Consider the following 114,157-nt stretch of genomic DNA (forward strand, 5'->3'; position numbering starts at 1 on the left):
CTCGGGCGGCGTCGAGGGCGGCATGTCCACCGGCGAGACACTGCGGGTCCGCGCCGCCATGAAGCCCATCTCCACCGTCCCGCGCTCGCTTCGCACCATCGACACCGCCACCGGCGACGTCGCCAAGGCCCACCACCAGCGCTCCGACGTGTGTGCGGTGCCGGCCGCCGGGGTGGTCACCGAGGCCATGGTCGCGCTGGTGGTCGCAGAGCTGGCGCTGGAGAAGTTCGGCGGCGACTCCGTGCCCGAGACCGCCCGCAACCTCAAGGCGTACCTCGAGGCCATCCCGCCCGCGCTGGCGGTGCGCTGATGGCGCCACGGGTGGTCGTCGTCGGCCCGCCCGGAGCCGGCAAGACAACGGTCGGGAGGCTCGTGGCGCGGCGCCTCGGGGTCGGATTCCGCGACACCGACGTCGACATCGAGCGGGCGGCGGGCAAGCCGATCAGCGACATCTTCATCGAGGACGGCGAGCCGGCCTTCCGGGAACTCGAGCGCGACGCCGTCGCCACCGGGCTGGCCGAGCACGACGGCGTCCTGGCCCTCGGCGGCGGCGCGGTCGGCTCCGAGCACAACCGCAAGCTGCTGGCGGGTCACCTGGTGGTCTTCCTCGACGTGGGCCTCGCCGACGCGGTGTCCCGGGTCGGCCTCAACCGCGACCGGCCGCTGCTGCTGGAGAGCCCCCGCGCACAGCTCAAGCGCCTCCTCGACGAGCGGCGCCCGCTCTACCTGGACGTCGCCGCGGTGACGGTCGACACCGGTGGCCGCACGCCCGACGACGTCGCCGACGAGGTGGCCCGCCATGCCGGCTGAATCCGATTCCGCCGTGCCTGTGACCCGTATCCCGGTCGGCGGCGAGTACCCCTATGACGTCGTCGTCGGCACCGGCCTGCTCGGTGAGCTGCCCGGGCTGCTCGGCGCGGGCGTCCAGCGGGTCGCCGTCATCCATCCGGGCGCGTTGCGCACCACGGCCGACGCGGTCCGCGACGACCTCCTCGCCCAGGGCCTGGAGGCGCACGCCGTCGAGGTCCCCGACGCCGAGGAAGCCAAGTCCGCCGACGTCGCCGCGTACTGCTGGTCGGTGCTCGGGCGCATCGGCATGACCCGCTCCGACGCCGTCGTCGGCATCGGCGGGGGAGCCACCACCGACCTCGCCGGGTTCGTCGCCGCCTCGTGGCTGCGCGGGGTGCGCTGGGTGCCGATCCCGACGACGGTGCTCGGCATGGTCGACGCGGCCGTCGGCGGCAAGACCGGCATCAACACCGCCGAGGGCAAGAACCTCGTGGGCGCGTTCCATCCGCCGGCCGGTGTGCTGTGCGATCTGGCCGCCCTGGAGTCGCTGCCGGTGAACGAGTACGTCGCCGGCCTGGCCGAGGTGGTGAAGGCCGGCTTCATCGCCGACCCCACCATCCTGGACATCGTCGAGGCCGACCCCGCCGGCGCGGCCAAGCCCGACGGGCCGTACGTACGTGAGCTGGTCGAGCGGTCCATCCGGGTCAAGGCCGACGTCGTCGGCGCCGACCTGCGCGAGTCCGGGCTGCGGGAGATCCTCAACTACGGCCACACCCTCGGTCACGCCATCGAGAAGCTCGAGCGCTACTCCTGGCGCCACGGCGCGGCGGTCTCTGTCGGCATGGTCTTCGCGGCCGAGCTGGGCCGGCTGGCCGGGCGTCTCGATGACGACACCGCCGACCGGCACCGCCGCGTGCTCGAGCTGCTCGGCCTGCCGACCACGTACGACGGGGGCGCCTGGTCGCGACTGCTCGACACCATGCGCATCGACAAGAAGAGCCGCGGCGACCGGCTGCGCTTCGTCGTTCTCGACGCCCTTGCCAAGCCCGGCATCCTCGAGGCGCCCGACCCCCAGCTGCTCGCGGCCGCCTACGCCGAGGTCGCGCGCTCGGAGTAGACCGACACTGGCGACGAAGGCTAGAACCGCCACCGGGTGGGGTTGTAGTCGCCCGTCTGCGACCCGTACCCGAACGCGACCGCCGGCGCGACGGCGTGCACGTCGTACGGACCCGGCCCGGCTGTCGGCGCCCCTTCGGCGTGGAAGGCGCCGTCGCGCACCTCGACCGGCCAGTCGTACACGTCCAGGTATCGCTCGGCGACCCGGCGCAGGGTTGCGTCGTCGCGCACGATGCCGGCCCGGCCCTCGACGGACAGGTCGATGCCGCCTGCGTTCACGGCCACCACGCAACGCGGATCGGCGGCCAGGTTTCGTCCGGCCCGGCTGCCGGCCCACATGCAGAAGTGGAAGGTGCCGTCCAGCACGATGCCCAGCAGCGGCACCACGTGCGGCCGGCCGTCCGGGCAGACGGTCGAGAGCCAGTAGGTGTCGGCGGTGTCCAGTGCCTCGAGCGCCTGCGGCCACGGCGTGGTCGGGGAGTCGTCGCCGAGCATGGAGCTGGTGTGCGGTTCGGCGGTGTTCATCTCTTCATCTTGGCACGCGAGTCGCCGCCCGGCTGACTGAAATGTCCAGACCCGGCGGTGCTATCGCGTCCCGCTGCAGATCCCGTGTCGACGCGCTCGATAGGGTCGGGGCGTGACGACGCGGGTGCTGGTGCTGAACGGGCCGAACCTCGGCCGGCTGGGGTCCAGAGAACCGGACGTGTACGGCGACACGTCGTACGCCGGGCTGGTCGAGCGGTGCGGGAAGGCCGGCGCCGCGCTCGGCCTGGACGTCGAGGTCCGGCAGACCGACGACGAGGCCGAGCTGGTCGGCTGGCTGCACTCGGCCGCCGACGACGCCACGCCGGTGGTGCTCAACCCGGCAGCGTTCACCCACTACTCCTACGCTCTGCGCGACGCGTGTGCCCAGCTGCGGGCGCCCCTGATCGAGGTGCACATCTCCAACCCCGCCGCCCGCGAGGAGTTCCGGCACACCAGCGTGGTCGCCGGCGTCGCCACCGGGACGATCGCGGGCTTCGGGTTGGCGTCCTACGATCTCGCGCTCCGCGCCGTCGCCGGACTCGTCTCCCCATGATCATCGGCGATCCACCCCGCCATGACGGGGCGGATCGCCGATGATCATGGGATGTCAGGGCAGGGGAGCGCGGTCGACGAAGCCGAGGTCGGCGGCGGCCGCCCGCTGGTCGGGGTCGTAGGACGCGAAGCCGAGGTCTTCGCCCGGGCCGGCGAGGGGCCGCGCGGCAAGGTGGGCGACGGCCAGGTGGAGCGAGTCGAGGGCGCGGATGCCGAAGCGCCGCACGAGCACTCGCGCCGTGTTCTCGGTGTCCAGCGTGTCGGCTCGGACCAGCGCGATCGGCCCGGTGGGTGACACCTCCTCGTAGAGCTTCGCCAGGAGCGTGTCGACGTCGCCGATGCGCCGGCTGCGCGCTGCCCGGACCAGCGTCGACGACACCTCGAGCAGCGCCAGGGTGGACGTCATGAGGACCGAGCGGCTCTCCACCAGCCGGCGGGCGGCGGCGTGCTCCGGTTCGTCGGCGAGATAGGAACGGACCAGCACCGACGAGTCGACGTAGGTGAGGGTGGTCATCGGCCGTCGGACCAGAGCTCGTCGACGACGGGGCCGACGCCTTCGGTGGCCCGCAACGCCGTCGTGAACCGCTGCGGCGACACCGGCGGCGCCGGACTCTCGACCAGGATGCCCAGCTCCCGGGCCTTCTCGCGCAGCTCATGGCGGCGGGCGTCGACATCGTCGGCCGACGGCGGCGGTGGCGGTGCGGCGGCGGAGAGGACCTTGTTGGCCAGGGCGTTGATGGAGACGCCCTCGCGCTTGGCGCGCGCGGACAGCCGCCGGTGGAGATCATCGGGGATTCGCAGCAGCAGCTGGCGCATGCCGGGATGATATCACCACGACATGGCGTGATAGCAAGATCCAGCGGCTACAGGGCGTCGAGGAAACGCCGGGCGTCGCGGGTGTTCATGCCGGTGCGGTCCTTGAGGAGGCGGATGGCGGCAGTGCGGCGCAGCCGGTCCTGGTGCACCAGGCTGCGCAAGGTGGACAGCAGCTCCGCATCGACGGCGGCCCGCCGCTGGGCGTGGGAGGGTGCCGCGGTGCTGGCGGGCTCCGGCTCGGGAAAGACCTGGCCGGCCTGGAGCGCGTACACGATCGCGGTAGCCTGCGGTACGGGCAGAGCTGCCCGCTTCTGCAGGTGCTTCACGGCTTGGTCGGTGTTGCCCCTCGTGGCGAGGTCGCGGACCTCCTCCTGCAGGTCGCGACCCAGGCGCACGCCGGGAGGGGGAGTGAGAGGGGAAGAAGACGTCGGTGCGGTTCTGGTCTGCGGGCCCTGCCGAATGACCAAAAAGCTCATGACGAGGGCCAGGATGACGATGACGATCAGGCCGAGAATGAGCATGATCAACAGACTAGTCGAGCCGTGATCAACTGCGAAGCGCCTATCTCAAGTATTGAAATGACCTCGTATCTGCGCTGGATACAGGCCTGGAAAGGGCTGGTGAGATGTCGGAGAACCACGCACGGCGACGCGCCGAGCTGGCGAAGCAACTGGCTGATGACAAGATTGATACAGCTCTAGTCACAAACCTGGTGAACGTCCGTTACCTGACGGGCCTCGACAGCAGTAACGCGGCTTTGCTCCTGACGGCGGACGGGTCGGCAGTACTGGCGACTGATGGTCGATATGCTACGGCCGCGCGGGCCGCGGCTCCAGACGTGGAGCTGGTGATCGAGCGGAGTGTCGCGGCACATCTGGCCGCCCGGGCAGCGAAGTCCGGCAGTGTGCGGCTGGCGGTCGAGGAACACGCTGTCACCCTCGAGCTGTGGCACTCGATCGAGAACGCCCTGGACGGCGCGGGCGGCAGCACCATCGACGTCGGCCACCTGGGCCGCGCGGTCGAGAAGCTGCGCGCGGTAAAGGACGAGGACGAACTGGCTCTGCTGGCCGAGGCGTGCGCCGTGTCGTGCCGAGCGCTGGAGGACCTCTACGCCGCGGGCGGGTTCGTCGGGCGCAGCGAGAAGCAGATCGCCCGTGACCTGGAGTGGCGGATGTTCGGCCACGGTGCCGACGGCATCGCCTTCGAGACCATCGTGGCCACCGGGCCGCACAGCGCGATCCCGCATCACCGCCCGACCGACCGCGTCGTCGAACGCGGCGACCTGCTGAAGATCGACTTCGGTGCCTCCTACCGCGGCTACCACGCCGACTGCACCCGTACGTCCGTCGTCGGCGCGCAGCCGCAGGACTGGCAGCGCGAGATCTACGACCTCGTTGCCGACGCGCAGCGCGCCGGTCGCGAAGCCGTCAAGGTGGGGGACGACTGCGTCGCGGTCGACCGCGCCAGCCGTGAGATCATCGACGGCGCCGGGTACAAGGAGAACTTCGGGCACGGTACCGGGCACGGCGTCGGCCTGGAGGTCCACGAGGCGCCGACGCTCGGGTACTCCGCGACGGGTACACTGTCCGATCGCATGGCGGTGACCGTCGAGCCGGGGATCTACCTTCCGGAACGCGGCGGAGTCCGCATCGAGGACACACTGGTGGTTCGGGCTGCCGGCGGTCCGCAGCTGCTCACACCGACCACCAAGGACCTGCTGGTCCTGGACGCGTGACCGCCGCCGCGAGCAGGCGGCGGAGCGTGGTCCTGGACGGCATCGACGACGAGAAGGCAACGACGACGTGGCGACGACGAACGACCTGAAGAACGGCCTGGTACTCAACCTCGACGGCCAACTGTGGAGCGTGGTGGAGTTCCAGCACGTCAAGCCCGGCAAGGGCGGCGCCTTCGTGCGCACCAAGTTGAAGAACGTGCTGTCGGGCAAGGTGGTCGACAAGACGTTCAACGCCGGCGTGAAGGTCGAGACCGCCAACGTCGACCGGCGGGAGATGACCTACCTGTACCGCGACGGCGAGGACTTCGTGTTCATGGACACGCAGACCTACGACCAGTCGCACGTGTCGGCGGCCACCGTCGGCAACGCGGAGAACTTCATGCTGGAGAACCAGGACGCCACCGTCGGACTGCACGACGGCACGCCCCTGTTCGTGGAGCTTCCCGCGTCGGTCGTCCTGACCGTCGAGTACACCGAGCCGGGCCTGCAGGGCGACCGCTCCACCGGCGGCAGCAAGCCCGCTCGGCTGGAGACCGGCTACGAGATCCAGGTGCCGCTGTTCATCACGACCGGCGAGAAGGTCAAGGTCGACACTCGCGACGGGTCGTACCTCGGCCGAGCCACCTGACGGGCGGCCCGGATGCCCGCGAGGAGCCGTGCCCGCAAGCGCGCGCTCGACGTCCTGTACGAGTCCGAGATGCGCGGCCTGGGTCTCGGCGCCACGCTGTCGCATCGGATGGCTGCCGCCGAGCAGCCGCTCAACGAATACACCGTCGCCCTGGTCGAGGGCGTCATCGCGCACCGGGAACGCATCGACGAGCTGATCTCGACCTACGCACAGGGCTGGACGCTCGAGCGGATGCCGGCGGTCGACCGCAATGTGCTGCGCATCGGCGTCTTCGAGGTGCTCTACCGCGACGACGTCCCCGACCCGGTGGCGCTGGACGAGGCCGTGTCGCTGGCCCGTGAGCTGTCGACCGAGCAGTCCCCGACGTTCGTCAACGGGCTGCTCGGCCGGCTGGTCGAGATCAAGCCGAGCCTCACCCTCTGACGCCCTCGGAAATGATCACGTGCACCATGGGTGCTCCCGCTTCACCATGCATGCGTACCTGATGAAGCGGGAGTTCGCCGGCGAGAGCCGGCCCGCGGGCGTCCGCAGGCGTGAGCCTCCAGCGGGGCGTCACTCCGGTGGGCGGCGCATCCGGTTGCTGAGGTTGTCGAACAGCTTCCCACCGGCGTCGCCGACCCCGCTGACGACGTCGCGCAACGTCGAGATCAGCGGGTCCGCGGTGCGGTTCCACGACTCCTGGTAGGACTTCGCGGCGTTGCGGACCTCCTGATTGATGGAGGCGTCGCGGTCGTCGGTGCGACGGGGATAGTCACCGGCGAGGATGCGGCTGTACTCGCCGGAGGCGGCCCAGAGATCGAGTTCCGCCAGCCGGACGACGGCGTGCGGGTGGGTGCGGCCCATCAGGCTCAGTAGCTTGATGACGCCGTCGCGAGCGTCCTCGCCGGCGTCGTACTCGCGGGCCTGCTGCAGGAACGCGTCGACGCTCATCTCGCCGAGCCGAGAGCCACCGGCCATCTTCATCAGCGCCCGCTTGGCGGCATCGGGGTCCTGCGAGGTCAGCAGTCCGGCGCGGTCACACGACAGTTCGGACTTGCGGTGCCATTCCTCCAGCGCGAGCACGATGGCGCGCAGCCCCATGTATCCGAGCGGGATCCAGGCCACCCGCAGCGCGAGGTTGGTCAGCGCCAGCAGGAGCGTCCGATAGACGGCGTGCCCGGACAGGATGTGCCCGACCTCGTGCCCGACGGCGAAGCGCCGCTCCTCGGCGTCGAGGAGGTCGAACAGGCCGGTACTCACGACGATGAACGGCCGGTCGGTTCCGATGGCCATGGCCCGCGGGTACGGGTCGGAGATGATGTACAGCTCGGGCCGTTCCGGGAGGTCCAGGATGTGGGTGGCGTCGACGACGTCCTGGTAGACGTCGCGGAACTGCGTCTCGCCGACCCGGACCCCGCCGGCGAGGTAGTGCAGGCGCAGGCTGCGCTCGCTGAACAGGCCGGACATCTTCTTCAGGACGGTGTCGAAGCCGCGCAGCGACCGCATGGCGACCAGGGCGCCGCGATCGGCCGGGTGCTCGTAGGCGCGGGAGCTGATGTCGGGGAATCTGACTCGGCTGCGATCGGGCTCAGTCGTCATTCAGTCATCGTAGGCCGACGGGCGCTCCGGCGGCCCGGAGCCGGCCCGGCGGATTCGGGCCATCACCATGGGTTCTCCCGCTTCACCAGGTAAGCATTCCTGGTGAAGCGGGAGCACGCATGGTGGACGTGATCATTTCCCGGCGGGGCGGGGGAGCTCACTCCACGGCGACCACCGTCTGGTTCTCGGTGCCGGCGTAACCGACCGTGCCCAGGTAGGGCACGCCCTCGTCCAGGCCGCTCCAGCTCACCGTCACCTTCGCGGGGCGGGCGGCCCGGCCGGGCACCGGGTCCGGGCTGACCGTCGCGTTGCCGGTGGCGTCGGCGCCCACGGCGAACGTGCGGAGGCTGAAGTCGACCGGCACGCCACCGGGGCTCGAGAACATGTGCACCAGGACGTGGTAGGTGCCGGCCTCCGGCGCGGTCAGGTCGACGAGCTCGCTGGCCGCTCCGGTGGCGCCGTTGACCGGCAGCTCGGAGCCGTCCGGGCCGAAGACGAACATGTCGTAGTCGGCCGCCTCGTCACCGGCGCGCAGGTCGACCCGGGCCAGGGACGTCCCCGACGGCACCTCGAACGGCACCAGCTGCGAGGACGTGTTGCCGTCCGGGTCCGCCGACTCGCCGGGGGTCAGGGTGCCGTCGGTGACCTCGCCCGGCACGAGGCCACGCAGGGTGAGGTCGACGTCGCCGCTGGCGGCCGGGGTGGCCTCGTAGGTCAGCTCGCCGGTGCTGCCGGTGCCGGACACCTCGGCCGGCGCGGACACGGCGACCGGCCGGGCCACGATGGGGCTGCGCGCGGTGGTGCCGCCGCCGCTCCAGGTCAGCGAGCCGTGGGCGTACTCGTCCAGCGGCGCGGAGGTGCGGGTGAGGGTCACCTCGAACGTCTTGGTCTGCCCCGGGCGGCCGAAGTACAGCACCGACGGGGTCACCCGGGCGGTGAAGCCGGGCACCGACACCGACGCGCGGTACAGGCCGGGCGTGAGGGCCGTTACCGTTCGAGTCACGGTCTGCTTGCCGGGCAGCGACCCGACCGCGATGGACGGCTGATTGAGGTCGGACGGGTCGATCGGCTCGACGCCCGGGATGCCGGTGTCCTCGCCGGTGCCCTCGATGAACGACAGCCAGTCGTCGACGCCGGACTCGTAGACCAGGCCGGGGGAGAGGAACCGGGACGGGTCGACGTGGCCGGCTCCGGCGTGGAAGCGGTCGCGGTCCACGCCGCCGTCGGCGGTCTGCAGGTCGTACGCGGTGGTCATCATCGCCGACTTGACGGCCATGGCCGACCACTCCGGCTGAGCGCCTCGGATGAGGGCGGCCAGTCCGGCGACGTGCGGCGAGGCCATGGACGTGCCGGAGACGAAGTCGAAGTCGTTGCCGCCGTGCGGGGCCGGGGCCACCGCGGCGAGCACGTCGACGCCGGGTGCGGCGATGTCGGGCTTGAGCACGTCGCCGCCGTTGGCCAGGGCCGGCCCGCGGGAGGAGAACCCGGCAAGCACCGGTGCCGGCGTGGGCGGCAGGTCGGTCTGGTCGCCCACCAGCAGCGCCGCGGTGGCGCCGTCGGTGCCGGCGTACTCGCGCACCACGGCGGCGGCGTCGGCGGCCAGGTGCGTGGTGGGGATGACGTGGAAGTCGGCGTTGACCGTCTCGGCCGGGGCGACGTTGCCGAGCACGGAGCCGACGCCGCCGGCGCGCTGCACCTCGGCGGACTTGGCCACCCGGTCGTAGGCGCCGCGGTCGCAGAGGACGAGGGCACCGGCGGCCTGGGCGGCGTCCAGGGTCTCCGGTGCGCACAGGGCGGCCTGGGCCGGGTCGGCGCCGTCCACGGCGATGTCACGCGCGTAGACCAGCGGGGTCTGCTCGGGCACCCCGACGTCGCTGATCATGGCGCCGCGGAAGCGCTGCCCGTCACCGAGTTCGACGGTGCCCTCGTAGGCGACGTGGGTGCTGGCGGCCACGGTGGTCAGCCACGGGCTGTTGTGCGCGACCGTGGACGCGTCCGGCCCGCTGTTGCCGGCGGACACTGCGACGAAGATGTCGGCCGATGCCGCCGACATGAACGCCAGCTCGACCGGGTCGATCACGGTGTCGGTGGCGCCGGAGATGGAGTAGTTGATGACGTCGACGCCGTCGAGGATGGCTTGGTCGATGGCGGCCACGGAGTCGGACGGGTAACAGCCGCCGGTCGAGGCGTCGTCGTCCTCCCAGCACACCTTGTAGGCGGCGACGGCCGCGCCCGGCGCCATGCCGGAGCCGCTGCCGAAATCGCGGCCGTTGACCGACATCGGGACGTCGTGGTTGCCGGCCGCGGTGCTGGCGGTGTGGGTGCCGTGGCCGTCGCCGTCGCGGGTGGAGATGCGTTCGTCGGGGTCGCGGTGCTCCGGCGGGACGTTGGCGACGAAGCCGTCCTCGAAGTACCGCGCCGAGACCAGCTTGGAGTTGCAAAGGTCGGCGGTCCAGTCCTCGCCCGGCTCGCATTCGCCGGTGAACAGCTCGCCGTCGGCCTTCAGCATGGCCGTCTCAGTGTCGGACGTGCGGTATGGCACGCCGACCTCGTCGGACGGCTCATCGCCCAACTCGGCGCCGGCGAACGACGCGCTCTCCGGCCAGATGCCGCTGTCGATCACGCCGACGACGACGCCCCTACCGGCGTCCGCCGGCCCGCCCAGCCCGGCCCATACGCCGTCGTCGCCGGTCAGGCCGAGGAAGTCGGGGGACTTCACGGTGTCGACCGTGCGCGGGGTGTCGGGGACGACGGCGAGGACACCGGGGTCGGCGGCCAGGTCGGCGGCTTGCTCACCGGACAGTTCGGCGGCGAACCCGTTGACCGCGACCGTGTATTGGTACAGCGGGTCGGCGCCGACGGCGTCGGCGACGGCGTCCTGGCGTTCGCGCAGGTGACCGCGGTAGTCGCGGACGGCGCGGGACTCCGCGCGCATCTTCTCGCCCTCGGCCGGCGCTGTTGCGCGCAGCCCGGCGACGCCGCCCTCGTAGGTGGCGGCCGGCGGTTCGGTGAGCACGACGACGTAGGAACCGTCGCCGTAGCTGGACGGCGACGGCGACACTGCGCCACCGCCGTCGGGAACGGCCAGGGCAAGGCTGCCGGCGGCGAGCGTGGTGGCTGCCAGTACGCCGGTGGCCGCGGTGGCGGCCAGCCGGCCGCGGCGGCGATGGTGCGGCGTGGTCGGGTTCGACACGGGCGTCCTCCCGGGGGTGGTGGTCGTCCGGGCCGCCGGTCGCGGGCGGACGCTGCGAGCAGCATGCTCGATGGTCTTGGTCGGCGGGTCAAGGCGAATCGCCCGAAACGCACCGCCAGCCGCCCGTTCGGCCGACGCGCCCCGGCCGCCCCGGGCCGCGCGGCCATGACATCTGTCATGCCAGTCGATGACACCGTTCACGCCGTCGACGCCGTCGCGGGCACCAGGCTTGATGCCATGCCGACACGACACACAGGAGGAGATCGCGATGGGTGACGTCGTCGAAGTCACTGATCTGCGGCGTAGTTACAGCGGCGGCTTCGAGGCCGTGCGCGGGGTGACGTTCACGGTCGCCCGGGGTGAGTTGTTCGCGCTTCTCGGCACCAACGGTGCTGGGAAGACGTCCACTCTGGAACTGGTCGAAGGGCTGGCCCGGCCCAGCGCTGGCCAGGTGCGCGTGCTCGGCGGCGACCCGTACGCGGACCGCGCCACCGTGCGGCCGCGCATCGGGGTCATGCTGCAACAGGGCGGCTTCCCGCCGGACCTGACGGTGCGCGAGACCGCCCGGATGTGGGCCGGCACGCTGAGCACGCCGCGCCCGATCGAGGAGGCGTTGGAGCTGGTCCGGATGATCGACCGCGCCGACGTCGGTATCAAGCAGCTCTCCGGTGGTGAGCGGCGCAGGCTCGACCTGGCGCTGGCCGTGATGGGCCGCCCGGAGGTGCTGTTCCTCGACGAGCCGACCACCGGTCTGGACCCGGAGAGCCGCCGCGACACGTGGGCGCTGGTGCGGTCGATGCTCGACGACGGCGTCACGGTCCTGCTGACCACGCACTACCTGGACGAGGCCGAGGAACTGGCCGACCGGCTGGCGATCATGCACAAGGGCCGCGTCGTGCGCACCGGGACGGTGGCGGAGGTCGTGGCGACCCAGCCGGCGACGGTGTCGTTCGAGCTCGAGTCGCGCGGTGACCGGCCGCAGCTGCCGGACCTGTCCGGCGCGCTCGTCGTCGACAACGGCGTCAAGGTCGAGGTGCGCACGGACCGGCTGCAGTCGACGCTGACGACGCTGCTGCTGTGGGCCGCGGAACGGGGCCTGGAGCTGGACCAGCTGTCCGCCCGGCCGGCGTCGCTGGAGCAGGCGTTCCTGGCGGTCGCCGACGAGGCCGACGTCCCGACGAACGAGGAGGTCTTCGCATGAGTGCCATGGTCGAGAGGGCGACCGGTTCGACGATGACCCGATCACTGCGACGAGTGCGGGCACTGGCCCGGTCCGAGCTGCGCATGCTGCTGCGCAACCGGACGGCCATGTTCACCGCGCTGGTCCTGCCGGTGATGACCGTCGGGGCGTTGAGCTCGATGGACCTCGGTGACGACACCGGACTGTCGATGGCGTCTTTGACGGTCACGATGCTGGCCGGCTTCGCGTTGCTCTACGTCGTCTACTACAACCTCGTCACCGCCTATGTCGGGCGCCGTGAGGACCTGGTGCTCAAGCGGCTACGGGTGGGCGAGCTGACCGATGCGGAGATCCTGACCGGGACGGCTGTGCCGTCGGTGCTGGTGGCGATCGTGCAGATCGTCCTGACCTGGGCGGTGGCGTCGATCGCGTTCGGCCTGGATGCGCCGGTCAACGCCCTTCTGGTGCTGGTCGGCGTGGCCGCCGGGGTCGTGATCTTCGTGCTGCTGGCGGCGGTCTCGACGGCGATCACCCGCAACGTCGAGATGGCGCAGGTCAGCGCGCTGCCGGTGCTGTTCGTCTGCATGATCTTCTCGGGCATGGTGGTGCCGACCTCGAACATGCCCGATCTCCTGCAGCAGATCGTCCAGTTCGTACCGCTGACCCCGGTGATCGACCTGGTCCGGCTGGGACTCACCGGCCAGACGCCCGACGGCGACACGGTCGGCTTCGGCGCCAGCTTCGCCGAGGCGGCGGTCCCCGCGGCGATCGCGGTGGTCTGGGTTTACGTCGGCTGGTGGGCGCTGCGCCGCTGGTTCCGCTGGGAGCCCCGCACCTGATCGCGGGCGCCGTGAAAGGCTGAGGGCGTGTCGATGGTCACCCGCTGGTGGGAGCAGCGCTCCAACACCCAACGCTTCGACCTCTACACCCGTGGCTCGCTGTACATGATGGCGGCGACCGAGCCTTTGACTGCGGCGTTGATCGTGGCGTCGGCGGTGGGCGGCAGTGCTGCCGGTGGCATCGCCATGATCGCCGCCGCTGCCGTGCACGGCGCGCTCGCCCTGATGGTGCTGCACGGCGGCCTGGAGTGGTTCCTGGGCCGCCGGGCGTGGCCGCGCCGGGCGACCATCGCGCTGGCCCTGTTGACGCCGCTGACCCCGATCGCGGCGGGGGTGGCGTTCGGCGTCGAGCCGCCCGGCGCAGCCGAAGAGAACAACGTCGGCAGCGTCGCCGGGATCGCCCTCGTGCTGTCGGTGGGTTACTTCGTCTCTGCTCTGACGCCGCGGCTGGTCAGCCGGCAACTGCTCGGGCTGGTGTTCGTGACGGCGGGGGCGATCGCGGGCCTGGCGCTGCTGTTCGGCTGGCCGGCGCGCAACTCGATCGCCCTGTTCACCGGGGCGTTGCTGGCGTTCCTGGCCGGCTGGTCGGCGTTCCGGGCGTCGGTGTGGACGCTCGGGATCATCTGGGAACTGGAGCGTTCCCGGCAGGTACAGGCGCAGCTGGCGGTCGCCGAGGAACGGCTGCGGTTCTCCAGGGATCTGCACGACATCCTCGGCCGGAACCTGTCGGTCATCGCGGTCAAGAGCGAACTGGCGGCCGCGCTGGCCCAGCGCGGCCGCGCCGAGGCCGGCGCCGAGATGATGGCGGTGCACGACATCGCCCAGGAGTCGTTGCGCGAGGTCCGCGAGGTCGTCCGTGGATACCGGGAGGTCGATCTCACCACCGAGCTGGCCGGTGCCCGGTCGGTCCTGCGGTCGGCCGGCGTCGCCACCCGGGTGGTGGGCGACAGTGACGACCTGCCGCCCCACGTCCAGTCGGTGCTGGGGTGGGTGGCCCGTGAGGGGACGACGAACGTACTGCGACACAGCCAGGCCGGTGAGTGCCTCATCACCGTCGAACGCTCGGGCGGCGAAGCGAGGCTGACCATGGAGAACGACGGGGTCAGCGGTGACGCCGCCGGCGCCGGCGACGGCAGCGGGCTGGCGGGGCTGGGTGAGCGGCTGCGGGGGATGGGCGGCGAGCTGACGGCGGGGCCCACCGGCCGCGCGGGCCGGTTCCGGCTGACCGCGCGGGTGCCGTTGTCGTCGTCCCCGTCCGGTGGCCCGGGGGGAACGACGCCGGCGGTGGCGGAAGGAGAGACGACGTGAGCGCACCGATTCGCGTTCTGTTGGCCGACGACGAGAACCTCATCAGGTCGGCGCTGCGGGCCCTGTTGTCGCTCGACGAGACGATCGACGTGGTCGCCGAGGCCGCCACCGGCGACGAAGCTCTGGCCATGGCCCGCGCGCACCGGCCGGACGTGGCCGTCCTGGACCTGCAGATGCCCGACCGCGACGGCATCAGCGTGGCCGCCGACATCCACGATCAGGTGCCCGGTTGCCGGACCATGATCGTCACCAGCCACGGCCGGCCCGGCTACCTGAAGCGGGCGCTGGCCGGTGGCATCGGCGGGTTCCTGCCGAAGACGGTGTCGGCGTCGGTGCTGGCCGATGTCGTCAGGACGGTGCACGGCGGCGGCCGGTACGTCGACCCGGAGCTGGCCGCGGAGGCCATCAGCTCCGGCGACAGCCCGCTGACCGCCCGCGAGGCCGACGTCCTGGAACTGGCGGCCGAGGGCGCCCCGGTCGACGAGATCGCCCGCCGTGCCTCGCTCACGCCGGGGACGGTGCGCAACTACCTCTCGTCGGCGGCGTCGAAGCTGGGTGCGGCCAACCGGCACGAGGCCGTCCACGTCGCGCGCCGGCACGGCTGGATCTGATCGATCGGTTCCGCGCTGTCACGAACGGCGCACCCACGGCACCCACAGGAGGTGTCCGGATCAGCCAGCCGCCGCGCGAGCGGCAGGGAAGGAGAAATTATGCTACGTTTGCTACAGCCTGAGGAGGTGGCGACCATGGCACGGACGATCCCGCACCGCGAACTGCGCAACAACAGCAGCGCCGTCCTGCGCGAGGTGCAGGCGGGGGAGAGCATCGAGATCAGCAACCATGGGGAGGTGGTGGCCGTGCTGGTGCCACCGGGGGCACGGCGCGAGTCCCTCAGGGTGCGCCGCGCGCGGGTCGTCGGCGGTCTGGCGGGGTTGGACCGGGTCCATGTCGAGACGCCGGTCCAGGACATCCTCGACGACCTTCGCGGCGAGCGGTGACCCTCTACGTCGAGACGTCGGCGGCGGCGAAGCTGCTGGTCCAGGAGGCCGAATCGGGCGCGCTCGCGGAGTACCTCGACGGACGCGTGGCCGGTGGGTCGCATATGACCTCCAGCGTGCTGGTCGAGACGGAGCTGCGCCGGCTCGCCGTGCGCGCCGGATTCGACCAGTCCCGGGTCACCGACCTGCTGGACCGGTTCGACCTGTACGAACCCGACCGTGCCGTGTTCGTCGAGGCGGGACTGCTGCCGGGGCCGCGGCTGCGCAGTCTGGACGCGCTGCATGTCGCCGTCGCCATCCGCATCGAGGCCGACGAGTTCGTCGCCTACGACGTGCGGCAGAGCGATGCCGCGCGTGCCGTGGGCTTGCGGGTGGTCGCGCCGGGTGCCTAGGTGCGTCGAGTGTGATGGGGCCGACAGCGGGCGCCGCCAGAACCGGGCAGCGGGCGCTGATAGTCTCGCAGGGACCGACGTCCTTTAAGTCCCGTCCCGTGAGGCGGGGAAGGGGGTCCAGCGACCCATGTCTCGCGACCTGAACGGCTCGCGGGAGGTGCTCGACGGCGACGACATCGCCCGGGCACTGACCCGCATGGCGCACGAGGTGGTGGAGCGCAACAAGGGCGCCGCCGACCTCGTCGTCCTCGGCATCCCCAAGCGCGGCGTCCCGCTCGCGCAGCGGCTGGCCGGACGCATCTCCTCCGCCGAGAACGTCGACGTTCCCGTCGGCGCCCTCGACGTCACCATGTACCGCGACGACCTGCGGCTACGGCCGGCCAGGGCGCTGGAGCCCACGGACATCCCGGCCGGCGGCGTGGACGACAAGATCGTCGTCCTCGTCGACGACGTCCTGTTCTCCGGTCGCACCATCCGGGCGGCGCTGACCGCGCTCGAGGACGTCGGCCGGCCGCGCGCGGTCAGACTCGTCGTCCTTGTTGATCGAGGTCACCGGCAGTTGCCCATCCGGGCTGACCACGTCGGCAAGAACATCCCGACCTCGCTGGCCGAGAGCGTGCAGGTGCTCGTGTCGGAAGTCGACGGCAGCGACGGCGTCGTCCTCACCCAGGCCGCCGACCAGCCCCGCGCCGATGCGGAGGTGCTGCCGTGATCCGCCACCTGCTCTCCGCCGGTGACCTCTCCCGCGAGGACGCGACGCTGGTGCTCGACACGGCCGAGGAGATGGCCCGCCTCACCGAGGGCCGCGCGGTGAAGAAGCTGCCCGCCCTGCGCGGTCGCACCGTCGTCAACCTGTTCTTCGAGGACTCCACCCGCACCCGCACGTCGTTCGAGCTGGCCGCCAAGCGGCTGTCGGCCGACGTCGTCAACTTCTCCGCCAAGGGCTCCAGCCTGTCCAAGGGCGAGAGCCTCAAGGACACCGCACTGACGCTCGAGGCCATGGGCGCCGACGGCGTCGTCGTCCGGCACTCCGCCAGCGGTGCGCCGTACCGCCTGGCCACGTCGGGCTGGATCAACGCCAGTGTCCTCAACGCCGGCGACGGCACCCACGAGCACCCGACCCAGGCGCTGCTCGACGCGTTCACCATGCGCCGGCACCTGGGGGAGCTGTCCGGCAAACGCATCGTCATCGTCGGCGACGTCCTGCACAGCCGGGTCGCCCGCAGCAACGTCCTGCTGCTGGCGACGCTCGGGGCGACGGTCACGCTGGTGGCGCCGCCGACCCTGCTGCCCATGGGCGTCGAGCAGTGGCCCTGCGAGGTCACCTTCGATCTCGACGCCGCGCTGAGCGGCGCCGACGCCGTCATGATGCTGCGGGTGCAGAGCGAGCGCATGAAGGACGCGTTCTTCCCGTCCGCCCGTGAGTACAGCCGCCGGTACGGTCTGGACGCCCGCCGGCAGGCGCTGATGCCGCCGGAGGCGCTCGTGCTGCACCCGGGCCCGATGAACCGCGGCATGGAGATCACCGCCGAGGTGGCCGACAGCGACCGATCGGTCATCGTCGAGCAGGTCACCAACGGCGTGTACGTGCGCATGGCGGCCCTGTACCTGATGCTGGCCGGCACCGCCGGAACGACGACCCCGGAGGAGGCGGCGTGACCCCGAGCGCGTCCACGAGCGCGACCCCGACCCTGATCCGCAACGTCCGCGTGCTCGGCGGCGAGCCGCAGGACCTGCTGCTGCGCGACGGCGTCATCGCCTCCGTCGGCACCGCGCCCGACGAGGCTGACCGGGCCGGCGACATCACCATCGTCGACGGCACCGGGCTGGTCGCGCTGCCCGGGCTGGTCGACCTCCACACCCACCTGCGCGAACCCGGCCGCGAGGACGCGGAGACGGTCGAGACGGGCACTCTGGCCGCGGCCCGGGGCGGCTTCACCGCCGTTCACGCGATGGCCAACACCGACCCGGTCGCCGATACCGCGGGCGTCGTCGAACAGGTCTGGCGGCTGGGCCGCGAGGCCGGGCACGCCGACGTGCGTCCTGTCGGCGCCGTCACCGTCGGGCTTCAAGGCGAACGACTGGCGGAACTCGGCGCGATGGCCGACTCCGCGGCCGGCGTGCGGGTCTTCTCCGACGACGGCGTCTGCGTCTCCGACGCGGTGCTGATGCGCCGGGCGCTGGAGTACGTGAAGGCCTTCGACGGCGTCATCGCCCAGCACGCGCAGGAGCCGCGGCTGACCGAGGGCGCCACCATGAACGAGGGTGAGCTCTCCGGCCGACTGGGGCTGCGGGGCTGGCCGTCGGTGGCGGAAGAGGCCATCGTGGCCCGCGACGTACTCCTGGCCGCCCACGTCGGGTCGCGGGTGCACATCTGCCACCTGTCCACCCGCGGGTCGGTCGAGATCGTCCGGCTGGCCAAGCAGCGCGGGCTGCCGGTCACCGCCGAGGTCACCCCGCACCACCTGCTGCTGACCGACGAGCTGGTGGCCACTTACGACCCGCGCTACAAGGTCAACCCGCCGCTGCGCTCCGCCGACGACGTCGCCGCGCTGCGGGAGGCGCTGGCCGACGGCACCATCGACATCGTCGCCACCGACCACGCGCCGCACCCGCTCGAGGCCAAGGACTGCGAGTGGGACGTCGCCGCGTTCGGCATGCTGGGGCTGGAGACCGCGCTGTCGGTCGTCCAGCACACCATGGTGGACACCGGGCTGCTGGACTGGGCCGGCGTGGCCGAGCGGATGTCGGCGGCACCGGCGCGCATCGGCCGCTGCGACACCGGCGAGCTCCCGCACGGGCGACCGCTCGCCGAAGGGGAGCCGGCCAACGTCGTACTGATCGACCCGTCCGCCTCGGCGACCGTGGACCCGGCGGCATCGGCGTCGCTGTCCCGGAACATGCCGTACGAGGGCATGAAACTGCCGGGCGCCGTCGTCGCCACGTTCCTGCGCGGCCGCCCGACCCATGTGACAGGGGGACTGCTGTGACCACCCGCCCACCCGCCCTGCTGGTGCTCGAGGACGGCCGGACGTTCCGCGGCCACTCCTACGGGGCCACGGGCGAGACGTTCGGCGAGGCCGTCTTCTCCACCGGCATGACCGGCTACCAGGAGACGCTGACCGACCCGTCCTACCACCGTCAGGTGGTGGTGCAGACGGCGCCGCACATCGGCAACACCGGGGTCAACGACGACGACCCCGAGTCCGGCCGCATCTGGGTGGCCGGCTACGTCGTGCGCGACCCCGCCCGCCGCTCGTCGTCGTGGCGGTCGCGACGCAGCCTGGACGAGGAGCTCGCGGCGCAGGGCGTGGTCGGCATCAGCGGCATCGACACCCGGGCACTGACGCGGCACCTGCGCGAGCGCGGGGCCATGCGGGTCGGCATCTCCACCGTCGAGTCCGACGCCGACGCGCTGCGGCGACGGGTGCTCGACAGCCCGCAGATGCTCGGCGCGGACCTCGCGGCCGAGGTCAGCACCGATTCGCCGTACGTGGTGCCGGCCGACGGCGAGCGCCGGTTCACCGTCGTCGCCCTCGACCTGGGTATCAAGACCATGACCCCGCGGCGGATGGCCGAGCGCGGCATCGAGGTGCACGTCCTGCCGGCCACGGCCACCATCGACGACGTGCTGGCGCTGCGGCCGGACGGGCTGTTCCTGTCCAACGGCCCCGGCGACCCCGCTACCGCCGACGGGCCGGTCGCGGTCGTCCAGGTGGCGCTGGAGCGAGGGCTGCCCTTCTTCGGCATCTGCTTCGGCAACCAGGTGTTCGGCCGGGCACTGGGCTTCGGCACCTACAAGCTGGGCTACGGCCACCGCGGCATCAACCAGCCCGTGCAGGACCGCTCGACCGGAAAGGTCGAGGTGACGGCGCACAACCACGGGTTCGCGGTCGAGGCTCCGGTGGATCACGCCAGCGAGACGCCGTACGGCACCGCCGAGGTCAGCCACGTCTGTCTGAACGACGGCGTCGTCGAAGGCCTGGCGTTGCGCGACGCGGCCGGGCGGCTACGCGGGTTCTCGGTGCAGTACCACCCGGAGGCGGCGGCCGGGCCGCACGACGCCGCATACCTGTTCGACCGGTTCATCGAGGTGATGTCGTCCGCCGCGACGACGAAGGAGCGTGGCTGATGCCCCGGCGGAAGGACATCGACAGCGTCCTGGTGATCGGCTCCGGGCCGATCGTCATCGGGCAGGCGTGTGAGTTCGACTACTCCGGGACGCAGGCCTGCCGGGTGCTGCGGGCCGAGGGCCTGCGGGTGATCCTGGTGAACAGCAACCCGGCCACCATCATGACCGACCCCGACATCGCCGACGCCACGTACGTCGAGCCGATCACGCCGGAGTTCGTCGAGAAGGTCATCGCGCTGGAACGGCCGGACGCGCTGCTGGCCACGCTGGGCGGGCAGACCGCCCTGAACGCCGCGGTGGCGCTGCACGAGCGGGGCGTGCTGGAGCGGTTCGGGGTGGAGCTGATCGGCGCGTCCATCGACGCCATCGAGCGCGGCGAGAACCGCGAGTCGTTCAAGAAGATCGTCGAGGAGATCGGCGGCGAGACCGCTCGCTCGGCCATCTGCCACTCGATGGACGACTGCCTGGCCGCGGTCCAGGACCTCGGCTACCCGGTGGTCGTGCGGCCCTCCTTCACGATGGGCGGCGCCGGGTCGGGCATGGCGTTCGACGAAGAGGACCTGCACCGCATCGCCGGCGCCGGCCTCGACGCGTCGCCCACCACCGAGGTGCTCCTCGAGGAGTCCATCCTCGGCTGGAAGGAGTACGAGCTCGAGGTCATGCGCGACCGCGCCGACAACGTCGTGATCGTCTGCTCGATCGAGAACATCGACCCGATGGGTGTGCACACGGGCGACTCCGTGACGGTGGCGCCGGCCATGACCCTGACCGACCGCGAGTACCAGGTGATGCGCGACCAGGCCATCGCGGTGATCCGCGCGGTCGGCGTCGACACCGGCGGCTGCAACATCCAGTTCGCGGTCAACCCCGACGACGGCCGGCTGATCATCATCGAGATGAACCCGCGGGTGTCGCGGTCCAGCGCGCTGGCGTCCAAGGCCACCGGGTTCCCGATCGCGAAGATCGCCGCGAAGGTGGCGCTGGGCTACACGCTCGACGAGATCCCCAACGACATCACCGGCGAGACCCCGGCGTCGTTCGAGCCGACGCTCGACTACGTCGTCGTTAAGGCGCCGCGGTTCGCGTTCGAGAAGTTCCCGGCCGCCGACTCCACCCTGACCACGCACATGAAGAGCGTGGGCGAGGCGATGGCCATCGGCCGCAACTTCACCGAGGCGCTGCAGAAGGCGCTGCGGTCGCTGGAGAAGTCCGACGCGCCGCTGGACTTCGTGACGCCGCCGGGTGACGTCGACGCCCTGGTCGAGAAGGTGCGCCGGCCCTACGACGGGCGGCTGGGCGATGTCGTGGCCGCGCTGCGCGCCGGCGCCGGTGTCGACCGGGTGTACGAGGCGACCCGGATCGACCCGTGGTTCCTCGACCAGCTGCTGTTCCTGACCGAGGTGGCCGACGAGGTCGCCGCGGTGCCGCAGCTGACCCCGGAGGTGCTGCGTGAGGCGAAGCGGCACGGATTCTCCGACAGCCAGCTGGCGGCGTTGCGCGGCACCTCGGCCGAGGTGATCCGCGGGGTGCGGCATGCGCTGGGCATCCGGCCGGTCTACAAGACCGTCGACACCTGCGCCGCGGAGTTCGCCGCCAGCACCCCCTACCACTACTCGTCCTACGACGAGGAGACCGAGGTCCGGCCGCGAGAGCGCGAGGCTGTGATCATCTTGGGCAGTGGGCCGAACCGGATCGGGCAGGGCATCGAGTTCGACTACTCGTGTGTACACGCCGCGATGGCGCTGCACGAGGCCGGCTATGAAACCGTCATGGTCAACTGCAATCCGGAGACCGTCTCCACCGACTACGACACCTCCGACCGGCTGTACTTCGAGCCGCTGACCCTGGAGGACGTCCTCGAGGTCGTCGACGCCGAGCGGCAGGCCGGCCCCGTCGCGGGCGTCATCGTCCAGCTGGGCGGTCAGACCCCGCTCGGGCTGGCCGAGGCACTGGCCGAGGCCGGCGTGCCCATCGTCGGCACCTCGCCGGCCGCCATCGACCTGGCCGAGGACCGCGGCTCGTTCGGGCAGGTGCTCGCCGACGCCGGACTGCCCGCACCCAAGCACGGCACCGCACGCTCGTTCGAGCAGGCCCGCGAGATCGCCGCCGACATCGGCTACCCGGTGCTGGTGCGGCCGTCCTACGTGCTGGGCGGGCGCGGCATGGAGATCGTGTACGACGACGCCACGCTGGCCGACTACATCGGGCGCGCCACCGAGGCGTCGCCGCAACACCCCGTCCTGGTCGACCGCTTCCTCGACGACGCGGTGGAGATCGACGTCGACGCCCTGTACGACGGGTCCGAGCTCTACCTGGGCGGCGTCATGGAGCACATCGAGGAGGCCGGCATCCACTCCGGCGACTCCGCGTGCGCGCTGCCGCCCACCACGCTGGGCCGCGACGAGCTGGCCCGGATCCGTGAGTCCACCGAGGCGATCGCCCGCGGCGTCGGCGTGCGCGGCCTGCTCAACGTGCAGTACGCGCTGGCCGGCGACGTCCTCTACGTCCTTGAGGCCAACCCGCGGGCGTCGCGGACGGTGCCGTTCGTGTCCAAGGCCACCGGCGTGCCGCTGGCCAAGGCGGCGGCACGGGTGATGCTCGGCGCGTCGATCGCCGGGCTGCGCACCGAGGGCCTGCTGCCCGCCACCGGCGACGCCGTCGACCTGCCCGCGGACGCTCCGGTCGCGGTCAAGGAAGCCGTCATGCCGTTCAACCGGTTCCGGACGCCCGACGGGCGCACCGTCGACACCCTGCTCGGCCCGGAGATGCGTTCCACCGGCGAGGTCATGGGCATCGACGAACTGTTCGGCACCGCGTTCGCCAAGTCGCAGGCCGCCGCGTTCGGCGAGCTGCCGACGTCGGGGACGGTGTTCGTCTCGCTGGCCAACCGGGACAAGCGGCACATGATCTTCCCGGTCAAGCGGCTGGCCGACCTCGGTTTCCGCATCATCGCCACCGCCGGCACCGCCGAAGTGCTGCGGCGCAACGGCGTCGAGGCCGAGGTCGTCCGCAAGCGCTGGGTCGGCCACGAACCCGACGGCACCCCGACCATCATCGGGCGCATCCTGGCCGGCGACGTCGACCTCATCATCAACACGCCGAGCGGCACCACCACCGGCGGCAGCCCACGCGCCGACGGCTACGAGATCCGCCGCGCCGCCATCCAGGGCGGCATCCCGTGCATCACCACCACGCAGGGGCTGGCGGCGGCCGTCCAGGGCATCGAGGCGCTGCGCGCGGAGTCGGTCGGCGTCCGGTCCCTGCAGTCGTGGGCGCACCGGACGTGAGCGCGTACGTCGTCGCCCCTAGGTTGATCTTGGAGTTCGCGCGGAATCAATCGGGCATTCCGGGCGCTGAATCCCCGGTTACTCCAAGATCAACCGGGGAGGGGCGGGCATGAGCGCCTACGACGCCCTGTTCGCTCGGGTCCTCGCGCGGATGGACGCCGAGACCGCGCACCGCCTCGCGTTCGGGGCGATGCGGCTGGCGGCACGCGTCCCCGGGCTGGCCGGCGCGGGGAGCCGGCGGCTCGGCCCGGCGCCGTCGCTGGCGGTCGAGGCATTCGGGCTGCGCTTCCCGGGCCCGCTGGGCCTGGCCGCGGGGTTCGACAAGAACGCCGTCGGCATTGACGGCCTTGCCGCCCTCGGCTTTTCTTTCGTCGAGGTGGGAACGGTGACGGCGCGGCCACAGCCGGGCAACCCCCGGCCACGGCTTCAGCGGCTGCTCGCCGACCGCGCCATCGTCAACCGGATGGGATTCAACAACGACGGCGCCGCGGCGGTTGCCGCCCGGCTGGCCCGGCGTCGCCGCCGACGCGGTGCGCTGCCGGTCGTCGTCGGCGTCAACATCGGCAAGTCCAAGGTCGTTCCGGAGGCCGAGGCCGTCGCCGACTACGAGGCCAGCACCCGGCTGCTCGCGCCGTACGCCGACTACCTCGTCGTCAACGTCAGCTCACCCAACACGCCCGGCCTGCGCGACCTGCAGGCCGTCGACCAGCTGCGGCCGCTGCTCACCGCCGTGCGAGCCCAGGCCGACGCCGTCACGTCCCGCCGGGTTCCGCTGCTGGTCAAGATCGCCCCGGATCTCGGCGACGAGGACGTCGTGGCGGTCGCGAAGCTGGCGCTCGAGCTCGAACTGGACGGCATCATCGCCACCAACACGACGGTGTCCCGCACCGGCCTCCGGACCGCGCCGTCGGCCGTCGAAGCCGCCGGCGCCGGCGGCCTCTCCGGTGCGCCGCTGGCCGGCCGGTCGCTGGAGGTGCTTCGGCTGCTGCGCTCCACTGTGGGGGAGCGGCTGACCCTGATCTCCGTCGGCGGCGTGTCGACCGCCGAGGACGTGTACGAGCGGCTGCTGGCCGGCGCCACCCTGGTGCAGGCATACACCGCGTTCATCTACGGCGGCCCCTTCTGGCCCGCGCGTGTCCAGCGCGACCTCGCCCCGTTGCTGAAGGACGAGTGGTGAACGTCCGCTGGCGTCACCTGATCTCCGATTCGTCACCTGATCATTCCTCCGGGAGCGATCAGGTGACGACAGCGCAGGGGATCCGGCAGGGACGTCACCTGATCGCGTCTTGCCATGTGGACCGGAAGCGATCAGGTGCACCAGGAGTGCGACCTCGGCCCGATACGCCACCTGATCGTTTCCGGATCGCGCCGGGCGGAGACCAATAGAGGAGACACGCGTGACGACACACACCTTCGGGCAGCGGCTGCACGCGGCACTGGAACGGCGCGGCCGGCTGTGCGTCGGCATCGACCCGCACCCGAGCCTGCTCGCCGCGTGGGGTCTCGACGACGACACCGCCGGGCTGGAGCGCTTCGCCCGCACCGTCGTCGAGGCGATCGGTGAGACCGTCGCCCTGCTCAAGCCGCAGTCGGCCTTCTTCGAACGGCACGGCTCGCGCGGAGTCGCGGTCCTGGAAACGGTGATCGCCGAGGCCCGGTCGGCCGGCGCGCTGGTGCTGCTGGACGCCAAGCGGGGCGACATCGGGTCCACGATGCAGGCCTACGCCGACGCCTACGCCGACCCCGCCTCGCCGCTGTGCGCCGACGCCGTCACCGTCTCGCCCTACCTCGGGTACGGCTCGCTGCGGCCACTGATCGACACCGCGCTCGCGCACGGCAACGGCGTGTTCGTGCTGGGCCTCACCTCCAACCCGGAAGGCCCCGAGGTCCAGCATGCCCGTGGTGCGGACGGACGTACGGTCGCCGGCACCATCCTCGACCACGTCCGGGCCGCGAACGCCGGTGCCGAGCCACTGGGCAGCATCGGCGTCGTCGTGGGCGCCACCGTTCGACCGGCGAGTGGCCCGGCCACTCGACCGGCGGCCTCGCCGGAGGCGAGTGGCTCGGCCGGTCCCGCCACCGGCGAAAATCTCGCCGTCGGCGGCCCGCTGCTGGCGCCGGGCATCGGCGCCCAAGGCGCCTCCGTCAGCGACCTGGCGACGGTGTTCGGCACCGCGTTGTCGCAGGTCGTGCCAGCAGTGTCGCGGGAGATCCTGAGCACCGGCCCGCAGCCCGCGCGGCTGCGCCAGGCGGCGGCGTCGACCACGCAGGCTGTCCATGACCTGCTGGTTCAACGGTTGCCAGGCGCCTGAACGGGGTTAATCTGGCGACACACGACGCGACACGCGGGTGCCGTTGCACCAGGGATTCATGCGGACAGGTACCGTGGATCGCGTTGCTGACCTGGCGGTTCAGTCGCTAGGTTCCTAACAAAGGCTCCCGCGAATGCGGGGACTGTCCGACATCCACACAACGACACACAGAGGTGACCCGCTCGTGGCGCTCCCTAACCTGACTCCCGAACAGCGCGCGGCCGCACTCGAGAAGGCCGCTGAGGCTCGCCGGGAGCGTGCGGAGGTCAAGAACCGCCTGAAGAACGCCGGAGCCCGTCTCGGTGACGTGCTCAAGGAAGGCGAGAAGAATGAGGTCATCGGCAAGATGAAGGTCTCGGCCCTCCTCGAGTCGATGCCCGGCGTCGGCAAGGTCCGCGCCAAGCAGATCATGGAGGAGATCGGCATCGCCGAGACCCGTCGTGTCCGTGGCCTGGGTGCCAACCAGTCGGCAGCCCTGATCGAGCGTTTCGGCGGTTGATCCTGCACACGTCCCATCCGCGGTCGGCCCCGCGGGTCATCGTCCTGTCGGGGCCGACGGCGGTCGGAAAGACGACCGTCGTCAAGAGGCTGCGCGCCACCCACCCCGAGTTGTGGATCTCCGTGTCCACGACCACCAGGCCACCGCGCCCTCGCGAGATCGACGGCGAGCACTACCACTTCGTCGATGACGCGACCTTCGACAAGATGGTCGAGCAGGGCGAGTTCCTGGAATGGGCCGTCGTGCACAAGCGGGCCAAGTACGGCACGCCCAGGGCGCCCATGCAGCGCGCCCTGGCTGCCGGCCACTCGGTCCTGCTCGAGATCGACCTGCAGGGGGCGCGCCAGGTGCGTCAGGCCATCCCGGACGCGCTGTTCGTGTTCCTCGCACCGCCCAGCTGGGACGAGATGGTCCGCCGGCTGGTCGGCCGGGGCACCGAGACGGAGGAAGAGCGCGAGCGCCGGTTGGCGACGGCGCGCGACGAACTGGCCGCCGAGGCCGAGTTCGACGTCACGCTCGTGAACACCGAAGTCGATGAGGTGTGCGAACAGTTGGTAACCTTGATGCGTACACCCCACTTAACCAGCCCGGAGGCATGAGCGTGTCCGGAACCCAAGGCGTTGCCGAGGGCATCACGTACCCACCCATCGACGACCTGCTCGCGAAGACCGACTCCAAGTACGGTCTGGTCATCTACGCGGCCAAGCGGGCCCGTCAAATCAACGCCTACTACTCTCAGCTCGGCGAAGGGCTGCTGGAGTACGTCGGCCCGCTGGTCGAGACGCACGTCCAGGAGAAGCCGCTGTCGATCGCGCTGCGCGAGATCGACGCCGGCCTGCTGACGGCCGAGCAGATCGATCCCGCCGAGGCCGAGGCCGAAGCGCAGGCCGCGGCAGCTCCGGCCACGCCGGTGTTCGACACCCCCGGCGACGACACCGCCGAGGCCGGCGAGCAGAGCTGACACCGCTCCGGGTGCCCGTCCTGGGCGCCCGGCTCACGGTGTGGCCGAGCGGCGGCTCGGCCAGCCGGGCCCCTGATGGGCCCGGCTTCGGTGTTCCCATGGTCCCCGCGGGGACGTGAATGTCCCCGCCGGCGGTAGAAGGTGACTGGTGAGCGTCGCATGACCACGCCGTCCGGCCCGGCCGAGATCGTCCTCGGAGTGGGTGGCGGTATCGCCGCGTACAAGGTGGCGGAGCTGCTGCGGCGGCTCACCGAGGCCGGTCACGGCGTCACCGTCGTCCCCACCGAGGCGGCACTGCGCTTCGTCGGCGCGCCGACCTGGGCCGCACTGTCCGGCCGGCCGGTCGCCACCGGCGTGTTCGACGACGTCCACGAGGTGCCGCATGTGCGCCTGGGGCGCCGCGCCGACCTCGTCGTCGTCGCGCCGGCCACCGCGGACCTGATGGCCCGGGCCGCCACCGGCCGGGCGGACGACCTGCTGACGTCCACGCTGCTCACCGCGCGCGGGCCGGTCGTGTTCGTGCCGGCTATGCACACCGAGATGTGGGAGCACCCGGCCACGGTCGCCAACGTCGAGACGCTTCGCAAGCGCGGCGCCCTCGTGGTCGAACCGGCCGTGGGCCGGCTGACAGGGGCCGACTCCGGCAAGGGGCGGATGCCCGAGCCGGCCGAGATCTACGACGTCGTCTCCGACGTCCTCGCGCGCGGTGGCGGCGAGCCCGATCTCACCGGCCGGCACGTCGTCGTCTCCGCCGGCGGCACCCGCGAGCACCTCGACCCAGTGCGCTTCCTCGGCAACCGCTCGTCCGGACGGCAGGGGTACGCGCTGGCCCGGGCCGCGGCGGCGCGGGGCGCACGGGTCACGCTGGTGGCGGCGAACGTGGCACTGCCGGATCCGGCCGGCGTCGACATCGTCCGGGCCGGTTCGGCCGCTCAGCTCTACGACGCGGTCGTCGCGGCAGCCGGCGATGCCGACGCGGTGGTCATGGCGGCCGCGGTCGCCGACTTCCGGCCCGCCAACTACGCCGACACCAAGATCAAGAAGGGCGCGGACGGGTCGGCGCCGGTCATCGAGCTCGAGCGCACCGCCGACATCCTGGCTCACCTGGCCGCCCACCGGCCGCATCCGGCTCAGGTGGTGGTCGGGTTCGCCGCCGAGACCGGTGACGAGCACGGCAGCGTCCTCGACCACGGCCGGGCCAAGCTGGCCGCAAAGGGCTGCGACCTGCTGGTCGTGAACGAGGTCGGCGCCGAGCGGGGCTTCGAGTCCGAGCAGAACGCGGCGGTGATCCTGGGCTCCGACGGCAGTTCGGTGGCCGTCGAGACCGGACCCAAGGCCGCGTTGGCCCACGTCGTCTGGGACCTGGTGCGAGCCCGGCTCTGACCGATCCGCCGCGCGTTCTCACGATGTGGTCGAAATGCGTCCGGCATGCGGACGGTTGGCGGCGGGAATTGACCGCGTACCCTACAGTGGGCTCTCCGGACCGTATGTCCGCGTCTCGAGGGGGGCTGGGGTTTGTCTCTGCGCTTGTTCACATCCGAATCGGTCACCGAGGGTCACCCGGACAAGATCTGCGACCAGATCAGTGACGCGGTGCTCGACGCGCTGCTCAAGGACGACCCCGGAAGCCGCGTCGCCGTCGAGTCGATGGTGACCACCGGCCTGGTGCACGTCGCCGGCGAGGTCACCACCCGCGGGTACGCCGACATCCCGGGCATCGTCCGCGAGACGATCCTCGGTATCGGCTACGACTCCTCGACCAAGGGTTTCGACGGCTACTCCTGCGGCGTCTCGGTGTCCATCGGATCGCAGTCGCGCGACATCGCACAGGGCGTCGACACCGCCTACGAGCACCGCGTCGAGGGCGACCTGGACCCGCTGGACCTGCAGGGCGCCGGCGACCAAGGCCTGATGTTCGGGTATGCGTGCGACGAAACGCCGGAACTCATGCCGCTGCCCATCCTGCTCGCGCACCGGCTCGCGCAGCAGCTGTCGCAGGCCCGCCGCTCCGGCGCCGTCCCGTACCTGCGGCCCGACGGCAAGACGCAGGTCACCATCGAGTACGACGGCGACCGCCCGGTCCGCCTCGACACCGTCGTCGTCTCCACCCAGCACGCGGCCAACATCGACCTCGCCGAGCTGCTTACACCGGACATCGCCACCCAGGTGGTCACGCCGGTGCTGGAGACCCTCGAGCTGGAACACCACGACTACCGGCTGCTGGTGAACCCGACCGGGCGGTTCGAGATCGGCGGCCCGATGGGCGACGCCGGCCTCACCGGCCGCAAGATCATCATCGACACGTACGGCGGCATGGCCCGCCACGGCGGGGGAGCGTTCAGCGGCAAGGACCCCTCCAAGGTGGATCGGTCCGCCGCGTACGCGATGCGCTGGGTGGCCAAGAACATCGTCGCCGCCGGGCTGGCCCGCCGCTGCGAGGTCCAGGTGGCCTACGCCATCGGCAAGGCCGAGCCGGTCGGGCTGTTCCTGGAGTGCTTCGGAACCGAGCGGGTGCCCGTCGAGCGGATCGAGCGGGCCGTCACGGAGGTCTTCGACCTGCGTCCGGCGGCGATCATTCGCGACCTCGACCTCCTGCGCCCCATCTACGCGCAGACGGCGGCGTACGGACACTTCGGCCGCGAACTGCCCGACTTCACCTGGGAGCGCACCGACCGGGTGGAGGCGTTGCAGGCGGCGGCCGGCTGATCGTACCTCCGGGGGAGGGCCAGCTCGTCCTGGAGTCGCATCGAGCGACGGGAAGCGTTCCGTAGCGTGATGGCATGCGTCGCCACCTGCTGATCTCACTCGCCTCCGCCGCCACACTCCTTCCCGCCGGACTGGTCGCCGCACCAGCCGTGAGCGCCGGTGCGGCGCCTGGCGCCGTCGCCGATCGGCGCATCGAGCTCGACACCGCGCTGCTGGAGCGTGCCCTCGACGCCGTCGACGCCGCGGGCATGCCAGGCATCGTCGCCGAGGTACGCGACGGTGACGAGACGTGGACGTCCGCGCGTGGCGAGCGCGACCCGTACGCGTCGTCGCCGGAAGCCGTCGAGACCACCGACCTGTTCCGCGTCGGCAGCGTCACCAAGAGCATGGTGACCGCCGTCGTCCTGCAGCTGGTCGACGAGGGCCGGCTCAGCCTGGACGACGCTGTCGCCGACCGCCTGCCCGGCGTGCTGCCCTACGACGAGCCGATCACGGTACGGCAGCTGCTCGGCCACACCGCCGGCGTCCCCGACTACTTCGTCGACGTGTACCCGTCGCTGGCCGAGACGTCGGCGGCGGACATCGGCCGGAACCGGCTGCGGTACTACCGGCCCCAGCAGCTGGTCGACATCGCCACTCAGCGTCCGCTCGACTTCGCGCCGGACCAGTACTACTCGTACTCCAACACCGGCTATTACGTCATCGGCCTGCTGGTCGAGAAGGTCACCGGCAATGCCATCGAGGACGAGCTCGCGCGGCGGGTGTTCGAGCCGGCCGGCCTCACCGACACCTCGTTCCCGCGGTTCAGCCCGGTCATCGACGGCGAGCACCCGAACGCGTACTTCGGCACCGAGAACCCCGATGCGCCGTACGTGGACACCACCCGGTTGTCGCCCACCCAGCTGTGGGCCGCCGGCGCCGTCGTCTCCACCTCCACCGACCTCAACACGTTCTTCCGGGCCATGTTCGACGGCACACTGGTGCCGGCCGACCTGCTGGCCGAGGCGCGTGAACTGACCGCGCAGTCCATGGGCACGTACGGCCTCGGCCTCCAGGCCATCCCGGCCGAATGCGAGGCAATTCCAGGTGGGATCGTCTACGGACACACCGGCGGAACTCTCGGCCATACGACGTACTCCTTCGGCTCTCCCGACGGCGAACGGCAGACGACGATCACCTACACCCTCGACGACCAGCTCGCCCCGAGTCAGGAGCTCGCCGCCGCGGTGAACGGCGTGCTCGTGGCCGGCCTGTGCGGCATCGACGTCACCGCGGCACGGACGACGGCCGAGCTCGACCTGCTCGGGCGGATCGAGGCCGTCCTGGGCTGATCCGGCCGCCGTCGGGTGGTCGGGCAACCGCCGGTGGGTGGTCGGGCAACGGCCGTCGGGTGGTCGGGCAACGGCCGCGTGGGCGTGTCCGTCGCCGGCGTGCGGTAGAAACGGAGCGTGAACGGAACCGACCCCGCCGAGCCGGACCAGCTGGCCCTCGTGGCCGCGCCGGCGCGGCGGCGGTTCCGCACCCGCGAGCCGGAAGCGGTCGCGGAGTCGCTGCCGGTGGCGCGCGTGCTGGTGGACGTCGGGCTGCCGCACCTGGACCGTCCGTTCGACTACCTCGTGCCGGCGTCCATGGCCGACGACGCGGTGCCCGGTGCCCGGGTGTCCGTGCGGTTCGCCGGCACCGACCACGACGGGTTCATCGTCGAACGCGTCGCCGAGTCCGACCACGAGGGCCGGCTGGCCCGGCTGCGCCGGGTGGTGTCACCCGAACCCGTCCTGGCCCCGGAGATCGCCCAGCTGGCCCGCTCCGTGGCGGACCGCTACGCCGGCACCGTCGCCGATGTGCTCCGCCTGGCGGTTCCGCCCCGGCACGCCACCGCAGAGAAGGCTCCGTCCGCGTCGCCGCCGGGGGAATGCGGCCGCCCGGAGCCCGGCGGCTGGGCCGCCCACGACGATGGCGTCGCCCTGCTGGACGCGCTGGCCTCCGGTGGCACACCCCGGGCGGTTTGGAACCCCGGGCCCGGCGCCGACTGGCCGGAGCTCATCGCCCGGCTGGTGGCCGCCACGCTGGCCGGGGAGCGCGGCGCGCTGGTGATCGTTCCGGACAGCCGCGATCTCGCCCGGGTGTCCGCCGCGCTCGACGCCGTCCTGGGGGAGGGGCATCACGTCGCGCTCGAGGCCGACGCCGGGCCGTCAGCTCGCTACAAGCGGTGGCTCGCGGTGCGCCGCGGCGCCGTCCGCGCCGTCGTCGGCACCCGCTCCGCGGCGTTCGCTCCCGTGCGCGACCTCGGCCTGGTCTGTCTCTGGGACGACGGCGACGACCTGCACGCCGAGCCGCGTGCTCCGTACCCGCACGCTCGCGAAGTGCTGTTGCTGCGCGCCCACCAGGCCCGAGCGGCCGCCGTCGTCGGCGGTTTCGCCCGTACGGCGGAGGCCGAGCTGCTGGTGTCCACCGGCTGGGCGCGGCCGGTCACCCCGTCCAGGGCGGCGGTGCGGGCGGCCGCGCCGCGCATCCACACCAGTGGCGACGATCACGAACAGGTCCGAGACGAAGCCGCTCGCAGCGCCCGGCTGCCGTCCCTGGCCTGGCGCACGGCGCGCGCCGGGCTGCGCACCGGCCCGGTGCTGGTGCAGGTGCCGCGGGCCGGCTACCTCCCGGGGGTGGCATGCGCGCGGTGCCGGGCGGCGGCCCGCTGCACGGCGTGCTCGGGGCCGCTTCTGGTCGGGCAGCCGGGGCAGCCGCCGCGGTGCGGGTGGTGTGCGACGACGTACCCGTCGTGGCGGTGCCCGGACTGTGGGCACGGGTACCTGCGCGCCACTTCCATCGGCGTGGGCCGGACGGCCGAGGAGCTCGGACGTGCGTTCCCCGGCGTGCCGGTGCTGATGTCGCGCGGCGACGCCGTCCGCGACACCGTCGCCGGCGAACCGGCTCTGGTGGTGGCCACGCCGGGTGCGGAGCCGGTCGCCGACGGCGGGTACCCGGCGGCCTTGCTCCTCGACGGCACGGCGCTGCTCAACCGCCCGAGCCTGCGGGCGGCAGAGGAGGCGCTGCGGCGCTGGCTGCGCGCGGCGGCGCTGGTGCGGTCGGGGTCGGCGGGCGGCGAGATCGTCGTTGTCGCCGACACGTCCGCGCCCGCCGTCCAGGCGCTGGTGCGGTGGGATCCGGCCGGCTTCGCCGAGCGTGAACTCGCCGAGCGGGGGGCGCTGCGACTGCCGCCGGCGGCCCGGGTGGCCGAACTCACCGGTGCCCTGGCCGACGTCGAAGACCTGCTGAAGCTCGCGGATCTGCCGCCCGAGGCCGAGGTCATCGGGCCGGCGCCGCTGGACGACGGCAGCCGCGCCATGGTCCGCGCGCCTCGACCGACCGGGACGGCGCTGGCGGCGGCCCTACGCGCCGCGGCCGGGGTCCGCTCCGCCCGCCGCTCCGGTGGCTCGGTCCGCGTCCGCGTCGACCCCGTCGACTTCGGCTGACCCCGTGCCGCGTCCGCCCAACCGGCCCGCGCCGTCGTCCCCCAAATGATCACGTTCGGCATGGGTCCTCCCGCTTCACCACCCATGCTTGCCTGGTGGGGCGGGAGAACGCCTGGCGTGGCCCGGCAGGGGCGGGGCGGGGGCGTCGCCGGCTGGAGCCCGGGGCGGTCAGGCCGAGGCGAGAGACCGGTAGTGGGCGACCGCGGCCGGCGGCGGGCCGTCGAAGACCAGCGCGCCGGCGTCGAAGACGAGCACGCGGTCCATCGACAGGACCGCGTCGAGGTCGTGCGTCACCAGCACCACCCGCTGCGGCAGGTCGGCCAGCAGCGACAGCACGCGCCGGGTGTTGCGCAGGTCGAGCAGCGTGGTCGGCTCGTCGCAGACGAGGACCTTCGGCTCCGTCACCAGCACCGAGCAGATGGCCAGGAGCTGTTTCTGCCCGCCCGACAGCAGGTGCGCGGGGTGGTCGGCGTGCGAGGACAGCCCGAACGACGCCAGCGCGTCGGCCACCCGCCGCGACACCTCGTCCCGTGACGCGCCGCGCAGCCCGAACGCGACGTCTTCGGCGACCGTCGGCATGAGGATCTGGGCGTCGGGGTCGGTGAAGACGAAGCCGACCCGGCGGCGGACGGCGGATGCGTCGCGCCGGGTGTCCAGCCCGTCCACCGTCACGGTCCCCGACGACGGCAGCACCAGTCCGTTGAGCAGCCTCGCGAACGTCGACTTGCCGGAGCCGTTGGCGCCGATGACACCGACTCGCTGCTCGGGCAGGGTGACCGTGACATCGCGCAGGACGGTCCGGTCGCCGTAGTGGTGCGTGACGGCGTTGACCTCGATCACACGGGCACTCCTACAGCGACGACGCGGCGAAGGTGTCGCAGGCGGCCACGTCGCCGCTGCGGTATCCGACAGTGAACCACGCCTGTCGCTGCTCGCTGGAGCCGTGGGTCCACGACTCGGGCGTGACGGTGCCCTGGAAACGTTCCTGGATGTAGTCGTCGCCGACGGTGTTGGCGGCGGCCAGCGCGTCGCGGATGTCCTGGTCGGTCAGGTCGGAGATGAGCGGCTGGCCGGACTCGTCGGCGGTGGTCGTGGCGTGGTGTGCCCACATGCCGGCGTAGCAGTCGGCCTGCAGTTCGAGCCGGACGGCGTCGGAGTCGGGGCCGGAGCGTGACCGCACCCGGTCCATCTGGCCGGTGAGGTTCTGGATGTGGTGGCCGTACTCGTGGGCCAGGACGTAGGCCTCGGCGAACATGCCGCTGGGGCCGCCGTAGGTGGTGCGGAGGTCGTCGAAGAAGCCGAGATCGAGGTAGACGTTCTGGTCGCCGGGACAGTAGAACGGCCCGACCTGCGACGACGCGCGCCCGCAGCCGGTATCGACGGCGGTGGTGAAGAAGGTGGTCTGGGCGGGGGAGTAACGCTGACCGGCCGCGGCGAAGTAGTCGTCCCAGAAGTCCTGCGCGGAGTTCACGTAGAGCACGAACCGGCAGTCGGGGTTCTCCTCGATGTCGGCCACCAGCTGGCATTCCTGCTCCAGTTCACCCTCGGCGCCCGGTTCGGCCTGGACGGCCGGTGACGTGCCGTCGCCCAGCAGGTCGGCCGGGTTCGTGCCGGTGAGCAGGGCGATCAGGGCCAGGACGATGACGCCGACGCCGCCACCGGCGGCGGCGGTGCGCCCGACCGGGCGGCCGCGCTGATCGGACACCTGGGAAGGATCCAGGCGTGCACGTCGGTTGAACTTCATGGCCGCGCGACCTCCCCCAGTAGACTGCCACCATGATGCCCGTGGCGGACTGAATCGTTGGCGGAACTCGCTACCCTGCCCACCCCGCCACGAAAGAGCTCACTCAGACATGATCACCGCACATCAACTGGAAGTGCGCGCCGGCGCCCAGATCCTGCTCAGCGACGCCAGCTTCCGCATCGCTCCCGGCGACAAGATCGGCCTCGTCGGCCGCAACGGCGCCGGCAAGACGACCCTGACCCGCATCCTGGCCGAGGAGGGCCAGCCGGCCTCGGGCACCGTCACCCGGGCCGGCTCGGTCGGCTACCTGCCGCAGGACCCGCGGGCCGGCGACCCCGACGTGCTGGCGCGCGACCGCATCCTGGGCGCGCGCGGCCTGGATGTCGCCGTCGCCGGGATGCGCCGCGCCGAGAAGCAGATGGCCTCCAGCGACCCCGCCGAGCACGAGCGGGGCATGCGCCGCTACGAGCGCCTCGAGGCGGAGTTCCTGGCCATGGGCGGCTACGCGGCCGAGAGCGAGGCGGCCACCATCGCCGCCAGTCTCGGCCTGCCTGACCGGGTGCTCACGCAGCCGCTGCGCACGCTGTCCGGCGGGCAGCGCCGCCGGGTCGAGCTGGCCCGCATCCTGTTCTCCGACGCCGAGACGCTGCTGCTGGACGAGCCGACGAACCACCTGGACGCCGACTCCGTCGTGTGGTTGCGCGACTTCCTGCGCGCCTTCAAGGGCGGTCTGGTGGTCATCAGCCACGACGTCGCCCTGCTCGACCAGACGGTCAACCGCGTCTTCCACCTCGATGCGACGCGTGGCGTCATCGACGTCTACAACATCGGCTGGAAGGCCTACCTGGAGCAGCGCGAGACCGACGAGCGGCGGCGGCATCGTGAGCGCACCAACGCCGAGAAGAAGGCGGCCGCTCTCAAGGCACAGGCCGACCGGATGCGCTACAAGGCCACGAAGGCGACCGCCGCGCAGAACATGGACCGCCGGGCGGACCGCCTGCTCGCCGGGCTGGAGGAGCAGCGGCGCGCGGACAAGGTGGCCAAGCTGCGCTTCCCCGACCCCGCGCCGTGCGGCAAGACCCCCTTGACGGCCACCGGGCTGTCGAAGTCGTACGGGTCGCTGGAGGTCTTCACCGACGTCGACCTCGCCATCGACCGCGGCAGCCGGGTCGTCATCCTGGGCCTCAACGGTGCCGGTAAGACGACGCTGCTGCGGCTGCTGGGCGGCGTGGAGCGGCCTGACACCGGGACGGTGGAGCCGGGCCACGGGTTGCGGCTGGGCTACTACGCGCAGGAGCACGAGACGCTCGACACGTCCCGGACGGTGCTGGAGAACCTCCGCACGGCCGCGCCGGACCTGCCGGCGGTCGAGGCGCGCCGGGTCCTCGGCTCGTTCCTGTTCTCCGGCGACGACGTGGACAAGCCGGCCGGCGTGCTGTCCGGCGGCGAGAAGACCCGGCTCGCGTTGGCGTCCCTGGTGGTGTCCAGCGCCAACGTGCTGCTGCTGGACGAGCCCACCAACAACCTCGACCCGGCGTCACGTGCGGAGGTCCTGACCGCGTTGCGGTCGTTCACCGGCGCTATCGTCCTCGTCACTCACGACGAGGGCGCGGTCGACGCGCTGGGGCCCGAGCGCGTCGTCCTGCTTCCGGACGGAGTGGAAGATCTGTGGAACCCGGACTACGCAGAGCTCGTCTCACTGGCGTAGGAGAGGTCGATTCACCCTGCGTTTTTCCCGCCAGCACGACGTGATCTTGTCTTCGAGTGGCGAAAAACGGTAATGGAGCGGATCATTGTCCTCTGTCATGCAGGACAACGAAACGGGAGGACGCGTGGCCGAGAAGTTGGTAAAAGGCGCGCGGATCAGTGGGGGGCAGCGTGACAAGCTCGCCTCTGACCTGAAGAAGAAGTACGAAGGTGGTCGCAGCATCCGCGAGCTCGCCACCGAAACGGGACGGTCCTACGGGTTCGTCCATCGTGTTCTGTCCGAGTCCGGTGTCAATCTACGAGGACGTGGAGGCGCCACACGAGGCAAGGCGAAGAAGGACTGACCAAGCCTTGACGGTCGAGATGCCGGAGGAGGGTGGCCTCCAGCAGCTCGATCGCCCCGACATTCGCTTCGTCACCCAGATGCGCGATCCCCGGCGCGCAATCGCCTGAATGCCGGCGAAACGGTGGGCGCGCTCACCGAGTCCGGGTGAGCCGCCAACGGCGAATCCTCGAGTCGTCGCACTCGAAGCCGAGGGGCTGAATTCACTGGTCTTGATCACTGTCCGTAGCGTGAATGCGGTTGTTTCCGGCAAAACGGCGGCCGTGATTACGCAGCGTACAGAATGATCTTGATCTGACATTGCCGCGTTATCAGTGCGCTTTCACGCGGTACATGTGAAAGCTACGTTCGCTCCGGCTGCGGGTCCGACCGCGCCGGGGCCGGATCGAGCTTCAGCCTGCCCGCATTCGAACCGGCGCGGCGCTTCGTCGTCAGGTGGCCCTGCTGTGAGCGAACAGCACCCCCAGAAGACGGATTCCGGGAAGAACCCGGGCCGGCCACGGCGTTGACGCGACGGGCCGGTTCGGGCATTACCGGCTCGCCGAAGGACGGACGAGGAGGTCGGCGCCGGTGTCGATGGGCTCGATGGGCGGGGCGTGGCGAGCGTCGAGGTCGTTCTCGACCGACCGATCGGTCGCCGCCAAGCGGCTGGCACGGGGCACCGTCAAGCGGGTCGCCGGCTACGGACGTCCGTACCGGTTCCAGCTGGCGGTCTTCCTCGCCACGACCATCGCGGGCGCCGCCTCCGCCGCGGCCGTACCGCTGCTGCTGAAGGTACTCATCGACGACGGAGTATCGGCCGGTGCCCGCTCGGTGGTCGTCTGGGCCGCACTGGCGGTCGCCGGGCTGGCGGTCGTCGACGCGGTCCTGGGCCTGATCGGGCGGTGGATGTCCGCGCGGGTCGGCGAGGGGCTCATCTTCGACTTGCGCCGGCAGGTGTTCGACCACGTCCAGCGTCAGCCCGTCGCGTTCTTCACCCGCACCCAGACCGGGTCACTGGTCTCGCGGCTCAACAGCGACGTCATCGGGGCCCAGCAGGCGTTCACCGGCACCCTCTCGCAGGTGGTCAGCAACTTCGTGACCCTGGTGCTGGCGCTGGGGGCGATGATCCTGCTGTCCTGGCAGATCACCCTGATCGTGCTGGTCCTGGTGCCGCTGTTCCTGCTGCCGGCGCGGTTCATCGGCCGCAAGCTGGCCGACATCACCCGCGAGTCGATGCAGCTCAACGCCGCGATGAGCCAGACCATGACCGAGCGCTTCAACGTTTCCGGCGCACTGCTGGTGAAGATCTTCGGCCGCTACCGCACCGAGAACGAGTCGTTCGCCGAGGCCGCCGGCCGGGTCCGCGACATCGGCGTCGTCCAGGCCCTCTACGCCCGCTACTTCTTCCTCGGCCTGACCTTCCTGGCGTCACTCGCGACGGCGGTCGTCTACGGCGTCGGCGGCTGGCTGGCCATCGACGGCACGCTCGAGGTCGGCACGCTGGTGGCGCTGGCAGCGCTGCTGACCCGCCTGTACGGGCCCCTCACGGCGCTGTCGAACGTCCAGGTCGACATCATGACCGCGCTGGTCAGCTTCGAGCGGGTTTTCGAGGTCCTGGACCTGCGGCCGATGGTCCGCGACGCGCCCACCGCCCGGCCGCTGCCGCCAGGTGACGATCAGCTGTCGGTGGAGTTCGACGAGGTCGAGTTCAGCTACCCGACGGCCGAGGACGTGTCGTTGGCGTCCCTGGAGTCGGTGGCCCGGCCCATGGTGTCCTCGCCCGAGCCGGTGCTGCGCGGAGTCTCGTTCACCGTCGAGCCTGGGCAGATGGTGGCGCTGGTGGGGCCGTCGGGCGCCGGCAAGTCCACCATCACGCACCTGGTGTCGCGGCTGTACGACCCGACGGCCGGTGTGGTCCGGGTGGGCGGACGCGACGCTCGCGGCATCACGCTGGAGTCCCTTCACGACGCCGTCGGCGTGGTCACGCAGGACGCCCACATGTTCCACGACACCATCCGGTACAACCTCGCGTATGCCCGGCCCGGTGCCACCGACGACGAGCTGATGGCGGCCCTCGAGGCGGCCCAGATCGGCCCCTTGGTCGCGTCCCTGCCCGACGGCCTCGACACCGTCGTCGGCGACCGCGGCTACCGGCTGTCGGGCGGGGAGAAGCAGCGCATGGCCATCGCCCGGCTGCTGCTCAAGGCGCCGCGGGTGGTGGTGCTGGACGAAGCGACCGCGCACCTGGACTCCGAATCGGAGGTGGCGGTGCAGCGGGCGCTGAAGACGGCGCTGACCGGGCGGACGTCCATTGTCATCGCGCACCGGCTGTCCACCATCCGCGACGCCGACGCCATCCTCGTCGTCGCCGGTGGCCGCATCGTCGAGCGGGGCACCCACGACGAGCTGCTCGCCGCGGGTGGCACGTACGCGGAGCTCTACCGCACCCAGTTCGCGACCCAGGACGTGCCGACGCCTCGGTGACGCCGCCTCAGAGGCTGCGGATGGAACCGCCGTCCACCGGGATCATGGACCCCGTGACGTACGACGCGGCGGGGGAGAGCACGAAAGCGGCCACCCGGCCGAACTCCTCCGGCCGGCCGTAACGGCGTAGCGGGATGGTCCGCGAACCCTCGGCCTTGACCTCCTCGGGGTCGCGGCCGGCGTTCTGGGCGAGTTCGCGCAGCCGCTCGGTCTCGACGCTTCCCGGCAGCAGCCCGACCGCCCGGATGCCCTGCGGCCCCAGCTCGTCGGCCAGTTGCTTGACGACCATCGCCAGGCCGGGTCGCAGGCCGTTGGACGTCGCCAATCCGGAAATGGGTGCCCGCACCGAGCTGGACAGCACGAACGCCAGCGCGCCGCCGCGTCCGTCCGCGGCGAGCCGCGCCGCGACGACGCGCGCCAGCCGGACCGCACCGAGGAAGACGCTCTCGAACGCCGAGCGCCACTGGTCGTCGGTGATGTCGCTGACTCCGCCCCCGGGCGGGCCGCCGACGCTGACCAGCGCGCCGTCCAGCCGGCCGAACGTGTCGAACGCCGTGGCGACCAGCCGCTCCGGGGTGTCGGGGTCGGCGTTGTCGGCCGCCACTCCCACGACCGAACCCGTCCCGCCCGCCGCGAGATCGCGGGCCGCGGCGTCGACGGCCTCCTGCGACCGGGACGCGACGACCAGCCGGGCGCCGTCGGCTACCAAGGCCTCGGCCGCCGCCCGCCCGAGCCCGCGGGTGCCGCCGGTGACGATGTAGACGCGGTCCTTCAACCCGAGATCCATGGCTCGCGATCCTACGGGTCAGGCGTTGCCGGTTCCGTGGCCGGGCATCTCCGCGAGCAGATACGCCGCCGTGACCAGCGGGATGTGGCTCAGCGCCTGGGGGAAGTTGCCGACCATGCGCCCGATGCGGGGGTCGTACTCCTCGGCCAGCAGCCCCAGGTCGTTGCGCAGGCTCAGCACGTGCTCGAACAGCTCGCGGGCCCGTTCCGCCCGCCCCGTCAGATGAAGCGCCTCGACCAGCCAGAACGTGCACGCGAGGAAGGCGCCTTCGTCGCCGGGCAGGCCGTCGACGGTGTGCTCGGTGCGGTAGCGCAGCACCAGTCCGGAGTCGAGACAGAGATCCTCGATGATGGCGTCGACGGTGCCGATCACCCGCGGGTCGTCCGGCGGCAGAAACCCGACGATCGGAATCTGCAGCAGCGCGGCGTCCAGCGCCGGGTGGCCGTACGACTGCGTGAACGTGTTGCGTTGCGGATCGTAGCCGTGCTTGAGGACGTCGTTCATGATGGTGGCGCGCATCGCCTTCCATCGGTCCGGCTGCCCGGGCAGCCCGTACCTCTCGATCTCCCGAGCCGTCCGGTCCGCCGCTACCCACGACAGCACCTTGGAGTGGACGAAGTGCCGCCGCGGGCCGCGCACCTCCCACAGGCCCTCGTCCGGCTGGTCCCAGGCGCTCTCCAGGTGCTCCATGAGCTTCTCCTGCAGCGCCCAGACGTGCCGTTCAGGGGGCAGGCCATGCATCCGGGCCCGCGCCAGGGTGTCGATGACCTCGCCGTAGACGTCGATCTGCAGCTGGTCGGCCGCGGCGTTGCCGATCCGCACCGGTTGCGACTTCTCGTAGCCGGTCAGCCAGTCCAGCTCGTACTCCGTCAGCCGCCGTTCGCCGCCGAGGCCGTACATGATCTGCAGTTCGGCCGGGCTGCCGCCGATGGCGCGGATCAGCCAGTCGCGCCAGGCGCGTGCCTCCTCGCTGTAGCCGCTGCGGATCAGCGCGTCGAGGGTGAACGCGGAGTCGCGCAACCAGCAGTACCGGTAGTCCCAGTTGCGCACCCCGCCGATGTCCTCGGGCAGCGACGTGGTGGGCGCGGCGACGATGCCGCCGGTCGGCTGGTACGTCAGCGCCTTCAGCGTCAGCAGCGAGCGCAGCACCGCGTCGCGGTACGGCCCGTCGTAGGTGCACTTGCCCGCCCAGTCGGTCCAGAACGCCTCGGTGGTGTCCAGCGCCTCGCGCGGGTCCGCCGGCTCGGCCGGCGGACGGTGCGACGGCCCCCAGGCCAGCACGAAACTGACCTGCTGGCCGGCCTCGACCGTGAAGTCGGAGTGCGTGGTCAGTGCCCGGCCGTAGGTGGGAACGTCGCAGTGCAGGGCGACGGAGTCCGGCCCCACGACGCCCACGATCATGCCGTTGGTGCGGTGCATCCAGGGCACGGCGCGGCCGTAGTCGAACCGCAGCCGCAGCTCGCTGTGCATGGCGACCCGGCCGGAGAGCCCTTCCACGATGCGAACGACGTCGTGCTGGCCGGAGCTGGGCGGCATCAGGTCGATGACCTTGACGCTGCCGGTGGGGGTATCCCAGACGTGCTCCAGGATGAGGGTGTCGCCGCGGTACCAGCGCCGGTCGGCCGCGCCCGCGCCCGTGGGTGCGATGCGCCAGAACCCGTTGCGGGCGCCGCCCAGCAGCGAGGCGAAACAGGCCGCGGAGTCGAAGCGGGGCAGGCACAGCCAGTCGATGGTGCCGTCGCGATCGACGAGCGCGGCGGTGTGGAGGTCTCCGATGATGCCGTGGTCTTCGATCAGCCCCGTCATGACACCTGTCTACCCGAGTGATCCGGTTCGCGCAGGGTCTCGCCGCCGGACGGCGGGTGGGAATCGTCACGGCCGGGGTCGGCCGGGCTCGGCGCGGACACCTCCCGGCGGCCGCGGGCCTCGGCCCGGACCAGCAGCACGAAGCCGCCGATCCCGACGACGGCGAAGATGAACCACTGGATGGCATACGACAAGTGGGGCCCGGCCTCGGTCTCCGGCGCCGCCAGCGGGCGCAGCTCGTCGTCGGCGGGCGGCTCCTGCTCGATCAGCTCGCCCCACGCCCCGTACAGAGGGTAGGGCAGCCAGCGGTCGATGGCGTCGACGTCGACGTATCGCACGGCGCCGGACGACGGGTCGACGTCCTGCCCGCCCTCGGTGGAGCGCACCCGCGCGGTGACGGTGACCTGTCCGGACGGCGGCGGGGGCACGTCGATCTCGTCGTCGTCACGGCCATCGGCGGGAACGAACCCGCGGTCGACCAGCAGCGCCGCGCCGTCGGCGGCGACCAGCGGGGTCAGGGCGTGGACGCCGCGCTCACCGTTCACCGGCCGCAGCCGCAGCAGCAGTTCGTTCTCGGCGTCGTACTCGCCGGTGACCACGACGGAACGCCAGCGGTCGCCGTCGTCGAGCGGCTCACCCGGCGGGGCGAGCTCTGCCGCCGGCACCGGCTCGCCGCCGACGTTGGCCTCGATGATGTCGTTGCGGTCCTGGCGCTGCTCGTTGCGGTCGAGCTGCCAGATCCCGAGCCGTACGCAGACGAGCACCAGCAACACCCCGGCGAGGGTGCGCACCAGCCAGCCTCGGGTGGCCAGGAACCTGTACACCCCACCGACGGTAGCCGAGGCAGGGCTCGGCTCCGCGCGCAGGGCATAGGCTGGGATGGTGCTGGTAGACCGCTACGGCCGCGTGGCCACCGACCTCCGTGTCTCGTTGACCGACCGGTGCAACCTGCGCTGCACGTACTGCATGCCGGAGGAGGGCCTGGCCTGGCTGCCGCGTCAGGACATCCTCACCGACGACGAGGTGGTCCGGCTGGTCCGCGTCGCCGTCGAGCGGCTGGGCGTGCGGGAGGTGCGTTTCACCGGCGGTGAGCCGCTGCTGCGCCGCGGGCTGGTCGACATCGTCGCCGCCTGCGCGCAGCTGTCGCCCCGCCCGGAGCTGTCGCTCACCACCAACGCCGTCGGGCTGGTCCGGGTGGCCGACGCGCTCGTCGCGGCCGGGCTCGACCGCGTCAACGGCTCCCTCGACACCATCCGCGCCGACCGGTTCGAGGCGCTGACCCACCGCCGCCGCCTCGACGACGTCCTGGCCGGGCTGGCCGCCGCCCGCGACGCCGGGCTCGAGCCGGTCAAGATCAACGCGGTGCTGATGCGTGGCATCAACGACGACGAGGCACCGGAACTCCTGGCCTGGGCGCTGGAGCACGACTACGAGCTGCGGTTCATCGAGCAGATGCCGCTGGACGCACAGCACGGATGGGACCGCTCCACCATGGTCACCGCCGACGACATCCTCGCCTCGCTGCGGTCGGTGTTCTCACTGACGCCGATGCAGGACGAGACCCGCGGCAGCGCCCCGGCCGAGACCTGGCTGGTCAACGGCGGGCCGCAGCGGGTGGGCGTCATCGCATCGGTCACCCGGCCGTTCTGCGGCGCGTGTGACCGCACCCGCCTCACCGCCGAGGGCGAGGTACGCAACTGCCTGTTCGCCCGCGAGGAGTCCGACCTGCGCGGACCGATGCGAGCCGGCGCCGACGACGCCGAGCTGGCGCGACGCTGGAAGATCGCCATGGCCGGAAAGGCGGCTGGTCACGGCATCGACGACCCCGGATTCCTGCAGCCGTCGCGGCCGATGTCGGCGATCGGCGGCTGACCTTCGCGGGGAAGTCTCGTCACGGCGCCATTCGGCCGCTGATGAAGACGACGCCGGGCAGCCACGGGGGAAGCCGCCCGACGTCGCCGGTACGCAACGCACCGACGGGGGAATACGGAACGTGCGCGTGGGGAGTATTGCACGGTTGCCAACCTCTTCGGAAGGCCCTGTCAATCTTCGAGTCGATCTTTGCCCGACGGGGCCGGCGGAAGCTGCGGACGGGGCGGCGGAGCGATCGGGGCGAGCGAGCTACCACGCGGCTGCCGGGTGGCGTTCGCGATGACGACGGCGACGTACGGCAGCACCACCGCACCCAGGATGAACACCCAGCGCAACCAGCCCTGCGTCACCACCGCGAGCGGCAGGCAGGCGATGCGGACAGCCATCATGATCAGGTAGCGGCGCTGCCGGCTGGCTAGGTCGCCGCTGCGGCCGGCCGCGGCCGTGGTGACGGTGGGCACCGGATCGCTCCGGCGGCGCCCCACGTGTCGCCCAGTCCCGCTCATCCCTTCACGGTAGGCCAGAATCACCCAGCAGTGACGTCCGGGCCGCCGTCCGAGGAAGCCCGGGAACGCGAACGAGGAGGAAACGCGATGAACCGCACCTACCGGGTGACCGAGATCGTGGGGACGTCCACCGAAGGCGTCGATGCCGCGGTGCGCAACGGCATCGAGCGGGCCGCCCAGACCCTGCGGCACCTCGACTGGTTCGAGGTCACCGAGATCCGCGGGCAGATCGTGGACGGCGAGGTCGAGCACTTCCAGGTCGGCATGAAGGTCGGTTTCCGCCTCGAAGACGCCTGACAGGCGCGCCGGCCGCCGTCGGCCGCACCAGTTCCGCTTCCGCCGGCCCCGAAAATGATCACATCCACCACACCAGGCGTCCTCCCGCGTCACCAGGCAAGCATTCCTGGTGGAGGAGGAGCGCCCATGGTGGACGTGATCATTTCGGGGTGTGACGCGGCCGGCGGCGCGGCCACCGCTGTGACCACTGCCGACCCGCATCCGGTAGCGTCGGCGCGGGTTCGCGTCGTCGGTGAGAGGAGAACCAAACGTGAGTCGGTCCGTTCTGGTGACCGGTGGGAACCGCGGGATCGGGTTGGCGATCGCCCGGGCGTTCGCCGAGGCCGGTGACGACGTCACCATCACCCACCGCAGCGGCGAGCCGCCGGCGGGACTGGCCGGCGTGCGCTGCGACGTCACGGACATGGAGTCCGTGGACGCCGCCTTCACCGAGGTGGAGGCCGCACAGGGCCCGGTCGAGGTGCTGGTCGCCAACGCCGGCATCACCCGTGACACGCTGCTGCTGAGGATGAGCGAGTCCGACTTCACCGACGTCGTCGACACCAACCTGACCGGCGCGTTCCGGGTCGCCAAGCGGGCGGCAAAGGGCATGTTGCGGGCGCGGCGCGGCCGGGTGGTGTTCGTGTCGAGCGTGGTCGGCCTGCTCGGGTCGCCGGGGCAGATGAACTATGCGGCCAGCAAGGCCGGCCTGGTCGGGCTGGCCCGGTCGATGGCGCGCGAACTGGGTAGCCGCAACATCACGGCGAACGTCGTCGCGCCGGGGTTCGTCGAGTCGGACATGACGGCGGAGCTGACCGACGAGCGGCGCAAGGAGATCCTCGACGGCATCCCGCTGGGCCGCTACGCCAGCGCTGACGAGGTCGCGCGGGTGGTCCGCTGGGTGGCCAGCGACGAAGCCGCGTACGTGACGGGAGCCGTCATTCCGGTGGACGGCGGATTGGGGATGGGACACTGATGGGCATTCTCGAGGGCAAGCGGGTGCTGGTCACCGGCGTGCTGACGGAGGCGTCGTTCGCGTTCCACGTGGCGCGGCTCGCGCAGCAGGAGGGTGCCACCGTCGTACTCACCGGGTTCGGCCGGATGAGCCTGGTCGAGCGGATCGCGAAGCGGCTGCCGTCGCCGGCGCCGGTGATCGAGCTGGACGTGACCAGCACCGAGCAGCTCGACTCGCTGGCCGACCGGATTCGCGAGCACGTCGACGGGCTCGACGGCGTCGTCCACTCGGTCGGGTTCGCTCCCCAGACAGCACTCGGCGGCAACTTTCTCGAGACGCCGTTCGATGACGTCTCGACCGCGCTCCACGCGTCGACGTACTCGCTGAAGTCGCTGACCATGGCCACGCTGCCGCTGATGCCCGAGGGCGGCTCCGTCGTGGGCATGGACTTCGACGCCCAGGTGGCCTGGCCCGGCTACGACTGGATGGGCGTGGCGAAGGCAGGCCTGGAGGCGACGGCCCGGTACCTCGCCAAGTACCTGGGGGAGAAGAACGTGCGGGTCAACCTGATCTCCGCCGGGCCGGTGAAGACGATGGCCGCACGGTCCATTCCGGGATTCGCGGACTTCGAGGGCGTCTGGGACAAGCGCGCCCCGCTGGGCTGGGACCTCGGCGACCCGGAGCCGGGCGCTCGCGGCGTCGTCGCGTTACTGTCCGACTGGTTCCCGAAGACGACCGGCGAGGTCATCCACGTCGACGGCGGCGTGCACGCCGTGGGCGCGTGAACGCCGCGTGATCCCGGCATGATCCCCGCCGACCGCGACGGCAACGTCCGGCTGGGTGGGCTGCGCTTCCGCGACCATTGGTTCGACGTCCCGCTGGACCACGCGGCACCGGACGGCGAGACCATCCGGTTGTACGCCCGCGAGGTAGTGGCGGCCGACCAGGCGGCGAACGCCGACGACCTGCCCTGGCTGCTGTTCCTGCAAGGCGGGCCGGGCGGCAAGGCGACCCGGCCGGAGGGCGCGTCCGGCTGGGTCGGGCGGGCGGTCCGCGACTTCCGGGTCCTGCTGCTCGACCAGCGTGGCACCGGCCGGTCCACGCCGGCGACGGCGACGACGCTCGCCCGCCGCGGTGACGCGCAGGCGCAGGCGGAGTACCTGGCGCACTTCCGGGCGGACTCGATCGTCGCCGATGCGGAGCTGGTGCGCCGGGCGCTGCTGGGTGACGGGCGCTGGCACATCCTCGGGCAGTCGTTCGGCGGGTTCTGCTCGCTGACGTACCTGTCGTTCGCGCCGGACGGGCTGGAGTCGGCCATGCTGACCGGCGGGCTCGCACCGATCACCGCCGGCGCCGACGACGTCTACCGGGCCACCTATGCGACGGTCGAGGCGAAGAACGCGGCGTTCCACGCTGCCTTCCCGTGGGCCCGGGAGCGGCTGGAGGACGTGGCCGCGCACCTACGCGGCCACGACGAGCGGTTGCCGGACGGTTCGCCGTTCACGGTGCAGCGGCTGCAAGGACTCGGGCACGCGCTGGGCGCCACATCGGCCATCCCCGGGCTGGCGTTCCTGCTGGAGGAGGCGTTCGCCGCCGACGGCGTACTGTCCGACACGTTCCTCGCCGGGGCCTGGGAGGCGGTGTCGTTCGTGTCCAGGCCGCTGTACGCGGTGCTGCACGAGGCCTGTTACGGGCACGGCGCGGCCACCGGGTGGTCGGCGCAGCGCATCCTGGAGTCGTTGCCGCAGTTCGCCGCCGATGCCACGCCGCTGCTGCTGACCGGCGAGATGATCTACCCCTGGATGTTCGAGCACGACCCCGCGCTGCGCCCGCTGCGCGACGTCGCCGAGCTGCTGGCACAGCGCGAATGGGGGCCGCTGTACGACCTGGACCGGCTCGCCGGGAACGACGTGCCGGTGGCGGCCGCGCTCTACACCGGCGACATGTACGTCGACGCCGAGCTGTCCAGGCGCACGGCCGACCGCGTCCGCGGCCTGCGGGTGTGGGAGACCAACGCCCACGAGCACGACGGCCTGCGCGAGTCCGACGCCGTCGTCGACCGCCTCATCCGGATGAACCGCGGCGAGGTGTGAGCCCGCGCTCCTCGTGATCGACAGGGAGCCGGTGCCCCTCTGGAGGTAGCAGCTCCCGGTCGATCACAGGTCAGTGGCTGCGCTCGGTGGCCAGGTCGATGAGGTTCGACAACGCCTTGCGGCCGTCCTCGGTGACGTCAGCGGCGTCCAGCGCGGACCGGGCGTCGGCGACCCGTTCGGTCAGTAGTGTCTCCACTCGCGCGAGTGCTCCCGTCGACACCAGGACGGCTCGGAGCGCCTCGACGCCCGCGAGGTCGAGCGCCGGATCGCCCAGGTGCGTCGACACCACCTCGGCCTGCGCGGCCGAGGCCCGTTCCAACGCGTACGCGACGAGCAGGGTGCGTTTGCCCTCGCGCAGGTCGTCGCCGGTGGGCTTGCCGGTGCGTTCCGGGTCTCCGAACACGCCGAGGATGTCGTCGCGCAGCTGGAACGCCTCGCCCAACGCCGAACCGAAGCGCCGGTAGGCATCCAGCAGGGATTCCGGCGCACCCGCCAGTGCGCCGCCGATGACCAGCGGGTGTTCGACGGAGTACCGGGCGGACTTGTACCGCAGCACGGTGCGGGCGCGCTCGGCCTGTCCAGCCGGCTCGGCGGCGCCGCTGGCCTGTTCCAGGACGTCCAGGTACTGCCCGCCGCCGACCTCGGTGCGCATCAGGTCGAACACCGCCCGCGCCCCCCGCAACCCGGCGCCGTCGTGAGCCGCGGTGGCGGACTCGAACGCCTCGCCGCTCCACGCCAGCAGGAGGTCGCCGAGGAGGATCGCCGCCGCCGCGCCGAAGGCGTCGGGGTCACCCTGCCAGCCGGCGTCGCGGTGCATCGCGGCGAACCGCCGGTGCACCGACGGCCGGCCGCGCCGGGTATCGGAGCCGTCGATGAGGTCGTCGTGGACCAGGGCCGAGGCCTGGAACAGCTCGATTGCGGCGCCGACGGTCACCATCGCCGGCTCGGCCGGGTCGCCGCCGGCGGCCCGCCAGCCCCAGTAGCAGAACGTGGGCCGCAGGTGCTTGCCGCCGGTGAGGAACTCCGCGGCCGCCTCGACCAGCGGCGCGGTGCGCGGGCTGGCGTCCCCCAGGAGCCCGCGCTGCCTGTCGACGAACTCGTCGAGGGCCTGCTGGATGCGGGGCCGGAGCCGGCCGACCGGGTCGTCGGGTGTCGCCAGCGGTGCGGTGGTGTCCACGGCGCCAAGGCTAGGCGGCGGCGCGATGCGTCACGGTGCCAGGGCGGTTTCGATGTCGTCGAGGATGCTGTGGGCACCACGGTAGGTGGAACTGCCCCAGACGGTGTAGTCGGCGTCGACGACGTCGCCCCGCTGCGCCGCGGGGAGGTTCTGCCACAGCGGCGACGCGGTGATGGTCTCGCGGGCGGCCGCGTTCTCGCCGTTTGCGAGGACGAAGACGACGTCGCCGTCGGCCTCCGGGATGAGTTCGAGGCTGATCTCGATGTAGTCGCGGTCGGCGTCCGGCTCGAGCTGGCTGTCCGGCCGGGCGAAGCCGACGTCGTCGAGCACCTGGCCGGGGAAGGACGCGGGCGTCTCCAGCCGCAGCACGTCCGCGGCCTGCACGCGGACCAGGGAGACCTCGACGGCGCCCGGGTCGCCGACGGCGTCGCGCACCTCCTGCACCCGCTCGTCGTACGCGGCGACGATCTCCTCCGCGCGGTCGGGCACCTGCAGCGCCTCGGCCAGTTCGGTGACGTGCGAGCGCCAGCTCCCGGTGCCCTCCCAGGTCAGCGACACGGTTGGGGCGATCTGCGAGAGGCTTTCGTACGTCTCGGCGGCACCGTCGACGTCGGCGGTGAGGATCAGGTCGGGATCGGCGGCGGCGAATGCTTCGATGTTCGGCTCGCGCGCGGTACCGACGAACTCGAGGCCGTCGACGGCATAGTCCTCGGGCAGGAACGGGGCCAGGTCGGCGCCGTCGGCGAGCTCCGCACCGGCGGCGACGGGGTCGAAGCCCAGATCGACCAGCGCGGACAGCGTCGGGCGCCACAGCGCGGCGATGCGATGCGGGTCGTCGGGGACCTCGGTCTCGCCCTGGGCGTGCGTGACGGTGTGAGTGGCCTGGCCGTCGTCGCCGGCTGCGGCCGTGGAACCGTCGTCGCCGCAGGCGGTGAGCGCGGTGGCGGCGGCAACGAGCAGGGCGAGAGGCGCGAGACGGCGCGGTCGCATGAGTCTCCCGATCAGGACGGTGGGGTAGGTCAGGACGGGCGGCGTTCCAGGGCGGCGCGTCGCTTGGCCAGGCGGACGTCGTCGTCGACGTAGGGGCACCCGCCGCAGAAGGCCGCCGGCTGGTGTGCGGCGTCGCGTGGTCGCAGGTCGTCCTCGACGTACTTGAGGCAGCAGGTGCCCTTCACCGACGTGACGGCGACACCGCCGGACCACGGAACCTCGATCAGCCGGGGCCGCCGGCGGACCGGGGCGCCCAGGTCGGTCAGCCGGTCGGTGATCTCCTGGGTCCGCCGCCAGGCGTCCGCCGGGTCCAGGCCGCCGAGGTTGGCGGCGAGAACGGTGGGCCCGCCGAGCCGGTCGGCCACGGAGCTCCACATGGATCGCACGCCGTAGCGGGCGTTTCGCGCGACGGTCTCGATGACCGGCGCGAGGACGGCGTGCAGCCGCTCGGCCACGTCGCCGGGGCTGACGTCGTCGTCGATCTGGCCGGCGGTGATGGCCAGGACGTCGAACTGGTCCTGCGCGGCGTGCACGTACGCCGTCGAAGGATCGAGCGGCAGACCGCGCCGCTCCAGCAGATACGCGGCGATCAGCGGGGTGGCGACGCATCCGGTGAGCCTCAGCACCAGGTAGGACGCGGCGAGGTTGCGGTGTCCGCTGGTGGCGTGGGTGAGGCGATCGAGCCAATGGACGACGACGCCGGGGTCGGCGACGGCCTCGGCGAGCCGGGTCCAGCCGCCGTCGACGGTGGCCGGCTCGGCCGGGCGACCGGCTGGCGCGTCGCCGACGGCGGTGGCGAAACCGAAGGTGTCGTGGACGCCCTCCAGCCGTCGTGCGGCCGCGGAGAGCTGCTCCGTCTGGGTGAGTACGCCGGGCATCGGTGTCCAGGATCGAGTGGGTTGTCGTTAGGTATCACTAACCTAACGACAGGGCTGGCTGAACGCCAACCTCCGAGGTATGAGACGTATCTGTCCACAACGCGGACTCACGAGTACCCTGAGCGAATGGCTCTTGGTCTTCCCTCGACGATGCCCGGCGGTGCACGCACCATCCGGGATCTGCTGGCGTCGGGGAAGCGGTCGTTCTCGTTCGAGTTCTTCGCGCCGAAGACCGAGGCCGCGGAGGTGTCGTTCTGGCAGACCATGCGTGATCTGGAACGGCTGCGGCCCACGTTCGTCTCCGTCACCTACGGCGCCGGCGGCACCACCCGCGACAGCACGGTCCGGGTCACCGAGCGCATCGCACGCGAGACCACGCTCACCGTCGTCGGCCACCTGGCCGCGGTCGAACATTCGGTGGCTGAGCTGCGCAACGTCATCGGCCAGTACGCCGACGCGGGGGTCCGCAACTTCCTGGCCCTGCGCGGCGACCCGCCGGGCGACCCGCGCGGCGAGTGGGTGGCACATCCAGAGGGCTTGGAGTACTCCGAGCAACTGGTCCAGCTGATCCGCGCCAACGGTGACTTCTGCGTCGGCGTGGCGGCCTTCCCCGAGAAGCACCCGCGCTCGCCCGACCTCGAGACCGACGTGCGCTTCCTGGTCCGCAAGTTCCGGGCCGGCGCCGACTACGCCATCACCCAGATGTTCTTCCACGCCGACGACTACCTCCGGCTGCGCGACCGGGTGGCCGCCGCCGGGGGAGAGGCCCCGATCATCCCGGGCATCATGCCGGTGACGAACGTCAAGCAGATCCAGCGTTTTGCGGTGCTGTCCGGCGCGGACTTCCCAGCACCGCTGGCCGAACGGCTGCTCGCCGTCGAGGACGACCCCGAGGCGGTGCGGGCCATCGGCATCGAGGTCGCCACCGAGCTGTGCGAGCGGCTGCTCGCCGAGGGCGCGCCCGGCCTGCACTTCATCACGCTCAACAAGTCGACCGCCACCCGGCGCATCTACGAGGAACTGGGCGTCGCCGCCGTCTCTCGCTGAGGCGCGCGCATCACGCCTAGGCCCGGCCGACGAGGTCGGTGACGATGGCCGCGGAGACGGCCACCAGCGGCACCCCCGGCCCCGGGTGGGCGCCCGCCCCGGCCAGGAACAGCCCCCGCAGCCGCGTGGCGGTGCCAGGCCGGCGCAGCAGGGCGGCGACGCCGCGCTGGGCAGCGCTGCCGTACACGCGGCCACCTGGGACGCCGAGGCCGCGTTCCAGGTCGTGCGGGGTCCGGATGGTGCTGATGGCGGCCGGGTCGCGGGGGAGGTCCGCGCCGGTGGAGGCCGCGGCGAGGATGGTCGAGGCGTAGTCCTCCGCGCGGCCGGGTGTGGTCCAGTCGGTGCCGTCCGGCTGGTGCGGCGGGGCGGGGGCGTGCAGGACCCAGCCGCCCGGCTGCGCGAGCACGGTGACGACGGGGGTGCCGGTGCCGGTCGGCACGACGACGGTGCGTAGCGGCCTGCCCGTGGGTGCTGACCGTGCCGCGAAGGCGACGGTGACGACGGACGCCGCCGCGCCGGAATCGTCCCCGGGCGACGAGCGCCGCCAACGAGGACGACGCCCGGCCGTGACGTCGTCGGGCAGCAGGCCCGGCGCCGCGGTCCACATCACGACGTCGGCGCCGACCGTCTCGCCCTCGGCCAAGCGGACTCCGGCGACCCGGCCGCTGTCGGCGACCACACCGGCCGCCCGGGTGCCGAACCGGAACCGGGCCCGGCGATCGACGGCGCGGCGGTGCAGCACGTCGGCCAGCCGGTGCACGCCGCCGTCCACCGTCCACATGCCGAACGTCTGCTCCAGGTACGGCAGCACGGTCAGGGTGGCCGGGGCGGTGGCGGGATCCGCGCCGACCGTCGTCGCGTACGTGTCGAGCAGTGACCGCAGCCGGTGGTCGGCCAGGAGCTGCCGGCCCGCGTTCCGCAACGACGGGTCCTTCGCAGATGAGGAGCGGGTGATGGCGGGCGGCTCGGCGTGGCCGAGGATCGCCGGGCGCAGCCGTTGCCAGGTCCGCTCGCCGTGCCGGACCACGGCGTCCCACTGACCGCCCGCACCGGCGCCCAGGACGTCGTCGAACGCCCGGATGGCACCGGCCCGGGTGGCGTTGGGGACGTCGACCCGTTCGCCGCTCGCGAACACGAGCCGGACAGCGGGCTCGACCGGCGCGACGTCGAGCTCCTTCTCCAGCGGCCGGCCGGTCTTGCGGAACAGGTCGCGAAGGACGGCGGGCAGCGTGAAGACAGCGGGGCCGAGGTCGGCGGCGGTGTGGTGGCCGCCGATGCGGTGGCCGGCCAGTTGGCCGCCGGGCCGCGGACCGGCCTCGACCACGGTGACCTCGTGGCCGAAGTCGGCAAGCGCGAGCGCACCGCACAAGCCGGCCAGGCCGGCGCCCACGACGACGACGCGCGCCACCGCGGTGCCGGGGTCAGGCCTCGACGTCGACGGGCGTGCCGCCGGTGACGCGAACCAGCTCGTCGAACGTCGTCGGGAAGACGGTGTGCGGATGGCCGGCGGCGGCCCAGACCCGCGGATGCCGCGCCAGCCAGGTGTCGATGAGCGTGCGCACCGGCTCCGGATGCCCGAGCGGCGCGACGCCGCCGATGGGCTGACCGGTGTGCGCGCGGACGAAGTCGGGGGTGGCCCGGCCGACCTTCCGTGCGCCGATCGCGGCGGCCAGCAGCGATGTGTCGGCGCGGTGGGCGCCGCTGGTCAGCACGAGCAGGGGTGCGCCGTCGCAGTCGAAGACCAGCGAGTTGGCGATGGCGCCGACCTCGCAGCCCAGTTGTTGTGCGGCGGCAGCGGCGGTAGGGGCGGAATCGGGCAGTACGACGACCTCGCCGCCGGCGCCCGCGGCCTCGAGTGCGGCGCGCACACGCTGGACGTTGGGGTGGGTCGACGCGCGGTCGGCGGTAGGGCTCGTCACAGCCGACGACCCTACCGCGCCCGCCAACCGTTGACGCGTTGTCGGTGGCCGGGTGTACAGTCCGAACCAAGCTCGAACAAAAGTTCGAACACGACCCCGGAGGCGGCAATGACGGTTGAGTACCAGCAGGTGAACAGCCTCGCGCACAGCGGGCACGGCGGGGCCGCGCGGCGGTCGCGCCCCCCGATGGGCCATGCCGCGCTCGACCTGATCGACCACGCGCGTTCGTGCCTGGCCGAGGCGGCGTCGGCGGAGCACGCCACGGACCGGTTCGCTGCTGCCCACCTGGCGGCGCTGCGGGCGGCTGCGGCGGTGCTGGCGGCGCGGGCGCGGCCGGTGGATGCCCGGCGTGGCCGTGGCCGGCGTGGTCACGGTCCGCGCAACGTGTGGGAGTTGCTGCCCGGGGTGGCGCCGGAGCTGGCCGAGTGGTCGGCGTTCTTCGGGTCCAACGCGGGCAAGCGGGCCGCGGCACAGGCCGGCCTGCCCGGGTCGGTGAGCCCGCGCGAGGCGGACGACCTGCTGCGCGAGGCCGACGCGTTCCTGGGGTTGGTGTGCGTCCTGCTCGGTCTGCCGTACCAGGAGCCGATCGACGGGCCGGTGGTCGCCTTGGTCAGAAGCCCGTCGTGATCGGGAAGCCTTGGGGCGGTTCCGGCGTTACAGATTCTGTCCTGTCTGTTCGATGTCGGGAGTTCTGCCATGGCTGACGGCAGCGATCTGTACGAGCTCATCGAGGCGCCGCCCGAACTGGAGTCGCCAGTACTGGTGTACTGGTTCGACGGCTTCATCGACGCCGGCCGTGCCGGCGGCGGGCTCGTCGATCACCTGCTCGCGACGTTCGAGACGGAGCTCGTGGCCCGGTTCAACGTCGATGAGCTGATCGACTACCGCGCCCGCCGGCCGGAGATGCGCTTCGCCGACGGCGCCTTCCAGGACTACGACGCTCCTGAGCTCACGCTGCGACTGGTCCGCGACGACGGCGGCTCGCCGTTCCTGCTGTTGTCCGGCCCGGAGCCCGACGTGCGGTGGGAGGCGTTCATCTCCGCCGTGACCGACCTCGTCGAGCGGTTGGGGGTCCGGCTGTCCATCGGGGTCCACGGCATCCCCAACCCAGTGCCGCACACGCGTCCGCTGAGCGTGCTCACACACGCCAACCGGCCCGGCCTGCTCGACGAGTCGGCGCTGGTCGACGTCGAGCTGCGGGTGCCGGGCAATGTCTCCTCCCTGCTGGAGTACCGGCTGGGCCAGTCCGGGCACGACGCCATCGGCCTGGTCGCCCGGGTCCCGCACTACCTCGCCGAGTCCGAGTACCCGCAGTCGTCGCTGACGCTGCTGCGGGCGCTGAGCGCTGCCACCGGGCTGCTGCTCCCGTCGGGCGAACTGGTCGAGGCGTCCCGCCGCACCGACGAACTGGTGCGCGAGCAGGTCGAGGGCAACGAGCAGGTCGCCCGGGTGGTGCATGCGCTGGAGAGCCAGTACGACGCGTTCGCCGGTAGCGAGTCGCGAGGCAGCCTGATCGCCGAGCAGCGCGCCGTGCCCAGCGCCGACGAGATCGGCGCCGAACTCGAGCAGTTCCTCGCAGACCTCGACGACGACCCGTCCGACGGCGGCGACGACACCCCGCGCGACGACGTCTGACCCGTCGCGCGCCCGCCGGCACGCCCTGCTCCGGCCGGTGTCCGCGGCAGTGGCACGCCGGCAATCCGGCGATCGGCCACGTGACCAGGGGTTCTTCCGCTCCACTGCGCCTGTATTCGTCGTAGAGCGACAGCAGCCCGGACGGTCCGCCGAGGCGCCGGGACGGGTGGGCGGTGATGTGTGACTTCGATGGCGGGTGGTTTGGTGGCGCTCTGGCCCCACCAAACCACCCGCCATCGCCGTGCTAGGTGGCCGCGGGCGGCAGCGGGGACGGTGTCGCCCGGCGGCGGGCCGGGGTCGCTGGGGCGGCGGGGCGCGGGAAAGATCAGGTGACCGATCGCGCCGAATTGCCGCGCCGAGGTCACCTGATCGTTTCGTGTCCACATGCTGGAGGCGATCAGGTGCCCGATCCGAGCTGTCGCGGGCGCTGTCGTCACCTGATCGCCGCCGCGCAACCGATCAGGCGACACATCGACGATCAGGTGACCCACCTCCGCCGACGACACCTCGCCGACCAACGGGAGCGGCTGCTGACCGCGCAGACACCGGTTCGCTGTCTAGATCTCAGCGGCCCTGGTCGTTCCGCACAGTCTCACCGTGGGTGTGAGTCACGTCGTGGGTGTGAGTGCGCCTTCCCTTGCGGCCCGGGTGTCGTGGCGGGACGCACTCAGGAGTCGTCGGGGCGGCGGCGCAGGCGCTTGAGCTGACCGTGCTGCTTCTTCCGGTTCACTCGCCGGGCCTTCGCCGACCGCGACGGTTTGGTGGGCCGGCGCCGTGGCGGGGGTGGCCGTAGCGCGTCCTCCAGCAGTCTCGCCAGCCGATCCATGGCCGCCTGCCGATTGCGCAGCTGCGAGCGGTGTTTTGAGGCGACGACCGTGAGTACGCCGTCGGCCAAGCGATGATCCAGCCGCTGTACGAGCCGGTCCCGGGCTGCCGGGCTCAGTGCCTGCGAGGCCAGGACGTCGAAGGAGAGCTCGACGCGGGAGTCGGTCGTGTTGACGCTCTGCCCGCCCGGGCCGCTGGACCGGGAGAAGCGCCAGCTGAGTTCGTCGTCGGGGATGACGATCGTTTCGCGCACTCGTACCGGGGCCACCACACCATTGTCTCGTCGGGCGTTCCCGTGGTCACGGCGCGGGCAGCCGAGACCGTGATTCAGCAAAGCGACAAAAGCCCCACATGGATCAATTGGGCCGTACACTCACACCGAGCGGCGAGTTGACCAGCGGCGACGGTCGGTGGCTGAGCTGCGGCCGGCCGCCTCGCCGCAGGGGAGGCCACCATGACGGAACCGTTGCGCCCCGACGCGCGTCCCGGCCGGCCGGTGCTGATGGTCGTCGAGCACGACGCTCTGCCCGATCGTCGCATCGGGGACCAGTTGCGCCGCCGATACGGGGCCGACTACGACGTGGTGGACGTGGGCTCCAGCGCTGACGGCCTCGCCCGGCTGCGGTCCCTGCGCGAATGGGACGCCCAGGTCGCGCTCGTGCTGTGCGATCGCGGCCCAGCCGGCGCGTGGCCGCGGGACCTGGCCAGCGCTTCGTCGGCGCCGCCGGACAGCGCCGACGAGGACTTCTTCGGCCAGGTCAGAACTCTCTACCCGGACGCCAAGCGCGCTCTCGTCGTCAATTGGGGAGCCTGGGCTGATCGCGCCACCGCCGACTCTATCCACCAGCTCGTCGCCCGCGGCGAGATCGACTACTACACGCTGCGTCCCTGGCGGTCGCCCGATGAGTTCTTCCATCGCACCGTCACGGAGTTCCTGCTCGAATGGGAGCGTGCCGTGTCCGCGGCTCCGCGCGAAGTGACCGTTGTCGGCGAGCGCTGGTCGGCGCGCGCTCACGAGCTGCGCAGCCTCCTGGTCCGCAACGGCGTCCCGCACACCTTCCACGCCAACGACACGCCGGCCGGCCGGGCCGCGCTGCGTACCGCCGGGCTGCCCGCCACGACGGCCGAACCGGTGGTGCTGCTTCGCGACGGCCGGGTCCTGGTCGATCCGACGAACGCACGCGTGGCCGACGCCTACGGGGTGAGCACGAGCCTCGGCGACGACACCGATTTCGACGTCATCGTGGTCGGCGCCGGGCCCGCCGGGCTGGCAGCGGCCGTCTACGCCTCGTCGGAAGGCTTGCGCACCCTCGTGGTCGAGCGGGAGGCGATCGGCGGGCAGGCCGGCTCCAGCTCGCTCATCCGCAACTACCTCGGGTTCGCCCGCGGCATCACCGGCGCCGACCTCGCCCAGCGGGCCTACCAGCAGGCGTGGGTGTTCGGCACGACGTTCCTGCTGATGCGGGAACTCGTCTCGCTCGACACCCAGGGCGGGTGGCACATCGTCACCGCCAACGACGGCGAACGTGCCCGGGCGCGGGCACTCGTGCTGGCGACCGGGGTCAGCTACCGGCGCATCGGCGTTCCCGCGCTCGAGGCGCTGGAGGGTGCCGGCGTGTTCTACGGCGCGTCGGTCGCCGAGGCGCGGGCGCTGTCGGGCGAGGACGTGTTCGTCGTCGGCGGCGGCAACTCCGCCGGTCAGGCGGCCATGCATCTGTCGCGCTACGCCCGGTCGGTGACCCTGCTGGTCCGTGGCACGTCGCTGGCGCAGAGCATGTCGCAGTACCTCATCGACTCCATCGACGCCGCCGGTATCCGGGTGCGCCTGGAGGCTGAGGTCGTCGACGGCGGCGGTGACGGCCGGCTCACGTGGATCGGCCTACGCGACCGGCGGACCGGCGAGACGCGGCACGAACCGGCCGGAGGGCTGTTCGTCCTCATCGGCGCTCAGCCGCACACCGACTGGCTGCCCGAGCGCATCGAACGCGACCAGTGGGGATACCTGTTCACCGGGCCGGATGTCATGGAGAGCCACGCGGCGCACCGCTGGCCGCTGGAGCGGCAGCCGCTGATGCTGGAGACCTGCGTGCCCGGCGTGTTCGCCGTCGGAGACGTGCGCCGCCGGTCGGTCAAGCGGGTCGCGTCGGCGGTGGGCGAAGGTTCGGTCGTCATCCAACAGGTGCACGAGGTGCTGTCGGAGAATCACCCGGCTGGGGAACGGCCGTGAGCCCGCGCCGCTGGGCGTTCGGCGTGCTGCTGTTGTCGGTGCCGCTGATCGGCCTCGTGGTGCTGATCGCGAGGCCGAGCTGGGACGTCACCTGGCAGCACCATCCTGCGCACTTCTGGCTGGTACTCGGCGCGGCCGCGTTGAGCACCGCGCTCGCCTACGCCACCGGGACCACGGCCCGCCGGCGCAACGACGCCCGGGTGTTCCTGGTGTCGTTGGCGTTTCTGTCGGCGGCCGGCTTCCTCGGCCTGCATGCGTTGGCGACGCCGGGGGTTCTGCTGGAGGGGCCGAACGCCGGCTTCGTGCTGGCGACTCCGGTCGGTCTGCTGGTGGCGGCCGGATTCGCGGCGGCGTCGGGCACCGAGCTGGCGGCCCGGCACGGTGCGGCGGTGATGCGCCGCGCATCGGTGCTGCGCGGGGCGGTGCTGGCGGTCATGCTGCTGTGGGGCGTGGTGTCGGTCGCGGGCGCCGGGCCGTTGGCCGACTCGGCACCGCCGGAGCGCGCCTCGGGCCCGTTGGTGTGGCTGGCGGTCGCCGGGATCTCCCTGTACGCGTTCGCTGTCGTGCGCTATCTGCGACTGCCCAGCCATCCCGGGTCGGTGACCTTGCTGACGGCCATGGCGGCGGCCTTCGTGCTGCTGGCGGAGGCGGAGCTGGCGGTGATCCTCGGGCGCAACTGGCACGCCAGCTGGTGGGAATGGCACCTGCTCATGCTGGCGGCGTTCGCCCTGGTGGCGGTGAGCGCGCATCGGCAGTGGCACGAGGAGCGGTTCGCCGGTCTGTACCTGGCCGACACCGCGCACGGCATGCGGGAGATCAGCGTCCTCTTCGCCGACCTGCAGGGCTTCACTTCGTTCTCGGAGCGGCACCGCCCGCAGGACGTCACGGCCATGCTGAACGAGTACTTCAGCACCGCCATCCCGCCGGTGGTCGAGCAGTACGGCGGAACGGTGGATCGTCTCGTCGGCGACGCGCTGATGGTGACGTTCAACCGCGCCGGCGACCAGCCCGACCACGCCGAACGGGCCGCCCGTGCGGCGCTGGCGATCCAGTCCGTCACCGCGACGGTCGCCGCCCGGCACCCGGACTGGCCGCGGTTCCGGGTCGGCGTCAACACCGGAGAGGTCGCCATCGGGCTGCTCGGCACCACAGGCGGCCGTACGTTCACCGTCATCGGCGACGCGGTCAACCTGGCCGCGCGGCTGGAGAGCGCGGCCCCCGTCGGCGGCGTGCTGATCGGCGGCTCGACGGCCCGGCTGTTGCCCGGAGCCCGTACCGAGCCCGTCGACGACCTGCGGGTGAAAGGAAAGGCCGAACCGGTGGAGGCCTACCGGCTGCTCGGGTTGTGACGACGCACCCCCGACGCTCCGGCCCGTGCGGGCGCGGAGCTAGGCTCGCAGGCGTGCGACGTGATGCTCTGCCGTTCTACCGCGTGATGGCCTACCTCACCGGTGTCGTCCTACTGCTGCTCTGCGTGGCGATGTTCGTCCGCTACGGCCCACCCGACGACGCGACCATGAGCCGCACCGTCTCACCGATCCACGGCTGGCTGTACGTCATTTACCTGGTCGCCACCGGCTTGCTGGTGAACCAGCGCGGTTGGAAGGCCAGTTGGGCGGTGCTCATCGCGCTGGCCGGCACGGTTCCGTTCGCGTCGTTCTTCGCCGAGCGCTTCGTCGTCAAGAAGGCGCGTGAGACGGAGCGGGTGCGCTGACGTCGTCGTCGGCGGCGTCGGCGTCCGTCTCGGCCCGGCGGGTGCGCACGGCCGAGCGCACGATCGACACCCAGAACACGATGGCCGCGATCGCGAACACCCACCACTGCGCCCAGTAGGACAGGTTCTGCCACGGGCTGACGTCGCGGATCGGTGCCACCGCGTCGACGTCGAGTGTCGCCGGTGCGGCGGGCGGCTGCGGCGACTCGTCCTGCAGCAGCAGGTACCCGTGCAGGGCATCGGCCGCGGGGACGGCGCCGCGCTGCTCCAGCTGGTCCGGCGCGACGTACGCCACCTGGCCCGGGTCGAGTACCTGGCCGGTGCGGACGGTGGCATGGTCCGGTGTCTCCGGCGGCAGCAGGAACCCGGTGACGGTGACCGGGCCCGACGGCACCTCGGTGGCCGGGTCGTCGGGCTCGAACACCCAGCCGCGCACGACCGGGACCACCATGCCGTCGTCGGTACGCAGCGGCGTGAGGACGAATGAGCCGAGGGTGTTGTCGTGGATGCGGCCCGGCACGAGCAGTTGTTGGTCGGCCAGGTAGACGCCCTCGGCGACGGCCTGCCGGTCCGCGCCCGCACCGAGTTCCGCGCCGGCGCGGGCCACCTCGGCCACCGGCACCGGGTCGCGGTCGCGGGTGTTGTGGCGGCCCTGGCTGTCCTCGTAGACGTTGAACTGCCACCACCCGAGCACGAGGCACCCGACGAGACCCGCGACGGCGACCGCGTGCAGGAGCAGCCACCGTGGCGTCAAGAGGAACCGGTACACACTCACACCGTAGCCGTCATCCCACGGCAGGCACGCGGCGGTGGCCGGCGGGGCAGGATCGCACATTTATGTCCGGATGGGCGATCCTGAACGGACGGGATGGACGGGTAGGCTTCCAACAGTCTGTTCGGGGGACGGGCATCCACCCTGGTGACGATCATGATGGAGAGAAATCGAGATGAGCCGACCGCACCCGCTGAGTGCCATGAAGGAGTGGGAGTGGTCGCAGAGCTGGGAAGAACAGCAGGAGATCGTCGATCGGCTGCAGGCCAGGCGCGGCACCTGGTTGCCCAACATCGTCGAGAGGCGGCGCTGGGGCGCGGTCCGGTGGACCTCGGGGCGTCCCAAGCACGCGGCCACCTCCGGCCAGGCCGTGCCGGAGACGTTCGCGGTGCTGCGCCCAGGTCTGACCGACCCCGAGTTGCGTGACCGGGTCTCCGACGCGCTCTACCAGCCGGCGCCGATGTTCCAGGTGGCCGGCTGGGGTATCCGCCGGCACCAGCTGATCGGTGCGATCCCCGGCGCCGTGGCCGGCGCCGTGCTGCTGGTGGTGCTGGCACTCCTGATGGGCCTGGGCCCCATCGGCGCGATCGTCGGCGCCCTGCTCGGCCTGGCGCTGGGTGGCGCCGGGGGCGCGATGGCCGGGCAGTACAAGTTCGACCGGGACCGCGCCGCCGTGGTCAAGGAGGGCGAGCGGGTGCGGGTGGTCACCGGCCGCTATGCGCCGACGTCGTGGTCGCGGCTCGTCGAGGCGACGACGGGCATGGAGGTCACCGCCGACGCCAGCACCGACAGCCAGACCTCCGAGGCAGTGCAGACGGCCCTGTGGGAGGCCGCCGGCCTGCTGCTGGGGTCGTCCGACCACACCGGCGTCGAGGTCCTGGCCGACGGCATGGAGCGGCTGGCCCAGGCACACCGCGGCATCGGCGGCGGCGGCCGCTGAGCTGAGCCCGCCGGTCCGATGTCACGACGGCCCGGCACCGGTCAGGCGTCAGCCGGTCCGCGGATGTCGAGCACGGTCTGGATGGTGTCCGCCTCCGCGGCCGGCTTGTCGTCGCGGTGGCGCAGCACCCGGGCGAACCGGAGAGCTACGCCCGCCGGGTAGCGCGGCGAGGTCTGGACACCGTCGAAGGCGACCTCGACCAGGAGCTCGGGGCGCACGTGGACGACCCACTGGTCGGTGGGCCCATCGGCCAGGGCGAGCAGCCGCTCGGTCTGCCACGTCAACATGGCGTCGGTGAGGCCCTTGAACGTCTTGCCCAGCATGACCCAGCCGCCGGGCGGGCCGTAGGCGCCGTCGGGGTCGCGCGCGCCGAGGTGCAGGTTGGACAGCCAGCCCTGCCGGCGCCCATGCCCCCACTCGGCGGCGAGGACGGCCAGGTCGAGGGTGTGCCGCGGCTTCACCTTCAGCCAGCCTGCGCCGCGGCGGCCCGCCTCGTACGGAACCTGCAGACCCTTGACGATGACGCCTTCGTGGCCGCGGGCGAGGGTGTCGTCGAAGAACGCGCGTGCGTGGTCGACGTCGGCTGTGACAGTACGGGGGATGCGCTGCTGGTCCGGCACCACCCGGGACAGCGCCGCCCACCGGGCCGGTGCCGGTTCGGCGATGAGATCGGCGCCGTCGAGGTGCAGGCAGTCGAAGACGAACAGCGACAGCGGCACCTTGGCCCGGGCGGCGGCGACGTCGACCCGGCTGCTGACCCGCGATGCGGTGCGCTGGAAGGGCAGCGGCCGGCCGGACGGGGCGAGCGCAATGGTCTCGCCGTCCAGCACGGCCGACGACACCGGCAGCTCCAGCGCCCATTCGACGATCTCGGGCACCTGCGCGGTGATGTCGTCGAGGGTGCGGCTGAACACCCGAACCTCGGAGCTCTGCCGGTGCACCTGCACCCGGACGCCGTCGACCTTCCACTCGACAGCGGCCTCGCCGGTGCGGGCCAGCGCCGCGGCGAGGTCGGTGGCCGGGGCGGCGAGCATGGGACGCAGCGGCGAGCCGACCGTCAGCCGGAACCGCGACAGCCCCGCCGGTCCCTCGGCCAGCACGGCCGCGGCGACCGGCACCAGCGCGCCGGCGAGCGTCACCGCACGGCGCACCTCGGCACCTGGGACGCCCGCGGCGACGGCGACGGCCTCGGTGAGGACGCCGTCGAGCGCGCCCTGGCGCAGCTCGCCGGTGACCAGGCCGGCCAGAAGCCGCTGCTCGGTCGCGGTGGCGCGAGCCAGCAGAGCCTGGAAGCGTTCGCGCCGCCGGGTGGTCGAGCCCTTGCCCTCCAGCGCCGCCAGCGCCGCGAACTCGGCGTCCACCTCGAGGACCTCGAGCGTCGGCGGGTGCGACGGCGGCGGAACCGACCGCAGTGCCGCGTAGCCGAGGCCGGTGCGCCGCTGCCGCAGCTCACCGGCGAGATAGCTGGCGACGACCTCGGCCTCGGCCGGCGCGGCCCGGCGCAGGCAGGCGGCCAGCAGATCGGTCTTCGCCAGCCGGCCGGACACCTCGGCGACCGCGGCGGAGGTGTCGGCGACATCGTTGAGGAGCACACCAGCAGTCTGCCCTCCGGCACCGACAAACACCCGCGGATGGGCGGAGACGAACGGGCGCCCCCAGAACACGCACCGAGTTCTGGGGGCGCCCCCGCGAGGACGACTCGTGGTGTCAGGTCCCCTGGGCGTCGCTCCCGAGGGTGACCTGCGCGGTCTGCTCCTGGCCATCACGCAGGTAGGTCAGAGTGATCTCGTCGCCCGGCCGGTACGAGCGCACCGCCGCGATCAGCGACGTGGCGTCGGTGACGATGCGGTCGTTGACCCGGGTCACGATGTCGCCTTCCTGCAGGCCGGCCTCCGCACCGGCGCTGCCGGAGTTCACCGAGGCGATCAGTGCGCCGCGGGTACCGTCCTGCGGGGTGCCCACGCCGACGCCGATCTGCGCGTGGGTGGCCTCCTGGCCGCTGCGGAGCTCCTCGATGATTGGCTTGGCCTGGTCGATCGGGATGGCGAAGCCGAGCCCGATGGAGCCGCTGCCGCCGTTCCCGGCGATGATCGCGCTGTTGATGCCGACCACCTCACCGTCCATGTTGACCAGCGGCCCGCCCGAGTTGCCCGGGTTGATCGGCGCGTCGGTCTGGACGGCGTCGAACACCGAGTTGACGCCGCCACCCTGCTGCTCGCCGCCGGCCGCGACCGGCCGCTGCAGCGCCGAGACGATGCCGCTGGTGACGGTGCCGTCCAGGCCGAGCGGCGAGCCGATCGCGACGACCTGCTCGCCGACCGCGAGCTCACCGGAGCTGCCGAGGGTCGCGGGGGTGAGGTCGGAGACGTCCTGGGCACGGATCACCGCGAGGTCGGTGAGCGGGTCGGTGCCGACGACCTCCGCGTCGGCCGTCGTGCCGTCGGCGAACGTCACCTGGACCGTGCCGTTCTGGCCGGCGCCTTCGACCACGTGGTTGTTGGTGAGGATCTCCCCGTCGGAGGAGATGACGATGCCGGTGCCGCCGGACTGCCCGAACTGGCTCTGGACCGCGATCGACACCACGCTGGGCAGCACCTGGTCGGCGACCGCCTGCACGCCGGTGCCGTCCGAGGTCTGGCTGGCCGAGCCCTCGCCCCCGGTGTTGCCGGAGCCCAGGTCGCTGCGGGTGACCGGTGCCGCGGTCTCGTCGTCGTCGTTCAGGTAGGTCGCGACCCCGGCGCCCGCCGCGCCGCCGAGAACAGCGCCCAGCGCAACGCCGGCGAGGAGCATCGGAGCGCGGCGGCGCTTGGGCTCTGCCGGCGGCTGGCCGGTGTACGGATCGTGCGGCGGCGGCTGCGTCCCGAACACCGACGTCGACGGCTGCTCGGCGGTGGAGGCGCCGGCCGGAGCGGAGCCGTACGCAGTGGCGCCGAGCGGGGTCGAGCCCTGTGGTGTGGACCAGCCCGTGGAGGCGCCCGTCGTGGGGGCGCCGGCGGCCGTGGGTGCGTGGGAGGTCGCGTCGGGCCGGCCCGCGGGAGGCGGCGGCACCGGCGCCGTCGGCAGCGTCGACGTCTGCGAACGCTGCGGTTCGTCTGGGTTACGGGTCACGTCGTCCATGGCTCAACGGTGCCCCCACTGACTGAGAGCATGCTGAGATTCAGTCAAGAGCAACCGAAGAAGCCACCGGCAGGCGCATCGTCAGCCGGGCGCCGCCGGATGGACCCCGGCCGGCCTCGACGGACCCGCCGTGCCGCTCCGCCGCCGCCTTGACGATCGCCAGCCCGAGCCCGGACCCAGGCAGCCCACGCGCCTCCGACGAGCGGTAGAAGCGGTCGAAGACCCTGGTCAGATCCTGCTCGGCGATACCCGGGCCCTCGTCGAACACGTCGAGTACGCCGTCGCGGAGGGTGACGGTGACGGTACCTTGCGGCGGGCTGAACTTGGCGGCGTTGTCGAGCAGGTTCGTCGCCGCCCGGCCGAGCTGGGTGGCGTCGCCGTCGACGGGGCAGCTGTGCAGGTCGGCCGAGAACGTCAGACCGGGAGCGCGCCGTCGTACCCGGCCCAGTGCGTCGCGGACGACGTCGGCGAAGTCCAGCCGTTCGCGGGACGCGGCTGGTGGGTCCTCGCGAGACAGCTCGACCAGGTCGCCCACCAGCTGGGACAGCTCCACCGCCTGGGCGCGGGTGTCGTTGATGAGCTGGGTTCGGTCAGCCGGGGCCAGCCCGCCGCTGGCCTCGCTCTGTGCCAACAGGTCCAGGTTGGTGCGCATGCTGGTCAGCGGGGTACGCAGCTCGTGTCCCGCGTCGGCCACCAGCCGTGACTGCCGCAGCCGGGCCTCCCGGAGTGCGGCGAGCATCGCATTGAAGGAGTCGGCGAGCCGGGCGATCTCGTCGTTGCTGCCGGTGACCTCGATGGGCTCGAGCTGGCCGGTCGCAGCGACGTGTTCGGCGGCATCGGTGAGCTGCCGGACCGGGCGCAGGCCTGCCCGGGCGATGGACAAGCCCGCCCAGGTGGCGAGGACGATGCCGGCGCCACCGGCCAGGAACGACGCCAGCCGCAGCCGATCCAGCACCTGTTCGGTCTGTGCGGTCGGCTGCGCCAGCACCAGCGCGAACTGCCGCCCGGCGGGGTCGCGCCCGGCCGGGACGGCCACCACGCGGTACGGCTCGCCGTCCAGGTCGAGGGAACGGACGCTCTGCGGCACGGTGCCCTCGGCGACCTCCAGTTCGTCGCGGCCCATGGGCGGAGTGCTGCGGTCGTCGGCGGCGAACGGACGTCCGTCGGCGCGCAGCAGGGCGATCTTCAGGTCCGCGGCCAGGAACGCCTCGGCCGGCTGCTGGACCAGCTGAGCGGGATCGCCGAACGGCGTCGACACCGCCTGCCGGGCGCGGTCGAGCAGGCTGGAGTCGACACTCCCGCGCAGCTGGGAGGCCACCGTCAGGTAGGCGGCGAGCGCGGTGAGCGTTACGGCCAGGCCCACCCCGAGCGCTGCCAGCGCACCGATGCGCGCTCGTAGCGAGAGCCGGGTGGCGAAGCCCGGAATCGCCGGGCCGGGCGGGGGCGGTGGGGCGCCGTCGGCGGCTCCGGTCGCGACGTCTGGGGCGGGCTCGTCGGGCGGGGTGTCGCCGGGACGGTTGGTGTCGGCGGTGTCCGGGCCGGGTGGTACCCGCGGCGGCGTGGGCACGCCGTGGCGCCGGCTGTCAGCGGGACCGGAAGCGGTACCGGTGTCGGCCTGGTCGGACGGGCCCCGCCAGGAGCTGGGGGCGCCACTCACGGCGGATCCTCCCGGGCGACGTAGCCGACGCCGCGAACGGTGTGCAGGAGCCGCGGCTCGCCCTGTTCCTCGGTCTTGCGCCGCAGGTAGCCGACGTAGACCTCCAGCGAGTTGGCCGTGGTCGGGAAGTCGTAGCCCCAGACTTCCTCGAGGATGCGGTCGCGGGTGAGCACCTGCCGTGGGTGCCGCAGCAGCAGTTCCAGCAAGGCGAACTCGGTGCGGGTGAGCCGGATGGGCCGGTCGCCGCGGGTGACGTCGCGGGTGACGGGGTCCAGCGTGAGGTCGCCCATGCGCAGTTGCCGCGACTCGACCGCGTCGGTGGCGGGCGCGGTGCGGCGCAGCAGCGCACGCAACCGGGCCAGCAGTTCCTCGAGGGCGAACGGTTTCGGCAGGTAGTCGTCCGCGCCGGCGTCCAGGCCGGACACCCGGTCGGAGACCTCGTCACGGGCCGTGAGCATGAGGATGGGCAGGTCGTTGCCGGCGGCGCGCAGCGCGCGGCAGGTGGCCAGGCCGTCGAGGCGGGGCATCATGATGTCCAGCACCATCGCGTCCGGCGGATCGGCCGTCACCGCCCGCAGCGCTTCCTCGCCGTCGGTCGCCAGCTGCACGTCGTAGCCGTTGAACGCCAGCGACCGGCGCAACGACTCGCGCACTCCCGGGTCGTCGTCGACGACAAGTACTCGCATGTCCTCCAGTCTGCCCGTCCGAGGTGAGAATCGCCTGAGACTGCCCGTCGTCCTGTCGAGGCCCCTCAAGCGTTGATCTTGGACTTGTTCGGGCATCTGCCGGACATTCCGCCTCGCATCGGCCGAACAACTCCGAGATCAACGTTTGCACCGGCGACGGTGTCAGGTCGCGAGCGGGTCTTCGATCACGGGTGCCGGCGCGGGGGAGAGGGCGGGGTCGTCGGCGGCGAACGTGCGCACCGGGCCGGGCGGCGTGTCGGCGGTCTCGAAGCGGACGGTGACGCGGCCCAGACCGCTGCCCCAGACCCAGCCCGGGCCGTGCTCGTCGTGCACGACGTCCATGCCGGCCGCCCAGCGGCGCCGCTCGTGCAGGAGTTCCTCGACGGCGCCGGCCGGCCCGGTGAGTGGCAGGTCGTCCGCCGGCGAGGCCGCATCCGGCGCCGCCGGCGCAACCGCTGGATCGGCGGCGAACAGGTCGTCCTGCACCCAGTCCGACAGCCCTGACACGCCGACGCCGAGCAGCCGGACGCCGCCGGTGGTGTCGATCTCGTCCAGCAGGCGCACGGCGACCCGGGAGACGACCCGGACGTCGTCGGTGGGTGCGGGCAGCGTGGCCGAGCGGGACAGCGTCGTGAAGTCGTGCAGGCGGGTCTTGAGGGTGATGGTGCGCCCGGACAGCCCGGCATCGGTGAGCCGCCCGACCACCTTCTCGGCCAGCCGCGCCACCAGCGCCGCGAGCAGGCTCGGGTCGGTGATGTCGCGGTCGAAGGTGTCCTCGACGCTGACGGACTTGGACTCGCGCTCGGCATTGACCGGCCGGTCGTCCTGCGCCAGGGACAGCCGGTGCAGTGACCTCCCGTGGGACTCGCCGAGCAGGTCGACGAGGTCGATCTCGGCGATGCGGGCGAGATCGCCGACGGTCTTGACACCCAGCCGGGTGAGCCGGGCCGCCGTGGCCGGACCGACCCCGGGCAACGCGCGCACCGGCAGCGGATGCAGCACGTCGAGCTCGGAGCCGGGTTCGACGACCACCAGGCCGTCGGGTTTGGCCCGCTCCGACGCGATCTTGGCCATGAGCTTGGAGCTGGCCACGCCCACGCTAGCCGTCACGGCCGTGCGTTCGTGGATGCGCGCTCGCAAGGACGACGCCAGCTCGCGCACCGCGTCGGGGTCGTCGCCGGCGAGCGCCCCGGCGGCCAGGTCGACGTAGGCCTCGTCCAGCGAGAGCGGCTCGACCACGGGAGATGCCTCCTTCAGCGTGGCCATGACCACAGCGCTGACCGCCCGGTAGACGCCGAACCGGCCGCTGAGGTACGCCGCGTGCGGGCAGCGAGAGCGCGCCTCGCTCATGGACATCGCCGAGCGCACGCCGGACCGGCGGGCTTCGTAGGACGCCGTCGACACCACGCCGCGGGGCCCGAGGCCGCCGACGATGACGGGCCGGCCGCGCAGCGACGGCTTGTCGCGTTGCTCGACCGAGGCGAAGAACGCGTCCAGGTCGAGGTGGAGGACGCGCATGTTCAGATCGTGCCACCGCCCGAGGCACGCTTCTACGCCGAGGGCGCGTGTGACGTCCGAGGCATGCTTCTACGCCGAGGGCGCGTGTGACGTCCGAGGCATGCTTCTACGCCGAGGGCGCGTGTAGTGGTCTGTGACGGCCGAGGCTGCGGTAGCGTTGCGCCGCGACCTGGAGAACGGGTGTGCAGTGGAGGAGGACCCGATGACCGCGATCGTCGTGGGCTACGTGCCCAAGGCCGAGGGCCGCGCGGCGCTGCGGCGGGCAGCCGAGGAGGCCAAGCTGCGCGGTGCGCGTCTCATCGTCGTGAACTCTTCCCGGGGTGGGCGCGAGTTCGACGAGGACGACGCGGTCCGCGCCGACGCCGAGCTCGCCGACGTCAGTAGGCAGCTGAAGGAGGCCGGCATCGAGGCGCAGGTGCGTCAGCTGGTCCGGGGCATGGACGTCGCGGAGGATCTCATCGCGGTGGCCGAGGAGAACTCGGCCGACTTCATCGTCATCGGTCTGCGGCGGCGCAGCCCGGTCGGAAAGCTGATCTTGGGGAGCAATGCCCAGCGTATTCTGTTGGACGCACCGTGCCCTGTCTTGGCGGTCAAGGCAGAGGACGTGGACTGATCGAAAGGTGTCCCGATCGTGACCACGCTGTATCTGGCAGGTGACCCCGAGGCTGACGAGATCCTCGCCCGAGACCCGTTCGCCCTCCTCGTCGGCATGCTGCTGGACCAGCAGGTGCCCATGGAGAAGGCGTTCTCCGGCCCGTCGGTGATCGCGTCGAGGCTGGGCGCCACGTCGCTGGACCCTGCGGCCATCGCCGCGCACGACCCCGAGCAGTTCGCCGAACTGGTCTCGCGCACCCCAGCCGTGCATCGGTTCCCCGGCTCCATGGCCGGGCGGATCCAGAAGGTGGCCGCCTTCGTCGCCGAACGCTACGACAACGACGCCGCCGCCATCTGGTCCGACGCCGGCACCGGCGCCGAGCTGCTCAAGCGGCTCAAGGCGCTGCCGGGGTTCGGCGAGCAGAAGGCGAAGATCATGGTGGCGCTGCTGGGCAAGCAGTTCGGCGTCCAGCCGGAGGGCTGGCGCGAGGCCGCCGGCGCATACGGCGAGGAAGGCTCCACCCGCTCGGTGGCCGACGTCGTCGACGCGGAGTCGCTGGCCCGGGTCCGAGCCACGAAGCGCGAGCTCAAGCGCGCGGCGAAGGCCTGAGCGCACGATGCGCCCGGCGGACGCCCAGCGCTTGCTCGGTGCGCTGGCCGGCGTCGACGCGCCGGTGGGATTCGCCGTCTTCGACGAGCAGCATCGCTACCTGGCCATCAACGCCGCGCTGGCCGAGCGGTCAGGCAAGGGCATCGCCGACCACCTCGGCCGCACGCCCGCCGAGGTCCTGCCGCCGGAGCTGGCCAGCCACACCGACGAGATGATCGAGCGGGTACTGCGCACCGGCGAGTCGGTGGAGGCCGACGAGCCCGCCGTGTCCGGCCGCACGGACACCTATCACCTGCATTCGTCGTGGTACCTGGTCGACGAAGGCCGTGGCCGCGAGGTGGCCATGTTCGTCGTCGACGACACGTCCCACCAGCGCGCCATCTCCTCGCTGCGGCGCAGCCGGGCGCGCAACGCCCGGTTGCTGGAGGTCTCCGACGCTTTCTCGCGGGCAGTGACGGTGCGCGAGGTCGCCGACGCCGTCGCCGAGATCGGCCGCCGCAACGTCCAGGCGTACCGGACCGCCGTCACGCTGATCGGCGGGCACGGGCGTCCGTACCCGCTGACCACCGGTGTCGCCGACGGCGAGGGCGTGGCGGTGTGGCCGCACGACTCCGTGACGCCCACGGCCGAGGTGCTGCGCAGCGGCTGGCCGATGTTCCTGGGCAGCCGCGAGCGCGCTCGGGCCGCCGCGCTGCCCACTCCGGGCGAGTCCGCGTTCGACGAGTTCCTCGGCCGCACCGACGAGCGCGCCTGGGCGGTGCTGCCGCTGGCCGGCGAGGACGGCTGCGTCGGCGCCGTGCGCTTCTCCTTCGCCGATGAGCAGGAGTTCGACTCCGACCTGTGCCGGTTCCTGCGCGCCGTAGCGCAGCAGTGCTCGCTGGCCTTCGCGCGGGCCCGGCTGTTCGAGCGGGAGCGCACCGCTGCCGCCTCCCTCAGCCAGGGACTGATGCCCAGCCGGCTGCCGACGGTGTCCGGTATCGAGCTGGCCGCCCGCAGCCGCTCCGACGAGCACTCCGTCGGCGGCGACTGGTACGACGCGTTCGTCATGACCGAGGGCGAGCTGGCCATCGTCGTCGGCGACGTCATGGGTCACGGGGTCACCGCCGCGAGCACCATGGGCCAGATGCGCGCCGCACTGCGGGCGCTGGCGCTCACCGACCCCGACCCGGCGGCGGTCCTCGGCGGCCTGGACAGGCTCGTCGAGCGGGACGACACCGTCGAGATGGTCACCGTCGTGTACGCGCTGGTCGACCCCGCCCGCGGCAGTGTCCGGGTGGGCGACGCCGGCCATCTGCCGCTGATCCGGCTGCCCGAGCTGGGCGCCGTCGAGCTGGTGGACGCCGGCGCGGGCACCACGCCGATCGGGGTCACGGAGCCGCGCGGCACCCAGTCGGTGCGTTTGTGGCCCGGCGACGTCCTCATCGCGTTCACCGACGGCCTGATCGAGACACGCACCCGGTCGCTGGAGGAAGGCTTCGCCCAGCTGCTGCGATGCCTCGAGGACCTGCGCGGGTCACCCCTGGAAGAGCTGCTCGACTCCGTGGTCGACCGGATGAGCGTGGAGAGTTCCACCGACGATCTGACGGTTCTCGCGCTGCGGTGGGCGGGGTGATGAGTCTAGGCTAGGCCGATCGGTGATAATCGGTCCGCGAGTCGCCAGTTCTCGGGATGAACGGGAAGCGATCGCTGTGTCAGAATGTTGTGTTGCTGCCGCGGCTTCGTGCCCTGAGCTGTCCCCAAGCAAGAGACGTCGAGAGGTCGTACGTGTCGTCGAGCCCGTCCAGCACCAAGCACGCCCGGATCCTCGAGCTCCCGCCGGTTCAGGAGCTCGTGTCCCAGGGACGGAAATCGGGCTCAGTCACCGCGGAAGATGTGCGGTTGGCCTGCGGGGCCGCCAACCTGGCGATGAAAGAGAGCCGCTTCGTTGTCGAGCATTTGAAGTCGACCGGTATTACCGTCGAGGTAGCAGCCGCGGACTCGCGCAGTCCGCGCAAGCGTGTCGCTGCCGCCACGTCGACGCGGTCGAGAACGGTAGCGACGGCTGCAGCGAAGAAGTCCGTGCCGGCGGCCAAGAAGGGCGATGAACCTGTGAAAACGGCGGTGAAGAAGGCGAGCACCGAGGTCGGGGCGGACGACGCCAGCTTGACGGAGGCAGCCGAGACGGCGGCCCCGAAGGCGACTCGTTCTCGCAAGAAGGCCGCGAAGGCCACCCCTGGCCAGCCAGGCGGCGAGCAAGGCGTACCCCGCCCGGACGGCGAGCCCGACCCGAAGGAGCTCGCCGCCGAGGAGGCCCGCAGCGAGGACGAGGGCTTCATCCTGTCCGAGGACGACGACACCGACGAGCCCGAACAGCAGGTCGCCGTCGCCGGTGCCACCGCCGACCCGGTCAAGGACTACCTGAAGCAGATCGGCAAGGTCCCGCTGCTGAACGCCGGCGAGGAGGTCGAGCTCGCCAAGCGCATCGAGGCCGGCCTGTTCGCCGAGGAGAAGCTGGCCACCGAGACCGACAGCATGCCGGCCAAGCTGCGCAGCGAGATGGAGTGGATCGCCGAGGACGGCCGCCGGGCCAAGAACCACCTGCTCGAGGCCAACCTGCGCCTCGTGGTGTCGCTGGCCAAGCGCTACACCGGCCGCGGCATGCTCTTCCTCGACCTCATCCAGGAGGGCAACCTCGGCCTGATCCGTGCGGTCGAGAAGTTCGACTACACCAAGGGCTTCAAGTTCTCCACCTACGCCACCTGGTGGATCCGGCAGGCCATCACCCGCGCCATGGCCGACCAGGCCCGCACCATCCGCATCCCGGTGCACATGGTCGAGGTCATCAACAAGCTCGCCCGGGTGCAGCGGCAGATGCTGCAGGACCTCGGCCGCGAGCCCACTCCGGAAGAGCTGGCCACCGAGCTGGACATGACCCCGGAGAAGGTGGTCGAGGTCCAGAAGTACGGCCGCGAGCCCATCTCGCTGCACACCCCGCTCGGCGAGGACGGCGACAGCGAGTTCGGTGACCTCATCGAGGACTCCGAGGCGATCGTGCCGGCCGAGGCCGTCTCGTTCACGCTCCTGCAGGAGCAGCTGCACGCGGTGCTCGACACGCTGTCCGAGCGCGAAGCGGGCGTCGTCTCGATGCGGTTCGGCCTCACCGACGGCCAGCCGAAGACGCTGGACGAGATCGGCAAGGTCTACGGCGTCACCCGTGAGCGGATCCGGCAGATCGAGTCGAAGACGATGTCGAAGCTGCGCCACCCGTCCCGGTCGCAGGTCTTGCGCGACTACCTGGACTGACGTTGGTCGCTGAGCGGGTGCTCGTCCCGTACCACCTGGACGAGCACCGGCCGGACCTCGACGTCCCGGTGCCTGCGTCGACCACGGTGCGGGCACCGCTGCCGGCGGACGGCACGGTGTGGGACCGGATGGCCGTGTTGTACGACCAGGTCGCCGACGTCGTCGCGGATGCGGTCGCGCCGGCGCGGTCCGAGCCGGCAGCGGAGCCGGTGCTCGTCCAGTCGGCCGACTGCACGACGTCGCTGGGCACGGTGGCCGGCCTGCAACGCGCCGGCGTGACTCCGTCGGTGGTCTGGTTCGACGCGCACGGTGACGTCCAGACGCCGCAGACGTCTGCGTCGGGCTACGTCGGCGGCATGCCGGTGCGGATCCTGGCCGGCTACGGACCGGAGCTCATCGCGACCCGGCTGCGGCTGGCCGCGGTGCCGGAGGAACGCATCGTGCTGGTCGACGCGCGCGACCTCGACCCGCCGGAGCGCGAGTACCTCGAGTCGTCGGCCGTGCGGCGAGTGTCAGTCCCCGCCCTGGACGCGTCGGTGTTGCCCGACGGGCCCATCTACCTGCACATTGACCTCGACGTCGTGGACTCCGCGCAGGTGCCGGGCCTGCTGTTCCCGGTGCCGGGCGGCCCGTCGCTGACCGAGGTGGCGGCCGCGATGCGGCGAGTGCTCGACACCGGCCGGGTGGTCGCCGTCGGGCTCGCCTGCACCTGGCACGACGGCCACGCCGCCGCCGACGTCGTCCGCGCGGCCCTTCGTCTCCCATGGAAATGATCACGTCCACCATGGGCGTTCACGCCTCACCATGAATGCTTGCCCGGTGCGGCGTGAGGACGCCTGGTAGTGGGTGCCGCCTGGGATCGGAGCTCGCCGGAAATGATGTGCGGCGCGCCGTCCGCCCAGGCTAGCGTTCGCGGATGATCTCGGTGGACCGCGTGGCACCCGATCAATGGGTGGCGCAGGACGATGACAGCAGGGTCGCCGGGCGGCTACGGGTCCTCGTCCGACCGGACGAGCGGTGTTTCGCGCTGTTGGGGCCATGCACGGCACACGTCGCGGGCCCGCTGCTGGACGCCTCCTGGCCGCCACCGATCGCGGCCTGCGGGTGGAGGTCGACGCCGACGACGGCGCCCGGCTGGCCCTGCTGACCAGCCGCGGCTTCGGCATCGACCGCCGCGAGCACGTGTACGAACTATCCACCCGGCGGGCAGATACTGACGTCGCGCTGCTCGACGGCTTTGGCTTCCGATCAGCGGCCGACGTCGATCCGGCGGCGTTGTGTGCACTCGACGAGGCGGTGCGCCGCGACGTGCCGGGCGTGGGGGAGTGGCATAACGATCTCGACACATTCCGCCGCGAGACCTTCGGTGATCCGCAGTTCGATCCTGCGACGTACCTGGTCGCCGTCGACGGTGGCACCGGCGGCCCCGGCAACACTTCTAGGCGTTGTCCCGCTTCGGCAGGCAAGCATTCCTGGTGGTGGGGGAACATCCATGGTGGACGTGATCATTTCCCGGGCGGCTGAGGGGGGAGGGGCCGGCGCCTACACTGGGGGGATGTCGTCCTCGGGTGAGGTCACGCGGCGGCGCCAGCTGCCGCCGGCCGTCGCGGCCACGGTTCCGGTCTTCGTCCTGGTGCTGGTCATGTGGGCCAGCGAGATCGTCGACGCGTTGCCTGGCGTCGACCTCGACCAGTACGGTATCCGGCCACGTGACGGGGAAGGGCTCATCGGTGTCCCGGCCTCGCCGTTCCTGCATGGCGGCTTCGATCACCTCATCGCCAACACCGGTGCGTTCCTGGTGCTCGGCGGGCTGATCGCGATGACCACGCGGCGGTTCTGGCCGGTCACCGTGGGGGTGGCGCTGGTCGGCGGTTTCGCCACCTGGCTGGTCGCCGCGCCCAACACCGTGCACATCGGAGCCAGCGGCCTGGTCTACGGCTACGCGGCGTTCCTGGTGGCCTGGGGTGTGCTGAGCCGGCGAGTGCTGAGCATCGTCGTCGCGGTGGTCGTCGTGCTCATGTACGGCGGCATCGTGGTCGGCGTGTTGCCGGGGCAGCCGGGCATCTCCTGGCAGGGGCATCTGTTCGGCGCCGCGGCCGGGGTGCTGATGGCGTTCCTGCTGCGCGGCCGCGCGGCTCGTTCAGGCGGTGCGAACGCCATCCGCTGACCGTGCCTGAGCTCCTGCCGGTCCCTGAGGGACGGATGCGCCGCCTAGATGCGCGAACGGTGCCCGCCGGCGACGTTGCGCGGCTGGACCACCGTTGCGAAGAAGAATCCGGGCGCGGCCGCCTCGTCGTCGAGGCGGCCGGCCGCGGGAAGTATTCAGTCGGTGACGGGTTCGGGCTGGGCGTGCAGCTTGCCGGTCTCGTCCTGCCATTCGAGCGCGATAGGACGCAGCTTGTCCTCGTGCCGGCGGCCGTGGTGGCCGCAGAAGAGGAGATCGCCCTCGCTGAGAACGACGCGGATGTACGCCTGCGCGCCGCAGCTGTCACAACGGTCGACGGCATTCAACGGGCTGGTAGCGAGAGCTGTGTTCGTCACGTCGCCTACCTTCCTGATCGGTGTGCCACCTCTCGGTGGTGGTGCATCCGTATCAACATGAAACCATCGCCCGGCGTTCCCGCATCTCGAGTGTGGCCCGGTTCGCTCTGCGCGTAACGGTTCGGCTGTGAGGCTCGTCACGTCGGATCCGTGGCCGGATCGCCCGGGCGGCGGCACGTGACCCGTCGGCCAGCGTGGCAACCGCGGGAAGGTCAGGCACAGGGCTTACGCTGTCAACGCATGTTTTCGTCCGCATGTTCAGGAGGGAACCGACTCGTGACCGCCGAGCGCGCCGATGCCGTGACCACCGCCGGCGACTACACCGCGCGCCATCTGTCGGTGCTGGAGGGCCTCGAGGCCGTCCGCAAACGGCCGGGCATGTACATCGGATCCACCGATTCCCGCGGCCTCATGCACTGCCTCTGGGAGATCATCGACAACGCCGTCGACGAAGCGTTGGGCGGGTACTGCGACCGGGTCGAGGTCATCCTGCGCGGGGACGGTTCGGCCGAGGTCAGCGACAACGGCCGCGGCATCCCGGTCGACACCCACGCCAAGTCCGGCCTCTCCGGCGTCGAGGTCGTCTTCACCAAGCTGCACGCGGGCGGCAAGTTCGGTGGCGGTTCGTACGCGGCCTCCGGTGGCCTGCACGGTGTGGGCGCCAGCGTCGTCAACGGCCTGTCCGCGCGGCTGGACGTCGAGGTCGACCGGGGCGGCCGGACGCACGCCATGTCGTTCCGGCGCGGCGAGCCGGGCGTGTACGACGGTGAGGGGCCGGACGCGCCGTTCGCCCCGTTCACCGACCATTCCGAGCTGCGCGTCGTCGGCCGCGTCGCCAAGCGGGTCACCGGTACCCGGGTGCGGTTCTTCGCCGATCGGCAGATCTTCCTGCGTGACGCCGCGTACTCGTGGGAGGACCTCGTCTCCCGCGCCCGCCAGACGTCGTACCTGGTGCCGGGGCTGCAACTGACCATCCGCGACGAGCGCGGCGACGAGCCGGTGGAGGAGACCTTCCGGCACGACGGCGGCATCAGCGAGTTCGTCGAGTTCCTGAGTCCGGGCGCGCCGGTCACCGATGTCCTTCGGCTCACCGGTTCGCAGACGTTCCGCGAGACCGTGCCGGTGCTGGACGACGACGGCCAGCTGGTCTCGAAGGACACCGAGCGCACGTGTGAGGTCGACGTCGCGCTGCGGTGGGACATCGGCTACGACACCGTGTCCCGGTCGTTCGTCAACGTCGTCGCCACGCCGAAGGGCGGCACCCACGTGGCCGGCTTCGAGCAGGGCCTGCTCAAGGCGCTGCGCGATCAGGTCAAGGTCAACGCCCGGCGGCTCAAAGCGGGGAACGACAAGATCGAGAAGGACGACGTGCTCGAGGGCCTCACCTCGGTGGTGACGGTCCGGCTCGACGAGCCGCAGTTCGAGGGCCAGACGAAGGAGGTGCTCGGCACCGCGGCGGTGCGGTCCATCGTCGCGGGGGTGGTCGACCGGGAGCTCAAGGCCGTCCTCACCTCCACCAAGCGCAACGACAAGGCACAGGCGTCGGCGCTGCTGGAGAAGGTCGTGGCCGCCGCCAAGGCGCGGGTGGCTGCGCGGCTGCACAAGGAGACCGTCCGGCGCAAGAACGCGCTCGAGACCAGCGCGCTGCCCACCAAACTGGTCGACTGCCGATCGAACAGCCTGGAACGCTCCGAGCTGTTCATCGTCGAGGGTGACTCCGCGCTGGGCACCGGCCGCTCCGCGCGCGACGCGGAGTACCAGGCGCTGCTGCCGATCCGGGGCAAGATCCTCAACGTGCAGAAGGCCTCGGTCGGCGACATGCTCAAGAACGCCGAGTGCGCGGCCATCATCCAGGTGCTGGGCGCCGGCAGCGGCCGCACCTTCGACATCGAGCAGAGCCGCTATGGCCGGGTCATCCTGATGACCGACGCCGACGTCGACGGCGCGCACATCCGCACCCTGCTGATCACGCTCTTCTACCGGTACATGCGCCCGTTCGTCGAGGCGGGGCGGCTGTTCGCGGCGATGCCGCCGTTGCACCGCGTCGAGCTGGCCAACCCGAAGAAGGGCCAGGACAAGTACATCTACACGTACACCGACACCGACCTGGACCGCACGTTGCGCGATCTCGCCCGCCGGGGCGTTCGGGTGAAGGACACGCCGCAGCGTTACAAGGGTCTCGGCGAAATGAACCCAGATCAGCTGGCCGAGACGACCATGGACCCGCGGCATCGCCGGTTGCGACGCATCAACGCCGACGACGCCGAGCGTGCCGAAGCGGTTTTCGAGCTGCTCATGGGCAACGAGGTGGCACCGCGCAAGGAGTTCATCATCGCCGGCGCCGCCCAGTTGGATCGGGCCCGCATTGACGTCTAGAGGCGGCCTACCCGGGACCCGCCCGTAGCCGTCACGTGGATTCCCCGTCCCTCACCGGCCGCACCCGGCCCGGTGGAACGTGAGATTTCACGCTGACGTGATCATTTCCGACCGTGTCGGGGTGCCCGGTAGGGTTGAGGCGGCGGTTCGAGCGGACGGGGGTGGTCGGTCGTGTGGAGACGATCGCCCGCCCGCCTGCGCTCGTTGGTCGCGGGCTTTCTCGCCGCCGGGCTGATGGTGCTCGCAGCGGCCCTGGTGACACCCGGCGGTGACGTGCTCCGCAGTGCCGCGGCCGGGCCGGCCATCCATCCCGCGGCGGAGATCACACCGAACGCGATGCCGCGTACCTGCGAACCCCCGGCCGACGTGCACGCCTGCGCCGCGCCGTCCGGCGACGGCACCGACGTCGGGCCGCTGGCCGCCGTCGTCGCCGATCCCCTCATCGTGGAGCCGAGCCTCGCCAGCTGGGCGACGCGCACACCGGTCGAGCGCACATTTCCGCGGGCCTCCGAACAGCTCGCCGGTGGCCGAGCGCCACCGGCCGCGACGTGACCTGACCGTCGACGTCCGCGAACTGTGCACCTCGCCACCCGCGAGGCGGCACTATCGGAGGCATCCTGTGTTAACCATCCGTGTGAGTCGCCCATGATGCTGGCCCTGATCGCCGCGCACCTCGTCGTCGCGGCCACCGCGCCGCTCCTGGTCGCCTGGCTGCATCGCCGGGCATTCCTGGTGCTGGCCTTGGTGCCCGCGGCGTCATTCGGCTGGGCGGTGGCGATGACACCCGAGGTCGCCGGGCCCGCTGGCGGTGCCATCGAACAACAGGTGGCATGGGTCCAGACGCTGGGCCTGGAGCTGACGTTCCGGCTCACCACGCTGAGCTGGGCCATGATGCTGCTGGTCACCGGCGTCGGCGCGCTCGTGCTGGCGTACTGCGCCTACTACTTCCGCCCCGGCGACGGCGGCCTCTGGCGCTTCTCGGGGCTGCTCACCGGCTTCGCGGGCGCGATGCTCGGCCTGGTGCTCGCCGACGATCTCATCGTGCTGTACATCTTCTGGGAGCTCACCACCGTCCTGTCGTACCTGCTCATCGGCCACAACCCGGAGCGCAAGGCGAACCGGCGCGCGGCCATGCAGGCGCTGATGGTGACCACGCTGGGCGGGCTGGCCATGCTGGTGGGCATCATCATCATCGGCCAATCGGCCGGGACGTACCGGGCTTCGGAGGTGCTGGCCGCCCCGCCGGCCGGTGACGCGGTCACGGTGGCCGTGGTGCTGTTGCTGGTCGGCGCCATCTCGAAGTCCGCGCTGGTGCCCTTCCACTTCTGGTTGCCCGGCGCCATGGCCGCACCCACGCCCGTCAGCGCCTACCTGCACGCCGCCGCCATGGTGAAGGCCGGCATCTACCTGGTCGCGCTGCTCGCGCCCACGTTCGCCGGACTGTTGCCGTGGCGGCCGCTGCTGCTCATCCTGGGTGTCGCCACCATGCTGCTGGGCGGCTTGCGGGCGCTGCGCCAGCACGACCTCAAGCTCCTGCTCGCCTACGGCACGGTCAGCCAGCTCGGCTTCCTCATCGTGCTGGTCGGCGCCGGCACCCGGGCGGCGGCGCTGGCCGGGGTGGCCATGCTGGTCGCGCACGCGTTGTTCAAAGCGTCGCTCTTCCTCGTCGTCGGCGTCGTCGACCGCAGCACGGGCACCCGCGACCTGCGGGAACTGTCCGGGCTCGGCAAGCGGACACCAGTGCTCATGTGGGCGGCGATCCTGGCCGCCGGCTCGATGGCGGCGGTGCCACCGCTGGCCGGGTTCGTGGCCAAGGAGACGGTGTACGCCGCGTTCGTCGACATCGCCGAGACCGGCGACGGCACCGGCATCGGCTCGGCGGCCGGCTGGGTTCTGGTGGCAGGGCTGACCGTGGGCTCGGCGCTCACCGTCGCCTACAGTGCGCGGTTCGTCTGGGGCGCGTTCGCCACCAAGCCGGGGGTGCCGCCGATCGGCGACTGCCGGCTGCCGGCCCCCGGGTTCGCGGCCGCACCGGTCGCGCTGGCGCTGGCGTGCTTCGCGCTCGGGCTGCTCGGCCCGGCGGAGACGGAGCTGCTGGGGCCGTACGCGAACCAGTTCCCGGCCGGTGCGCACGAGCCGGAACTGACCCTGTGGCACGGCGTCAATGTGCCGCTCATGTTGTCGGGGCTGTCGCTGCTGCTCGGCCTGGCCCTGTTCTGGTGGCGCGACGTGGTGGCCGGGGCGCAGCAGCGCTTCGCACCCCGCGCCGACGCGGAGTCGGGCTACCGGGCCATCATGCGTGGTGTCGACCGGCTGGCGGTCGAGGTCACCGGTGCCACCCAGCGTGGTTCGCTGCCCATCTACCTGGCGGTCATCTTCCTGGTCGTGGTCCTGGTGCCGGGCAGCACGCTGCTGGCGGGACAGATCTGGGACGGCGACGCGTACGCCTGGGACTCTCCGGCGCAGGCCGTCGTGGGCGGCATCATGATCGTGGCCGCAGTGCTGGCCGCGCGGTCGCGCCGGCGGCTCAAAGCCGTGGTGCTGGCCGGCGTCACCGGTTACGGCATGGCCATGCTGTTCATCCTGCACGGCGCTCCGGACCTGGCGCTGACGCAGGTGCTGGTCGAGACGGTGACCCTGGTCATCTTCGTGCTGGTGCTGCGCCGGATGCCGCTGTACTTCTCCAACCGGCCACTGACCAGTTCACGCTGGTGGCGGCTGGCCCTGGGCAGCGCGGTCGGTCTGGTGATGGCCGGGCTGGCGCTGGCGGCGTCGGGTGCGCGCATCGCCGACCCGGTGTCCGACGGGTTCGCCGAGCCCGCAGTGTCGTACGGCGGAGGGCACAATATCGTCAACGTCACCCTGGTCGACATCCGCGCCTGGGACACCATGGGCGAGATCTCCGTGCTGGTGGTGGCCGCGACCGGCGTGGCCAGCTTGATCTTCCTGATCACCGGCCGCACCGGGCGATGGCGGCCGGAGGCGGCGATCGCCAAGGCGCCACCGCAGACACGGCCGATGGACGGCCGCCGCCCGCACCGCAACGTGTGGCTGCGGGCCGGCGTGACGCTGGCGCCGGAACGGCGCTCCATCATGTTCGAAGTGGTCACCCGGCTGGCGTTCCACGTCATCATCGTGTTCTCGATCTACCTGCTGTTCGCCGGTCACAACTCACCAGGCGGTGGGTTCGCCGGCGGCCTGGTCGCGGGCCTGGCGCTGATGGTGCGCTACCTCGCGGGTGGCCGGTACGAGCTGAACGAGGCCGCGCCGGTCGACGCCGGCCTGGTCCTGGGTATCGGCCTGTTCATCGCCACGGGCTCAGGGCTGGTGCCGCTCGCGCTGGGCGGTGATGTCCTGCAGAGCGCCGTCGTCGATCTCACGATTCCGCTGGTCGGGCACGTGCACTTCGTCACGTCGCTGTTCTTCGACATCGGCGTGTACCTCGTCGTCGTCGGGCTGATGCTCGACGTGCTGCGCAGCCTGGGTGGCGGCATCGACCGGCAGACGGACGATGACGACGACGTCGAGTCCCTGGAAGCAGTGGAGGGCATGCGATGAGCGCCAACCTGACCCTGGTGGCTGTCGTCGGTGTCCTGTTCGCCGCCGGCGTCTACCTGTTGCTCGAGCGCAGCCTGACCCGCGTCCTGGTCGGCGTCATCCTCATCGGCAACGGTGTCAACACGCTGTTCCTGGTGGCATCCGGCCCGGCGGGGCGCGCACCCATCGTCGGACTGAACGACGTGGACGACATGAGCGACCCGCTGCCGCAGGCGCTGGTCCTCACCGCCATCGTCATCACCCTGGGTGTGACGGCGTTCCTCCTGGCCATGGCGTACCGGGCGTGGCAGTTGCACGAGCACGACGACGTCCAGGACGACGTCGAGGACGCGTTGATCCGGCGTCGGGCCGAGCGCGACGAGGCGTCGTCCAGTTACGACGACAGCGCCGGCGGCACCATGGACGAGGAAGGCACCGACGACGCTTCCGAGGCGGCCAGCCGTGCCGACCTGGCGGCATCCGCGGGGCCCGAGGGGGAGGCCCGATGAACGCGACCGCTCTCGTCCCGTTGCCGGTCGTCCTGCCGTTGTTCGGCGCCGGCCTCGCGTTCGCGCTGGGCCGCTCGGCCCGGGCGCAGCGGGTGGTCAGTCTCGTCGTGCTCGCGCTGATGGTGATCATCGCCGCGGTGCTGGTGTACCGGGCCGACACCGACGGACCACAGGTCATGGAGGTCGGCGGTTGGGATGCCCCGCTGGGCATCTCGCTGGTGGCCGACCGGTTGTCAGCGTTGATGCTGCTGGTCTCGGCCATCGTGGCCCTGAGCGTCCTGGTGTACTCGCTGGGCCAGGGGGTGGTGGAGTACGGCCCGGACACCCCGCTGTCGGTGTTCCACCCGACCTTCCTGGTGCTGGTCGCCGGCGTCGCGAACGCCTTCCTCTCCGGCGACCTGTTCAACCTGTACGTCGGGTTCGAGATCCTGCTGGCGGCCAGCTATGTGCTGCTGACACTCGGCGGCACCGGCGAACGCATCCGGGCCGGCACCACGTACGTCGTCGTCAGCCTGGTGTCGTCGATCATCTTCCTGACCGCGATCGCGCTGACGTACGCCGCCACCGGCTCCGTCGGGCTGGCTCATCTGGCGGGCCGACTGGACGAGCTGCCCGACGGCATCTCGCTGCTGCTGCAGCTCATGCTGCTGACGGCATTCGCCATCAAGGCCGCGGTGTTTCCGCTGTCGGCCTGGCTGCCCGACAGCTACCCGACCGCGCCGGCACCGGTCACGGCGGTCTTCGCGGGCTTGCTGACCAAGGTCGGTGTGTACGCGATCATCCGCACCCAGACGCTGCTGTTCCCGGACAGTGCGCTCAGCGACCTGCTGTTGTGGGCGGCACTGTTGACCATGCTCATCGGCATCCTGGGCGCCGTCGCACAGTCCGACATCAAACGAATGCTGTCGTTCACACTGGTCAGCCACATCGGCTACATGGTGTTCGGGGTGGCCCTGGCCAGCGACGCCGGGCTGTCCGGTGCCATCTACTACGTCGTGCACCACATCGTCATCCAGACCAACCTGTTCCTGGTCGCCGGCCTGATCGAGCGGCGCGGCGGCAGCACGTCGCTGGAACGGCTGGGCGGACTGGCGCGGTTGTCACCCGTCCTGGCGGTGCTGTTCTTCGTCCCGGCGATGAACCTGGCCGGCATCCCGCCCTTCTCCGGCTTCCTGGGCAAGCTGGGGCTGATGCAGGCCGGTGTCGACAACGGCAGCCCACTGGCCTACGCGCTGGTCGTCGGCAGCGTGGTGACCAGCCTGCTGACCCTGTACGCGATGGCCAAGGCGTGGAACCGGGCGTTCTGGCAGGCGCCGAACCCCGTCGGGCCGCGCGAGACCACCGATATGCACCGCAAGCCGGTGCGCACCGACTCGCCGGAGCCGGCCGGCCGGGTCGCGGCCGTTGCGATGCGCGGTGCCCTGGCCGGGCCGGCGGCGGCCCTGCTGGCGGTCGGGCTCGCCATGACCGTCTTCGCCGGCCCGTTGTTCGCGCTGACCGACCGGGCCGCGTCGGACCTGCGTGAACGTACGCCGTACATCGAAGCCGTCCTGCCGGGAGGTGCACCGTGACTTCGCCGGAGACCCCGGCCCCGGTTCCAGAGCGCAGGCGCGGGTTCCAATGGCCGATGCTCATCTCGCTGACGCTGGTGTGGGTGCTGCTCTGGGGCAATGTCTCGGTCGCGAACGTCGTCGCCGGGGCGGTGGTCGCGTTCGTCGTGGTGACGGTCTTCCCGTTGCCGCCCATCGTGTTCGGCGGCAAGGTGCGCGTCGCCGGGCTGTTGCGGCTGGCCGGCAGGTTTGCCGCGGACCTCGTCGTCGCCAGCACGCAGGTGGCCTGGCAGGCGCTACGTCCCGGTCACCAGCCCACGAACGCCGTCATCCAGCTCGACCTGTACAGCCGTTCGGACCTCTACCTGACGCTGACGGCGGAGTTCCTGTCGCTGGTGCCGGGCAGCCTGGTCGTCGAGGTGCGTCGCTCGACGTCCACGCTGTTCCTGCACGTGCTGGGGGTGCGTGACGAGACCGACGTCGAACGGGCTCGCCTCCGCGCCCTGGCCCAGGAGGAACGGGTGGTGAAGGCGCTGGCCTCCGACGAGGAGCTGGCGGCCTATCGGCGCGCGAGGGAAGGAGTTGCGCGATGACCATCGTGATCTGGGTGTGCGCGGCCATGCTCGCCGTCGCCGCGGCGCTGGTGGTGACGCGGATGACGCTCGGTCCGACCATGCTCAACCGGGTCGTCGCGATGGACGTGCTGATCGCCATCGTGGTGGCCGGGCTCGGCCTGGAGGCCGCGCTGAACCAGCACACCACCACACTGCCGATCCTCGTGGTGCTGTCACTGGTCGGCTTCGTCGGTTCCGTCAGTGTGGCCCGGTTCGCCGCCCGCGACGACAAAGGGGAGCGCGCATGAACACCGTCGCCGACGTCATCTCCGCGGCCTGCCTGATCGCCGGATCGTCGCTGTCGCTGATCGCGGCGATCGGCCTGGTGCGCTTCCCGGACCTGCTGGCCCGCATGCACGCCGGCACGAAGCCGCAGGTTCTGGGGCTGCTGCTGATCCTGGTCGGCGTCGGGTTGCGACTGCGCGACTGGACTGACCTGGGGATGCTGCTCGCGGTGGCGCTGTTCCAGCTGCTCACCGCTCCGGTGGCCGCCCACATGATCGGCCGGGCCGCCTACCGGCACGGCACTGTGCGCGAGGACACCCTGATCGTGGACGAGCTCACTCCCGCGCTCGACGACGTCGGCAAGGGCTGAGCCGGTGGGGTGACCGGCCTTCGAGACCGCGTGATCAGCTCAGCGGGCGAGTGAAGTAGCGCACGGACTTGTCGGTGCCGATGAGCGGTGCCTGGCCGACCGGGCTGAAACCCATGGCGGCGTGCAGCGCGTCGGAGACGGGATTCGGCGGCTCGAGGTTCACCTCGGCGCAGAGGACGGTGTGGCTCTCTGCTCGGGCGGCCGAGATGACGTCGTCGTACAGCGCGCGGGCGACGCCCTGGCCGCGCAGGCTCAGCGCCACCACGACGCGGTCGATGTACACGAACCGGTCGTAGCGCTGCTTGAACCAGGAGAAGTTCTGGCTGTCTCGGACGGTGTCCTGATCGAACGCGATGACCATGGCCGCGGCGTCGTCGGTGACCCGAGTGCGCCAGGCGATCTTGAGCAGCTCGCGCAACTCGTCGGCCGTCAGTTCGGAGAGCTCCAGGGCGTGGTCGTTGTTCAGCGTCAGGAGAGCCGGCAGGTCGGCGTCGGTGGGGGCACGGAGGTGGTGCGGCACGCGTCCGAGCCTAACGGGCAGGGCCACCCGAGGGCGTCCTCCCGCTCCACCGGGCAAGCATTCCTGGGGGAGCGGGAGTACCCATGGTGGACGTGATCATTTTGGGGTCAGGTGACCTGGGAGAGCCGGCCGGTGTCGACGTCGTAGATGAAACCGCCGACCGGCGCTCCCGGGGACAGGAAGGGCCAGGAGCGGATCTTCTGCACGTCCGCGGCCAGGGTGGCGCGCTGGTCCGCGACGAGCTGGAAGTCGAGGCTGCGCACGTCGATGCCGGAGGAGTCCTGAATGGCGGCGTTGACCTCGTCGGCGGTGGCGCTGGCCATCTTGCACTTGGTGTGGGCCACAACCATGATCCGGGTGACCCCCAGCAGGTGGGTGGCCAGGGCGAGGGTGCGCAGGACGTCGCTGGTGACCCGGGCGCCGGCGTTGCGCAGGATCTTGGCGTCGCCGGGCTTCAGGCCCAGCATGTCCAGCGGCTCGATGCGCGAGTCCATGCAGGTGACGACGGCCAGTCCGCGGGCGGCGACCGGCTCCAGGCCGGCCAGCGCGAACCGCTCGGCGTAGTGGCCGTTCGCGGCCAGGACGTCGGCGAACTCCTCGGTTTCCATGACGCTCCTTTCACCCGCGCGGGCGGGCAACATAGGCGACGGGGGTGCCGGCCGGCTTACCGCACGACTCCGGGCGGGCCGGGTGCTGTTGCTCGGCGCGCACCTGCAACGTCCAGGTGCGGCCGTCGCGATGTTCGACGACGGCGTCCCACTCGCCGGGGGCGAGCGGCGTGACGGTGACGTCGAGGTCGTCGAGGCCGGTGTCGCCGGCGACACGCCGGACGGCTGCTTCGGCGGCCTGGCCGGGCCGGCTGAAGGTGCTGCGGCCGCGGTAGTGATCGCCGTGGAAGCGACCGACGCGCGCGGACTCGACCAACTGCAGCGCGGACTTGTCGTCCAGCCGTCCGTAGACCACGCCGTGCGGCAGCAGCACAGCCGTGGGGGCGAACCGGTGGCCGCCCAGGTGGGTGGTCTCCCACACCCGGCCGAGAAGGTCGTCGCGGACGTCGTGGATCAGCTGGCGCCCCTGCACCGCGCAGCAGGCATCCCGGCGGCCGTTGGTGCACACCAGGAGGATGGGCTCGGCCTCGGGCCGCAGCGACAGCCCGGCCTCGGCGGCGACGGTGTGCAGCTCACCCGCGAGACCGCCGGAGCCACCCCCGGCGCCGTCGCCCAGCGCGCTCCAGTTCACGTCGCGCAGCATCGACACGTCCTCGACCCAGCCGCCGAGCAGCCGGGTGCCGCCGGGCCGGGTGGCGGCCAGCCAGACCCGGTGCGAGGCTGGATGCCGGGTGTCCGGGTGGCGTCGCGGCCGGCGCACCAACGCGACCCGGCCGCCGTGCCGGCCTGCGGCGGTGTCCAGCTCGGCACCGAGCGCGGGGTCGAGGTGGGACTGCGTCAGCGCCTTGGCGCCCCAGGGCCCGGGCTGCTCGAGCACCAGCCACCAGGCGGCCACCGGCGCGGTGCCGGCCAACGGCTCGCCGAGGTCGCGGCTGGCGTCGGAGCAGGTGGTCACGCCACCACGTTACGGGGGCGGTGGCGGAGGAGGAGCAGCGCGCCCGCGGTGGCGACGGCCGCGCACACGGCGGCTCCGGTGAACGTGGCCTGGAGCTGCTCCACGATCGCCTCTCGGACGGCGTCGTCGTACGGCGGGCAGTCAGTGGGGGAGTCGGGGCAGGTGACGGCCGGTGACTCGATGGTCGCCTGGACGGAGTAGAGCTTGCGCAGCCCGATCGCGGTGAGCGCGGACAGCCCGGCGAGCATGCCGACCATGCGGGCGACGACGAGCAGGGCGCTGGCCACGCCGTGCGTCTCGCGCGGCGCCGCGGCCAGCAGCGCCGCGTTGATCGGCGCGATGGCCAGCCCGAACCCGAATCCGGCCGCGACCAGGACGGCGTCGTCGCCGAGGCCGTCCAATGAGCCCAGCCCCCAGGTGGCCATGACGGCGAGCCCGGCCGTGCCGAGCGCCATGCCGAGGCCGGCGATGGGCGCCGGGGAGAACCGGCGCAGCAGCCAGCCGCCGAGCACGGCGCCGACCGGCAGCGCCACGAGGAACCGCATCAGCACGAGGGCCGCGTCGAGCTGGTCGGCGCCGGAGACGACGGTTCGGGCCAGGATCGGCACGTCGACGACGACGGAGACCAGCGCCGCCCCGACGAACAGGCTGACCAGCAGCGACCCCCACGCCGGGACGGAGCGGACCGCGGCCGGCGGAACCAGCGGGTTCGGCGCCCGGCGCTGCCGCCAGGCGAACCCGGCGAGCGCGACCGCCGACCCGGTGAGCAGCCACGGCCCGGACGGCGCCATCAGCTCGACGGCCGGGTCGGCAACGGCGAACGTGAGGACGATGCCGCCGAGGGCCGCGCCGAGCAGCAGGGCGCCGGGCAGGTCCGCGGCCCGCAGCACCGCCGGGGTGCGCCGCAACGGCAGGATGGGCCGGCGGGCGGTGAGCTCACGGGCGACGAAGGCGAGGGTCAGCACGGCGGCGCCGATGGCCAGTGGGGTGGTCCACTGCTGTCCGTCGGCGCGGGGGACCAGCAGCTCGCCCCATTGGACGCTCTGCTCGAGCGACCGGGGCCGGGTGACCGCCACTCCGGCGCACAGCAGCGCGCCGAGGCCCAGGACGGCGCCGGCGACGTCGGGCCGGCCGTCTGGCGGCGTCGCCCGGGGAGAGGCCGGCGGGTCGGCGTGGTCCGCGGCGGCTCCGACCGGGCCCGGCCCCGCGCCGGCGAGGGCGGGCTGCGGCCGTCGACGGCGGGCTACGGTGCCGGCGAACAGCACGGCGCCGACGGCGAAGTTGACCCAGAAGATGGCGCGCCAGTCGGCGACGGCGAGGATGGCCGCGCCGAACAGGGGACCCAGAACCGAGCCCAACTCCTGTACCGCGCCGACCAGGCCGAGCGGGACGCCTCGCCGTTCGGCCGGCCAGAGGTCGGCCACCAGCGCCAGCGTCACCGGGACGAGGGCGCCGCCGCCGGCGCCCTGGAGGAACCGGCCCACCACCGCGCCACCCAGCCCGTCGGCGGACGCCGTCAGCAGCGACCCGGCCGTGAAGACGAGCAGCGCGCCGGTGAGTACCGGCAGCCGCCCGGTGACGTCGGAGATGCGGCCGACCAGCGGCAGCACGACGACGTAGCCGAGAAGGAACATCGACACCAGCGGTGCGGCTCGCTGCAGCTCGTCGGCGTCGAGCCCGACCCCGACCATCATGTCCGGCAGCGCCAGCACGATGACGTAGGTGTCGGCGGCGGCCAGCAGAACTCCGACGACGCCGAGCACCAGTGCCCGGCGGGCGGTGCGCTCAGCTGTCGGGGGCACTGATCTCCGCCGGCTCGTCGTATTCGCTGAGCTGGACGGCGTACGTCTGCTCGGCGCCGCCGTCGTAGAAGGGACCGGTCAGCGTGGCCTGCCGCAACTGCCCGGTCTCGGCGTCGAGCGCCCAGGTGGCGTGGACCTCGGCGGAGGGGTCGGCGATGGCGAGGATCTGGCCCACGAGCTCGCCGGGCAGCACCGACTCGACCTGGTTGTGCACGTCGCCGTCGATGCGTACCTGCTCACCGGCCGCGACCTCGCTGCCGGAGGTGAGGAGCTGACTGACGCCGTGGTCGGGGTCGATGAGCAGACCGGGGTCGCCGAAGCCGAGCTCGGCGGCGTCGACCTCGGAGTAACTGTTGGTGAGCGGCAGCTGGGCCCACAGCTGGCCGTCGACGGACACGACTCCGATGGTGGCCGGCAGCGCACCGGCGCGGATGCGGATGTCGCCCTCGAACGAGGCGGGCGGGACGGCGACGCCCTCGGCGCCGAGCACGACGGTGCCGCCGTCGGGAAGGTCCTCGCCCTCGACGGTGAACCGGACGCTGGAGGCCTCGTTGAGCAGCTCGGCGGCGGTGTCGAGCTGGGCCTGCGGGTCGTCACCGCCGCCGCCGTCGTCGTCGCCGCTGCACCCGGCCAGAGCCAGCGCTCCGGTGACGACGAGCAGGGCGGCGGCCCGGCGGGTGGTGACGCGCATGAGGGCAGTGTGCCAGCCGGTGCCGACACCTGCCGGGCCGACCCGCGACCTCGACACCACGTGTTCCTCCCGTTCGAGTCCTGTTCGACGACGACGCCCAAGGGTGCCCGGCGGCGGCTGTGAAAGCGCTGAGAGCCGCCGCCCTCGGACGCCCGCGAACGTCAGGAGTCCGGATCCGTCGGCGGATCGGCCGGCGGGCCGCTCGCTGAGTCGCTTACCGAGCTGCCTGCCGGGCCGGCGACCGCCGCGATCGGCTGGGCCACGGGGACACCGGAGCCGTCGCGACGGCCGGTCGCCTCCGGAAGATCGATGGGCACACCGCTCGCCGCGGCCGCCCGCGGTGGTGCCGCGCCGGCCCATGCCAGCAGCAGGGTGTCCTCGCCCTTGAGGAAGCGGTGGCAGCGCACGCCTCCGGTGGCGCGGCCCTTGGCCGGGTATTCGCTGTACGGCGTCACCTTGGCCGCCCCGGGCTGGGTCCCCGGCAGCGCCGACGACGACCCGGACACGGTGACGACGGCGCCGTCGCGGGCGGGGTCGACCGCGCCGAAGAACGCGGCCTTGGCTCCGGCGCCGAGTTTGATACCGGCGACGCCGCCGCCGGCCCGGCCCTGCGGCCGCACGGCCGATGCGCTGAAACGCAACAGCTGGGCGTCCGTGGTGACGAAGACGAGGTCCTCGTCACCGGTGGTCAGCTCGACGGCACCGACCACGTGGTCGCCGTCGTCGAGCCGGATGACCTCGTACGCGTCCTTGCCGGGATGGTCGGGCACCACCCGCTTGACCACGCCGCGCTCGGTGCCCAGGGCCAGGCCCTTGGAGTCGGGGTCGAACGTCGTCAGGCTCAGCGCCCGTTCGCCGCCGTCGAGCTCGACGAACTCCTTCAACGGCGCCCCACCGGCCAGGGTGAGGGCCGCCGTCGGCGGCAGCGACGGAAGGTCGAGGACGGACAGCCGCACCACCCGGCCGGTGCTGGTGACGACGCCCACCTGGCCGCGCGCAGTCGTCGCGGCCACCGAGACGACGACATCGTGCTTGGACCGGCTGTCGCCGTGCACCAGGGGGCCGGCGCCGGCGGTACGGGCCAGCAGTCCGGACGACGACATCAGCACCTGGCAGGGATCGTCGGCGATCTCCAGTGAGGCGGCACCGGCGCGGCCGCGCGGGGTGACCGCGCCGGACTCCTCCAGCAGCACCGTGCGCCGCGGCGTGGCGTGCTGGGCCGACACCTCGGCCAGCTCCGCCGAGACCGCCTGCCGCAGCAGTGACTCGTCCTCCAGCAGGGCGGTGAGCTCGGCGATGGTGCGCCGCAGCTCCTCGCCCTCCTTCTCCAGCTCCAGCCGGTCGTAGCGGGTCAGCCGGCGCAGTGGGGTGTCGAGGATGTAGCGGGCCTGGATGTCGCTGAGGTCGAAGATGGCCATCAACCGCTCGCGCGCGGCGCTGGCGTCGTCGGAGGAGCGGATGACCGCGATGACCTCGTCGATGTCGAGCAGCGCGACCATGAGGCCGTCGACCAGGTGCAGCCGGTCCGCGGCCTTCGTGCGGCGGAACTCGCTGCGCCGGCGCACCACGTCGAGGCGGTGCGCGATGAAGACCTCGAGCAGCTCCTTGAGGCCGAGCGTGCGCGGCTGCCCGTCGACCAGCGCCACGTTGTTGATCGAGAACGAGTCCTCCAGCGGGGTGAGCCGGTACAGCTCCTCCAGGACCGCCTCCGGCACGAACCCGCTCTTCAGCTCGATGACCAGCCGCAGGGTCGTGTTGCGGTCGGTGTAGTCGACGACGTCGGCCACACCCTGCAGCTTCTTGTTGCGCACCAGCTCCACGATGCGCTCGCGCACCCGCTCGGGGCCGACCATGTACGGCAGCTCGGTGATGACGATGCCCTTGCGGCGCGCGGTGATGTTCTCGATGCGCGCGGTGGCGCGGGTCTTGAACGCGCCCCGGCCGGTCTCGTACGCCTCGCGGACCCCGTCCAGGCCGATGATGCGCCCGCCGCTGGGGAGGTCGGGGCCCGGCACGAACCGCATGAGGTCGTCGAGGGTGGCGTCCGGGTTGGTGATCAGGTGCCGGGTGGCGTCGATGACCTCGCCCAGGTTGTGCGGAGCCATGTTCGTGGCCATGCCGACGGCGATACCGGTAGCGCCGTTGACCAGCAGGTTCGGGAACGCCGCAGGCAGCACCTCGGGCTGCTCGAACTGGCCGTCGTAGTTCGGCACCATGTCGACGACGTTCTCGTCGAGCGACCTGACCAGCAGCATCGCCGGCTCGGCCAGCCGGCACTCGGTGTACCGGTACGCGGCCGGCCCGGCGTCCAGCGAGCCGAAGTTGCCGTGCCCGTCCACCAGCGGCACCCGCATCGCCCACGGCTGGGCCATCCGCACCAGGGTGTCGTAGATGGCGCTGTCACCGTGCGGGTGCAGCTTGCCCATGACGTCGCCGACGACCCGGCCGCACTTCACGTGCGCGCGGTCCGGGCGCAGACCCATCTCGTTCATCTGGAACAGGATCCGGCGCTGCACCGGCTTCAACCCGTCACGGGCGTCCGGGATCGCGCGGGAGTAGATGACGGAGTAGGCGTATTCGAGGAAGCTGCCCCGCATCTCCTCGTCGACGTCGACGTCGAGGATGGTCTCCTCGAAGTCCTCCGGCGGTGGTGTCGCTGTGCGGCGTGCCATGGGGGACATTCTTACGCTTCCCGCCGCTCGACCAGCGCAGCGACCCGCACTTCCCCATGATCATCAAGCGTTGGCCCGGTTCTGGCCGGGTCAACGCTTGATGATCATGGGGGCTCAGGAGAACTCGAGGGAGACGACGAAGATGATCGCCACCGCGGGCACGACGACGAGGGCGCCGGACAACACGGGGTAGCGCTCCAGCAGCGTCACCGCGTGCGGGTAGGTTCGGGCCAGCTCGCGGGCCGACGCGACCCGCCCGAGTTTGCGCGGTTCGATGCCGAGGGTCCGGATCAGCACCCGCATGTCGTCCTCGAGCCAGCGCCGGCCGGTCATCCGCGCGACCCGCCGGCCGGAGCGGTCGAGGACGAACAGGTGGGCGAGGCTCTTGCTGGCCTTGTGCGAGCGCGGTAGTCCGGCGGTGACGATGCTGTCCAGGGACGATCGCGGGGTGCGGCGCGTGCGCAGCAGCCCGGTGACAGCGACGTCGTCGGCGGTGACGACGATGGCCGCGCGCCGGAAATAGAACGGCACCACGGCGGAGGCCACCGCGATGGCCGTCACCGACACCAGCACCCCGAAGCCGCCGCCACGCAGCAGCAGGGCGGCCAGCAGGATCGAGACGATCAGCACCATCGCCCGCGACGTGCGCAGCTGCCGGCGCAGCGACGGGCGCAGCACCAGCGTCGCGCTGGGCTGGGAGGGTCCGGGCACGGCCACGATCATAGGTTCACCGCCGACACGATGGCAGCCGCGGCCACGATCAGTGCCATGAAGCCGAAGGCGATGGCGAACGCGAACTTGAACGGGTGCCGTTCGATCCACGGCACGATGCGCGGGTACTGGCGGGCGAGCTGGGCCGCGGTGACCGGCCGGTCCGGCCCGGTGGCGGGCAGACCGAGGTGTGCGACCAGGCGGTCCAGGTCGTCGCGGTCGTAGTTGTTGCCGTGGATGCGCAGCAGCACCGCATCGTCGGTGCCGCGGACGAAGACGGTGTCCGTCGACGGGCCGCGGACGGGGATCACCACGGCCCGCACCACCGACGCGGCCCGGGAGCGCTCCCGGCGCCGTGTCACCAGGGCGCCGTGCACGATGAGCTGCGACCCGGTGATCTCGATCCGGGCTTGCCGCAGGTGCACGAACATGACTCCGAGCAGAACTGCCGTGATGGCCAGGCCGATCAGGAGCCCCGGCGTCCCGGCGCCGGCGGTCGCGCCGAGCGTGAAGAGCCCGCCGATCACAACCGCGGTGATGAACGCGGCGCGACGACGTCCCGCGGAGGGCAGCAGCTCCAGCTCGATCATGACCGCCGACCATATCGGCCGGTCCCGCGGCATCCGCACCGCGGTCACGCCATGATCACCCCGCCGTCGCGGGAGTGGGCTCGGACCTGCCGGCCGCGACGGCGGCGTCCGCCTCCTCGACGGCGAGGTCGGCGTTGATGACCGCGCCGGCCTTGAGCCCGGCCGTGGCCGCGCCGATCACCTGGCCGAACGGGTCGGTGACGTTGCCGGCGGCCCACACGCCCGGCACCGGGGTGGCGCCGGACGGGTCGGCGGGCAGGCGTTCCCCGACGACGACCCCGTGCATCTCGACATCGACCGGCTCCAGGCCCGGGAGCCCGGCGAACAGGTCGGCGCGGACCACCGGGCGCGGGGCCACCACGACCGCCTGCCGGGCGACGACACGGCCGGAGCGCAGCCGGACCCCGGTGAGCCGGTCGTCCTCCACCTCGACCGCCGCGACCTCCTCGTCGACGACGTCGATGCCGCGGGCGGCCAGTCGGGCGGCGTCCTCGCCCGACGGCCACGGCACCGGTGCCGCATGGCGGAACACCACGACGTCGTCGGTGAGCTGCCGGAACAGCAGTGCGGCGTGCACGGCCATCGGCCCGGTGCCGACGACGCCGACGGCCTGGTCGCGCACCTCCCAGCCATGGCAGTACGGGCAGTGGAGCACGTCGTGACCCCACCGCTGGGCCAGGCCGTCGATGTCGGGCAGCTCGTCCACGACGCCGGTGGTGAGCAGGAGCCGGCGGCACCGTGCCGTCCGGCCGTCGGCCAGATCGACGACGAACCGCGCGTTGTCGCCGTCGTCGCCCTCGTCGACGGGGCGCAGGCCGGTGACGGTGCCCGACACCACCTCGACGCCGTACTGGGCGACCTCGGCCCGGCCGGTGGCCAGGATCTCCGCCGGCGGAACGCCTTCGCTGGTCAGGAAGTTGTGGACGCCGTCAGCAGGCGCGTTGCGCGGCTGGCCGGCGTCGACCACCAGCACCGAGCGCCGGGACCGGCCGAGGGCCAGTGCCCCGGCGAGCCCGGCCGCGCCGCCGCCGACCACCACTACGTCGTACAGATCCCGCATCGTGTCCTCCGGTCTGCTTCTCGCGGCACCGCGCCGCTGGTGTCGATACTCCGCGCAGGCCGCCGGTTTGACAAAGAATCTTGCCGGAGTGGCAAGATGGACGCATGAACGAGGATGTGCTCGACGGGGTCGGGCCGCGGCTACGCGAACTGCGTCGGCGCCGGCAGGTCACCCTGACCCAGCTGTCCGCGTCAACGGGCATCTCGGTCAGCACCCTGTCACGGCTGGAGTCCGGCGGCCGCAAACCGACGTTGGAACTGCTGCTCCCACTGGCCCGCGTGCACCAGGTCACGCTGGACGAACTGGTCGGCGCGCCGCCCACCGGCGACCCGCGGGTCCACCCGCAGCCGGTGGTCCGTCACGGCGTCACCCATCTGCCGCTGACCCGGCGGCCGGGCGGGGTGCAGGCCTACAAGATGATCTTCCCCTCGCCGGAGAAGGACGCCGGCACGTACCCGCAGGAGCTGCAGACGCACGAGGGGTACGAGTGGCTGTACGTGCTGTCGGGACGGGCGCGCCTCCGGCTCGGCGAGCACGACGTCGTCCTCGCGTCCGGTGAAGTGGCCGAGTTCGACACCCGCACGCCGCACTGGTTCGGCAATGCCGGCCCCGGCGTGCTCGAGATCCTCAGCCTGTTCGGCCCCCAGGGTGAGCGGCTGCACGTTCGGGCGCGGCCGCGGCGGGCAGGCTGACGACGAACCGGGCACCCGGCGCGGCGTCCTCGACGGCGATGCTCCCGCCGTGCGCCCGGACGATCTCCCGCGCGATCGCCAAGCCCAGCCCGCTTCCACCGGCGTCGCGGTCGCGCGCGTCGTCCAGCCGGGTGAACCGTTCGAAGATGCGCTCCCGGTCGGCCGGCGGCACGCCCGCGCCGTCGTCGGCGACGATCAGGCGCACCGTCCGGGCGGCCGCGGCGACGTCGACGGTGACGTGCGACGCCGCGTGCCGGACCGCGTTGTCGACCAGGTTGCGCACCACGCGGGCCAGCGAATCCCGGTGGCCCCGGGCGGTGGCCGGCCCGCCCGGCTCGATCGTGACCGTCACACGCGGGTCGCGGACGCCCTCGGCGACGGCGGCGACGATCTCACGCAGGTCGACGTCGTCCTCCCGCCGCTGCGGGCGGGGATTGTCCAGGTGCGCCAGGACCAGCAGGTCGTCGACGAGGCGGCCCATCCGGGCGACCTCGTCGAGGGCCTCACGGGCGGTCTCGTGCGGATCGACGGCGTCCGGGTGCGCCAGGGCGACCTCCAGCTCCGTGCGCAGGGCGGCGATCGGGCTGCGCAGCTCGTGCGCGGCGTCGGCGACGAAGGCACGCTGCCGCTCGGCGGCCGCGTCGAGCCGGCTCAACATGTCGTTGAGGGTCACGGCCAACCGGCCCAGCTCGTCGCCTCCGGCCGGCACCGGGAGCCGTCGCGTGCCCCCGGTGCCGGAGATCTCCTCCGCGCCCGCACGCAGCTGGTCGACCGGCCGCAGCGCTCGCACCACGACCAGCCAGCTCAGGACCGCCAGCGCCGCCGTCATCGCGGCGCCGCCGGCCGTGACACCGATCTTGGCGAACTCGACGCTACGGCGCTGCTCTTCCAGCGACACGGCGACGACGACGGTGCTCGGCTCGCCCGGTACGTCGGTGGGTACCCCGACGACACGCAGCGGGTCCGGCTGGCCGAGCCGGGTGCCGTCCAGCCGGATCGCCTCACCCGCGCGCACGGCGGCGAGGTCGTCGCCGGCGACGATCGACGTGAGGCGGTCACCGCCCGGGGTGGAGGCGAGCACCCGGCCCTCGTCGTCGACGACCTGCACGACGGCGGCGCCGTAGCTGGGCAGTGGGTCGGGCAACCGGTCGCCCTCCACCAGGGCGGCGATGTCCTGGCCCTGCCGCCGGGCGGTCTCGTCCAAGGCACCGAGCAGCGCCCGGTCCAGGGCGATGAGCAGCAGCACCCCGCCCACCGCCAGCCCGGCGGCGGCCATCACCGTGGCCGCGAGCGTCAGCCGGGCGCGCAGACTGAGCCGGCCGAACAGGCTCATCCGCCGTCACCGGACAGTCGATAGCCCGCACCCCGCACCGTCTGCAACGCGGAGCGGCCGAACGGTGTGTCGATCTTGCGGCGCAGATAGCCGACATACACCTCGACGACGTTGGGGTCGCCGTCGTAGTGCGGATCCCAGACGTGCTCGAGGAGGTCGCGCTTGGACACGACCTCGTCCCGGTGGCGCATGAGGTACTCCAGGACACCGAACTCGCGCGGCGTCAACGTGATGCCGGTGCCGCCACGACGCACCGTCCGGGCGCTCGGATCGAGCTCGAGGTCACCGGCGCTGAGGATGACCGGCCGGGCCGGCGCGCCCCGGCGCAACAACGCCCGCAACCGGGCCACCAGGACGACGTACGAGAAGGGCTTCGTCAGGTAGTCGTCGGCGCCGACGTCCAACCCGTCGGCCTGGTCATACTCGCCGTCCTTCGCCGACAGCATCAGGATGGGCACCCAGTTGCCCTCGGCTCGCAACGCCTGGCAGATGCGGTAGCCCGACAACGACGGCAGCATGATGTCCAGGACGATGACGTCGTAGTCGTTCTCGCGGGCCAGGTGCAGCCCGTCCAGCCCGTCATGAGCCAGCTCCACGGCGAACCCCTCGGCCGACAGACCACGCTGCAGCGCCCGGGCCAACCCGCGCTCGTCCTCGACCACCAGCACCCGCATGCCCCTAGCTTGCCCTGGCGATGGCCTGGATGTGCGGACGGCTCTCAGGGTTCTCACAGGCTCCAGGGCGCACAGTGGCAGACATCGGGCCGGAAAGCTGGCTCGAGGCACACGTGCACTGTGTACAAAGGCACCGAGCACCACGACAGGAGAGAACATGCCGAACTCCGTGTTCCGACGGCCAGTGGCCCGCTGGGCCGTGCCGGCAACCGTTGCCACCGCGGTGGTCGGCGCCGCCGTCGCCGTTCCGCTGATCGCCGGTGCGGACTCCGAGCTGCCCGATCGCACCGCGGCGGAGCTGCTCGTCGACCTCGCCAGCATCGACCTGGAGCCGTTCGCCGGCACCGTCGTGCAGTCCGCCGAGTTCGGGCTGCCGGAGCTGGCGCCGGTGTCCGGCGCCGAAGCCGACTCCTTCGCCGCCGCCGCCATGTCACTACTTCGCGGCTCCTCGACGGCACGCATCTGGTACACCGACGGCGACACCTACCGGCTGGCGCTGCAGGACGAACTGGCCGAGAGCGACCTCGTCCGCGACGGCGAAGATCTGTGGTTCTGGAGCAGCGCCCACAACACCGCGTCCCACCTGACACTGGACGAGGAGACCGCGGCCGAGATCGAGCCCGGAACCCATGGCCCGAGCGGTCTGCCGGGGCTGCCCGGTGGGGACGGGGAAGAGGGCCTACCCGAGGGCGCCACGTCCGTCCCGACCGCGGCGGCCGCGTTCGCGCTGCAGGCCATTGCGCCGTCCACCCAGGTCGACGTCGACGGCACCGCCACCGTCGCCGGCCGCGCCGCGTACGAGCTGGTGGTGCGCCCGCGCGACGAGCAGTCCCTGATCGGCTCGATCCGGTTGGCCATCGACGGCGAGAACTCCATGCCGCTGCGGGTGCAGATCTTCGACCGCGACGGCGGCGACCCGGCCTTCGAGGTCGGCTTCACCTCGGTCACGTTCTCCGAGCCCGAGGCGTCGGTCTACGACTTCAGCCCGCCGCCCGGCACCGAGACCGAGGAGATCGACCCGTCCGAGCTGACCGCGCCGAAGGAGCAGCTCCCGCCGCCGGCCGGCGAGTTCGACCCCAACGCCGTCTCGGTCGTCGGCGGTGGATGGTCGTCCGTCGCGGTCCTGCGCGGCGTGGACGTCGACGAGGTGATGACCAGCCTGGACGCAGACGCGGTCGCCTTGGCCGAGTCCATGCTCTCGGGCTTCGAGGACGTCAGCGGGGCCTACGGCACCGGCCAAGCCCTCACCACCGACCTGTGCAGCGTCCTCCTGCTGGACGACGGCCGACTCCTGGTCGGTGCCGTGCCGCTGGAGGTCCTCGAAGAGGCAGCGATGGACCCGGCCGCCGCGCTCTGACAGCCGTGTCACCCAGCCACGGGCCACCGTGGCGATTCGGAAATGATCACGTCCACCATGGGTGCACCCGCTCCACCAGGAATGCTTGCCTGGGGGAGCGGGTGCACGCCTGCGTGAGGGGGCTCGCGCCGGCCCAGCGCGGCCCCTCTGCACCTGCCCTCGCGCCCGCGCCCCTTGACGTCCCGGTGCCCATGGACGGCCGGTGCCTGCCGACTCGTCGTGGGCGCTGGCTGCCGGGGCCGCTGTGACGACGAGAGTCGCGGCCGGACCGGGGGGCCATCCCCAGGCGAACTCACGCTGCCCCAGGCAAGCATCCCTGGTGGAGCGGGAAGACCCATGGTGGACGTGATCATTTCCGGGGGCGGGGTGGATACGGCGAACGGCGGTGGGTGATCCCGAAGGACCACCCACCGCCGTTCGATGGGTTATTCAGCGTTCGGTCAGCTGAACGCCGGGCCAGCCTCGACGGCCGCTTCGGAAGCGACCTCGGTGCGAGCCTCGATGTCCGCGCGGACCTCGGCCTTGCGGTCGGCCGCGACGTCGCTGCGGACGGCCGAGCGGGCAGCGGCGGCAGCAGCCGAAGCCTCGCAGTTCTCCTCGCCACGGACGCGGTTGTTGTCCGCGACCAGGCTGGCGTTGCCGGAGCAGGTGAGCGCACCCCGGACGACGTTGTCGGAGACGTAGGCCTCGCCGGTGTTGTCGGTGACGTTGAGGTCGCCGCCGAACACGTTGAAGCCGCAGCCGGTCAGCGGCGCCGAAGCACCGATCTGCAGGATCTCGCCGTTACCGCTGAACGTCGCGTTGCCGTCAACCTCCGAGAGGCAGAACACGCTGCCCTGCTCGGCGGCGGTGACGGCCACGGTGCCCTCGACGACGGTGTCGTACACGTCGGTGAGGGTGTCGCCCGTGGTCGCGAGGTTGCGGGTGACCCAGCCACTCTCGATGAAGGTCTCACCGTTCGTGGAGGTGACGTTGCGCGCGTGCGACGAGTCCACGCTGTAGAAGAAGCCGGAGTCGGTGGCCGTGACGTTGCTGGCCAGCGTGCTGCCCTCGGTGTAAGCACCGTAGGCACCGTTCAGCACAGTGTTGCCGGTGACCTCGGTGCCGACGACATCGGCGAAGCCGTTCGCCAGGACGCGAACGTTGCCGTTCACGGTGGCGCCGTCGAGCAGCAGGTTCGCGTCTGCCCGGACGGTGACGTTGCCGTTGACGGTGACGTTGGTCAGCTCGCACGACTTGCCGGCCGCGACCACGAGGTCTCCCGGCACGGTGACGTCGGCTGCGACCCCGTCGCAGAACGTCGTCAGCGAGGCTTGCGACGGAGCGGCGAAGCCGATGGCCATCAGGCCGGCTGCCGCCGTCGTCAGGGCGATCTTTCGGTAGCGCATGTGCGCTCCTCTCTGCGGATGGTGCGTGAATGACGCGTTCCTCGCGCCCGTCCGATCCACGGCCGGGTCCGGGGGACCCGCATCGGGCGGATTGCGCGAAGAGGTCGGGAGGCTCTGCTCACACGAATCAGTACGACGTGACCGAGTTCGACGCGTCAGGCCCCCCTCTCCATATCGGAGAACTTCGTACGACGTGCACTCTTTCCGGGGAATGACGATCATGTCAAGGTTTAGCCCGGATTTCGGGGCGACTTGTCGACCTTCGTTCGCTTGCGGGTCACGATTCGAGCCGGCCAACGCCTGGGACGTTCATTGATCCGACATTTGTCGGGTGTGTCGGGCATTCGTGAGTTGGTGCGATGCTGCCGCGAGTATGTCGACGATGTCGCGTCCGAAGGTGACGCCGTACGGGTGCGGTTCGGCGCCTGGCCGGGCGGCGGCCACCAGTTCGGTGATCGCCCCGCTCAGGACCTCCACGACCGGGGGGCGACGGTCCGGCAGCTCGGTGTGTCCGGCACCGCCCCACAGCCGGGCGTAGCTGGCCGACGCAGCCGACGGAGCAGCCTGGGAGACGGTGGCAGTGCTGGAGGCGCCGCCGCGGTGCTGGAGCACCAGGTGAGTGGTGCCGAGCGGGTCCTCGTGCGCCGACACCGACGCCACCGGGCCGAGGACCGGCACGAGCACCGACAGCGCGTGCGGCCCGAGGTCCCACAGGCCGCCGTCGGGTTCCAGCCGCCACGGGGTGGAGAAGACGCCCTCCTCGCGCTGCACCGAGCCGAGGGTGAGCGCCAGGCCGCCTTCCCACGGGTGCTCCGACGCCGCGCATTCGGCCAGCCAGGCGCGCACTTCAGAGCGGAACAACTGGGTGAAGAAGACGACGCTGGCCACTCCGGCGTCGAGGACCGCCGCCTCCAGGTCCCGCGCGATGCCGGCGTCCTTGGCGATCGGCTTCTCCAGCAACAGATGCTTGCCGGCCCGGGCCGCCGCGGTGGCCATCGGAGCCTGGACGTCCGGAGGCACCGAGAACGCGACGGCATCGACGGTGTCCAGCAGGGCGTCGTAGTCGTCGTAGGCAGTGGTGTCCATGGCGGCGGCGATGGACGCCGTCCGGCCGGGGTCGCGTCCCCAGATGCCGGCCAGCGTGACGCCGGGTGTGGCCAGGAGGGCGGGAGCGTGAGTGGCCCGGGCCCAATGCCCGGTACCGACCAGTCCGAAGCGCATGCACCGGACACTAGAGCATGTTTCGCCGGCGACTCCGGCGCCGCAGCGGGGGAACGCCCGCTAACCTGGGTGATCGTGGACGCAGCGCCGAGCGGCACGGTGTCGTATCCGTCGCACTGGGAGGCAGACGTCGTTCTCGCCGACGGCGCGACGGCGCACCTGCGCCCGATCCTCCCCGCCGACGCCGAGCGCCTGGTGGAGTTCTACGCACGCGTCAGCGACCGGTCGAAGTACTACCGGTTCTTCGCGCCGTACCCGACGTTGACCAGCCGCGACGTCGACCATTTCACGAACGTCGACCACGCCGACCGGGTGGCTCTCATCCTGCTGGTGGGCGACGACATGATCGCCGTCGGCCGGTACGAGCGGGTCAACCGCACCGAGGCCGAGGTGTCGTTCCTGGTCGAGGACGGCCATCAGGGCCGCGGCGTGGGCAGCGTGCTGTTGGAGCATCTGGCCCAGGCCGCGCGGGAACGGGGGCTGCGGCGGTTCGTCGCGGACATCCTCCCGGCCAACCGCAAGATGATCACCGTCTTCGCCGACGCCGGTTACACCGTCGACAACAGCTACGAGGACGGCGTCGTCCACGTCGAGTTCGAGATCACGCCGACCGGTCCGTCGCTGGAGGTCATGGCGGCGCGGGAGCACCGGGCCGAGGCCCGCTCCATCGAACGGCTGCTGACCCCGCGATCGGTGGCGGTGGTCGGCGCCAGCCGCTCCCGCGACAAGGTGGGGCAGACCCTGGTGCGCAACCTCGTGCTCAGCGGGTTCACCGGCCCGGTCTACGCGGTGAACCGTGCGGCCCGGGCCATCACCGGGCTGCCGGCCTACAGGAGCGTCCGTGACATCCCCGGCGAGGTCGACCTCGCGGTCGTCGCCGTGCCGGCCGACGCCGTCACCGATGTGGTGCTCGACTGCGCGGCCAAGGGCGTGCGCGGCCTGGTGGTGGTGTCGTCCGGGTTCGCCGAGACGGGGGAGCCGGCCGGCCGGTCGCGGCAGGCGGAACTGGTGCGGCTGGCCCGTGCGCACGGCATGCGCATCGTCGGCCCGAACTGCCTGGGCATCGTGAACACCGACCCGGAGCACTCCCTGAACGCGTCGCTGGCCGCGGTGCTGCCGCCGCCGGGCCGGGTCGGGTTCTTCTCCCAGTCCGGCGCGTTGGGCTCGGCGATTCTCGGCGACGGCGCCGCCCGCGGCCTCGGCCTGTCGACGTTCGTCTCGGCCGGCAACCGCGCTGACGTCTCCGGCAACGACCTGCTGCAGTACTGGCGCGACGATCCCGCGACCGAGGTGGTGCTGCTGTACCTGGAGTCGCTGGGCAACCCGCGGAAGTTCTCGCGGCTGTCCCGCGCCGTCGCGGAGGTGAAGCCGGTGGTGGCGGTGAAGAGCGGGCGGTCGACTCAGGGCGTACCGCTCGGGCACACGGTGCGTCCCATCGAGGCACCGGCACCGGCCCTGGACGCGATGTTCCGCCAGTCGGGCGTGGTGCTGGTCGACACCATCTCGGAGATGTTCGACGTGGCGCAGGTACTGGCCTACCAGCCGCTACCGGCCGGCCGGACGGTTGCCGTGATGGGCAACTCCGGCGCACTGTGCCTGCTGGCCGCGGATGCCGCGGTCAGCGCCGGCCTGGACGTGTACGGCGACCCGTTGAGCTTCGGCGCCGGGGCGACGGCGGACGACTACCGCACGGCGCTGGCCACGCTGATGGCCGAGCCCGACGTGGCCTCGGTGCTCGTCGTCTATGCCCCGGCCGTCGACGCCTCCAGCGGTGACGACGTCGCACAGACGATCGCGGAGGTCGTGGCCGGTGCGGCCAAGCCCGTCGTCGGGACGTTCCAGGGTCACCGCGGCGTGCGGGGCCCGGGCCAGCTCCCGTCGTACCCGTCGCCGGAGGAGGCCGCCCGCGCGCTGGGGCACGTCACGGCGTACGCCGAGTGGCGCCGACGCAGCCACGGCTCCGTCCCGGCGGTCGACGGCTGCGACGCCGAGACGGCCACCCGGACGGCCCGCGGCGCGTACGTCGCCGTCCGCGTCGCACAGACCGCCGAGGCCGGCAGCCCGGGCGGCACGGAGCCGGGCGGGGCAGAGCATCACGCCGAACCGGTGGACCTCGACCCGGACCGGCTGCGCTCCCTGCTGGCCACCTACGGCGTCGACCTGCTGCCGATGCGCCCCGCCCCGACGCTGGACGACGCACTCGCCGCCGCGGCCGAGCTGGGTGGGGAAGTGGTGCTGAAGGCCACCGCGCCCCGGTTCCGGCACCGGCCGGACCTCGCCGCGGTGTGGCGCAACATCGACCACCCGGACGAGATGCGCGCCGCGTGGGCCACCCTCACCGGCACCATCGCCGATCCGGCCGGGGCGGAGTTCGTCGTCCAGCCGATGGCGCCGCCGGGCGTGCCGGTGGTCGTCCAGGCGTGGGAGGACCCGATGTTCGGGCCGGTGGTGTCGTTCGGTGTGTCCGGAGTGGCGTCCGAACTGCTCGGCGACCGGTCGTACCGGATCCCGCCGCTGACCGACCGCGACGCCGCGGAGATGGTCCGTGAGGTGAAAGCGGCCGCCTTGCTCATGGGCTATCACGGCGGCATCATGGCCGATCTGAAGGCCGTCGAGGACCTCCTGCACCGCATGTCGCGGTTGGTCGACGACGTCCCGTGGGTACAGTCGGTCGAACTCAACCCGGTGCTCGTCGGCGAGTCGGGGCTGGCCGTCGTCAACGGCTCGGCCCGGGTGGCGCCGCCGGCCGGGCGGCAGGACTGGTACACGCGGCGGTTGACCTGACCGTCGCGGCGGGTTGGCCTGACGACGGCGGCAACGTGCAAGGATGGGGGAATGGCGGAAACAGGGACGCGTGAGGCACTTCGCCTGGCCATCCAGGAAGCGGGCTACTACCCGGACCTCGTCGCGGACATGCTCGAGACATCGCTGGCCGGCGAAGCGGTGACCTCGTACGTCGTGCACCACGAGCCGCATTTCGACCGCGACGAGCTACGGCGGCATGTCAGCGTGCTGGTGCTCACCCCAACCCGGCTCATCGTCGGGCACACCGACGAGTACCCGTCCGACGACACCCACGACGTCCCGTACGCCACCACCTCCACCGAGGCGGTGCCGCTGGACGGGGTCACCTCGGTCGTGGTCAGCCGCACGGTCACGGCGCCGGCGGCGTACCGCAGCGGCACGCCCGCGCTCGACGTCGTCCTCACCGTGGGCTGGGGCGCCATGAGCCGCATCGATCTCGAGCCCGCCACGTGTGGCGACCCGGACTGCGAGGCCGACCACGGCTACACCGGAGCGGTGACGTCCGACGACTTCACGCTGCGGGTCAGCGAGGCCGGCGACGGCAGCCATCGGGTGCGCGACCTGCTGACGTTCGCGCGGGAGCTGTCCGCCGCCACCGTCAGCGTGCGGTGAGGCAGTGCTCCTTCCGCGTTACGGCGAGGCTGCTCTGTCCGACCTCGTTCCCTCGGTGCTGGGCGCGCTCGGCGTCCGCGGCGAGCACGACATCCTCGGCCTGCCGCCGGTGCCGCGGTACTGCATCCTGCTGGTCGACGCCCTGGGCTGGAACCTGCTGCGGGCGCATCCGGTGCAGGCACCGTTCCTGACGTCGCTGACCGGCCGTGCCATCACTGCGGGGCTGCCCACCACCACGGCCACCAGCATCACCAGCCTCGGCACCGGGTTGCCGCCGGGCCGGCACGGCGTCGTCGGCTACACCTCGCGCGTCCCCGGTGGGACGGCGCTGTTCAACGCGTTGAAGTGGGAGCCGGCGCTGGACCCGCTGACGTACCAGCCGTACCCGTCGGTCTTCGAGCGGGCCGACCGGGCCGGCGTCGCCACCACCGTCATCGGGCAGAGCAGCTTCCGTGACACCGGGCTCACCCGGGCCGCGCTGCGCGGTCCCTTCCGGGCCGCCAACAGTTACGGCCAGCGGGTCGCGGCCGCGGTGACCGCAGCCGAGGCGGGCTCACCGTCGCTGGTCTACGTGTACGAGGGCGACCTCGACTACACCGGGCACCAGCACGGCTGCGGCTCGGCGGCGTGGCGCTACCAGCTGGCCATGGTCGACCGGTTCGCCGAGCAGCTGTACGACGAGTTGCCGGCCGGCACCGTCCTGGTCGTCACCGCCGACCACGGCATGGTCGATGTCGACCCCGAGAAGCGCATCGACGTCGACGACATCCCGGCACTGCGCGACGGCGTGGCGCTCGTGGCCGGCGAGGCACGGTTCCGGCACGTGTACACCGAGCCCGGTGACGGCGTGGCCGGCGACGTCGCGGCGGCATGGCGGTCTGTGCTGGGTTCCCGCGCCACCGTCCTGACCCGGGCCGAGGCGGTCTCGGCGGGGTGGTTCGGCGCGGTCGAGGAGCGCGTGGCCGATCGCATCGGCGACGTCGTGGTCAGCGTCGGCGGCGACTGCGCGGTCGAACGACGCAGCGTCTTCCCGGTCGAGACGCGGCTGCGCGGACTGCACGGAGCGTTGAGCGAGGACGAGCTGCTGGTGCCGCTGCTCGTCGGGGAGGCCTGAACCGGCGTGGCTGAGCTGCACTTCTTCACCGGGACCATGGACTGCGGGAAATCCACCCTGGCCCTGCAGACCGACTACAACCACCGGCAGCGCGGACTGTCCGGCCTGATGCTGACCTCGCACGATCGCGCCGGTGAGGCCGTGGTGTCCAGCCGCCTGGGGCTGTCCGTCGAGGCGGTCGAGGTGTCGCCGTCGACAGATCTGTGGGCGCTGGCCGTCGACCGGCTCACGGCGGGCGCCCGCATCGACTACGTCATCGGTGACGAGGCCCAGTTCTACACGCCCGACCAGGTCGACGACCTCGGCCGGATCGCCGACGAACTGGACGTCCCGGTGTACGCCTTCGGCATCCTCACCGACTTCCGCACCCGACTGTTCCCGGGCTCCGCGCGGTTGGTCGAGCTGGCGGACCGGGTCGAGACCCTGCAGGTGGAGGCGCTGTGCTGGTGTGGCCGGCGGGCCACCCACAACGCCCGCACCATGGGTGGGCACATGGTCACCGAGGGGGAGCAGGTGGTGGTCGGCGACACCGGCGTGACCGGCGAGCTCAGCTACGAAGTGCTCTGCCGCCACCACCACCGGCGCCGCATGACGGCCGCGAGCGCCCGCGTGGGCGAGACCGGCGCCGAGCCGCTGCCGTTCGCCGCTGGGTGACGAGGCCAGCGCACCGCGGCGGTCAGATGGTGACCCAGCTGGTGACGACGGTGGGCCGGTCGGTGTCCGCGAACCGGCAGGTCACCGAGATCGGGCCGGCCGGCACCGGTGAGGCGCGGAAGCGGCCGTCGGCGTCGGCGTCCACGCTCACCGCGCCGCCGGCGTGCCGCACCTCGACCGTGGCCGACGCGGGCGCCAGGATCTGGCCCATGACGCGGCGGGCATCGGCCACACCGATCACCTCGAGGACCACGACGGTCTCACCGGCGGAGAACGTCAGCAGCCGCGGCGGCTCGACGGCGCGCACCGCGGCCGTCGGTTCGGTGATGGAGTCGGCCACGAGATCGGCCAGCTCGGCGTCGACGGTGCGCCACGCGAAGCCGGCCTTGGCCGCGTCGACCAGCCGCGACGGCGGCGGGTCGGTGGCCGCCACGACCTCGCGGAGGCGGTCGAGGAGCTGATCGTCGTCAGACACGGAAGCCCCCTTCAACGCCGCGTGACTGGTGTCTCGGCGGGCGCGGACCGGTCGGTGCCGCCGAGTAGCCGGCGCAGGTGCCCGAGGCAGCGCTGCCGGGTAGGGCCGACGCTGCCCACCGGCATGTCGAGTTCGGCGGCGACGTCCGCGTATCGGGGATCTGTGGCAGCGACCGTGAGCCGCAGCAGATCCTGACAGCGCGGCTCCAGGCGCTGGAACGCCCGCAGGACCTCGACCTGCTCCTCGCGCGCCAGGAGTGCCTCGACGGGCCCGGGGTCGGGCCGGGCGGCGTCGTCGGCGCGTTCGGCGATGAGTGCGTCGGGAAGTTCGGTGCCGCCGCGGCGCGCCACCCGCAGGCATTCGCGGCGGGCCGTGGTGACGAGCCAGGCCGGCAGCCGGTCCGGGCGCTCCAGGCGGCCCAGGTTCTCGACCAGCCGCAGCCACGTGGTCTGGAAAGCGTCCTCGGCCTCGCCGGTGTCGAGGCGGTGGCTGCGCACGACCGCCCAGACCAGCGAGGCATGCATGTCGACGAGGCGGTCCCAGGAGCGCTGGTCGCCCCGGGACGCGGCCTCGACGAGCTCGCTGACGGACAGGTCGGCCACCGGGCCGAGTATAGGTCCCGCGCGACGGCGTACCGCCGCCCCAGGGCCGTCGTGCCGGCGTCCCCCGCGCCGGTCGATCGCAATCCGGTGCGCCGCCTACCGTCGTCCCCCGTAACGGCCCGGCTCGGACCGGCGCCCCCCGGGCCGGTCGTCGTCGGGCCGTCGGCCCCCGTGCTGGCCCGCCTCGGATCGGTGCCCCCCGGACCGATCCGCGACCAGCCGTCGTGTGCGGCGCCGGCGTCCCCCACGCCGGCGCCGCGTCGAGTCGAATCCCGCAGGGGCGGCCTCCGCCCCGCTCCGCCCCGCGGAACCATCGTCGTCAGTGACGGGCACGTGCCCCCAGGCACGGCGGACCATGCGTTGCTCACGTACCCGTCACCCCCCGTTGAAATATCGACCATCGCGGTTCGCCCCCCCCCGGCGATCACAGACGCTGTGACAGCAGACGCCGTGGACGTCTGCGTCGCCGCGCCGCGAGGGTCTCGACGATGCGGTGTCTCGACAGAGCCCGCCACGGGTCCAGGGGAGCGTTCGCGTCGCGCACGGGCTGGACGGAGGCGACGGGACGTCGATACGCCACGGCAGCCTCCCTCATGTGCGCGACGCGGCCGGAGGTCCCGGACCCGCGGAACGCCGTCTGGTGGCGACCGGCGTTCACAGATACAGAGCCCGCCGGAACGCCCCAGATACATCTGAATGGGAGATTTCTCAGATCCTCGTGTCGTCGCAGGTCACCAGCGAGCTGACGGGAAGCGGGCGGGCGCCGCACCCGCCGCCCGCCCGCTCCGGAACACCTAGCCCGTCACTCGGTGAGTGTCGCGACCGGGCCGTCCTGGCCGGGCAGGTGGCCGTCGTCGACGGCCGGGACCGTGCTCCGGCCCGTCAGGGGCGCCTCGACGCGCCCCTCGGGCGTGTTCGTCTCGAGCACCAAGTGCGCCGTCGACGTCGTGCCGGCCTCGGACGGCGTGAACTCGACCGGCACCTCGCACGATTCGCCCGGAGCGATCGGTGCGGCGGTGCACTGCTGCTCACCGGTGAGCCGGAATCCACCGGTCCGGCTCCCGCCGGTAGCGGTGACGGACACGTCGGAGATGACCAGCGGCTCGTCACCACTGTTCGTGACTGTCACCGGCTGCACGGCACCGGTGGAGCCCACCGGCGCGGCCGTCAGCACCGGGGCACTGGTGTCGACACGCGCACCCGGACCCGCGTCGGCCACGACCCGGATCGTGTGCTGCCCGGTGACGGGCGCCAGCGACTCCTCACCGGTGTACGGCCGCATCGAGTCGTTCGTGACCTCGAGCGTGATCTCGCCGGTGCGCAGGCCGGTGAGCCGGCGGGTGGCAGGGTCGAGGATCGCGACCTTCCCGGTGTTGCGAGCCCGCCGGACGGCCGCGTCCCCCGAACCGATGGCCAGGTTCTCGTCGCCGGACCAGCGCACGGACATCGGGTAGGCCAGCGGCACGACCCGGCTGCCGGGCAGCACACCGGACGGCTGGACGATATGACCGCCGACGGTCACCGAGCGGTCGACCTCGACGGTTTCCGGGGCATCGATGATCACCTCCTGGGCGAAGGCCCGGACGTCGGCGCTGAGCCACTGCTGGGCGGCGGAGCCGTCCCGGTCGACACTCCACTCGACCCAGCCGGTGAAGCCGCCGCGGTCGGGCGTGCCGTACGGCCCCTTGCCCGACGTCGGCAGGACGACGTACGGCACGCCCTCCCGGCGCTGGACGTCGACGATGCTGGCGTGCGAGCCCACCATCGCGGCGCCCTTGTCGCTGCGCTCGCGGAAGTCCGCCAGCATCGTCTCGATCAGCCGCACCTCCATTCGGTCGCCGAGCTGGCTGGCCTTCGTCTCCGCCGGGTCGTCGACCGGGTGGTGGGCGAAGACGACGACGTTGCTGACCGACTCGTCGTCCGTCGCGGTCTCCAGCGCCTCCTCGAGCATGGGCAGCTGGTCCCAGTCCGAGCCGCGCAGCGTCCCCAGGGCGCTGTTCAGCAGGACGAACCGGGTGCCCTTGTGGTCGAAGGTCCGGTACGGCTGACCGAACTCCTCCTCCCAGTTCTCCAGCGTCGACTGCACGTTGCCCTGGCCGTACGACTCGTGGTTGCCGGGGACGTAGTAGCAGGGCACCGTGCCGGCGTCGGGGTCCGGGGTGCTCTCGGCCGGGGGTTCCTCGCCCACGGCGATCAGCTCACAGCCGCCCTCTTCCAGCACCTGCCGGGCCAGGTCGAAGTCCTCGGGCAGGCCGCGGTCGGTGATGTCGCCGTTGAGCACCACCAGGTCCGCCTCCTCGGCGCGGATGCGGTGCAGCGCGGCGACGGCGACCTGGGCGAGGTCCGGCGCCGACGCGGTGAACTGCACGTCGGACAGCGTGGCGAAGGTCCAGTCCGCGCCCTCGGGCGCCTGGCCGCCGGGCGAGACCAGCGGGTCCGCGCGCAACGGCTCCACCGCGGGCAGGTCGATCTGCGACGGCACATCGGCCTCGAGCCCGGCGATGACGAACCGGCCGGGCACCTGCTGGTCGACGGCGGTGTTGATGCCCTGGAACGAGTTGAAGCGGATCGGGAACGCAACCGACGACGGGATCGAGAACGTCGCGTACTGCCACTCGTCCGACGGCTGCAGGCCGTTGCCGTAGACGCCGACCGAGTTGCCCTCGGCATCCCAGAAGCCGGCGTAGGTGAGGCCGTTCGGGATGAAGACGTCGGACTTGATCTTCACTCGGACGCGGAGCGGCTGGCCGGGGATCTCCACCCACCGGTCCGGGTCGCTGGCCGCAGTGATGCCCTTGTTGCGGGCGGCGCCGAAGTCCAGCCGGATGCCCTCCGGGTCGTCGGAGATGGTGATCGGCACGCCGGCGGTGCCGTTGCGGGTCCACCGCCCGTTGGCGGCGTAGTCGTCGTCGAAGTCGTACACGTCGACCGTCTCGACGCCCACGGTGACCGGCAGCTTCGCGGTCTGCCCGGCGACCGTCATCTCCACGACGGTGCCGCCGGCCGCGAGCGGCGTGATCAGCAGGCCGGTGCCCGACGGCGTCACGTCGATGACCGAGTCGTCGTACGCCAGGTCGAGGTCGACGAACTCGACCGGAGCGGCGAAGCCCTGGGCGTCGCGGCCCGTGACCGCGACCTGGACGGCGTTCTCGGGGCCCGCCTCGGTGATCGAGAGGCGGTTCGTGGACAGCTCGAGCGAGTCCAGCGGCCCGAGGATCCGCATCCTCCGCACGTCATGCGCCGCGCCGGCGGACGCACGGACGACCAGGTGCCCGCGCCGGTCCTCCGGCACGGCCAGGACCGACCCGTCGAACGTGCCGCCGGTGGTGCGCCACCGGACGTCAGCCTGATCGAGCGCGACCGGCGTGAGGTGGTTGTCGACCGCCTTGGCCGTCAGCGTGCGGTGCAGGCCGGGGAACACCCGCGCGTCGTCCTCGTCGGGGGTGATCACGAGCTGCTTGGCCCGGCCGTTGCCCGGTGCGACGAAGACACCCACGCCGTTCGGGTCCGAGCGCTCGGAACCGTCGGACGGACTGTTGCGGACGGTCGCCTCATCCTCGCCGAGCGACCGGGCCACCATGGTGGTGGAGCCGCCGCCGTCGAGATTCCACGCCGTCTCGGCCCCCATTCGGACCATGAACGCCGCCAGCTCGCGCATCGTCATGCCGTTGACCGGCGCCTGCCGGCCGTCATTGGTGACCAGCAGCATCGTGCGGCCGCCGTCCTTGAAGCCGATGACGGTGCGCGGGTGGACGGCGTCGTCGAGCTCGGAGTCCGGGCGCGCGACACCGTCGCGGACGAGCTCGCGGTTGGACCCGATGACGAACTTCATCTGCCGGGCGATCTCGTCGCTCAGGTCGTAGCTCAGGACTGCGTCGTCGCCGGGCTGTAGCGTCCGGATCGCGGCGGCGCCGGCCTCGCGGCCGACCAGGACGAAGGCACCATCGGGGATGGCACCCTCACCGGCAGAGCTCGGGTCGACCGAGACGACCCGGCCGTCCTGCACCAGCGCGGAGGCCACGTCAGAGGCGCCGTTGACGCCTATCGCCCTGCTGTACGACCCCCACGCCGAGGTGTAGGCGATGATCGCGTTCGCCGGGGATCCGGAGATCGCGTTGGGGGAGTTCAACGAGATGACGGGGTGGTCGGTGCCGCCGAAGGTCGCGGTCGCCTGCAGCGTCATGTCGACCGCTCGGCCGATGCCGTCCTGGCCGACGCCGACCTGCTGCCACCGGCCGTTCGGGTCGTACCCGGAGGAGGCGAGCAGGTCGCCGTCCTTCATGGACGCACCATGAGGGGCGCCGGAGTTGTTGATGTCGAAGAAGTCGCCGTTGACGCCGGCGACCGCGCCGGCCTCGCCGACCATCTCCGACACCGGCGCCCGGTCGGTGACGTGCTCGCCGGAGAGCAGATCGCTGGTGACGGCCGGATTGGCGAGGTCAACAGAGAGGATCTGCTGGTCATACCACCCGGTAGGCGTCACCGAGGTCAGCTCGCGCAGCGTGATGCCGGGGCCGATCTGCTCGGTCTGGTCGAGCAGCTCGATCGCGTCGTCGGTGAGCGACGGGCCGTCCGACGCCGCCGCGGTGGTGGGTGTGACGCTGACGAGACCTGCCACGAGGGCGGTCGTGGCCAGCGCGGACAGCGATGGCGTCAACCATCGACGCCGTATTCTGATGCTGGACGTGGACATGGGGATCCCTAGGACAAAGGAATATGGCCAGCGTCATTGAACACGTTGGCGGTGCCTTGTCCGGATTGTCCTGTCGGCGCAGCATCGAACTCTTGATGAAATCCGCTGAAGGTTGTTGTCGCCCATCGCCTTGGCATGCGGTATCACCGCTGAGAGCGGGCATTTCGGGCAGCTCAGCGGTGATATCGCGTACCACGAGGATGACGACGCGGGCCAAGACGCCCGAGTCGGTCAGTCGTTCTTACGGCGTCCGAACATGATCTCGTCCCAGCTGGGCACGCTGGGCCGCCGCGACCGCCCGGAACTCGCCGGCTTACGGGCCGGGGGAGCAGCGTCGTCGGCGGTGGGCGCGAGGTCGGCGGTCTCGTCGGACTCGACGTGCTTGGCGATGTCGCTGAGCCGCAGCCGCTCGCTCGTGGCCTCGTCGTCGGCCGGATCACCAGTGTCGGCGGGATCGGCGGCGTGGTCGTGGAACAGGTCCGGCTCGCGACGCCGACGCTCCGGCCGTCCGCGTCCGCTGCGGCGAGTGCCGCGGCGGGAGGCGGTGGGAATGGGCGTGGTGTTCTCGACGTCGTCGTCGGCGGACTCCGCCGGCTCCTCGGCGTCGCGGACCAGGCCGCGTACCGGAGGCGCACCCAGCGGCGGAGCCAGGAACGGCGGCAGCTCGGGGCCGTCGTCGTCCTCGTCCTCGGCGCGAGGCGGGGCGCCGACGACGGAGAGACGGGCCGGGCCCGTGGGCACCTGCGGCTGGGGCTCCGGCTCCTCGACCGGGCCGGGCGCCTCGGCCGGCAGCACGCCGGCGATGGAGCGGGCGTTGTCGTCCTCGGGCACGACCGTGCGACCGGACGGGTCGAACGAGAACAGCGCGGAGTCCTCCTCCTCGCCGGCCCACGAGAACCGGACCAGCCAGCGGCCGTCGTCGCGCCGCCACGCGTCCCATTCGACGAGGTCGGGGTCGGCGCCGTGCGCCTTGGCGGTCGCGCTCGCGGCGCTTTCGAGGGTCTGCGGCGGGCCGTCACCGCCGAGCCGGCGGACGGTGGCCTGCTGGGCTCGGCTGGCGACGTGCTCGCGCTCGGCGATCACCGGGCCGGCGAAGCGCTCGACCTTCTCCCGCGGCATGCCGGCCACGGCGGCGAGAGCTTCGACGGACTCGCCGGCCCGGATGCGTGCCTGGATGTCGCGTGGACGTAGCTGGCTTTCGAGCCGGATATCCAACTGTCCCAACCTCGCTCGGTCGCCTCGGATCGCGGCGAGCAGGCGGTCGTCCACCCGCAACGCCAGCTGTTCTCCGCCGTGCCCGGAGAGGATGAGATGGTTGCCGTCTTCGCTGACTGCTACCAGCCGAAGCTCACGCACCACCCTCACCTCCGATCACGACTGCCACCATCGTCACCCGCCGCACCTGGTCCGACCAAGCCGCCACGCCGCCAGCGGCCCAGGTCAACTCAGCTCTCCAGCAGCCGGTCGAGGTACTCGTTGGCCATGAGACGCCCCGGATCGACGCGGTCACGGACCGCCCGGAACGCCTCCATCCGTGGGTATTGATCACGAACATACCGTGAATCGCGGGTATGCAGCTTTCCCCAGTGTGGCCTGCCGCCATAGGACACCCAGAGCCGTTCCGCGGCGTCGAACCAGCCGCGGTAGTCGGTTCGCGGGTAGGCGTGGATGGCGATATAGACCGTGTCGCGGCCGTGGGCGGGGGAGAGCCACACGTCGTCGGCCGGCGCCATCCGCACCTCGACCGGGAAGGCGATGCGCCACGGTCCGCGGGCGGTGAGCTCACGCAGCTCTCGCAGGGCGGGGACGGCGGCAGCCCGCGGCAGCGCATACTCCATCTCGTGGAACCGCACCCGCCGGGTGCTGGTGAGGACGCGGGGCGCGGCGTCGACGTAGCTGCGCCGGCCGATCAGCCGGGCGGCGACGCGGTTCACCGCCGGCGTGGTCTTCGGCGCGGCTCGGGTGATGCGCTGCACCACCGCGACACCGGCGTTCTCGACGACGTCGCCGGACCACCACGCCGCGACCGGGTGGCGCGGCGCCGGCC

The 114,157-nt window shown here is 72.0% G+C and carries 106 protein-coding genes (2 of these 106 running past the window's edge); 63 read left to right on the top strand and 43 right to left on the bottom strand.

Translation table 11 applies throughout. The annotated features are described in order from the left end of the window. The 3 genes in view from aroC to aroB are tightly spaced (each overlapping or abutting the next) and all read left to right on the top strand, a layout consistent with a single transcriptional unit that may run on beyond the window. Positions 1–310, top strand: the end of a protein-coding gene (aroC, locus tag JIAGA_RS0112100) for a chorismate synthase (RefSeq protein ID WP_026875859.1). It extends 887 nt beyond the left edge of the window; only the last 310 of its 1,197 coding nucleotides appear in the window; its start codon lies off the left edge, out of view; it ends in the stop codon at positions 308–310. Beyond that, entirely contained in the window at positions 310–810 is a 501-nt protein-coding gene (locus tag JIAGA_RS0112105) for a shikimate kinase (RefSeq protein WP_026875860.1), read from the top strand. The genes aroC and JIAGA_RS0112105 overlap by 1 nt, the downstream gene beginning before the upstream one ends. Beyond that, entirely contained in the window at positions 800–1,906 is a 1,107-nt protein-coding gene (gene aroB, locus JIAGA_RS0112110; RefSeq protein ID WP_035812462.1) for a 3-dehydroquinate synthase, read from the top strand. The genes JIAGA_RS0112105 and aroB overlap by 11 nt, the downstream gene beginning before the upstream one ends. Positions 1,907–1,926: 20 nt before the next feature. Here aroB and JIAGA_RS0112115 read toward each other — a convergent pair whose 3' ends face one another. After that, positions 1,927–2,430, bottom strand: coding sequence for a pyridoxamine 5'-phosphate oxidase family protein (locus JIAGA_RS0112115; RefSeq protein ID WP_026875862.1), 504 nt, complete (start codon positions 2,428–2,430; stop codon positions 1,927–1,929). Positions 2,431–2,542: 112 nt separating this feature from the next. Here JIAGA_RS0112115 and aroQ point away from each other — a divergent pair, with 112 nt between their 5' ends. Further along, complete coding sequence (aroQ, locus tag JIAGA_RS0112120) at positions 2,543–2,983, top strand: type II 3-dehydroquinate dehydratase (RefSeq protein WP_026875863.1); 441 nt, start codon at positions 2,543–2,545, stop codon at positions 2,981–2,983. Positions 2,984–3,037: 54 nt separating this feature from the next. On the opposite strand, the gene JIAGA_RS0112125 is transcribed toward aroQ, so the two are convergent. The 3 genes from JIAGA_RS0112125 to JIAGA_RS0112135 are packed head-to-tail and all read right to left on the bottom strand — an operon-like array spanning position 3,038 to position 4,319. Continuing rightward, a complete protein-coding gene (locus tag JIAGA_RS0112125) occupies positions 3,038–3,496 on the bottom strand; it encodes a type II toxin-antitoxin system VapC family toxin (RefSeq protein WP_026875864.1) in 459 nt (152 codons plus the stop codon). After that, a complete protein-coding gene (locus JIAGA_RS0112130) occupies positions 3,493–3,798 on the bottom strand; it encodes a toxin-antitoxin system HicB family antitoxin (protein ID WP_026875865.1) in 306 nt (101 codons plus the stop codon). The genes JIAGA_RS0112125 and JIAGA_RS0112130 overlap by 4 nt, the downstream gene beginning before the upstream one ends. 47 nt (positions 3,799–3,845) lie before the next feature. Next, positions 3,846–4,319 carry a hypothetical protein gene (locus JIAGA_RS0112135; RefSeq protein WP_026875866.1) on the bottom strand — a complete coding sequence of 158 codons (474 nt, stop codon included), beginning with the start codon at positions 4,317–4,319 and terminating at the stop codon, positions 3,846–3,848. A gap of 104 nt (positions 4,320–4,423) precedes the next feature. Between JIAGA_RS0112135 and JIAGA_RS0112140 the strand changes: the two genes are divergently transcribed. From JIAGA_RS0112140 to nusB, 3 genes are all read left to right on the top strand, one after another. After that, on the top strand, positions 4,424–5,533 hold the full coding sequence (locus JIAGA_RS0112140) for a M24 family metallopeptidase (protein WP_026875867.1): 1,110 nt from the start codon (positions 4,424–4,426) through the stop codon (positions 5,531–5,533). A 67-nt stretch (positions 5,534–5,600) separates the two neighbouring features. Then, positions 5,601–6,161, top strand: coding sequence for an elongation factor P (gene efp, locus JIAGA_RS0112145; RefSeq protein ID WP_026875868.1), 561 nt, complete (start codon positions 5,601–5,603; stop codon positions 6,159–6,161). A 12-nt stretch (positions 6,162–6,173) separates the two neighbouring features. After that, complete coding sequence (nusB, locus tag JIAGA_RS0112150) at positions 6,174–6,584, top strand: transcription antitermination factor NusB (protein ID WP_026875869.1); 411 nt, start codon at positions 6,174–6,176, stop codon at positions 6,582–6,584. Between the two features lie 129 nt (positions 6,585–6,713). Here nusB and JIAGA_RS0112155 read toward each other — a convergent pair whose 3' ends face one another. Both JIAGA_RS0112155 and JIAGA_RS29345 read right to left on the bottom strand, forming a co-directional pair. Continuing rightward, positions 6,714–7,739: a M48 family metallopeptidase gene (locus tag JIAGA_RS0112155; RefSeq protein WP_026875870.1), complete on the bottom strand. Its 1,026-nt coding sequence runs from the start codon at positions 7,737–7,739 to the stop codon at positions 6,714–6,716. Positions 7,740–7,896: 157 nt separating this feature from the next. After that, positions 7,897–10,932, bottom strand: coding sequence for a S8 family serine peptidase (locus tag JIAGA_RS29345; protein ID WP_051426003.1), 3,036 nt, complete (start codon positions 10,930–10,932; stop codon positions 7,897–7,899). Between the two features lie 268 nt (positions 10,933–11,200). Between JIAGA_RS29345 and JIAGA_RS0112165 the strand changes: the two genes are divergently transcribed. The 20 genes from JIAGA_RS0112165 (at position 11,201) to JIAGA_RS0112260 (ending at position 33,016) form a co-directional block, all read left to right on the top strand. Then, positions 11,201–12,133 carry an ABC transporter ATP-binding protein gene (locus tag JIAGA_RS0112165; RefSeq protein WP_157553063.1) on the top strand — a complete coding sequence of 311 codons (933 nt, stop codon included), beginning with the start codon at positions 11,201–11,203 and terminating at the stop codon, positions 12,131–12,133. Beyond that, complete coding sequence (locus JIAGA_RS0112170; protein WP_026875872.1) at positions 12,130–12,951, top strand: ABC transporter permease; 822 nt, start codon at positions 12,130–12,132, stop codon at positions 12,949–12,951. The genes JIAGA_RS0112165 and JIAGA_RS0112170 overlap by 4 nt, the downstream gene beginning before the upstream one ends. Positions 12,952–12,984: 33 nt before the next feature. Further along, positions 12,985–14,259 carry a sensor histidine kinase gene (locus JIAGA_RS0112175; protein ID WP_035814057.1) on the top strand — a complete coding sequence of 425 codons (1,275 nt, stop codon included), beginning with the start codon at positions 12,985–12,987 and terminating at the stop codon, positions 14,257–14,259. Next, entirely contained in the window at positions 14,256–14,870 is a 615-nt protein-coding gene (locus tag JIAGA_RS0112180) for a response regulator transcription factor (RefSeq protein WP_026875874.1), read from the top strand. The genes JIAGA_RS0112175 and JIAGA_RS0112180 overlap by 4 nt, the downstream gene beginning before the upstream one ends. A gap of 135 nt (positions 14,871–15,005) precedes the next feature. Beyond that, positions 15,006–15,257, top strand: coding sequence for a type II toxin-antitoxin system Phd/YefM family antitoxin (locus JIAGA_RS0112185; protein ID WP_035814060.1), 252 nt, complete (start codon positions 15,006–15,008; stop codon positions 15,255–15,257). Next, positions 15,254–15,649: a type II toxin-antitoxin system VapC family toxin gene (locus JIAGA_RS0112190; RefSeq protein ID WP_026875876.1), complete on the top strand. Its 396-nt coding sequence runs from the start codon at positions 15,254–15,256 to the stop codon at positions 15,647–15,649. Before JIAGA_RS0112185 ends, JIAGA_RS0112190 begins: the two co-directional genes overlap by 4 nt. A gap of 127 nt (positions 15,650–15,776) precedes the next feature. Further along, on the top strand, positions 15,777–16,361 hold the full coding sequence (gene pyrR, locus JIAGA_RS29350) for a bifunctional pyr operon transcriptional regulator/uracil phosphoribosyltransferase PyrR (protein WP_035812464.1): 585 nt from the start codon (positions 15,777–15,779) through the stop codon (positions 16,359–16,361). Then, positions 16,358–17,308, top strand: coding sequence for an aspartate carbamoyltransferase catalytic subunit (locus tag JIAGA_RS29355; protein WP_035812465.1), 951 nt, complete (start codon positions 16,358–16,360; stop codon positions 17,306–17,308). The genes pyrR and JIAGA_RS29355 overlap by 4 nt, the downstream gene beginning before the upstream one ends. After that, the gene (locus JIAGA_RS0112205) at positions 17,305–18,639 is read left to right on the top strand and encodes a dihydroorotase (protein WP_051426005.1); all 1,335 of its coding nucleotides are present in this window, start codon (positions 17,305–17,307) and stop codon (positions 18,637–18,639) included. The genes JIAGA_RS29355 and JIAGA_RS0112205 overlap by 4 nt, the downstream gene beginning before the upstream one ends. Next, positions 18,636–19,781 (top strand): glutamine-hydrolyzing carbamoyl-phosphate synthase small subunit, encoded by a 1,146-nt coding sequence (gene carA / locus JIAGA_RS0112210; protein WP_026875878.1) that lies wholly within the window; start codon positions 18,636–18,638, stop codon positions 19,779–19,781. Before JIAGA_RS0112205 ends, carA begins: the two co-directional genes overlap by 4 nt. Next, a complete protein-coding gene (carB, locus tag JIAGA_RS0112215; RefSeq protein WP_026875879.1) occupies positions 19,781–23,068 on the top strand; it encodes a carbamoyl-phosphate synthase large subunit in 3,288 nt (1,095 codons plus the stop codon). Before carA ends, carB begins: the two co-directional genes overlap by 1 nt. Before the next feature lie 109 nt (positions 23,069–23,177). Continuing rightward, complete coding sequence (locus tag JIAGA_RS29360; protein ID WP_051426006.1) at positions 23,178–24,245, top strand: quinone-dependent dihydroorotate dehydrogenase; 1,068 nt, start codon at positions 23,178–23,180, stop codon at positions 24,243–24,245. Between the two features lie 220 nt (positions 24,246–24,465). Then, on the top strand, positions 24,466–25,380 hold the full coding sequence (gene pyrF / locus JIAGA_RS0112225; protein WP_026875880.1) for an orotidine-5'-phosphate decarboxylase: 915 nt from the start codon (positions 24,466–24,468) through the stop codon (positions 25,378–25,380). A 184-nt stretch (positions 25,381–25,564) separates the two neighbouring features. Continuing rightward, a complete protein-coding gene (gene mihF / locus JIAGA_RS0112230) occupies positions 25,565–25,879 on the top strand; it encodes an integration host factor, actinobacterial type (protein WP_026875881.1) in 315 nt (104 codons plus the stop codon). Further along, on the top strand, positions 25,876–26,478 hold the full coding sequence (gmk, locus tag JIAGA_RS0112235) for a guanylate kinase (protein WP_169738859.1): 603 nt from the start codon (positions 25,876–25,878) through the stop codon (positions 26,476–26,478). The genes mihF and gmk overlap by 4 nt, the downstream gene beginning before the upstream one ends. After that, positions 26,475–26,840: a DNA-directed RNA polymerase subunit omega gene (gene rpoZ, locus JIAGA_RS29365; protein WP_084469637.1), complete on the top strand. Its 366-nt coding sequence runs from the start codon at positions 26,475–26,477 to the stop codon at positions 26,838–26,840. The genes gmk and rpoZ overlap by 4 nt, the downstream gene beginning before the upstream one ends. A gap of 159 nt (positions 26,841–26,999) precedes the next feature. Further along, complete coding sequence (coaBC, locus tag JIAGA_RS0112245; protein WP_026875883.1) at positions 27,000–28,223, top strand: bifunctional phosphopantothenoylcysteine decarboxylase/phosphopantothenate--cysteine ligase CoaBC; 1,224 nt, start codon at positions 27,000–27,002, stop codon at positions 28,221–28,223. Between the two features lie 132 nt (positions 28,224–28,355). After that, on the top strand, positions 28,356–29,546 hold the full coding sequence (gene metK, locus JIAGA_RS0112250; RefSeq protein WP_026875884.1) for a methionine adenosyltransferase: 1,191 nt from the start codon (positions 28,356–28,358) through the stop codon (positions 29,544–29,546). 74 nt (positions 29,547–29,620) lie between these two features. Beyond that, positions 29,621–30,877, top strand: coding sequence for a serine hydrolase domain-containing protein (locus JIAGA_RS29370; protein ID WP_051426007.1), 1,257 nt, complete (start codon positions 29,621–29,623; stop codon positions 30,875–30,877). Between the two features lie 117 nt (positions 30,878–30,994). Next, positions 30,995–33,016 (top strand): primosomal protein N', encoded by a 2,022-nt coding sequence (locus tag JIAGA_RS0112260; protein ID WP_026875885.1) that lies wholly within the window; start codon positions 30,995–30,997, stop codon positions 33,014–33,016. Between the two features lie 168 nt (positions 33,017–33,184). Here the strand turns inward: JIAGA_RS0112260 and JIAGA_RS0112265 are convergent, their stop codons facing one another. Further along, positions 33,185–33,856, bottom strand: coding sequence for an energy-coupling factor ABC transporter ATP-binding protein (locus tag JIAGA_RS0112265; protein WP_026875886.1), 672 nt, complete (start codon positions 33,854–33,856; stop codon positions 33,185–33,187). Positions 33,857–33,866: 10 nt separating this feature from the next. Next, entirely contained in the window at positions 33,867–34,760 is an 894-nt protein-coding gene (ypfJ, locus tag JIAGA_RS0112270; protein ID WP_026875887.1) for a KPN_02809 family neutral zinc metallopeptidase, read from the bottom strand. Positions 34,761–34,869: 109 nt separating this feature from the next. Here ypfJ and JIAGA_RS0112275 point away from each other — a divergent pair, with 109 nt between their 5' ends. The 3 genes from JIAGA_RS0112275 (at position 34,870) to JIAGA_RS0112285 (ending at position 39,276) form a co-directional block, all read left to right on the top strand. Beyond that, a complete protein-coding gene (locus JIAGA_RS0112275; protein WP_026875888.1) occupies positions 34,870–36,468 on the top strand; it encodes an ABC-F family ATP-binding cassette domain-containing protein in 1,599 nt (532 codons plus the stop codon). Positions 36,469–36,592: 124 nt separating this feature from the next. Further along, positions 36,593–36,811, top strand: a complete 219-nt coding sequence (locus JIAGA_RS33805; protein WP_084469638.1) for a helix-turn-helix domain-containing protein — start codon at positions 36,593–36,595, stop codon at positions 36,809–36,811. Positions 36,812–37,386: 575 nt separating this feature from the next. After that, positions 37,387–39,276: an ABC transporter ATP-binding protein gene (locus JIAGA_RS0112285; protein WP_245597262.1), complete on the top strand. Its 1,890-nt coding sequence runs from the start codon at positions 37,387–37,389 to the stop codon at positions 39,274–39,276. 7 nt (positions 39,277–39,283) lie between these two features. Here JIAGA_RS0112285 and JIAGA_RS0112290 read toward each other — a convergent pair whose 3' ends face one another. From JIAGA_RS0112290 to JIAGA_RS29375, 3 genes are read right to left on the bottom strand one after another with little or no spacing between them, the layout of a single operon-like run. Continuing rightward, entirely contained in the window at positions 39,284–40,063 is a 780-nt protein-coding gene (locus tag JIAGA_RS0112290; protein ID WP_026875890.1) for an SDR family oxidoreductase, read from the bottom strand. An 18-nt stretch (positions 40,064–40,081) separates the two neighbouring features. Further along, complete coding sequence (locus JIAGA_RS0112295; protein WP_026875891.1) at positions 40,082–41,869, bottom strand: glycoside hydrolase family 15 protein; 1,788 nt, start codon at positions 41,867–41,869, stop codon at positions 40,082–40,084. Continuing rightward, positions 41,866–42,693, bottom strand: a complete 828-nt coding sequence (locus tag JIAGA_RS29375; protein ID WP_051426008.1) for an SURF1 family cytochrome oxidase biogenesis protein — start codon at positions 42,691–42,693, stop codon at positions 41,866–41,868. Before JIAGA_RS29375 ends, JIAGA_RS0112295 begins: the two co-directional genes overlap by 4 nt. A 58-nt stretch (positions 42,694–42,751) precedes the next feature. On the opposite strand from JIAGA_RS29375, the gene moaA reads away from it, so the two are divergent. Next, the gene (moaA, locus tag JIAGA_RS0112305) at positions 42,752–43,741 is read left to right on the top strand and encodes a GTP 3',8-cyclase MoaA (RefSeq protein ID WP_026875892.1); all 990 of its coding nucleotides are present in this window, start codon (positions 42,752–42,754) and stop codon (positions 43,739–43,741) included. Between the two features lie 170 nt (positions 43,742–43,911). On the opposite strand, the gene JIAGA_RS29380 is transcribed toward moaA, so the two are convergent. Continuing rightward, positions 43,912–44,202, bottom strand: a complete 291-nt coding sequence (locus JIAGA_RS29380) for a DUF3099 domain-containing protein (protein ID WP_211239624.1) — start codon at positions 44,200–44,202, stop codon at positions 43,912–43,914. A 132-nt stretch (positions 44,203–44,334) separates the two neighbouring features. Between JIAGA_RS29380 and JIAGA_RS0112315 the strand changes: the two genes are divergently transcribed. The 4 genes from JIAGA_RS0112315 to JIAGA_RS0112330 all read left to right on the top strand — a co-directional run bounded on the left by JIAGA_RS0112315 (position 44,335) and on the right by JIAGA_RS0112330 (position 47,571). Beyond that, the gene (locus tag JIAGA_RS0112315; RefSeq protein ID WP_026875893.1) at positions 44,335–44,544 is read left to right on the top strand and encodes a dodecin; all 210 of its coding nucleotides are present in this window, start codon (positions 44,335–44,337) and stop codon (positions 44,542–44,544) included. A gap of 250 nt (positions 44,545–44,794) precedes the next feature. Then, positions 44,795–45,499 (top strand): beta-ketoacyl-ACP reductase, encoded by a 705-nt coding sequence (fabG, locus tag JIAGA_RS0112320; RefSeq protein ID WP_026875894.1) that lies wholly within the window; start codon positions 44,795–44,797, stop codon positions 45,497–45,499. After that, positions 45,499–46,263, top strand: coding sequence for an enoyl-ACP reductase FabI (gene fabI, locus JIAGA_RS0112325; protein ID WP_245597171.1), 765 nt, complete (start codon positions 45,499–45,501; stop codon positions 46,261–46,263). The genes fabG and fabI overlap by 1 nt, the downstream gene beginning before the upstream one ends. An 18-nt stretch (positions 46,264–46,281) precedes the next feature. Further along, positions 46,282–47,571 (top strand): alpha/beta fold hydrolase, encoded by a 1,290-nt coding sequence (locus tag JIAGA_RS0112330; protein ID WP_051426010.1) that lies wholly within the window; start codon positions 46,282–46,284, stop codon positions 47,569–47,571. A gap of 70 nt (positions 47,572–47,641) precedes the next feature. Here JIAGA_RS0112330 and JIAGA_RS0112335 read toward each other — a convergent pair whose 3' ends face one another. The 3 genes from JIAGA_RS0112335 to JIAGA_RS34965 are packed head-to-tail and all read right to left on the bottom strand — an operon-like array spanning position 47,642 to position 50,616. Continuing rightward, complete coding sequence (locus JIAGA_RS0112335; protein WP_211239625.1) at positions 47,642–48,748, bottom strand: polyprenyl synthetase family protein; 1,107 nt, start codon at positions 48,746–48,748, stop codon at positions 47,642–47,644. 30 nt (positions 48,749–48,778) lie between these two features. Then, positions 48,779–49,738: an ABC transporter substrate-binding protein gene (locus JIAGA_RS34960; protein WP_026875898.1), complete on the bottom strand. Its 960-nt coding sequence runs from the start codon at positions 49,736–49,738 to the stop codon at positions 48,779–48,781. A 29-nt stretch (positions 49,739–49,767) separates the two neighbouring features. After that, entirely contained in the window at positions 49,768–50,616 is an 849-nt protein-coding gene (locus tag JIAGA_RS34965) for a hypothetical protein (protein ID WP_026875899.1), read from the bottom strand. Between the two features lie 126 nt (positions 50,617–50,742). Between JIAGA_RS34965 and metF the strand changes: the two genes are divergently transcribed. Further along, positions 50,743–51,663, top strand: a complete 921-nt coding sequence (gene metF / locus JIAGA_RS0112350; protein WP_026875900.1) for a methylenetetrahydrofolate reductase [NAD(P)H] — start codon at positions 50,743–50,745, stop codon at positions 51,661–51,663. Between the two features lie 16 nt (positions 51,664–51,679). Here the strand turns inward: metF and JIAGA_RS0112355 are convergent, their stop codons facing one another. Further along, a complete protein-coding gene (locus JIAGA_RS0112355) occupies positions 51,680–53,071 on the bottom strand; it encodes a phytoene desaturase family protein (protein ID WP_026875901.1) in 1,392 nt (463 codons plus the stop codon). A 13-nt stretch (positions 53,072–53,084) separates the two neighbouring features. Continuing rightward, positions 53,085–53,582: a YbaK/EbsC family protein gene (locus JIAGA_RS33815; RefSeq protein ID WP_211239626.1), complete on the bottom strand. Its 498-nt coding sequence runs from the start codon at positions 53,580–53,582 to the stop codon at positions 53,085–53,087. Positions 53,583–53,690: 108 nt separating this feature from the next. Between JIAGA_RS33815 and JIAGA_RS29385 the strand changes: the two genes are divergently transcribed. Both JIAGA_RS29385 and JIAGA_RS0112370 read left to right on the top strand, forming a co-directional pair. Next, the gene (locus JIAGA_RS29385; RefSeq protein WP_211239627.1) at positions 53,691–54,209 is read left to right on the top strand and encodes an SAV_6107 family HEPN domain-containing protein; all 519 of its coding nucleotides are present in this window, start codon (positions 53,691–53,693) and stop codon (positions 54,207–54,209) included. 69 nt (positions 54,210–54,278) lie between these two features. Beyond that, positions 54,279–55,217 carry a proteasome assembly chaperone family protein gene (locus tag JIAGA_RS0112370; protein WP_026875903.1) on the top strand — a complete coding sequence of 313 codons (939 nt, stop codon included), beginning with the start codon at positions 54,279–54,281 and terminating at the stop codon, positions 55,215–55,217. Between the two features lie 667 nt (positions 55,218–55,884). On the opposite strand, the gene arfB is transcribed toward JIAGA_RS0112370, so the two are convergent. Then, on the bottom strand, positions 55,885–56,313 hold the full coding sequence (gene arfB / locus JIAGA_RS0112375) for an alternative ribosome rescue aminoacyl-tRNA hydrolase ArfB (protein ID WP_026875904.1): 429 nt from the start codon (positions 56,311–56,313) through the stop codon (positions 55,885–55,887). A 183-nt stretch (positions 56,314–56,496) separates the two neighbouring features. Between arfB and JIAGA_RS0112380 the strand changes: the two genes are divergently transcribed. The 3 genes from JIAGA_RS0112380 to JIAGA_RS0112390 are packed head-to-tail and all read left to right on the top strand — an operon-like array spanning position 56,497 to position 59,983. After that, positions 56,497–58,269, top strand: coding sequence for an NAD(P)/FAD-dependent oxidoreductase (locus tag JIAGA_RS0112380; protein WP_051426011.1), 1,773 nt, complete (start codon positions 56,497–56,499; stop codon positions 58,267–58,269). Next, positions 58,266–59,618 carry an adenylate/guanylate cyclase domain-containing protein gene (locus JIAGA_RS0112385; protein WP_026875906.1) on the top strand — a complete coding sequence of 451 codons (1,353 nt, stop codon included), beginning with the start codon at positions 58,266–58,268 and terminating at the stop codon, positions 59,616–59,618. Before JIAGA_RS0112380 ends, JIAGA_RS0112385 begins: the two co-directional genes overlap by 4 nt. 53 nt (positions 59,619–59,671) lie before the next feature. Next, positions 59,672–59,983 carry a DUF3817 domain-containing protein gene (locus JIAGA_RS0112390; protein WP_026875907.1) on the top strand — a complete coding sequence of 104 codons (312 nt, stop codon included), beginning with the start codon at positions 59,672–59,674 and terminating at the stop codon, positions 59,981–59,983. Here JIAGA_RS0112390 and JIAGA_RS33090 read toward each other — a convergent pair. After that, positions 59,949–60,752 (bottom strand): SURF1 family protein, encoded by an 804-nt coding sequence (locus tag JIAGA_RS33090; protein WP_169738860.1) that lies wholly within the window; start codon positions 60,750–60,752, stop codon positions 59,949–59,951. The two genes, JIAGA_RS0112390 and JIAGA_RS33090, sit on opposite strands and share 35 nt — an antisense overlap. Positions 60,753–60,930: 178 nt before the next feature. On the opposite strand from JIAGA_RS33090, the gene JIAGA_RS0112400 reads away from it, so the two are divergent. After that, entirely contained in the window at positions 60,931–61,695 is a 765-nt protein-coding gene (locus JIAGA_RS0112400) for a hypothetical protein (protein WP_157553069.1), read from the top strand. Positions 61,696–61,736: 41 nt separating this feature from the next. Here JIAGA_RS0112400 and JIAGA_RS0112405 read toward each other — a convergent pair whose 3' ends face one another. The 5 genes from JIAGA_RS0112405 to JIAGA_RS0112425 all read right to left on the bottom strand — a co-directional run bounded on the left by JIAGA_RS0112405 (position 61,737) and on the right by JIAGA_RS0112425 (position 68,673). Further along, on the bottom strand, positions 61,737–63,287 hold the full coding sequence (locus tag JIAGA_RS0112405) for an ATP-dependent DNA ligase (RefSeq protein ID WP_026875909.1): 1,551 nt from the start codon (positions 63,285–63,287) through the stop codon (positions 61,737–61,739). 115 nt (positions 63,288–63,402) lie between these two features. Beyond that, positions 63,403–64,812, bottom strand: a complete 1,410-nt coding sequence (locus JIAGA_RS29395) for a S1C family serine protease (RefSeq protein ID WP_211239629.1) — start codon at positions 64,810–64,812, stop codon at positions 63,403–63,405. Positions 64,813–64,852: 40 nt separating this feature from the next. Beyond that, entirely contained in the window at positions 64,853–66,469 is a 1,617-nt protein-coding gene (locus JIAGA_RS29400) for a sensor histidine kinase (protein ID WP_211239630.1), read from the bottom strand. After that, positions 66,466–67,155, bottom strand: a complete 690-nt coding sequence (locus tag JIAGA_RS0112420) for a response regulator transcription factor (RefSeq protein ID WP_026875910.1) — start codon at positions 67,153–67,155, stop codon at positions 66,466–66,468. Before JIAGA_RS0112420 ends, JIAGA_RS29400 begins: the two co-directional genes overlap by 4 nt. Positions 67,156–67,317: 162 nt before the next feature. Next, positions 67,318–68,673, bottom strand: coding sequence for a DNA polymerase IV (locus JIAGA_RS0112425; RefSeq protein WP_035812467.1), 1,356 nt, complete (start codon positions 68,671–68,673; stop codon positions 67,318–67,320). Between the two features lie 202 nt (positions 68,674–68,875). Between JIAGA_RS0112425 and JIAGA_RS0112430 the strand changes: the two genes are divergently transcribed. The 7 genes from JIAGA_RS0112430 to JIAGA_RS0112460 all read left to right on the top strand — a co-directional run bounded on the left by JIAGA_RS0112430 (position 68,876) and on the right by JIAGA_RS0112460 (position 75,326). After that, on the top strand, positions 68,876–69,286 hold the full coding sequence (locus tag JIAGA_RS0112430; protein ID WP_026875912.1) for a universal stress protein: 411 nt from the start codon (positions 68,876–68,878) through the stop codon (positions 69,284–69,286). 15 nt (positions 69,287–69,301) lie between these two features. Continuing rightward, positions 69,302–69,877, top strand: coding sequence for an HhH-GPD-type base excision DNA repair protein (locus tag JIAGA_RS0112435; protein WP_157553072.1), 576 nt, complete (start codon positions 69,302–69,304; stop codon positions 69,875–69,877). A 7-nt stretch (positions 69,878–69,884) separates the two neighbouring features. Beyond that, entirely contained in the window at positions 69,885–71,489 is a 1,605-nt protein-coding gene (locus JIAGA_RS29405; protein WP_051426014.1) for a SpoIIE family protein phosphatase, read from the top strand. A gap of 152 nt (positions 71,490–71,641) precedes the next feature. Next, the gene (locus JIAGA_RS0112445) at positions 71,642–73,159 is read left to right on the top strand and encodes an RNA polymerase sigma factor (protein WP_026875914.1); all 1,518 of its coding nucleotides are present in this window, start codon (positions 71,642–71,644) and stop codon (positions 73,157–73,159) included. Positions 73,160–73,161: 2 nt separating this feature from the next. Next, positions 73,162–73,932, top strand: a complete 771-nt coding sequence (locus tag JIAGA_RS0112450; protein WP_211239632.1) for an arginase family protein — start codon at positions 73,162–73,164, stop codon at positions 73,930–73,932. 331 nt (positions 73,933–74,263) lie between these two features. Further along, positions 74,264–74,683, top strand: coding sequence for a hypothetical protein (locus tag JIAGA_RS0112455; RefSeq protein ID WP_157553078.1), 420 nt, complete (start codon positions 74,264–74,266; stop codon positions 74,681–74,683). A gap of 31 nt (positions 74,684–74,714) precedes the next feature. Then, on the top strand, positions 74,715–75,326 hold the full coding sequence (locus JIAGA_RS0112460; RefSeq protein ID WP_026875917.1) for a rhomboid family intramembrane serine protease: 612 nt from the start codon (positions 74,715–74,717) through the stop codon (positions 75,324–75,326). Between the two features lie 155 nt (positions 75,327–75,481). Here JIAGA_RS0112460 and JIAGA_RS0112465 read toward each other — a convergent pair whose 3' ends face one another. Further along, positions 75,482–75,700, bottom strand: a complete 219-nt coding sequence (locus JIAGA_RS0112465; protein ID WP_035812468.1) for a DUF7455 domain-containing protein — start codon at positions 75,698–75,700, stop codon at positions 75,482–75,484. A gap of 240 nt (positions 75,701–75,940) precedes the next feature. Here JIAGA_RS0112465 and JIAGA_RS0112470 point away from each other — a divergent pair, with 240 nt between their 5' ends. From JIAGA_RS0112470 to mnhG, 8 genes are all read left to right on the top strand, one after another. Then, positions 75,941–78,076 (top strand): DNA gyrase/topoisomerase IV subunit B, encoded by a 2,136-nt coding sequence (locus tag JIAGA_RS0112470; RefSeq protein WP_084469642.1) that lies wholly within the window; start codon positions 75,941–75,943, stop codon positions 78,074–78,076. 171 nt (positions 78,077–78,247) lie between these two features. Next, positions 78,248–78,628, top strand: coding sequence for a hypothetical protein (locus tag JIAGA_RS0112475; protein ID WP_157553081.1), 381 nt, complete (start codon positions 78,248–78,250; stop codon positions 78,626–78,628). 96 nt (positions 78,629–78,724) lie between these two features. After that, positions 78,725–81,634, top strand: coding sequence for a Na+/H+ antiporter subunit A (locus tag JIAGA_RS29410; protein WP_035814096.1), 2,910 nt, complete (start codon positions 78,725–78,727; stop codon positions 81,632–81,634). Further along, entirely contained in the window at positions 81,631–82,122 is a 492-nt protein-coding gene (locus JIAGA_RS0112485) for a Na(+)/H(+) antiporter subunit C (protein ID WP_026875921.1), read from the top strand. The genes JIAGA_RS29410 and JIAGA_RS0112485 overlap by 4 nt, the downstream gene beginning before the upstream one ends. Next, the gene (locus JIAGA_RS0112490) at positions 82,119–83,693 is read left to right on the top strand and encodes a Na+/H+ antiporter subunit D (protein WP_026875922.1); all 1,575 of its coding nucleotides are present in this window, start codon (positions 82,119–82,121) and stop codon (positions 83,691–83,693) included. The genes JIAGA_RS0112485 and JIAGA_RS0112490 overlap by 4 nt, the downstream gene beginning before the upstream one ends. Next, positions 83,690–84,265, top strand: coding sequence for a Na+/H+ antiporter subunit E (locus JIAGA_RS29415; RefSeq protein WP_035812471.1), 576 nt, complete (start codon positions 83,690–83,692; stop codon positions 84,263–84,265). Before JIAGA_RS0112490 ends, JIAGA_RS29415 begins: the two co-directional genes overlap by 4 nt. Beyond that, positions 84,262–84,534 (top strand): MrpF/PhaF family protein, encoded by a 273-nt coding sequence (locus tag JIAGA_RS0112500; protein WP_026875923.1) that lies wholly within the window; start codon positions 84,262–84,264, stop codon positions 84,532–84,534. The genes JIAGA_RS29415 and JIAGA_RS0112500 overlap by 4 nt, the downstream gene beginning before the upstream one ends. After that, positions 84,531–84,881, top strand: a complete 351-nt coding sequence (gene mnhG, locus JIAGA_RS0112505; protein WP_026875924.1) for a monovalent cation/H(+) antiporter subunit G — start codon at positions 84,531–84,533, stop codon at positions 84,879–84,881. Before JIAGA_RS0112500 ends, mnhG begins: the two co-directional genes overlap by 4 nt. Before the next feature lie 34 nt (positions 84,882–84,915). Here the strand turns inward: mnhG and JIAGA_RS0112510 are convergent, their stop codons facing one another. The 9 genes from JIAGA_RS0112510 to JIAGA_RS29425 form a co-directional block, all read right to left on the bottom strand. Beyond that, positions 84,916–85,401, bottom strand: coding sequence for a GNAT family N-acetyltransferase (locus JIAGA_RS0112510; protein WP_157553084.1), 486 nt, complete (start codon positions 85,399–85,401; stop codon positions 84,916–84,918). Between the two features lie 107 nt (positions 85,402–85,508). Continuing rightward, positions 85,509–86,009 (bottom strand): beta-class carbonic anhydrase, encoded by a 501-nt coding sequence (locus JIAGA_RS0112515; RefSeq protein WP_026875926.1) that lies wholly within the window; start codon positions 86,007–86,009, stop codon positions 85,509–85,511. A gap of 10 nt (positions 86,010–86,019) precedes the next feature. Further along, complete coding sequence (locus JIAGA_RS0112520; protein ID WP_026875927.1) at positions 86,020–86,964, bottom strand: ferredoxin family protein; 945 nt, start codon at positions 86,962–86,964, stop codon at positions 86,020–86,022. Next, the gene (locus JIAGA_RS0112525) at positions 86,961–88,766 is read right to left on the bottom strand and encodes an MFS transporter (RefSeq protein WP_026875928.1); all 1,806 of its coding nucleotides are present in this window, start codon (positions 88,764–88,766) and stop codon (positions 86,961–86,963) included. The genes JIAGA_RS0112520 and JIAGA_RS0112525 overlap by 4 nt, the downstream gene beginning before the upstream one ends. After that, on the bottom strand, positions 88,750–89,457 hold the full coding sequence (locus tag JIAGA_RS0112530) for an LppX_LprAFG lipoprotein (protein WP_157553088.1): 708 nt from the start codon (positions 89,455–89,457) through the stop codon (positions 88,750–88,752). The genes JIAGA_RS0112525 and JIAGA_RS0112530 overlap by 17 nt, the downstream gene beginning before the upstream one ends. 161 nt (positions 89,458–89,618) lie before the next feature. After that, entirely contained in the window at positions 89,619–92,129 is a 2,511-nt protein-coding gene (locus tag JIAGA_RS0112535) for a DNA gyrase/topoisomerase IV subunit A (RefSeq protein WP_026875930.1), read from the bottom strand. A gap of 114 nt (positions 92,130–92,243) precedes the next feature. Continuing rightward, positions 92,244–92,840: a hypothetical protein gene (locus JIAGA_RS0112540; protein ID WP_157553091.1), complete on the bottom strand. Its 597-nt coding sequence runs from the start codon at positions 92,838–92,840 to the stop codon at positions 92,244–92,246. A gap of 8 nt (positions 92,841–92,848) precedes the next feature. Continuing rightward, positions 92,849–93,430, bottom strand: coding sequence for a hypothetical protein (locus tag JIAGA_RS29420; RefSeq protein ID WP_157553094.1), 582 nt, complete (start codon positions 93,428–93,430; stop codon positions 92,849–92,851). A 55-nt stretch (positions 93,431–93,485) separates the two neighbouring features. After that, complete coding sequence (locus JIAGA_RS29425; protein ID WP_035812477.1) at positions 93,486–94,490, bottom strand: NAD(P)/FAD-dependent oxidoreductase; 1,005 nt, start codon at positions 94,488–94,490, stop codon at positions 93,486–93,488. A gap of 104 nt (positions 94,491–94,594) precedes the next feature. On the opposite strand from JIAGA_RS29425, the gene JIAGA_RS0112555 reads away from it, so the two are divergent. Continuing rightward, complete coding sequence (locus tag JIAGA_RS0112555; protein WP_026875932.1) at positions 94,595–95,182, top strand: helix-turn-helix domain-containing protein; 588 nt, start codon at positions 94,595–94,597, stop codon at positions 95,180–95,182. Here the strand turns inward: JIAGA_RS0112555 and JIAGA_RS29430 are convergent. Both JIAGA_RS29430 and JIAGA_RS0112565 read right to left on the bottom strand, forming a co-directional pair. Then, positions 95,118–96,515: a sensor histidine kinase gene (locus JIAGA_RS29430; protein WP_051426017.1), complete on the bottom strand. Its 1,398-nt coding sequence runs from the start codon at positions 96,513–96,515 to the stop codon at positions 95,118–95,120. The two genes, JIAGA_RS0112555 and JIAGA_RS29430, sit on opposite strands and share 65 nt — an antisense overlap. Continuing rightward, entirely contained in the window at positions 96,512–97,189 is a 678-nt protein-coding gene (locus JIAGA_RS0112565) for a response regulator transcription factor (protein ID WP_026875933.1), read from the bottom strand. The genes JIAGA_RS29430 and JIAGA_RS0112565 overlap by 4 nt, the downstream gene beginning before the upstream one ends. 157 nt (positions 97,190–97,346) lie before the next feature. On the opposite strand from JIAGA_RS0112565, the gene JIAGA_RS29435 reads away from it, so the two are divergent. Continuing rightward, a complete protein-coding gene (locus JIAGA_RS29435) occupies positions 97,347–98,546 on the top strand; it encodes a LolA family protein (protein ID WP_035812480.1) in 1,200 nt (399 codons plus the stop codon). 440 nt (positions 98,547–98,986) lie between these two features. On the opposite strand, the gene JIAGA_RS0112575 is transcribed toward JIAGA_RS29435, so the two are convergent. Both JIAGA_RS0112575 and JIAGA_RS0112580 read right to left on the bottom strand, forming a co-directional pair. Continuing rightward, on the bottom strand, positions 98,987–99,934 hold the full coding sequence (locus JIAGA_RS0112575) for a hypothetical protein (protein WP_026875934.1): 948 nt from the start codon (positions 99,932–99,934) through the stop codon (positions 98,987–98,989). 309 nt (positions 99,935–100,243) lie between these two features. Next, positions 100,244–101,155, bottom strand: coding sequence for a Gfo/Idh/MocA family protein (locus JIAGA_RS0112580; protein WP_026875935.1), 912 nt, complete (start codon positions 101,153–101,155; stop codon positions 100,244–100,246). Between the two features lie 75 nt (positions 101,156–101,230). Between JIAGA_RS0112580 and JIAGA_RS0112585 the strand changes: the two genes are divergently transcribed. From JIAGA_RS0112585 to JIAGA_RS0112600, 4 genes are read left to right on the top strand one after another with little or no spacing between them, the layout of a single operon-like run. Beyond that, positions 101,231–103,939: a bifunctional acetate--CoA ligase family protein/GNAT family N-acetyltransferase gene (locus tag JIAGA_RS0112585; protein WP_026875936.1), complete on the top strand. Its 2,709-nt coding sequence runs from the start codon at positions 101,231–101,233 to the stop codon at positions 103,937–103,939. A gap of 51 nt (positions 103,940–103,990) precedes the next feature. After that, positions 103,991–104,572 (top strand): DUF5998 family protein, encoded by a 582-nt coding sequence (locus tag JIAGA_RS0112590; RefSeq protein ID WP_026875937.1) that lies wholly within the window; start codon positions 103,991–103,993, stop codon positions 104,570–104,572. Between the two features lie 4 nt (positions 104,573–104,576). Next, complete coding sequence (locus JIAGA_RS0112595; protein ID WP_026875938.1) at positions 104,577–105,686, top strand: alkaline phosphatase family protein; 1,110 nt, start codon at positions 104,577–104,579, stop codon at positions 105,684–105,686. Between the two features lie 6 nt (positions 105,687–105,692). Continuing rightward, a complete protein-coding gene (locus JIAGA_RS0112600; RefSeq protein ID WP_026875939.1) occupies positions 105,693–106,340 on the top strand; it encodes a thymidine kinase in 648 nt (215 codons plus the stop codon). 22 nt (positions 106,341–106,362) lie between these two features. Here JIAGA_RS0112600 and JIAGA_RS29440 read toward each other — a convergent pair whose 3' ends face one another. The 5 genes from JIAGA_RS29440 to JIAGA_RS0112625 form a co-directional block, all read right to left on the bottom strand. Beyond that, entirely contained in the window at positions 106,363–106,815 is a 453-nt protein-coding gene (locus JIAGA_RS29440) for a hypothetical protein (protein WP_051426019.1), read from the bottom strand. Between the two features lie 11 nt (positions 106,816–106,826). Continuing rightward, the gene (locus tag JIAGA_RS0112610) at positions 106,827–107,417 is read right to left on the bottom strand and encodes an RNA polymerase sigma factor (protein WP_026875940.1); all 591 of its coding nucleotides are present in this window, start codon (positions 107,415–107,417) and stop codon (positions 106,827–106,829) included. 802 nt (positions 107,418–108,219) lie between these two features. Then, positions 108,220–112,035 carry a phosphodiester glycosidase family protein gene (locus JIAGA_RS29445; protein WP_169738861.1) on the bottom strand — a complete coding sequence of 1,272 codons (3,816 nt, stop codon included), beginning with the start codon at positions 112,033–112,035 and terminating at the stop codon, positions 108,220–108,222. A 306-nt stretch (positions 112,036–112,341) separates the two neighbouring features. Beyond that, positions 112,342–113,466: a septation protein SepH gene (gene sepH, locus JIAGA_RS0112620; RefSeq protein ID WP_026875941.1), complete on the bottom strand. Its 1,125-nt coding sequence runs from the start codon at positions 113,464–113,466 to the stop codon at positions 112,342–112,344. 89 nt (positions 113,467–113,555) lie between these two features. Then, positions 113,556–114,157, bottom strand: the final stretch of a protein-coding gene (locus JIAGA_RS0112625; protein ID WP_026875942.1) for a D-arabinono-1,4-lactone oxidase. The gene runs 709 nt beyond the window's last position; 602 of the gene's 1,311 nt are visible here — the last part of the coding sequence; its start codon lies beyond the right edge, outside the window — the gene reads right to left on this strand; its stop codon occupies positions 113,556–113,558.

This window comes from Jiangella gansuensis DSM 44835 (genome assembly GCF_000515395.1).
GTDB lineage: Bacteria > Actinomycetota > Actinomycetes > Jiangellales > Jiangellaceae > Jiangella > Jiangella gansuensis.

Coding starts and splice junctions, on each gene's coding strand:
- JIAGA_RS0112500 (WP_026875923.1), top strand. CDS start 84,262: ATGACCATCGTGATCTGGGTGTGCGCGGCCATGCTCGCCGTCGCCGCG.
- metF (WP_026875900.1), top strand. CDS start 50,743: ATGGCTCTTGGTCTTCCCTCGACGATGCCCGGCGGTGCACGCACCATC.
- JIAGA_RS0112285 (WP_245597262.1), top strand. CDS start 37,387: ATGGGCTCGATGGGCGGGGCGTGGCGAGCGTCGAGGTCGTTCTCGACC.
- JIAGA_RS0112185 (WP_035814060.1), top strand. CDS start 15,006: ATGGCACGGACGATCCCGCACCGCGAACTGCGCAACAACAGCAGCGCC.
- JIAGA_RS0112565 (WP_026875933.1), bottom strand. CDS start 97,189: ATGCGGGTGCTGGTGGTCGAGGACGAGCGCGGGTTGGCCCGGGCGCTG.
- JIAGA_RS29385 (WP_211239627.1), top strand. CDS start 53,691: ATGACGGTTGAGTACCAGCAGGTGAACAGCCTCGCGCACAGCGGGCAC.
- JIAGA_RS0112175 (WP_035814057.1), top strand. CDS start 12,985: ATGGTCACCCGCTGGTGGGAGCAGCGCTCCAACACCCAACGCTTCGAC.
- JIAGA_RS0112425 (WP_035812467.1), bottom strand. CDS start 68,673: ATGCGCGTCCTCCACCTCGACCTGGACGCGTTCTTCGCCTCGGTCGAG.
- JIAGA_RS0112130 (WP_026875865.1), bottom strand. CDS start 3,798: ATGCGCCAGCTGCTGCTGCGAATCCCCGATGATCTCCACCGGCGGCTG.
- JIAGA_RS0112515 (WP_026875926.1), bottom strand. CDS start 86,009: ATGGAAACCGAGGAGTTCGCCGACGTCCTGGCCGCGAACGGCCACTAC.
- JIAGA_RS0112315 (WP_026875893.1), top strand. CDS start 44,335: ATGAACCGCACCTACCGGGTGACCGAGATCGTGGGGACGTCCACCGAA.
- JIAGA_RS0112290 (WP_026875890.1), bottom strand. CDS start 40,063: ATGGATCTCGGGTTGAAGGACCGCGTCTACATCGTCACCGGCGGCACC.
- JIAGA_RS0112125 (WP_026875864.1), bottom strand. CDS start 3,496: ATGACCACCCTCACCTACGTCGACTCGTCGGTGCTGGTCCGTTCCTAT.
- pyrR (WP_035812464.1), top strand. CDS start 15,777: ATGTCTCGCGACCTGAACGGCTCGCGGGAGGTGCTCGACGGCGACGAC.
- JIAGA_RS0112295 (WP_026875891.1), bottom strand. CDS start 41,869: ATGACGGGGCTGATCGAAGACCACGGCATCATCGGAGACCTCCACACC.
- fabI (WP_245597171.1), top strand. CDS start 45,499: ATGGGCATTCTCGAGGGCAAGCGGGTGCTGGTCACCGGCGTGCTGACG.
- JIAGA_RS0112490 (WP_026875922.1), top strand. CDS start 82,119: ATGAACGCGACCGCTCTCGTCCCGTTGCCGGTCGTCCTGCCGTTGTTC.
- JIAGA_RS0112155 (WP_026875870.1), bottom strand. CDS start 7,739: ATGACGACTGAGCCCGATCGCAGCCGAGTCAGATTCCCCGACATCAGC.
- JIAGA_RS0112530 (WP_157553088.1), bottom strand. CDS start 89,457: ATGCGCGTCACCACCCGCCGGGCCGCCGCCCTGCTCGTCGTCACCGGA.
- JIAGA_RS0112370 (WP_026875903.1), top strand. CDS start 54,279: ATGGCTGACGGCAGCGATCTGTACGAGCTCATCGAGGCGCCGCCCGAA.
- JIAGA_RS29395 (WP_211239629.1), bottom strand. CDS start 64,812: ATGGACGACGTGACCCGTAACCCAGACGAACCGCAGCGTTCGCAGACG.
- JIAGA_RS0112380 (WP_051426011.1), top strand. CDS start 56,497: ATGACGGAACCGTTGCGCCCCGACGCGCGTCCCGGCCGGCCGGTGCTG.
- JIAGA_RS0112420 (WP_026875910.1), bottom strand. CDS start 67,155: ATGCGAGTACTTGTCGTCGACGACGACCCGGGAGTGCGCGAGTCGTTG.
- JIAGA_RS29435 (WP_035812480.1), top strand. CDS start 97,347: ATGCCGAACTCCGTGTTCCGACGGCCAGTGGCCCGCTGGGCCGTGCCG.
- mnhG (WP_026875924.1), top strand. CDS start 84,531: ATGAACACCGTCGCCGACGTCATCTCCGCGGCCTGCCTGATCGCCGGA.
- JIAGA_RS29360 (WP_051426006.1), top strand. CDS start 23,178: ATGAGCGCCTACGACGCCCTGTTCGCTCGGGTCCTCGCGCGGATGGAC.
- JIAGA_RS0112470 (WP_084469642.1), top strand. CDS start 75,941: ATGTTTTCGTCCGCATGTTCAGGAGGGAACCGACTCGTGACCGCCGAG.
- JIAGA_RS0112330 (WP_051426010.1), top strand. CDS start 46,282: ATGATCCCCGCCGACCGCGACGGCAACGTCCGGCTGGGTGGGCTGCGC.
- JIAGA_RS0112400 (WP_157553069.1), top strand. CDS start 60,931: ATGAGCCGACCGCACCCGCTGAGTGCCATGAAGGAGTGGGAGTGGTCG.
- JIAGA_RS29405 (WP_051426014.1), top strand. CDS start 69,885: ATGCGCCCGGCGGACGCCCAGCGCTTGCTCGGTGCGCTGGCCGGCGTC.
- JIAGA_RS0112140 (WP_026875867.1), top strand. CDS start 4,424: ATGTCGGAGAACCACGCACGGCGACGCGCCGAGCTGGCGAAGCAACTG.
- carB (WP_026875879.1), top strand. CDS start 19,781: ATGCCCCGGCGGAAGGACATCGACAGCGTCCTGGTGATCGGCTCCGGG.
- JIAGA_RS0112535 (WP_026875930.1), bottom strand. CDS start 92,129: ATGGCACGCCGCACAGCGACACCACCGCCGGAGGACTTCGAGGAGACC.
- JIAGA_RS29425 (WP_035812477.1), bottom strand. CDS start 94,490: ATGCGGGATCTGTACGACGTAGTGGTGGTCGGCGGCGGCGCGGCCGGG.
- JIAGA_RS0112430 (WP_026875912.1), top strand. CDS start 68,876: ATGACCGCGATCGTCGTGGGCTACGTGCCCAAGGCCGAGGGCCGCGCG.
- JIAGA_RS29420 (WP_157553094.1), bottom strand. CDS start 93,430: ATGATCGAGCTGGAGCTGCTGCCCTCCGCGGGACGTCGTCGCGCCGCG.
- ypfJ (WP_026875887.1), bottom strand. CDS start 34,760: ATGAAGTTCAACCGACGTGCACGCCTGGATCCTTCCCAGGTGTCCGAT.
- JIAGA_RS0112115 (WP_026875862.1), bottom strand. CDS start 2,430: ATGAACACCGCCGAACCGCACACCAGCTCCATGCTCGGCGACGACTCC.
- JIAGA_RS0112165 (WP_157553063.1), top strand. CDS start 11,201: ATGGGTGACGTCGTCGAAGTCACTGATCTGCGGCGTAGTTACAGCGGC.
- JIAGA_RS0112580 (WP_026875935.1), bottom strand. CDS start 101,155: ATGCGCTTCGGACTGGTCGGTACCGGGCATTGGGCCCGGGCCACTCAC.
- JIAGA_RS0112275 (WP_026875888.1), top strand. CDS start 34,870: ATGATCACCGCACATCAACTGGAAGTGCGCGCCGGCGCCCAGATCCTG.
- JIAGA_RS0112590 (WP_026875937.1), top strand. CDS start 103,991: ATGGCGGAAACAGGGACGCGTGAGGCACTTCGCCTGGCCATCCAGGAA.
- JIAGA_RS34960 (WP_026875898.1), bottom strand. CDS start 49,738: ATGCGACCGCGCCGTCTCGCGCCTCTCGCCCTGCTCGTTGCCGCCGCC.
- JIAGA_RS0112485 (WP_026875921.1), top strand. CDS start 81,631: ATGAGCGCCAACCTGACCCTGGTGGCTGTCGTCGGTGTCCTGTTCGCC.
- JIAGA_RS34965 (WP_026875899.1), bottom strand. CDS start 50,616: ATGCCCGGCGTACTCACCCAGACGGAGCAGCTCTCCGCGGCCGCACGA.
- JIAGA_RS29430 (WP_051426017.1), bottom strand. CDS start 96,515: ATGAGCCTGTTCGGCCGGCTCAGTCTGCGCGCCCGGCTGACGCTCGCG.
- rpoZ (WP_084469637.1), top strand. CDS start 26,475: ATGAGCGTGTCCGGAACCCAAGGCGTTGCCGAGGGCATCACGTACCCA.
- JIAGA_RS0112575 (WP_026875934.1), bottom strand. CDS start 99,934: ATGCGCTACCGAAAGATCGCCCTGACGACGGCGGCAGCCGGCCTGATG.
- JIAGA_RS0112135 (WP_026875866.1), bottom strand. CDS start 4,319: ATGCTCATTCTCGGCCTGATCGTCATCGTCATCCTGGCCCTCGTCATG.
- aroB (WP_035812462.1), top strand. CDS start 800: ATGCCGGCTGAATCCGATTCCGCCGTGCCTGTGACCCGTATCCCGGTC.
- JIAGA_RS0112105 (WP_026875860.1), top strand. CDS start 310: ATGGCGCCACGGGTGGTCGTCGTCGGCCCGCCCGGAGCCGGCAAGACA.
- JIAGA_RS29370 (WP_051426007.1), top strand. CDS start 29,621: ATGCGTCGCCACCTGCTGATCTCACTCGCCTCCGCCGCCACACTCCTT.
- JIAGA_RS0112460 (WP_026875917.1), top strand. CDS start 74,715: ATGTCGTCCTCGGGTGAGGTCACGCGGCGGCGCCAGCTGCCGCCGGCC.
- nusB (WP_026875869.1), top strand. CDS start 6,174: ATGCCCGCGAGGAGCCGTGCCCGCAAGCGCGCGCTCGACGTCCTGTAC.
- JIAGA_RS0112170 (WP_026875872.1), top strand. CDS start 12,130: ATGAGTGCCATGGTCGAGAGGGCGACCGGTTCGACGATGACCCGATCA.
- JIAGA_RS0112555 (WP_026875932.1), top strand. CDS start 94,595: ATGAACGAGGATGTGCTCGACGGGGTCGGGCCGCGGCTACGCGAACTG.
- JIAGA_RS29410 (WP_035814096.1), top strand. CDS start 78,725: ATGCTGGCCCTGATCGCCGCGCACCTCGTCGTCGCGGCCACCGCGCCG.
- coaBC (WP_026875883.1), top strand. CDS start 27,000: ATGACCACGCCGTCCGGCCCGGCCGAGATCGTCCTCGGAGTGGGTGGC.